Source organism: Rhodopirellula sp. UH5, from assembly GCF_056839225.1.
Genome location: NZ_CM166390.1, coordinates 2,362,907 through 2,478,249, shown reverse-complemented (window position 1 = coordinate 2,478,249; position 115,343 = coordinate 2,362,907). Strand labels below are relative to the sequence as shown.

The following is a 115,343-nucleotide window of genomic DNA, read 5'->3' as shown; positions in this document are numbered from 1 at the left end:
AGGATCGCCATCTCGTCTTGCTTGTTAGGGAACCCTACCTGCAGCGTTGGTTGCAGCCGACTGAGGATGTAGTCGGGAATCTCAAATGTCGACTCGTCCTGATTCATCGTCACGGCCGAACGGAATTCGTCGGAGGCGGGGATCGTGATTCCCGCAACGATTGATTCGACATAGCGGCGACTATCAAAAAGCGGTGCCAGCGAGGCCCATGACTTTTCGTTCATGCGGTTGCCTTCGTCCAGAATGCAAACGCCGCCCGTGATCATGGCGGTGACCAGTGGCGATGCGTGGTAGGCGATCTCGCCACCGCGACTGAGCACGGGGGTGATCAGCAAATCCTCGGGGCGTGTGTCAGCCGTGCACTGGTAGATGTACAGGGGCAGCCCCTGGCGTTTGGTGGCGGCAATCGCCAGCTGAGTCTTGCCGACCCCTGGGGAACCGATCAAGCGAGGGGTGAGCGGGAGATCCGATTCGTCCACCGTCAACCAGCACGCCAGCAACTGCATCAGCAGTTCGTGCTGGCCAATCCAGTCACTGGCCGCCTCATAGGGATGAGCCAGTTTGAGTTCGACGCCGCCAATTTGAACGACCTCCGGTTCGCGTGCGAAGCGATCGGAGGCGGATGGTTGCGAAGGGCGGTTTTCGGATGGATTCGGCGAAGGCGAATTCATGGGGTGTCCGTCAGGAGGCTTCGGTTTCAGATTTTTGTCCCGTCAAGTCTGAAGCATCGACGGGGCTTTCGCCACGCCCCATCGCATCCTGCTCGTCACGAACGGCTTCCAAGATGGGATCGATGTAGTTGTGCAGCGGATGGTCGCTGAAGTGATCGATTCGAAACCGCCTCAGACCACGCAAGAACCCGTGCCAGCGGTCCCGTCGTTTTCGGATCATCCCCAACTGACCGATCCGCCCGTTTCGATTGATATACACTTCCGTGCCGCAGTGCCGATAACCCATCCAAGCGGGTGGGACCCGGGTCACAACGTCGTTGTTATTGACGTAGCGATAGTGGGGCAACTGAACGAAATTGATATATCGTTTGTCACCGACACGGGGACTCCCGTAGGTGAACAACCCTCGCGGTACCGATTGGATGTGGGACAGATAACATCGCCCCGCACAGATGGTTGCCATGGCACCACCCAGCGAATGGCCGCAGAACCAAACCGGTTGCTCATTGCCGACCAACGCAGTCTCGAGCATCGGCCACAAATCATCGACCTCGGTTTTGAACCCGCGGTGAACTTTGCCAGCTGTTTCAGCCAAGACCGAGGCGGCGTTTGCGTCCGCTCGAATGTCGTTCCATTCGTTCGGTTCGGTGCCGCGACAGGCAATCACGCAATCTTGATCGTTGCGAAAGCGGTATGCCTGCGAACCGTCGTGATCAAAGAACGTGACATCGGGGAAGCCGATCATCGCCGCTGCGACAGTGGCTTCACGCCGATCGTTGTAAGCGACCATCGCAAGCTCAGCGAAGAGCAGTGACTTTTGGAGAAACGTCATGTCCTCGATTGCCCCTTTGACGTCGCTATGGACGACCACCGGGACTTCGTTGGGATCCTGGACAACGCCAGCGATAGGCTTCAGTTCCAGTGCATCAGATGGTTCGCTCATCTGAGAAACTCCATTTCGAATGAAAAGATCAGCGTCCTCATTGTGCCACACGGATTCGCCCAGCGGGATAGGCTTTCAAATGGCAACCAGCTCAGATCGGATGATTTCACATCGCGCTGACAATCGTGGGCCCGCCATCCGGCGCGAGAGCGAAATCGAATCGACGACGCTGTCGCGGACTTGATTCCACCGAGTGTCCCATTCGCTTCGTTTTCAGCACACGGGTTGAGAAAACCCTAAGCAGTTACGCAGGTGTCATCGGGCAAGTGAGCCGTTTGGCGTTCGCCACGGTTCCCACGCAAAACCGGGGCTGACGCTGGGCTACGAAATATTTGGTGTGACGGAACGCATTCGTTTACGCAAGTTTTCATCCCGGTAGGGATTTCAGATGGTAGCCGTCGGTAAGCGATCGCGCCACCGACGGACCTGTAGCCCACGCCGCCACTCTCCATCCCGCCGTGGCCGATGGCCACGGCGGGATGGAGAGTGTTTTTGGGGACGCACGGTTTCCGGGGGTACGCTGCTACGCAGCAACCCCCGGCTACCATCTGACATCCCTACCGGGATGAAGAAGGACAGCGAGCCGGAAGAAAAATTGCATTCGCTATCCGAACGCCAACATCAAACATTTCGCAGCCCAGCCCAACGCCCAAACGGCTTACATGATTATGCCCGATCATTCCTGCCAACCTGCTCAGCGGGTCAGGGGCGAGGACGCCCCTCGCAGGCTTCTTGCAGGCAGGTCTCGTAAGCGTCCACCATCGCCTTCCACCCAAAGCGGTCCACCACTTCCCCCGCATGCAGAGCCAGATGCGTTCGCAGTTCGGAAGAAGCCAAGCAGTGCTGGAGTCCGTCGCGTAAAGCGGTGTCATTGTTTTCGACCAGCCAACCGTTGCGGCCATGATCGATCACGTCTCGGACCGCTCCTGCAGCGTCGACTGCGAGCACAGCGGTGGAGCAAGCCATGGCTTCCAACAACGCAGACGGGAACCCTTCGTATCGGCTGGGCAAAACGAACCAGTCGGCGTTGGAATAAGCCGGCCAGATCGGCCGCGTCCAACCAGGGAACTCGACTTGCGAATCCACGTTGAGTTCCCGAGCGAGTGATTCAAGGGGACCACGCTGGCTGCCCTCGCCGTGAATCGTGAGTTGCCATTCCGGTGCATCGCCTGGCAATGCCGCGAGGCAGCGAATCAATCGGTCAAATCCTTTTTCGTGTTCCAGACGTCCGACCGCAACGATCTGTTGTGTCTTCCCGTCGGGATCACTTTCCTCGTTCGGGCTGGTTGGACACATGGTGGTGGGGTCATTGGTGGGAGCCTCCACGGCGGATGGGATCACAAGCGTGTGGCAACGTGTGCTCGACTGCAGCGTGGTTGCCACGTCTTCGCTCAAGCACACGACTTGGTAAGCCTTGGGGTACAACTGCCGCCGCAAGAACTCACGCGTTCGGCCGAGCGATTGATGCTTGGGGTCGCTGCGTTCGCTGACCACGACGGGGACGCCGAGCCCGCGGGTCGCCAGCAGCGTCAGCCAATTGGTGGCGTCGCAGAAGGAGAGCACCACGTCAAAGTTGCCAGCGGCGATCGTTGCTCGCAGACGGCGGGTCCGCGCCCAGAGAGAGACAGGGGATTCGGGCGTCGACAAGACGTGAATGGACTGACGCGAGACTCGTGAGTCGACTTTGTGTCGGTCGTGGCTTCCATCGTCCAGGGTGATCAGCGTGACAGAGTGCGAACGACCTGCCAGTCGCGATGCCAAGCCCGCCATCACTCGTTCGGCTCCGCCGCCGTCGAGCGAGTGGATGACGCAGGCAAGTTTCATTTTCATGGACCGGATGGGCGGAATGGGGAATCGTGAACAGCGAACTCAGGTGAACGTTTATCACGCAGTGGAACGGAATGGCAGCGTGCGGGGAAATTCTATGTTCGATTTGCGAAATTATTTGGCTTCGGGGTGGTTGTTTGGATTGCAACGATTGGACGGGTGACTACGGTGGAATGGGCACGGGGGTGTTCACGATCGAAGTTTGCCAAATGATCCAATCACACCTCATTCTATGAGAGAAAGCGGGCCAGCTATGTTGTCTCAGAAATCTGCCTTTTCGCGGGGTTCGAGTCGCTTGAAGCGATCGATCCAACGCCTTTTCTTGGGTTTGGCGGTTGTTGCAGGCTGCGTGGCCTGCTGCGAAGAAGCGTCCGCTCAGTCGCCCTATGCATTTGGGTTCCAGCCATACGGTTTTTATCAGCCCTACGGATCGACGTATCGATCCAGCATCCCAAACCCGCCGTATTTCGCGACCAACCCACCGGTTTACTACGGCACGCGTCACTACCGTCCCTACGGTGTCAGCCCCTTTGCGTCGCCACCCGTTGTGAGTCCCGGAGCGGACTATCGCAGCCAGGTGGCACCCATGAATCAACGCCGCGGTTACGTCGGACCGGTTTCGAATCCTTATGTCTGCAAGGCCGGTGAGTCGACCTCGCACTTGGTCACGAAGTCCAAAGTGAAAAGCAGCAAGTCGAGCGACGTGGAAACCGATTCCGAGTCCGCCACCACGTTGGTTTCGAATTCGGCCGACTTCACTCCCGGGAAGGTTCAAACCAACCCCTTCGTGTCGGCCGAATTGCAATTCGCTCAGCGCTGATTCGTTGACGTCGGATGGACCACGCTCGCTCGTGTTGAGCGAGTGGGTTCGGCATCAAACGCGAATGTTTTCTGCGATCCACTCGGGACGCAGAAGTTGAATCATCAACGCCTTTTGGGCGTGCATCCGATTGCCCGCCTGTTCGATCACGTCGCTCTGCGGACCATCCATCACCGCGTCGGTGATCTCCTCGCCTCGCACGGCGGGCAAGCAATGCAGCACGCGGGCGGTTTTCGGAGCCGCTTCGAGCAACGCCTCGTTGACTTGGAATTCTTTGAAGGCGGCACGTCGTTCAATCGACTCCGCCTCCTGTCCCATGCTGGTCCAAACGTCGGTGTAGATCGCGTCGGCGTTTTGGACCGCAGCGATTGGGTCCGTGATCTGGTTCAGTTTCGCGTGGGGGTATTTGGCCGTGATGCGATCGAGCCAAGGTTGGTCGAGTTCGTAGCCGTCTGGGCGGGCAAGCGTGAACTGAATGTCCAGCATCGCACAGGCGAGGGCCAATGAACGGGAGACGTTGTTGCCGTCACCGACAAACACCATGTGGCGATCTTTGACATCACCGAAGCTTTCCTGCAGCGTCAACACATCCGCAATCGCTTGGCAGGGATGGCAGAGATCAGTGAGGCTGTTGATGACCGGAACGGCGTTGTATTTCGCCAGTTGCTCGACACGTTCATGAGACTTCGCGCGACACGCGACTGCGTCAACGAATTGACCGAGCACTCGGGTGAAGTCGGATGGCGATTCGCGTTTGCCCCAGCCGACATCATCGCCTAGGAACAGACTGCTGCCCCCAAGGTGATTCATGCCCGTCTCAAAGCTGACGCGGGTCCGCAAACTTGGTTTTTCAAACAGCAACGCCAGTGTGTAGCGTTCCAAGATCGCGGGCCGTTCGCCCTGCTTCAATTTGGCTTTGAGGGTCTGAGCGGTTGCTAAAATCTGACGCAACTCTTGCGGGGTCAGATCAAAGAGGGTGAGCAAGTGTCGCATCAATGTTTCTCCGTTTCCTCGTTGGATTCGAACTCGTCCAGTTCGTTGCTTTCCAGTTCAGTTTCATCTTGTTCGGTTGGTTCGTCGTCTTCTTCTTGGTCGACTTCCTCTTCCTCTACCTGTTCTTCTTCGTCGTACTCCTCGTCGAATTCGTCCTCGTCTTCTTCGTCCTCCTCGACAGGATCTTCCTCGACCATTTCCTCGGATTCATCCTCTTCAAACGCCTCGTTCGCGTTGTCTGAATCCGCTTTTGTTTCGTTTGGGAGGGCTGCTTCCCGGGTTTCGTCGGTGATCACAGGATCTGTGAGTGCACTGTCTGCCAGTGCCCCCGTCGCGACTGCACCGGCAAGGGAGTCGCTTGGCATTGCCTCCGGGCCAGCGTCTTCCTCCGGAATCACTTGATCGGAGGAGGGGGGCGGTTGCTGATTTTGTTCCAACCCCGCCAGCACGGCATCGATTCGGTCGATCAGGTTGGTGTGTTCTTCGTTTGTCATCAACAAAGGAGGCTGGAACAGCACGGAGTGTTCGCTGCAGATCGATGCGTGCAGTTTCTTCGCGTTGGCTTTTTCGAGCCAAGCTTGCGTGTCAACGTCCAGTTCCAGGACCACGGTGTGACCACTGACGTGCAGATCGCGAACACAACCACGGGTCGCAATTCGTTCTGCCAATGCGATTGCGAAAGCGTCCGTGTCTGTCGTGAGTGCGTCGGTTTGAATGAGCGTCGCGAGGGTGGAGGAGATCAAATGTCCGACCAGATCATTGGAGGGAACCAAACCCTGTGCATGCGATGCGAGAGATTGGCCAAGCACCAGCAACCCACCGGGCAGATCAAATGTCAGTCCGGCTGAAAGGATCACAGCGTCAGCCGAGATTCCTGCGACCATCTCATGTGCGAAGAGATGTCCGTTTCCGACTGCGGGGAGGTTGCCATGGTCGATGATCAAGCAGGTGCCGGTCTCGTCGCATCGTCGTCGGCAATGCGCCCACCATTCCGCAGTCAAGGGTTGTCCGACACCGTTGAAATCCCACGGGGACACCAAGGCCACGGCTGTGGACGAATCGATGCGGTCAACGAAGCGATCGGTGGAAGCGTGAACGAATCCGGGCAACAAGGGCCACTCGCTACCTCGCAGGGATGATTTGCCACTTGCCATTCTGGCCACGATGCTGCGTCCATGATCGCTGCCGACCAAGCACAGGCACTTGGGTGGCAAGGCGACGTCACCAGAATTGGTGTCGGAGGCTTGCAGCGACTGATGGTGACGGCGCCCCGTTACGAGAGCATGCTCCAGGGCCTGGTCTTTCGTCGATGCGCTGATGCAGTCCGCGATCGTGGAGGCATCGTGTTGGGTCAGCGTTCGAAGTTGCTCTGCGATCTTGGTTCGCAACGCAACATCGCCGCGCCATTCCGGTTGGTCCGCGAATTGATGCAGCGCGTCACGACACGAGTTTCCACCGGTGGGTGAGAGGCGGCCCGCGATCGCATTGATCCAGCCTTCGCCAAGCGGGCAATCGTCGCTGCCAGTTGCCTTCACTGGTGAATCTCCGTGCCCACGCCGTCCGTGGTGAAGATTTCTAGCAACAAGGAATGGCGCAAGCGACCGTCAATGATGTGAACCTTTTGCACGCCGCGTCCCAAGGTTTCCAAGCAGGCCTCGACCTTTGGGATCATGCCGGATTTGATCACGCCATCGGTGATCAACTGGCGAGCCTCATCGGCGGACAACGCGGGGATGATGGTGGAGGGATCTTCGGGGTCGCGACGAACACCGTTGACGTCGGAAAGGAAAACCAGTTTGTCCGCACCGAGTGATTGAGCGACAGCCATCGCGGCGGTGTCAGCGTTGACGTTGTACATTTGGCCCTGCTCATCCTCGCACAACGAGGGGATCACGGCGACTTGATCGGTGTAAGCCAGGCTTTCGATCACGTCGCGGTCGACCTCAGTCACTTCCCCAACGTATCCCAGGTCATCACCCTCGGGATCGATCAGTTTTTTGCCTTTCAAAACGCACGTGGTGCGTGGCGACAAGTTGACTGCGCGGCCACCCAGATGTTCCATCATCTCGGTCAGTTCGACGTTCAATTCTCCCGCGAGAACTTGCTCGACAACCTTCAGCGATTCCTCGTCGGTGACGCGACGGCCGCGAATGAATTGGGCTTGGATGCCCGCTTTGGCCATTGCGGCTGTGATTGCCTTGCCACCACCATGCACCACCACCGGACGCAGTCCGACGGTTTCCATGAAGATCACATCCAGTAATAAATGATGGAGTGCTTCTTGGTCCTCTAGCAGACTGCCACCGAGTTTGATGACCATCGTTTTGCCACGAAAACGACGGATCCACCCCATGGCTTCGATGAGAGTGTCGGCTTTCGCAATCGCTTGGTCCATGAGCGGCGGGGGTCCCAGGTGGCCGTGAGAATCAGATGACATCAGAACTGAATGATGAGAAAGATCGACGAAAAAAAGATGCCGGCAAGCGAATGCTGGCCGGCGTGGGCGAATTTCGTCGAGAATTGCTGGGTGGAAACCGAACAAGTCTACGAATGGCCAACGAGCGGGTCAATCATGGCCGGCCGGTCGACCGCGCCGCTGCATTTCTGCCTGCTGGCGGCCGGTTCGCATCCCCAACCACCCGGTCAGGACCGCGAGAGGCAGGAATCCGGCGGCGATTGCCGTCAAACTCAGGCCACTGAAACGCAGGAGCCCGAACAATTGAGCCGACATGACGTCGCCTCCTCGGACCACGGCCGTGTCCAGAAAACCTTTGGCTTGATACAGCGTGCGGCGATCCACCACCGTGTACAGGACCTGGATTCCGGGTGCGAACACGGAGTAGCTGGCCGCTCGGTGGACGACGACCAACGCGACGATCCAGTGGAGACTGGGCCAAAACGCCAATCCGGCGAACCCGATCACGTAGATCATCGGGAACACGCCGAGGACGATTGCCATGCCGAGACGACGCAGCAAGGCAGCGGTGCCGAGCAATTGAATCGCGAGCGTGAGGCTGAGCACCCAGAGATTGATCTGGGACATCAGGGCGAATCGGTCAGCCTTGTTCAGCCCCGCTTCGCGAATGAAATCCGCTTGTTCGCAGTAGACGGTGGTCGCGCATGCTTGCAGCGTCAATAAAAACACGCACAGCCCCAACAGATACGGTGATTTGCCAACCGCTCGAACGCCGACCCACATCGAGGTCTTGGCTTGGGCTGGACCCGCGTTGGGCGAGTCAGCATTTTCCATCGAGGCCAGTCCTGGAGTTTCGGCGGCGGTTTCTTGGGGGATCCCGTTGTCCGTGTCCGCACTCACTCGGGCCTGCTTGGATTTCGTTTTCGCATAAAAGTGGCCGCATTGTTGGCACAGTTCCAAGGCGACGATGCCAGCGATCAAGACATAGGAAACGTCCACCTGCTGCGAGAGCCAGGATGCGAAGGCCGACCCCGCGATTCCGCCGATGGTTCCTCCCGCCGAGATGAAGCCGAACAAACGCTTGGCTTGATCGCTTTGATACGAGTCCGTGAAAACGCTCCACATCAGCGAAACCACAAACAGATTGAAGACGCTCAACCAGACGAAATAGAAACGCCCGACCCAGGCGGCCACGTGTGGGTCACTGGCTTGCATCGCGAAAAAAAAGACGAGCAAGTTCAGTTCAAAGAATCGATACACACGGCTGACCAACCGCATTCCGCGGCCGCGGTTGGCGACGGAGGCGTAGATGGGGGAGGCGACCAGCATTGCCAGGAAGCTCGCCAAGAACAGCCACGGAATCTCATCGCTGCCGCGAGCAAACGCTTCCGCTTCGCGAAGGGGACGCAGTTGGTAGTAGCCGCCCAGCAAACAGAAGAACCACGCCGTGGACCAAACCAAAAGCTGGATCTCTCCCGGGCGAAAGAATTGTTCCCTCCACGTTCGCAGACGATTCACTCAGCGGTCGCCGGTTGCGGTTCCGGGGTGTCGGCCGGATCAACTTGGACGGGGACAGAGGTGGCAACCTCATTCGAGGTTGCGGGGACCCCGCGAACTTTCACAAAACCGGAGATGCCCACGATGATGGCGGCGAACAGAACGATGACTTTCAACCACTTGGAGCGGTTTTCGCGAATGCCGGCGAAGGCGGCGCTGCGACCCACCAATGCCGAGGCGAGGAAGAAAATCGCGAACGCGAGCAGCATCTTCGCGCCCAGCAAACCGTGATACAGCCCGTCCCCTTTGTGATTCGGGATCGCTCGCATGTAGTTGTAAAAACCGCTGAGCAAAAACAGCAGGATGCCGCCATGAATGAACCGTTTCCATCGCCCCGTCACGGCTTGAGCCAACGTTTGATGGGCTTCCTCGGAGATCAGTTTGGCGGACGGGAGCAAAACCATCAGCATGAACGCAGAACCACCGACCAAGGTGATCGCGGTGCCAACGTGGATGATTCGTGATAGGACATCCAGAGCAAACATGTGCGGGCCGGTCGCGTGCGAAGGGAAGAATCCGAAACAGGATTCCAGGATGGAATGAGTGAGCGACCAATTTCATGGTCGGCCGGCAACTGGGCAACCCCACTGGCGCCCCCCCCCGGACGTCGAGATTCCCTCGGACTGAGATTCCCAGCCACTGACGAAACCAGAGGGATGTCACCGCCACCGTCCTCGATGCAGTCGCTATGCTATCGCACCGGCGTCGTTCGATTCGAGTTCCCGCCGTCCCGCCTGATGCTTCCCTGCCCTCCGTGTCTCTTTCACCGAGCACGAACGCTCGTTGTCGAGGCGATCCGTTTCGATTGGCTCCGTCGACACTCCGCGTTGCCAGATCCTGGACAAACGTTTTCGGCAACATTTGCATCGGAAATCATCCCCGCTCTTTCAAACCCACCACCACTTGAACCATGTTCAAAATCGCAAATCGAGTTGGCTGTCTTGCCGCACTTCTGGTCCTGTTTGTGTCGGGATGCAGTTCCTCCAGTTCCACTTCACAAAGCGAGGCGGATGGAGACGGCAAACCTCGCGTTGCCTTGATCATGAAGTCATTGGCAAATGAGTTTTTCTCGACGATGGCGAAGGGAGCCGAATCGCATCAGTCCGAAAACTCGGATCAATACGACTTGGTCGTCAACGGGATCAAAGATGAGCGAGATGTCAGTCGCCAAGTCGCTTTGGTCGAAGAGATGGTTGCCAGCGGCGTGGACGCGATTGTGATCGCCCCGGCGGATTCCAAGGTTTTGGTGCCGGCCCTCCGACGAGCCATTGAAGCGGGAGTCATCGTTGTCAACATCGACAACCGCTTGGACGTGGAAGTGCTGAAACAAGAAGGCGTCAGCATCCCATTTGTTGGTCCCGACAACATGGCCGGGGCGAAGAAAGTCGGTGATCACTTGGCCGCGAATCGCAAAGGTGACAAAGTTGCGATTCTGGAAGGGATCCGCACGTCCTACAACGCTCAACAGCGTTTGAAGGGATTTGAAGCCGCAATGCAGGAAGCGGGCATGGAGATTGTCAGCAGCCAATCCGCGGATTGGGAAATGTCTCGGGCGAACACTGTGGCCTCGTCCATGTTGAGTGAGCATCCCGAGATCAGCGGCATTTTGGCGGCGAATGACTCGATGGCGCTCGGAGCCATCGCAGCGGTCAAAGGTGCTGGCCGGGCCGGCGAAGTGCAGATTGTTGGCTTCGACAATATCTCGGCGATTCGGCAAGCCATTGAAGACGGCAAAGTGCTGGCGACGGCGGATCAACACGGTGATCAGTTGGCCGTTTTTGGGATCGAAGCCGCACTGGAACAAATCCAAAGTCAAACCTCCGGATCGGATGTGTCGATCGAAGATGTCGAAACGCCGGTGGATCTGATCACCGCCGAGATCCTGAGCCAACCATGACCGTTGCTCTCTCCGTTCGCGGACTGACCAAACGCTATGGCACGGTCACCGTGCTGGATGATGTCTCGATCGATTTTCAAGCTGGGCATCTGCACGCCTTGCTCGGTGCCAACGGTGCTGGAAAAAGCACCCTTTGCAAAATCATCAGTGGTTTGATTCCGGCGTCCGCTGGGCAAATGAGTCTTTTGGGCGACGACTATTGCCCCGGCACCAAGCAAGACGCCGAAGCTCGCGGGGTTCAGATCGTCCAGCAAGAACTGAATTTGATTGAAACGTTGTCGGTTGCTGAAAACCTCCGGTTGGCGTCGTTGCCGAATCGATGGGGCGTGTTGCGCATGAGCGAACTGCATCGATCGGCTCGCAAGATTCTGGATCAGTTTGGTCTGCCCGATGTCGACACGCACGCGATTGTCGGAAAGCTGGGGGTTGGGAAACAGCAGATGATTGAGATTGCGGCGGCACTGGCCCGCGATGCTCGCGTGTTGATTCTCGATGAGCCGACCGCTGCGCTCTCGGGCAGCGAATCCGAAGAGTTGTTCACGCACCTGAAACAGATGCGTGAACAAGGCGTTGCGATCATTTACATCTCCCACCGACTCGAAGAAGTCCAGCAGCTGTCAGATCAGGTGAGCGTGCTCCGCGACGGGCGTCTTGTCACCACGGAACCGATTTCGCGAATCAATCGTGAGAAGATGGTGGCATGGATGAGTGCGGAGGAAAATGAATCCAGGTCTTCCAGTCAATCGGGACCCGAGTTTGTGAGTCATCGGACCGACCAGATCGGATTGTCGGTGGAGCGAATGACGTGTGGAATGGTCGACGATGTTTCGTTCTCGGTCCGCCGCGGAGAACGGTTTGGGATCGCGGGTTTGGTGGGTTCCGGGCGAACCGAGTTGCTGCGAGCGATCTTCGGCGCGGATGTCGCAACGTCCGGCAACGTTTCGCTGGGCGAAGGAAAACGTGTGCGATTCACCCACCCCAGCCAAGCCGTCCAAGCCGGTTTCGCGATGGTCACCGAGGACCGCAAGCAAAACGGTTTGCTGTTGTCGCAGTCGATTCGAGCCAACACGTCCCTCGCGGCACTGGCCACCAAGTTTTCGGACAAGGGATGGATTCGCGAAAAGGCAGAGGTCGATGCGGCGACGTCGATTCACCGGTCTTTGGAAACGCGGCATCAATCGTTGGAACAGGCGGTTGGGACGCTCAGCGGCGGCAACCAGCAGAAGGTGGCTGTGGCCAAGTGGTTGACTCGGGGGGCCGAAGTGTACCTGTTCGATGAACCGTCACGCGGGATCGATGTGGCGGCGCGAGGCAAACTTTACGAGCTGTTTGAGGAATTGGCCAAGCAAGGCAAAACGATTGTGATTGTGAGCAGTGATTTGGAAGAGCTATTTGAGACTTGCGATGCGATCGCGGTCATGTCCGCAGGGAAGATCATGGCGACGTTTGAGCGAGACGACTTCAGCGAGGACGCGATTCTGGAGGCGTCGTTTGCTGGGCACGAATCCAGCCCCACGCCAAGTCGACTCGGCGCAGTGTCCACGCCCGTTGGCCCACAAAACAACGGGGCCACCTCATGAGTCGTTTGCAGGATTCTTTCCGGAAGATGGCACCGCACCTTGGTTTGGTCGCGGTTTTGCTGGTGCTGGTGGCGATCTTTTCGCTGCTCAGCAAGAATTTTTTCCAGTGGTCGACGTTGGTGTCGATTGCCAATCAAGTTCCCGACCTGACGTTTCTGGTCGTTGGGATGACGCTGGTGCTCATCATCGGCGGCATTGATTTGTCGGTCGGTTCTTTGCTGGCGGTTTCGTCCGCGGTGTTGGGCGTGTTGATGGCGAATCACGACTGGTCGATTTGGGCGGCTCTCCCGGTGGCTGTGTTGGTCGCATCCATTGGCGGCGGGGTGAACGGAGCAATCTCGATCGGCTTTGGGATTCCCTCCTTCATCGTCACGCTGGGGATGCTTGAGATTGCTCGAGGAGCAACCAAGGTGGTCACGGATTCCCAATCGATTTACATCGGCAGTCGAATTGAATGGTTCGGTCAGCCGTTGCCCGGCGCCTTCGTTTCGCCCGCTTTCATGGCAGCGATTGGAACCGTGATCCTGGGGCAACTGTTTTTGACGCGAACGGTGTGGGGCCGGTACTGCATCGCGATCGGTACCAACGCGGAAGCGGTCCGGATGTCGGGGATTCGGTCCGCTCCTCTGTGCATTGGGATTTTCGCGATCAGCGGCATGATGTGCGGCTTGGCCGGGTTGGCTCAGACGTCCCGTTTGTCGACTGCCGATCCGAATGCGGCGATCGGCATCGAGCTGGCTGCGATCGCGGCCTGTGTGATTGGTGGCACCAGTCTGATGGGCGGGCGTGGGAACGTGGTGCGATCGTTCATTGGTGTTTTGATCATCCAGGTCTTGCAGACCGGTCTGGCTCAGGTCGGTGTGTCCGATGCCAGCAAGCAAATCATCACCGGCGTGGTGATCGTGGTCGCGGTGTTGTTGGACGCACTGCGAACTCGCTGGGACAAAAGCTGATCGGTTGGCAGTTGATTGCTTGCCAGGCAGTTAGCTGAACGAGTTGATTGTCAATCGTCCGCATCGTCAGCCATTTCGTTCTTCATGCACGTGGCGACGATGCGGATCTTTTCGTAAGACATCTCTTCATTCAAGGCTTCGAACACCGGTCGAAGCCGTTCGTCCTCGGCTGCCAGAAGGGCCGCCCGGATTGCTTCGGCTTCTTCTTTGGGGACCCACTGCGTTGGATCGGTGATGTTTTCGGATTGAATGAAATCGCTGAGATACTTGTTCACGGTCGATTCGGCGCGACCCATCTTTTCTGCAACTTCGGAGGCGGATCGCCCGTCCCGAAAAAGTTGGAAGGCTTGGACCATCGCCGCGTTTGGGGCGGTGTTCGCTCGCGGTTTGTTGATCGGCGCTGGGGCCGTGTTGTCGGATTGGTCCCTGACGAGTGGGTTTTTCTCGCAGTATTGATCGATCGAGTCCAGGAACAGTTGGCCAAATTCTTCCCGTTTGCGATCGCCGATGCCTCGAATGTGGGTGAGTTTGTCGATCGACGTGGGACGCACGCGAGCCAATTCTCGCAGCACCGCGTCGCCGAAGATGACGTAAGCCGGGACACCTCGTTCGGACGCCATTTCGCTGCGGAGAGAACGCAAGTGATCGAACAATTGACGGTCGACGCCTTCCCAGGATGCATTGGCGGCTGGGCGGCGAGACGAGCTTTTTGCGCTCACCTTGGTGAGCGTCACGTCGCCTTCACGTTTGAGCAACGCACGACCAGATTCGGTCAATCGAAGGGATTGGTACTCGCCGGTTCGGATCAAATGGTTTTGCGAAATGAGTTGTTCGATCCAGGTGCGAACCGCGTTGGCACCTTCGTTGGAAAGCAGGTTGTAGGTGCTCAGCTGATCGTGCCCCGCTTGGATGACCTTTTGGTCTTTTGATCCGGTGAGGACCTTCACGGTGTGCGCGACGCCATAGCGTTCTTTCAAACGGACCACACACGACAGGATCTTTTGTGCCAGTGTGATTGGATCCTCCACGACGTCGAGTTCCCCGAGACAAACGTCGCAGGCATCGCAATTGTCGGCATCGTATTCTTGGCCAAAGTACTCCACCAGCGAGGCGTGCCTGCATTGCACTCCGTTGCACAGCGACGCCATCGCCTCGACCGAACCCATGGCGGATTGAAAGTTGTTGCGGTCGCCATTTTCGAGGATGCGTTTCCAGGACATCAAATCGCCACCACTGTGAATCAGAACACATTCAGCGGCGAGCCCATCGCGGCCGGCGCGACCGCTTTCTTGCTGGTAGTGTTCAATCGATTTGGGCATCCCGGCGTGGATGACAAACCGCACGTTGGATTTGTCAATTCCCATTCCAAAGGCCACGGTCGCGACGATCACATCGACCTTTTCTTGGATGAACGCTTCTTGGTTTGCCTGCCGGATTTCGGCTGCCAGCCCCGCATGGTACGGCAGTGTCCGGACGCCCATGGATTCCAATGCGGCGGCGGTTTGTTCGACTTCTTTGCGAGTGATGCAGTAGACGACGCCTGATTCACCGCGATGTTGCTGGATGCACTGTTGAATCTGGTTCAGTTTGCCGTCGCTGCGCAGCATCCGGTACGTCAGGTTGGGGCGGTCGAAGTTACCAACCAAGACCCGCGGTTCGTGGAGTTGCAATTGTTCGGTGATGTCATCACGAACTTGTTGGGAGGCGGTGGCGGTGAAGGCGTGCACCGATGCGGCAGGGAACTGTTCTTTGAGGATTCGCAACCCGCGATACTCGGGGCGAAAGTCATGCCCCCAGTTGCTGACGCAGTGAGCTTCATCGATGGCGAAAAAAGAGATCGGCAAGCTGCGAAGAAAGGCGAGCGTTTTGGGCGTGAGCAAACGCTCCGGGGCCAAGTACAGGATCTTGATTTCGCCGCGACGGATCCGGTCCGCCGTTTCGCGTTTTTGATCCATCGACTGCGTGCTGTTGACGAGGGCCGCTGCGACACCGTTGGCGGTCAACGCGTCGACCTGGTCCTTCATCAAAGAGATCAGCGGCGAGACCACCACGGACATGCCATCTCGCACGAGCGCGGGGACTTGATAGCACAGTGATTTCCCGCCGCCGGTCGGCAGGACGACCAGGCTGTCGCGTCCTCGGACGACATCCTGCACCGCATCGGCTTGCAGGGGCCGGAATGAATCGTACCCCCACACCGATCGAAGGACCGAATGGGCTTGGTCCATTTCGGTGTCGGGGGCGGTGGACTGGGAGAGGGTTGAGGTCGATTTAGAGGGCGACGACATCCGGGAGCTCACTGCGATCGTTTGAAGAAAACAATCGAACAGGTTAGCAGTTTCAACCGGGAGTGTCGTTCACTCGATCGAGGGTGCTCAGCCGCGACCCATTTTGGCGTGCGCCCGGTGCAACATGGGGCCGATCGTGTTTTCGCTCACGCCAACTGCCTGGCTGATCTCTTGGTACGACTTGCCTTCCAGGTGATACATCCGAACGACGCTGGCTTCTCGCGGGTCCAGACGGAGCAGCAGGTGCTCGACTTCTTCTGCATTTTCGATTCGCTGCAATTCGCCGTTGACCTGCGTTGGGGCGGCGTGACCGTTGGTGGATCCGTTGTTGGTGTGCCCGTTGGAAAGCGACGCAGGATCACGGTTGCCGGTGACCGCCGCTTTGGCAGTCAGGCGTCGAACGACAACGCGGCGGGCAACAATCGTCAGGTACGTCGCCAGCGAGCACTGCCGTCGAAAGCGGCGAAGCACGGCAAAATCGTGCCGAATGATGACCAGAAACACTTCCGCCACCATGTCATCGCGAGTCGATTCGTCCATCGACAACCCACGGCCCATCGCGGTCCGATTGACGACATGAACGACCAGGCCAACAAATCGATCGACGAAGTCCTGCCACGCCCGGGGTTCCCGGTCGAGACAACGTTGCAGAAGCTGACGATCGACGTCGGATAGGCTCACAGTGATGGTCCGGAAGATGAGATGAATGGAGCCGGTGGGCTCAGGACTGAAGGCTAAAGGTCCGTCACAAGCCGCGTAACCATGTTAGATGGACGGGGGTTCGGTGGCAAGTTTTTCGCGGAATATTGCGAATAGGAGGCGCACAACAGGCGCCGATTCGCTGTGATCCATTGGAGCCAAAAAGGGGGGCCAAGTTCCATGAACGGGGCGGATTGGAAGTCCCATTTCGGCTTTTTGATGGGGTTGTTCGGATTGCGCGGGGTTTGCGGCATCGTGGCGGTCGGAAACCCGCACGATTGCTCCAGCTCGGGAGGTGACTTTCAACCAAGCCCAAAATGGAACGTATGGTTTTGCGTCACGACACAGATGTCTCGCAGAATAGCCGGCTATGAACGACCAAATGGTGCCCAGCGATCTCGCCAACCACAGTATGCCACCGATGGTGCCCGTCCCCGCAGGACGGCCTGTCGCGGATGTGCCACATTCCGATGTTTCTCCCAACGATCCCGCTCAACCTGAAACAGCCCCACCCGACGCGGCCCATTCCGCTTCGCGTTTGAGCGAGCTGTTGATGGGATTGGGCGAGGCAGCGACCGGACAGCTTCCCGGTGTGGTGGCACCTGTTTCCGCGGCCGACGCGATCGCTCAAGGGGACGTTGGCGATTCGGTGGAGGACACACGGCCTTTTGAGAATCATTTGGCAATGGTTCGTTTGGGCATGGCGACATCGCTGTTTTATGCCTTGCGAACCAAGCATGCACCCACTGCAGCTCACAGCTTGCGTGTGGCCCTGGCGTGTTCGGCATGGTGCGAGCGTTTGGGGTTGGCGGATGAAGCTCGTGATCGCATCGAAGTGGCAGCTTTGCTGCACGACATCGGCAAGATCGGCATCCCCGATCGAATTTTGCGCAAGCCTGGCAAGCTCAGCATTGAAGAACAATTGACAATGGATTGTTGTGCCGAGCTGGGATGTGAAATCTTGCGTGGATGCACGACCGATCAGAGCCTGCTGAATATCGTGAAGTATTGCGGCGTCTGGTACGACTCACGTCGACAGGAAGACCATGTGCGCGGAGACGCGTTGCCGTTGGGAGCCCGGATGATGTCCATTGCGGGCGCCTTTGATGCGATGACAACGGACCAAGTCTACCGTTCCGCTCTCAGTCGCGAACGAGCTCTGCAAGAATTGTTTCGAGGCAGCGGCACGCAGTTCGATCCCGAGCTGACGCGTGATTTCGCAACGATGTTGGAGCGGCGTCCGGAACTGTTGCACAGCAGCGTCGTGGATCGATGGTTGCAGAAGCTCAATGCGAATTCACCTCATTTCCTTGGTCTGACGGCTGCGAGCGAACAGACGGTCGTTCAGGAAAAAACTTCTGTCCAAACGGAAGCGAAGTTGCAGGGTGAGACTTCCGGTGCAATGCCCTTCTACCAAGCCTTGGGCGACCAAGTTCGGGACGGGGTGGCCTTCACGGATTGCGAAGGACAAGTCACTTACTGGAACGAGACTTTGTCACGCCTGACCGGCGTTGCCAGTGAGGCGATGGTTGGTCGCCACTGGGATGTCGACACATTGGGAATCGTCGATGAATCGGGGGACGAAACGACCTCTTGCCCGGTCGCGGATAGTTTGCGATTGCAAACCACTGTCACGCGAACCATGAAATTGGTTCGTGGCGGTGTCTCGCAAGATGTGCTGTTGCAGGTCAGTCCTGTTCGCGATTCGTATGGTGGAGGAGCATTGGTCCTCGTCCGCGACATGTCGGACCAGAACAAGTTGCAAAGTCAGATTCAGTCGTTGCACAAAAAGGCAACCAGCGATCCTTTGACTGGCATTGCCAATCGAGCCGAATTCGACAGTCGTCTGCTGCGGGCCACTGCCGATGCCAAGAAGAACAACACCAAGTTTAGTCTGATCATCTGCGACATTGATCACTTCAAGCAAGTCAACGATGTGCATGGTCACCCGGCCGGCGATGAAGCATTGATGCAGTTTGCTCGCATCCTCGAAAGTCACGCTCGCAACGAAGACTTGGTGGCTCGTTATGGTGGCGAAGAATTCGTTTTCTTGGCCATCAACAGCGACAATGCCACCGCCGCCCGCCGAGCCGAACAGATTCGTCAAGCCATTGAGGTCACTCCGCTGGACGGACTCAACGGGGAATCGGTCACGGTCAGTTTTGGGGTCACTGAATATCAAACGGGCGACGCCGCGGAAACCATTTTGGCAAGGTCGGACCGGGCTCTGTTGAAAGCCAAGGAAAACGGTCGCAACCGGGTGGTTCAACTCGGAACCGGCATTCACCAAGACCAGGACGCCAGTTCCAGGGTGGGATGGTTCAGTTGGTTGACGTCCAGCAAGAAGGACGAGAACAACGATTACCACTTGGTCACACCGGTGCCAATCGATTTGGCGGTGGAGAAACTCCGCGGATTCATTTCGGATCACCGGGCGGAGATCATTCAGGTCACCGGCAGTGTGGTCTCACTTCGGATTGTTTCGCAAGGCGGCAAAGGCCGGCGAGCGGCCGATCACCAGATGACGCTTCATGTGTTGATTCAGTTGAGCGAAGGACGCGGCAGACGAAATCGCAACGACAACACGGTGACGCAAACATCGATGCGAGTCACCATTCAGCCGATCCGAAACCGGGATCGACGGAGTCGAGATCTGCAGCCATGTGTTCGGGAAGTGCTTGGCAGTCTGAAGAGTTATCTGATGGCCGAGATGGTTCAGAACAGCGACGACTGAATGTCGCCGCCTCCGCCGCGAAAAATATGAGTGAGCATCTGCCGGGTTTGTTCGCCAATTCCCGGGGAGTTGCTTTCGCGTGGACCAGCCACGTTGAGGTTGGTCGGACGCGTCTTGTCGAGCCAGGTTCGAATTCGCTGGGCGGCCGTTTTGGGCGACGCCAAATCAGCGGCCAAACAGGGACGCGATTCCCGTTTGCAAATTCGTTTCGTCAGCGCCGTCCCACCGGAGATTTTGTCGCGATATAAAATCAGGGTCGCGTCCGTGTCGATGACATTCTGTTCCGTCCGATCGGGGTAATGTCGCGAGGCGTGTTCCTGCAACAAATAACGATCCGGGATACGTCCGTCTTCCGCGATGCGACCTGCCGGGCACCATCCGCCGTGTGGCAAATCAAGTGCAATGGCCGCGTCCAAGGCACCACGGTCGACTCCGGTTTGTCCGCCGGAAATGATCCAGTGGGGCACAAAAGCGTCGGTCGTTTGCGAGGCGGAGTTCGGCATGTGGCGATGATAACACGCCCTTTCGTTCAGGGAATCGCGAAGCGTTCAGCGTTCAGCGTTCGAAGTTGCGGGAGGGCGGTTCACGGCGGGTCGTAGCCACCTGGGTTCCAAGGGTGGCAGCGGCCGATGCGCCGGATCGCTCGCCAGGTGCCACGAATCGGCCCGTGTTTTTGAATGGATTCGATGGCGTAGGCACTGCAGGTCGGAGTGAACCGGCAACTGGGGCCCATCATCGGACTGATCACGACTTGGTACCATCGGATGCTCAGCACGAATGTTGAGATCGCCAATCGTGACAACACGCCTCGCGGGATTGGCGGTGGTGACTCCGGCGCAGCCTCCGCCGGGTCAGGTTCTACTCGTTCGAGGTTTTCTTGCTCTTCCTGCAACCGATTTACCATGTCAACGAATGATTCGGATTCTCAATCCTCTCCCCAACAGTCCGCCGCGGGCCCAGCGGATCGAACGCGGCGACAAGCGATCGTCACCAGTGAAGCGGATCGGAGTTTGATCGATCCGTCGGCGTTCATCGCCCCCAACGCGACTGTTTTGGGGGAAGTGTACATCGCCGAGGACGTCAGCATTTGGTTTGGCGCTGTGATGCGTGGCGATACGGAAAAAATAGTGATTGGTCGACAGAGCAATGTCCAAGACCAATGCGTGCTGCATTGCGATCCTGGGATGCCGTGTGTGATTGGCGAACGCGTGACAGTGGGGCATTCGGCTGTCGTGCACGGTGCCACCGTCGAAGACGATGCCTTGATAGGGATCGGTGCGATTGTTCTCAATGGCGCCACGATTGGCAAAGGGGCCATTGTCGCCGCAGGCGCACTGGTGACCGAGGGCACGGTCATCCCGCCGGGGATGTTGGCCGTGGGCACCCCCGCGAAACCGATCAAAGAAGTGAGCGAATCGCTTCTGGAACGTTCCCGGGAAGGGGCTCAGCACTATGTCAGGTTGGGCCGGCTCTATCGGGAGGAGATGACCGGCACAAACGTCACCTCCCGCAAGGTCGATTGAGAACCGCCAGTTTGGTCGTTCGGTTTTTCGAACCCATGGAGTTTCTTGGGGCTGTGCGTTGGGGGCGTCCTAGTGTTGGGGGAATATTCTTTGAATCTCCTCTCGAGCCCGTGTTCCAACATGTCAGCTGCTCCTATTCCGTGGAAACACATTCGCAATATTTTGGTTTTGTTCGCACCGGTTTGGTGCGGAGCGGCCGTCTTGTTTGGCGTGCTAGGGCTGGGGACGGCGTTGTTTTCAAGCGACCGTTGGGCGGCTCGACAACCGCTCGTTCTTCGTGACGAAGCGACCGGTGCCGTCGATCGTTTGGGACGATTCTCGAGTCAAACGGATCTGAAGGCAGCCCAAGAAACATTGCTCGAAATGGCTCGCAACCCAGAAGTGGTTGCCGCGGCGCTGCGAGACGTTGGACCGGTGGGTGGCGAAGAAGACGAGACCTATCCATCGACGACCTTGGTCGACACGGTCGCCAACCGACGCGTCAACGTGGTCGCGCCTCAAGGAAGCGAGTTTGGCAACAGTGAACTGGTTTACCTGAAAGTCGAAGCGGAGACGCCCGAGCGTGCGACCGACTTCTGCCGGGCACTCCTGGATAACCTGAGCAGTCACCTGCGGACGGTCCGCCGAATTCGGGCGGATAGTGTCATCATCGAGTTGACCAATGCACGTGATTTGACGCGGCAGAAATTGGACACGGTCTTGAACAAGATGAACGAGGTCGAAGTTCGCTTTGGATCGGACCTCAGTGAGTTGCGAAATCTGAACGATGCGATCTCGGGTGATGGTGCCAACCGACGAACGATGGAAGAGAACGCGAAAGAGTTGCAGTTGGCAGAATTGGAACTCGAACGTTTGAACGCGTTGCAGCAACTGTTGATTGCGGGGTCGCAAGACCCACGTCAGTTGTTGGTCAGTGGCGATGAGTTGCTGTCCAGTCAGCCTTCCCTGCAACGATTGAAGGACGGATTGATCGACGCCCAAATCGAATCCAGTCGATTGGCGAGCGTTTACACCGAATTGCATCCACGTCGTCGCTCCGCGATCACGACTGAACGCGAAATCACTTCGCGGATGTTGGAAGAAGCACGAGCAGCGGTTCGAGCCATGAAGCCGACGTTGGCGTTGGCCAGCGACCGAGTTCAACGACTTCGTGATAAACAGGATCAACTGCACGACAAGCTGAGCCGATTGGCCGGTGTGCGGACCAGTTACTCCAAGCTGGATAGCGATGCGGAAGCGTTGACTCACCAGTTGGCGGAAGCGGAGGCCGCGTTAGGGGAAGCTCAGGCCAGCCGGTCCGCTGCTCTCTCGACCAATTTGTTGGCGGAACTCGGACCACCACAAGTCGGTGATTCACCCGAAGGTATGTCGGGAATCTCCGTCACCTTTGGATCGTTGTTTGCCGGATTGGTGTTTGGACTGGGAACCGTGTTCTTGATTGCACCTGGGCCGGAAGGTGCCAGTGCGGGACGTCGCTGGAGCGACCGACTGACGGGGCGTCGGGCGACGGATCACATGCCGCCGGAAGTGGCCGCGCAAGTCACTTCGGTTCCGCCGGACGGGCAGGATCGTCGGCGTGGTTCCGATCGGGGTTGAGCAACGAAATTCAACGAAAAACACCTCGCCGAGTCCGCTCGGCGAGGTGTTTCTTTTTTAGCCAAGGCGATGCCTACACGGTGAATCCCGTGCGGAGGTCATCGCAAATGCAGCGATCAGGCACCTGTTGCGGGTGCGTCCACGCAACCCTCGCATTGGCAGCTTTCGCAACTGCAGTTGTCGCAGTCGACTGATTCGTCCAAGCAGCAGTTGCAGTCAGCATCACACTGACCACAAATGCAAGCTTCCGCGATCGCTGAAGTCAGCGAGTCGTTTGACGCGACTCGGTCACTGGCAGCGTCTCCACAGGACGAACCTGCACAGCAGCTCATCTTCGGTGCTGCGGTTGCGTTGCCGGCGGTATCACAGGCGTCGCACTCGCAGGCCTCGCACGAGCAGTTGTCGCACGAGACATCGCCATCGAGGCAGCAATCGCAACCGGCTTCGCATTGACCGCACGGGCACGTCTCACCGAGAACGGCGGGTGCGTTGTCACTCGAAACGGCGCTTCGAGCGGCAAACAGAATCGCAACTCCCACCAACACGGTGGCAGCAAACATCATGGAAGTACGTAACATCTTAGGGCTCCTATCGAACCAAAACTCAATTGAAAATTCAAACAAAACTGTCAGTCAGATCAGTCTTGGATTTCAATTCAGCCAGCGGCACAGGAGCACGCAGCGGTCTCGCGACGTCACGGCCGATTGCCATGACGTCTCCGGTTGCCGATCCAGAGTGGGGGACGGCAGCGGAGCCAGGAAATCTTCCAGCAAACCGATTGGCATGCTGAAAGCGACGGGCTGGTCATCGACGGTGAGCACGCGTGAACTCACCCACGAGTCAGTCAGGGCCGACCGAACATCGCAGTCGCACTGGGAAGTCCATTGGCAAAGGCAGTCGGAACCTGATTCCGAAGGCTTGGCTTCTGCACAGCCCGATGCGGTCGATTGGCAGCACGAAGCGGTGGCAGTTTCGGCGGATGCACAGCATCCCGCTGCCACCGAGGCACCCTTTGAGACCGACGCGGCGCAGCAACACGGAGGTTGCAGCATTGGCCAAATGCACAACGCGAGCATTGCCAGCAATGCTGGTGCTCGAAGTGCTGTTTGGGTCCATGCAGTCGGTTTCATGAGTTCCTTTCTACGCAACCAAGCGGCGATGGGTCGAGGGTAATTCTCGAAAAACGCCGCAGTTGCGGTGCTGCCAGGCGTCAACGCTCGTTTTGGAAATGGCGAAAACGTAGCTGAATCCGCCATCTTTTAGGTCCGTGCAATCAGTTCGAAGGTTGGGGCAGCGAGACGTTTCGAGACGCTCCGTTGCTGTCCACGACCACGATTCGATGAATTGCCGTGTCCGGTTTCATCTTTTGGATTTCATCGAAGGTGAGTTCAATCGATTTGGGATGGTCGGCGGCTTCCGCGTCATGGGATCCGTATTCGCGAAAGGTTTCGATTCGATCTTTGGAATGGAATCCGATCCAAGGGATGCCGGAGTCGCTGTGGATGCGAACGAGTTTCGCCGCTTCATCGACTTCGACATCGGGGCGTGACGTTTCATGACTGGTCGCATCCAGTTGAAACCAAGGGCTCCAGCGAAGAAACGAAGCACTGACGGGTGAAAAGTAGGCTTCTTGCGGGGGAGAAAACTGGCGGGACTGTTGGTTGTGCTTGCTCGGCGGATCCGTGAAGGTGAACACGCGATGAAAGTGATCAAATCCTCGCGTCATGATCCCCATGTTGTCGGTGCAGTGAGGCAATCCCATGGCGTGGCCGGTTTCGTGCAAGGTGGCGCCGATGGTGGTGGACGCCAGGGCCCAGATCGTTCCACGAAAGGCACTGTCGTCGTGAACATGGGTGGCGTCCACCGCGGTGTCGTCTTGGAAAACATCCATCGCCGATTGAATGTCACGCGGCCAACAGAACACCGATGCACTGCCGAACAATCCCAGGTTGGCTCCGCCCAAAGCGGTGTGTCCCAGCATCTTTCCGGTTCGCGGATCTTTCCGAGTGTAGGCCGCCAAGACAACGTTCTTGGCCATCGGGTCAGGGTGTTCTTCGTTGATCCAACGGCGAACGCGTGGCCACCACCGGTTGTTGTCGGCTTGAGCGTAGTAGTCCTGTTTGTCTTCGTCGCCATTCCAGGTGTGCACGATCACTTGGCCGTTTTCGTCGTGTTCCAACGCAAAGGTTCGGGGGCCGTAGCCCAGGTCCTTCATCCGTTCAGCGGTGAACGTTTGCATCAGCAAAGCCGCGGTGCGAAGTCGATTCTCGTAGTCCTGGGTGACCGAATCATCCGGCGTCGCGAAATCTGTTTCCCCCGATTGATCCGTCATCCAGATCAACCGAACGTAGTGCGGGTTGGTGGAAGGCTTGTACGTGAGGATCAATTCCGTCGTGGGAGTGGAAGCGTGTTCCAAGTGGATGACGTTTTTTCCCTCTGAGAGTTCGACCAACGCTTTGAAGCGTTTTCCGTCGGTCAAGACTTTGACGGGGCTGGCCCCGGTTGGTGCTTGCTCATTGACGATCGTCAGGGGGATGTCGTGCTCAGCTGGCAACGTGCCTCGCAGCAGAACCACGCTGTAGCGGACTTCCGAATTGGATTCGTGGTTGTCGACCTGGATCGCCGAGTCGGAATTGCTGGCAAAGACAGAGTTGGGCTGGGGGTGGGTGGTGGCGACGGCCAAGGCGATGCAGATCGACATCAGTGGCGTGGCGGCGCGAGACAGGCGGATGCAGGAAGGTCTCATTGGGAACAAACCGTTCTGGATTGGGTTGGATGGACTCGGTCAAAGGGGATTCGCAAATCAATTGGGATCAGAATCGAAGTTCCGCCAAGGCTCCTGCATCCAATGCTCCATTGCGTCTCAACAGTCGCTTCGCAGGAAGCGGGAAAAAAGTGTCGGGGACCGTTTGTGCGCAGCGTTTGAGGGGCTGTCACGGCAAAAGGTGCCTGACACTTCTTTCCCGACTGTTCCGAAGATGTGCGAAACGAATGACGAGGCACGCAGTTTACTTCGTTGTGCCGATGAATTTGAATCGGGCTTGCCATCGGTCCGTTTCTTTCTCGCGGGCATCGTTTCATTGCCCACTGATTTGGCATAGAATTCCGAGCCGTCCCTTCCTCCTCTCCCCACCCACAGAAGCGTTGCACCATGAAGGCATTGTTGCTGACCGAGTACAAAAACATGCAAGTGACGGACGTGGACGAGCCCGAGGTGGGGCCGGACGATGTTTTGGTCCAGGTCGAAGCGTGTGGGATCTGCGGCAGTGACATTCATGGCTACGACGGCAGCACTGGGCGTCGCATCCCGCCCTTGGTGATGGGGCATGAGGCGGCTGGTGTGGTGGTTCAGGTCGGCGAGAACGTCACCGATTTGGAACTGGGGGCACGCGTCACGTTTGATTCGATGGTGTCGTGCGGAAATTGTGATTTCTGCCGAGAAGGGCACGGAAACCTGTGCGACAACCGGATGGTTCTCGGGGTCTCGTGTGGCGACTATCGACGTCACGGTGCGTTTGCCGAGCGGATTTCAGTGCCACGCCGGATTGTCTATCGATTGCCTGACACCCTGCCGTTTGAACACGCCGCCTTGGTCGAGGCGGTCAGCGTCGCGGTGCACGCGGCAGAACTCACCCCGATTCGGTTGGGGGACACCGCCGTGGTGGTCGGGGCCGGAATGATCGGTCTGTTGGCGGTTCAGGCTGTGCGAGCAGCCGGTGCGACACAAGTCATCGCCGTGGATTTGAATGACAAACGCTTGGAAACAGCCGGGGCGTTGGGCGCCGACGTGTTGCTACGAGCCGACCAAGTCGACGTGCCAGAAAAAGTTCGCGAATTGACGGGTGGACGGGGGGCGGATGTGGCATTGGAAGTCGTCGGAGCCACGCCCACGATCAAAACAGCCATCGAATCAGTCCGCAAAGGAGGCTCGGTGACCTTGGTGGGCAACGTGGCGCCGACAATCGAATTGCCTTTGCAGTCGGTGGTGACGCGAGAAATTCGTCTGCAGGGCACCTGTGGCTGCAACGGCGAGTACCCGCAGTGCATCGATTTGATGAATCGCGGCGTGATCAACGTCGAGCCACTGATCACCGCCAAAATTTCTTTGGCGGATGGTCCGAAGTGGTTTGACCGCTTGCACGCCGGTGACGCGGAGCAAATGAAGGTGTTGGTTTGTCCTCGTTCGGAGTGAGATCCGAAGCCAGATGACTTTTCGACGTTGACATTGAAGGCGGCGTGAAACTAGTTTCCCACCGTCGTCTTCCGCGGACTACCCACTGACCGATTCAGGACAAAAGATGAGCGACCCGTTTGCAAGCCGAATGCGCTCGTATCCCTCTCCCGAGCCTGCTGCGGCAAGGTCTGAACAGCGGCGTCGTCCCCTGTCGATCGTCTCGCCGCTGCACTACACGCCGTCCTACGAGTACCCGTTGGTGGTTTGGCTTCACCACAGCGGCCACAATGAATTGCAGGTCGAACAGGTTCTGCCGCACGTCAGCGTCCGGAACTATGTCGGTGTCGGAGTCCGGGGGAATCAGGCCACCGATGTCCGCGGTTGGGGGTTTGATTGGGCCGAAGGAAAGTCCTCCATCGCCTCCGCTCGCGAATCCGTGGTGGAGGCGATTGAGCACACCCAGGCGGAAATGTCGATTCATTCCAAGCGAGTTTTGATCGCGGGCTATGGCAGTGGCGCCACGATGGCCTGCCGAATCGCGTTGATGGAACCCGAGCGATTTGCCGGGGTGGCAATGATGGGAGGGCAATTTCCCACCAGTCAATCTGTGATGAGGGAGTACCATCGACTTCGGGAGCGACGTCTGCCGATTTTGTGGCAGCAAGCCATCAATGGCGTCGATGATTGCCCCGAACAATTGAAGCGTGGCATCCTGGCTGCGGAATCCATCCGAGCGCGTGTTGAAATTCGCCAGTACCGAGGCGATGATGTCATGAACGCGGTGGCGTTGCGTGACATGGATCAGTGGTGTTTTGATAACATCATCCAACCACGTTCCGAGTCCACCGCGGAAAATTCGACGGTTCGTCCCAGCGAGGGATTGTCACCGATCGATTTCTCCGCCAATTGATCGCCACTTGATGAACACCCCTGCCCAGTCAGTCAGTGCCACCTCCACCGCGAAAATCCTTGTTGTGGATGACGATGCGGAAATCATCGAGGCGGTTTCGTACGCTTTGGAATCCAATGGCTACCAAGTGGTGGTTGCCCGCGATGGCAACCAGGCCCTTGCGTTGGCGGAATGCGAAAATCCACAGCTGATGATCTTGGACATGATGATGCCCAAGCGAAGTGGATTCTTGGTTCTGGAGAAGATGCGGCGCGAAAACGAGTTGCCGGTTCCTGTGATCATGATCACGGGCAACGAAGGCAGTCGGCATCAAGCGTACGCGGAATTGCTGGGCGTCAGCGAGTACATTCGCAAACCATTCGCGATCGAAAAATTGCTGGAAGCGGTGGAACGATTGCTGAAATAGTTCGCGTGTTGGGTTGTGTCACCGAGTCCTTTGGGGCTCACTGAAGCATTTGGCGGTACATGTTGATCGCGGCGGGGCCAACCAGCACCACGAAGATGCCTGGGAAGATGAACAGCACCAATGGGAAGATCATCTTCACAGCTGTCTTGGCGGCTTTCTCTTCCGCGATTTGGCGTCGTTTGGTTCGCATGGAATCGCTTTGCACGCGAAGTGCTTGGGCGATGCTCGAACCGAATTTGTCCGCTTGGATCAGAATCGATGCCAATTGCTTCAAGTCGTCCACTCCGCTGCGATAGCCCAGTCCTGATAGCACTTCGCTACGTGGGCGACCGAGTTGCAATTGTTGGTTGGAGATCGAGAATTCTTCACCGATCGCTTTGTGGCTCTTTTGCATTTCCTCGGCCACTTTCCGAAGGGCTTGGTCAAGCCCCAGGCCGGCTTCCACGCAGACGACCATCAGGTCCAACGCATCGGGCAGTCCTAGGAAGATCTTTTCGCGGCGTTTGCCGGCGAGGTAACCCAAAACCAAGGTGGGAAGCATGAAGCCAAAGATCATCCCGAGCAGCAGCTTGATGATCATTCCCTGAGTCAGTCCATCGAGAACCGCTCCGGTGACACCACCCAGCATCAGTCCAATGCCGGTGCAGACCAGTTGAATCAGTTTGAAAATGACCGGCGCGCTTTCGCGACGGAAGCCAGCGTTGACCAGTTTCTCACGCAGTTTTCCCATCTCGGCTTCGTTACCCGACACGGAACTGGCGATGGGCGTCGCTGCTTTTTCCAACGCTTCGGTCAGGGCTTCGTTCTTGGTCCGTTGTTTGTCATCGGCGGCGATGTCGCGGATCCCGCGTTTGGCATCCTTCATCCGCTCGAGGCGTGATTCGGCAGGTGCTTGGTCGTCCCCGCCCACTTTGCTGAGAACGAACCAAGCGAACGATGTCACCGAAGCAAAAATCGCGATGGTGGTCAGAGTCAACGGGCTGACGAAGCCGATGAGTTCGGAAGCGATTGAGTGTGTGAACATGGGACTGAGTTGTGCGAAGTGCAATGAGCGAAAGAATGGGGAATGCGAAGCGAGCGGCGGTGGGATCTAGACTTTGATCGTGATGATCTTCTTGATCGCCAAGGCTCCTAGCACCTGAGTGACCAAGGCCATTCCCAGGGCGTATCGTCCGAGTTCGTCCGAAAAGAGCATCAACACGTATTCGGCGTTGATTTTCAGCATGACCAGGAACAAAACCGGTGGTAGAGCGAGCAGCACAGCACCGCTCATCCGACCTTCCCCTGTGAGGGCCTGGATTGTTCCCAGGATTTGCAGGCGTTCGCGGACCAAGTGTCCGATCTTGTGGAGGATTTCGCTCAAGTCACCCCCGGTTTGTCGCTGCAGAATCACAGCGGTCGCGAAGAATCGAAGGTCCATGTTGGGGACTCGCTCCGCCATGTCTTCGATCGATTCATCCAGTGGGATGCCAAACTTTTGTTCTTCGAAGCAGCGGCGGAATTCGGTCGCCAAAGGAGCTTCCATTTCTTCACCCACCAGACCAAATCCCGCGTTGAGCGAGTGGCCGGCACGAAGGGAACGGCCGAGCAGTTCCAGCGCTTCAGGAATTTGTTCCCCGAATCGCTTCAAGCGTCGTTTGCGTTTGAACATCACGTAGAACACTGGTCCGCCAACGAACATGGCACCGACAATGGGACCAAGCAGGATCGGGATGGGAGTGACGATGCACAGCACGAGCCCAAAGGCAAAGCAAGCCCCACAAATCATGGTGAACTTGGTGACGGTCAGGTCAATGTCCGCTTGTTCAAGGATCTTATGGACCGCGGGAATGCGGTCCATGATGATCTTCAAGATGCCGGTGGTGTCGTCCAGGTCGTTCAGCAAGAACGACTGTGAGTTGCTCTCAGATTCTGCTCCACGTTTCCCGTGGGCCAATTGAGTCAAGCGATCTTCCGTCGCGGTCGTTTCTTCCGAAGGCATCAAGACAGATGCACCGAACGCGATGATCGAGGCAACAAAGACCCCGGCGGCGACGATGATGATGATGGATGACATGGGAGTGTTGATAGAAGAGGAGAGTCGAGCGTAAGTTTGCGAAGAGAACTACAAGGTCGCTTCAGCAGTCGTGACGCGATCAAATTGGCGTCACGACTGGCTGTTCGCCTGGGATCAGGCGTCCATCATGACTCGTTCACGGAAGGCACTGGCGGGCAGTCGCACGCCGGCGGATTCGAGTTTGTCCATGAAACTTGGGCGAACACCGCTGCAGACAAATTGCCCGTGGGCTTTGCCTTCGGCGTTGATGCCTGTTTGATTGAATCGGTAGATGTCTTGCAGGATGATCGTGTCTTGTTCCATTCCGACCACTTCGGTGATCGCGGTGACTCGACGAGGTCCACCTTGCAAACGGTTCGCTTGGATCAAAACGTCGACTGCTCCGCTGACCTGTTGGCGAATGGCTTTGACCGGCAAATCAAAGCCGGACATCATGACCAGCGTCTCCAGACGAGCGATTGCGTCACGGGGGGTGTTGGCGTGAATCGTGGTGAGCGATCCATCGTGACCCGTGTTCATGGCTTGCAGCATGTCCAACGTTTCACCACCCCGGCATTCGCCGATGATGATTCGTTCGGGACGCATCCGCAAAGCATTCTTGACCAAGTCCGTTGCGGTGACCGCTCCACTGCCTTCAATGTTAGGCGGTCGAGTTTCCAGTCGCACAACATGGTCTTGTTGCAATTGAAGCTCCGCTGCATCTTCGATCGTCACGATTCGGTCTTCATGACCGATGAACGATGAAAGTGTGTTCAGGAGCGTCGTTTTACCAGAACCCGTACCACCGGCGATGATCATGTTCAGGCGTGCTTTGATGCAGCCTTCGAGCAACATCACCATCTCAGGTGTGAAGGCCCGGTAGTTGAGCAGGTCTTCCAGACGCAGAGGGTTGCTACCGAAACGACGAATCGAAACGGCGGCACCGTCGAGTGCCAATGGAGGAATGATGGCGTTGACCCGCGAGCCGTCGTCCAGTCGAGCGTCGACCATCGGGCAGGTTTCGTCGACGCGGCGGCCAACTTTACTGACGATTCGGTCGATGATTTGCAGAAGGTGTTTGCCGTCGCGGAATTCCACGTCGGTCTTCTGCATTTGGCCGTTCTTTTCGACATAAATGTTCTTGGGACCGTTGATCAGAATGTCGCTGACCTTGGGGTCCTTCAGGATCAATTCCAAGGGACCCAGTCCAAAGGTTTCGTCCAGCACTTCGTCGACAATTCGCTCACGCTCTTGTCGATTCAGCAGCGTGTCTTCGGCATCGCAAAGGTGTTCCACCACCATGCGGATTTCACGTTTGAGCGTGTCGCCTTGGAGGTCACCAACACGCGAAAGATCCAATTTGTCGACGAGCTTGCCGTGGATCCGGCGTTTGATTTGCTCGAATTGTTCCTGGCGATTCGCTTCGGGACGTTGGGGAGGCGCTGCTTGTCGCATGATTCTGGTTTCCTTGACGGTGTGTCGGGCACCCGTACAGAGTGCCTGAAATGACTCACCCAACCCTACGACCTAAACGGTGCGCATGCTGCGAAAACGCAACGTGATCCTGTAAAAAAGAACGCTCTGCAAAGGCTTTGCGGGTTATGACGAGGCTACGCGTTGGAAAAGATGAACCGTTGCTGTTGGCCGGCCGCCGGTTGGCTCCAATCACACTCCGGATCGCTCTTTCGAATCATTCCACCCTGACACAGAAACAGGGCGAGCACGCACCAGGGGGAATGCCGCTCCTTCGTCGGCCAAGCGTTGCAATCCCGGGCAGGCATCTGACCCACTGGTCGGTTGGTTGCGCATCCGTCCGTTGCAGGGCACCTTCAGCAGGGGTGGTTTCGGCGACTGCTCGAGGTGTGTTCGAATAGAGGTTGGTTTGGATTGAACGCTTCCTGTTTGGACGAAGATGTCTGTCGCTGAAAATACTGTTGATGAGTTGGTGTGCCGACGCGAATTACGCTCGACGTTGGATCGATTGCGTGGCGAGTTGCTGGCGCAGCGAACGGAGGAGGGGCATTGGTTGGGCGAGTTGTCGGCTTCGGCATTGTCGACCGCGACGGCGGTCAGCGCGATGAGTGCGGCGGTTCGCTCGGGCGAGTTGCCGGATGCGGAACAGGCGGCCCTGCTGAAGCAGATTCAATGCGGACGAAGTTGGCTGGCAGCGCAGCAGAACGACGATGGTGGCTTTGGCGACACCGATCGCAGTCACAGCAACATTGCGACCAGTTACTTGGTGTTGGCGGCCTGGGCGTTGTCGGACCAAGTCATTGGTGAAGCGACGGACGCCGGTGCGGTGGCGCGATTGAAGGGTTGGATTGAGGCGGCCGGCGAACTCGACGGGCTGCGCGAACGCTATGGCAAAGACAAGACGTTTGTCGTGCCGATTCTGACCAACATGGCCATTGCGGGGTTGGTGCCTTGGAAACGGGTTTCCGCGTTGCCATTTGAGGCGGCGGTTGTCCCTCAATCGTTGTATCGATTCGTGGGGATGCCCGTGGTCAGCTACGCCATCCCGGCGCTGGTTGCGATTGGGCAGGTCAAGTTCCTCGAAGGCGGCGGTTGTCTGCCGCCTTGGTCGCTGGTTCGGCGAGCCGCGATCGAGCCATCGATGAAGGTGCTGCAATCGATGCAGCCCTCCAGCGGCGGTTACCTCGAAGCCACGCCGCTGACTGCGTTTGTGGTGATGTCGCTTTCGGCGAGTGGACGTGCGTCGCATGAAGTGACTCAAAATGGGCTGCGTTTTTTGCGAGAGTCGATGTTGCCCGATGGGAGTTGGCCGATCGACACGAACCTCGCGAACTGGGTGACGTCACTGGCAACGACGGCGCTGGCGATGGATCCGGAGGACGATCGGTCTTGGTCGACGGAGGCATTGGTTCAGTGGCAGCGAGGTTGTCAGTATCAGGAGCGGCATCCGTTCACGGGAGCTGCCCCGGGTGGCTGGGGGTGGACCGATCTGACAGGTTCGGTGCCGGACGCCGACGACACTCCCGGTGCAATCATCTCGTTGCGAATGCAGGCGACTACCAAACCGAGCTTGCTGGGGGGCGATGATTCACAACCGTGGCCGGCGTCGCAGGCATGTGATCGCGGAGTCGATTGGTTGTTGGGATTGCAGAACCGCGATGGGGGCTGGCCGACGTTTTGCCGCGGTTGGGGCAAGTTGCCGTTCGACCGGAGCAGCAATGATTTGACGGCCCATGCGTTGCGAGCGATCGCTTGTTTGCCCCAACGCGATTCGGCGAAACGGGAGCCGGCGATTCGGCGTGGGCTCAAATTCTTACGGAAAAACCAGCAGTCCGATGGATCGTGGTTGCCGCTGTGGTTTGGGAATCAGGACCGGGCGGAGGAGGACAATCCGGTTTACGGGACGTCGCGAGTGTTGGTGGACGCCAGTCCAGAGTTGGGGCACGACGCGATACTTCGCGGGCTGGGGTATTTGATCGAGAATCAGAATGGAGATGGGGGGTGGGGAGGCGGCCCTTCGGTTCGCGAAACTTTTGCTTTGCCCGAGGGTTCCATCAGCACGGTGGAAGAAACGGCGCTGGCGGTGGAGGCTCTGGTGAGTTGGTGGGCCCGGATTCCGGGCGACGAGGGCGGGCAGGCAGGGCCAAACGACATTCTCAGTGGAAGCCTTTGGGATCCGTCGATGCGTTCCTCGCTGAGAGCGGCTATACTTTCGGGCACCCGCTGGCTGATCGACGCCGTGCAGCACGAGCGTCACCAGGTGGCTTGGCCGATCGGGTTTTATTTTGCCAAACTTTGGTACTACGAGCGGCTTTATCCGCTGGTCTTCACGACTGCGGCACTGGGCCGGGTTATGCAACGCGACGAACTACTTAGGTGATTGGCTTGTCGACCGGATCCCCCTCCCTTCCTGCATCTGTCCCGCCAAGTGAAAACGCATCGAGTGATGTGTCTGTCCCGGGAGCCTCCTCAGGGCGACGTCGCAAGACGAGCCATTTGAAGGAGGTGCCTGAAACCTTGGCCATGCGGGAGAGCCTGCGAGATCGCTGCGCGCAAGTCGCGGCCAAGCTGGATCGTTCTCATCCGATGACCAAGGATGAGATGGAACAGATCTCCCGCCGAATGCTCGAAGAGGCTGATTTGCCTGAGAGCTATCTGGGTTGGGTGATGGTGATGATCAGCAGCGAGTTTTGGGCGGATGCCTTGGCATCGGTTCCTCCCGAACGTCGGTTGTTTTTGCTCCCTCACTGTTTGAAGCACGCCGAGGGTTGTCCCGCCGAATACGACCAATTCGGCATGAATTGCAAAGAATGTGGTGCCTGCAGCATCGCCGATTTCCGCTCGGTCGCCGAAGACATGGGCTACCGAGTGTTGGTGGCCGAAGGTTCACCGGTCGTGATGAAGATCATCGTCGGTGGATACGTCGACGCGGTGGTTGGCGTGGCTTGTTTGAATGTGCTGGAAAAAGCCATCGACAAGGTTTTGCTGGCGGGAATTCCCTGCATGGCGGTGCCCCTGCTGTCCAGCGATTGCCGAAACACCAAGGTCGATGAGCCTTGGGTGGAACAGATGATTCGCACGCCTTACAAACCGGCAGCCGCGAAAACAAAGAGCTACGTTCACCTGATGCGAGCGGCAGGATTGCTGTTCGAAGACACTTTGTTTGAACGACTGGCACCGCGGCAACGCGAAAGCCGTTTGGGTGGCGAGGGAGCCAACGCTTATTCGCCCGGCACTCGCATGTTGGAAACGACCCCGTCCGAGACCGGATCGCGACCCGCAGTGACGGCGGAGCAACTGGAGGGTGTCGACCCGATTGCCGCCACGGAATCCATTGCCCTGGATTTCTTGGTCCGCGGTGGAAAACATTCGCGTCCGTTCATCACCTTGGCCGCGTACGATGCGATGAAGGGTGGGGATGGCACGGGAGCGGACGGCGAAGACGTGCTCAACCGCGTGCCGGATGCGGTGCGGCGGGCGGCTTTGAGCATCGAGACGTTTCACAAAGCCAGTTTGGTTCACGACGACATTGAAGACGGGGACGCATTTCGGTACGGTCAGCCCGCGGTGCACCAGCGATTTGGAACCGCCACCGCGATCAATGTGGGCGATTACTTGATCGGACTGGGGTATCGTTTGCTCAGCCGCAACGTGATGGGCGACGAAGTGGACGCGGAAACACGCGTTGACTTACTGGATTCATTGGCGGCGGCCCACGTGAGATTGTCCGAGGGACAAGGAGCGGAATTGCTTTGGCGTGATGCCAAGGATCGCCGACTGACGCCCTTGGACGCGCTCAAAATTTATGCACTCAAGACTTCGCCTGCGTTTGAAGCGGCGCTTTACAGCGGCGTGCGGATGGCGGGGGATGCGTCGGCGCTGGTCGATCCGATTCGCAAGTTCAGCCGCAATCTTGGTGTGGCATTTCAGATCATCAACGACCTGAATGATTGGGCGGGGGACGATTCGAACAAGTTGACGGCTGGGGCGGATGTGATCGGTGGACGCCCGACATTGTTGTGGGCGTTGGCGCTCCAGCACCTTGATGCTGACGACAAAGAACGCTTGCTCGGGCTGGCGGAACCTGGTTGCGATTTGTCCGATCGTGAACGATTGAGCACGGCACGTGAGCTGTACGAGAAGGCCAACGTGTTTGAGATGAGCTTGCAGCTGATCGACAAGCATCAGGCCCGCGCGGAGCAGGTTGCCGACGAGATCGAAAACGAAAATCTACGACGACTGCTGTATTTTTTGGTCGACACCGTCTTGGAACGTCCTGAGGCATCGGGCTCTGGTGAGGAATCTCAGCCGTCGAGTTCGCCCGCGGTCGTGAAGATTGGTGTTGTCGCTCGATAGTTTGTTCCGTGATTGAACCTCGCTCCCGTGTGTTCTTGGTCGAACGAACTGAAGATCACCTCACGTGGACTCCGTTTGAAAGTTGCTCATGCCTCCTGGTTCACCGTCCTCGGATATCGAAACGTTGAGTGAGTCCGCCGAACAAGTTGATTTGAAGTCGTTGGTGAAAGAGTTCTACAGCGAATTTGGTGAGCTTGCGGAGTTTGAACTAGCGACCGACATTCCCGAGCCATTCGACACGTTGTTGAATCACCAGTCCCACATGACGGTGACCGTCGAGCACTATCACGGAGAGCCGGTCGAGGTGGTGGTGCATCGCCGTCGCAATCGTTTTCGCGACGGTCACGTGGCTCAGGCGGTCGACCCAGCCAATCCGGACGAGTTGGACGCGACGGAGGCCTACACGCGCGAGATCACCTTGGTCACGCGAGACACTCAACGGGTGGTTCAGCATGGAATCGTTCGTCTGGACCCCTCTGCACTGTCACGTTCGGTGTGGCATCAGATTGCCAGCGGGGAGATTCCACTTGGCAGGGTGTTGATCGAGAACAACGTGCTTCGCCAAGTCCAGTTGTGTCGTCTTTGGAAGGTCACCGCGGGCGAACGCTTGGCTGGATACCTGGATCTCGAGGTTGGTGACGTGGTTTATGGGCGAACCGCTTTGATTCGCTGTGATCACCGACCAGCCATCGAGTTGCTGGAAATTGTGCGTGGAAACGGCCCTGTTGGGTGATCCTGTTTGCTTGTTCAGGGGGTGGGTGCGGTCGTCCCCGTCCCCCCTGGAGGCTGTGTATTAATTGACACAAGGAGTGTTTTTGTTACGATGCGAATGTTTTGAGGGTACGAATCGAGCTCGCCAACGTTCGAGTTGCGAGGAGTTTCGAACTCAAAGCAAGAAGAGTCGACAGAAACCTCCACAAACGTTGGATCCCACCTTTCACCGAACTTGGTCGCCCTGATCAAGGTTGGTCCCGCCCTTTTGGGTTTTATCCGTGGCACGCCGTGCAGGCGATTGTTGCGGTGGCCCCACTTCCCGCTTCAATTGAGGAGCATCAGAGACATGCGTTGTCACGGAAACCCACTGACGCAGCCCGGCATGTTTGATCGCCGAGGATTTTTGGTTGCGGGAGCAGCCAGCGGTCTTGGACTGAGCTTGCCTCAATTGTTGATGCGAGAAGCATCAGCAGAGATCAAACAGTACGACTTCGTGAAGCCGAAAGCGAAGAGCGTCATTCACATTTTTCTGCCGGGCGGGTTGGCTCAGCAGGAATCCTTTGATCCCAAGCCCTACAGCCCGATGGAATATCGTGGTGACTTGGGCACGATCAAAACCAACACGGGCGAAGTCATTGGCAGCGCGATGCCGCAGTTGGCCAAGCGAGCCGACAAGTACTGTGTCATTCGGTCGATGTCGCACGGCGAAGCGGCTCACGAGCGTGGCACGCACAACATGTTCACGGGTTACAAACCCAGCCCTGCCCTGAGTTACCCCAGTTTTGGTGCGGTGGTCAGTCACGAGTACGGGCCTCGCAACAATTTGCCAGCCTACATCTGCGTGCCCAACGTCCCCAACGAGTACGCGGGAACCGGCTACCTGCCCAGTTCCTATGGCGGGTTTGCTCTGGGAGCAGATCCTGCTCGGAGTGATTTCCAAGTTCGTGATTTGAACTTGGCGGGTGGCGTGGATGAAGCTCGTTTCATGCGTCGCAAACGCGCTCTCGAAATGGTCAACCAGCGTTTTGCAACGGGGACGTCGGCTGACAATGTGGGGGCGATGAACACGTTCTACGAGCGTGCCTACGATTTGCTCGACACGCCGGAAGCGAAGGCGGCATTTGATCTGTCGAAAGAAGACGACAAGACTCGTGATCGCTACGGTCGCAATCAAGCCGGTTCGCGAATGTTGATGTGCCGTCGCTTGATCGAAGCGGGATCGCGTTTGGTCACCATGACATACGGTTCGTGGGATCAGCACGCATCGATCACCGCTGGTATCCGCAGCCAAATGCCTTCGTTTGATCAAGGCTTGGCGGTTCTGTTGGACGATCTCAGCGAACGTGGTTTGCTGGACGAAACCTTGGTCATGGTGACCACTGAATTTGGCCGCACACCAAAGATCAATGCGGACGCCGGGCGAGATCACTGGCCCAAGGTCTTCAGCGTGATGCTGGCTGGTGGTGGCGTTCAGGGCGGAATGATTCACGGTGCATCGGATTCGACCTCCTCAGAACCTGAGTTGGATCCCGTCTCTCCCGCTGACTTGGCAACGACCATGTATCGTTTGCTTGGCATTGTGGCTGACAAAGAGCTGATGGCACCTGGCGATCGGCCCATTGAAATTGTTGATGGCGGAAACGTCGTCGAGAAGATTTTGACCTAAGCCTGGCTTTCCGCCACGGCCGGTCCAATCCCACCTATCCCGCCCCGCCTCTTTCCCACCGAAGGTTTGTTGTGATGTCACACGACAATCTCCCTGCTTGCGCAGACCGACCGCATCTCCGGTTGACTTGCCAAGCCAAAAGGTCTCTGGCTTCTCTGGTTTCAAACTCTGCTTTTCCAACGGCCAACAGGCTGTTGCTGGGCATGGTTGCGGTCATCAGTGCATCGCTCGCGGCCAGTTCCGTTTCGGCGGCCTTTCCCAAGATTTCTTATATCCGACCGCTTGGCGTCGTTCGTGGCGAAGAGTCAACGATCACGCTTCACGGCAGTGCTCTTGGTGATGCGACGGAGGTCCTGACGGATTTGCCGGGGTTGGAAATTTTGGAAGTCAAACCGGTCGATGAAAAGTCGGTGACGGTGAAGTTGAAGGCGGATGAAAAGCTTGCTCCGGGACTTTATCCAGTCCGCTTGGTCACCAAGTCAGGAATCACTGACTTGCGTTTGATCGGCGTCGGAACGATGCCCATCGTCAACGAAGTCGAGCCCAACAATTCGTTTGAGGAAACTCAGGCGATTGAGATGGATCGCACGATCGAAGGCAACATCGACCGTGAGGATGTGGATTGTTTCAAAGTTCACTTGGAGGCGGGACAAAAGCTGACCGTTGAAATCGAGGGCATTCGATTGGTCCAACAGCTCAACAACCGCAACATCTTCGATCCCGCGATCGCGATTTTGAATTCGGATCGTTTTGAAGTTGCCGTCAGCGATGATTCCTCGCTGCTTCAGCAAGACAGTCTGTGCTCGTTCACGCCCGAAGAAGCGGGCGACTACACGATCGTGGTGCGTGAAAGTTCGTTCTTAGGAGCTGCCAACGTTTGTGGGTATCGATTGCACGTGGGGTCGTTTCCACGACCTGTGACGGTGATCCCGTCGGGCGGAGTCAAAGGAGAAGTTCTGCAGGCGAAGTTGATTGATGTCGATGGCACCGTGACAGAATCCAGTGTGCAGCTTCCCAGCGAGCCTGTTGAGAAATGGCCCGTGACTCACCAGGACGATCGTGGAATCTCCCCGTCACCCAACTGGATCCGAGTCAGTGATGCTCCAATCGTGACCGAGACGGAACCCAATGAAGGTCAATCGCAAGCCACGCCGGGACAGTTTCCCGCCTTGCTTTGCGGCGTGATCGAAGAGGGCGATGGTTACGATTGGTTCTCGTTTGAGTGCAAGAAGGGCGATCGCGTGCAAGTTCAACTGCACGCTCGCAAGACGCTTCGCTCACCGCTTGATGGTGTCATTCACGTCTTTGGTCCCGACGGAAAAACGCTCAAAGGCAGCGATGACATTGGTCCCAACCCGGATGGCTCGGTCGACTTCGATGCGGCGGTTGATGGGAATCACTTTGTACGGGTCTACGACCACTTGCGCAGTGGCAGCCCGAATCACAATTACGTCATTGAGCTCAGTCGTCGCGAGCCCTCGCTGGGGCTGACGCTGAAGGAGCTGCGGCGTGATGAAGCGATGGTAGTGCCGGTGCCGGTCGGCGGTCACAGTGCGATGGTGTTGACCGCACAGCGAAATCAATTCAATGAACAGTTTGACGCGATCGTCGAAGGATTGCCTGAAGGCGTGACCGCTCAAACCTTCCCTATGCCAGCCGGTCGTGTTGAGATCCCCGTGGTGTTTCACGCTTCGAAAGAGGCTGCACTCGGTGGAGCGTTCTTTGAAGTCGGAGGAGTCGGCAAACTGGGCGATCGCGAGATTCGGGGCGATTTCCAACAACACCACAAGGTTGTGTTGGGCCAAAACCGTCGTGAGATGCTCGGCTACGAAACCGAAAAGGCTGCTTTGGCGGTTTGCGAAGCGATGCCATTCAGTGTGGAAGTGGTGCAACCGAAGACTCCCATTCTTCGCCGTGGCAGCAAAGATTTGTTGGTTCGAATCAAACGTGATGAAGGCTTTGAAGGAACGGTTTCGTTCCGAACGCTTTACAACCCGCCTGGGATTGGTGTGAACAACAGCAAGCGAATTGAAAAGGGCCAGAGTGAAGTGATCATTCCAATCACGGCCAACGGGAGTGCGGCCATCGGATCTTGGCCGATGGTGATGCAGGTCAGCTACGGAACCAATCGCGGAACGGCAACGATGTCGACCGCGCCGATTATGCTGGACGTCGAAGAGCCCGTGTTCGACTTTGCGTTTCCCAAGTCTGCGGCTGAGCAAGGAGCGGAAGCGATTCTTGCGATTGGAATGACCAAGCGCCGGGACATTGAGGGCGACATCGAAGTTCGCTTGGTCGGGATCCCGAACGGGGTCACTTGCGACGAACCACAGAAGAAGGTGGAGCTTGGATCGGAGTCGGTTCAGTTTCTGCTGAAAGTTGCACCGGATGCAAAGCCGGGCACCCACAAGACAATGGTCGTTCAGACACTGATCACTCGCGAAGGCGAAACGATGATGCAAACGGACGGCACGGGCGAAATTCGGATCGACAAACCTTTGCCGGTCAAACAGGATCCGCCCGCTGAAAAGAAGCCCGAAGCGAAACCCAAACCGAAGCCCGCCGCCAAGCCACTCAGTCGCTTGGAGCAACTACGCCAGCAAAAGGAGTCGAAATGAACCGGTCCTTCCATCGATTGACTGTTCACTCATTGGGGCTGGCTGCGATTGCGATCGCGGTGGTCTCGGTCAGTTCGGTCTCTGCCGCTTCCCCCGAAGCGATCAAGACAAAGCCGGGTGAGTTGCCCAAGGTGGATCTGGCGGTCTATCCGCCTGAGATCTCGTTGACCACGGCTGGTGATTTTCAGTCCTTCGTCGCGGTCATGCGTCGCGAAGATGGAGTGACGGAAGACATCACCGACAAAGTCCGTTGGACGTTGGGGGATGACAAACTCGCGAAGATCGACGGGCATCTGCTGCGTCCGCTCGCCGATGGCGAAACCACCTTGAGTGGACGGTTCAGCGGCACCAGCGTTGACATCAAGGTCAAGGTTGCTCAGGCGGCCACCCGGTCACCTGTGAGTTTCATCAAGGACGTGATGCCGACATTGACACGTTCAGGTTGCAACACCGGTTCGTGCCACGGAGCTGCCCGTGGGAAAGACGGTTTCAATCTCAGTCTGTTTGGGTTTGATCCCAACGGTGACTACCAACGAATCACCCGTGAAATTGGCGTCCGCCGAATCAACTTGGCAGTGCCGTCGGAAAGTCTTCTGTTGAAGAAGTCCGTCGGCTCAGTCCCGCACACCGGCGGGAAGTTGTTCGACGTTGACTCGGACTATTACGAGACCCTTCACCGTTGGTTGGAAGCTGGCGCACCCAGTGATCCCGCCGATGCGTTGCCACCCGCGGTCACCTCCGTTTCGATTTATCCTCCGCAAGCGGTTTTGGAAGGAACGGGGGCGACTCAGCGTTTCGTCGCGGTTGCCACTTACGCCGATGGAAACACTCGTGATTTGAGTCGTTTGGCAACTTTTTCAACCAACGACGCCTCGGTTGCTGCGATGGACCAGAATGGTTTGGCGACCGCAGGTGCCAGGGGCGAAGCCTTTGTGATGGCTCGTTTCGACACGCACACCGTTGGGTCGCAGATCCTGACTCTGCCAACGGATTTGCAATACACCGTGCCGGAACCTCAGCCAAGCAGCTACGTGGATGAGTTGGTCGACAAAAAGTTGCAGCAATTGCGTTTGGTGCCGAGTGGTCAATGCACGGACGCGGAATTCATTCGACGTGCAACGATCGATATCACCGGATTGTTGCCCACGGAAGAAGAGTTGAACTTGTTTGTCAACGATGTGGCTCCGGACAAACGGGAGGCGTTGATTGATCGCTTGTTGGAGCGAAAAGAGTTCAGCGAAATTTGGGCGATGAAATTTGCTCAGTTGCTGATGATCAAGAGCACCAACCAAGTCAGCAAGAAATCAGCCATGCTGTATGCCAGCTGGTTGACGGATCAATTTGCTCGCAATGTGCCAGTCAACGAGATGGTTCATGATCTGCTCACCAGCACCGGTGGGACGTTTGGGGAACCTGCGACGAACTTTTACGAGATCGAACGCGACACACTGAAGACAGCCGAAAACGTGGCTCAGGTCTTCATGGGGATTCGCACTCAGTGTGCCCAGTGTCACAACCATCCATTCGACCGTTGGACGATGGACGACTACTACGGGTTCACCGCTTTCTTCAGTCAAGTCGGACGCAAGCAAGCCGAGGATTACCGTGAACGGATCGTTTACAACCGGTTCAGCGGCGAAACCAAGCATCCGGTGACGAATCAAAACGTCGCTCCCAAGTTCCTGGGCGGTGACGCACCGGACACGAAGGGAAAAGACCGCCGTGAAGTCTTGGCGGATTGGTTGGTCGCTGGCGACAACCCGTTTTTCTCGACCAGCATCGCCAACCGAGTGTGGGCCCACTTCATGGGGTCAGGCTTGGTCGATCCGGTCGATGACATTCGGGTCAGCAACCCGCCGAGCAACCCGGAGTTGTTCGACGAGATGGGCGAGAAATTGGTCGAGTACAACTACGACTTTCGCAAACTTGTGCGGGACATTTGCACCAGCCGTGCTTATGGACGCAGTGCGAAAACGAACGAGTCCAATGGTCACGATTCGCGAAATTACGCCCACGCAACGATTCGCCGTGTGCCTGCGGAGAGCCTGTTGGATTGCATCTGTCAGGTGACCGAAAGCCCTGAGAAGTTCAGCGGTTTGCCGCTCGGAAGTCGTGCGGTGCAAATCTCGGATGGTGCCACCTCGAACTACTTCTTGACGACCTTTGGCCGTTCGGCTCGAGCAACCGTGTGTGATTGCGAAGCCACGACCGATCCATCGTTGTCGCAGGCATTGCACCTGCTCAACGGCAGTTCCGTGCACAACAAAATTGTGGGTGGTGGACTGATCAAACGTTGGATGAACGATGAGAAGCTGGAACCGATTGCGGTCCTTGCTCGCATCTATCGCCGAGCTCTCAGTCGCGATCCATCGCCAGAGGAACGCGAATCGGTCAAGACGTTGCTCGCCGAAGAAGGGGCGAAGCCTCAGGCGGTCATGGAAGACGTTTTTTGGGCGGTCTTGAACGGCCGCGAATTCGTCTTCAACCACTGATCCCGCTTTCATTCCCAATCAGTCAATCTCATGATGTTGCATCTTCCAATGAAGCGAACGCGTTCAACACGGTTCGGAAACGTGGCCTTGTCGCTGGCAAGTGTTCTGTGGGTTGGTTCGTCTGCTGGCGTGTTCGCGGCAGATGCCAAGTCAACCGACGAACCAGCAAAGGTGACCTTCGAAGACCATGTCAAACCGATCCTTCGTCAGCACTGTTTGAACTGTCACAGCCAAAGCGATAAACGCGGTGGTTTGGCGATGGATTCTTATGGTGCGATGATGGAAGGCGGCGGCAGCGGCGAGATTGTCTATGACGATGGCGATGCCGAAACCAGCCGGCTTTGGCAATTGGTCAATCACGATGACACCCCGGTGATGCCTCCCAGCCAACCGAAACTTCCTGCTGAGCAGTTGCAGGTGATCCGGTCATGGATCGAAGGCGGCATTCTGGAAAATTCTGGGTCCAAGGCGAAAGCAAAGAAGAAAAACGCGTTGGCATTTGTGGCCTCCACGAGCGGACGTCCGGAAGGTCCTCCGCCCATGCCGGAGGCTTTGCCGCAACGCGTTCCCGTGGTGACGCAGCGGGCCGCAGCGACCACTGCGATTGGCGCCAGTCCTTGGGCACCCTTGGTGGCTCTCGCCGGTCAAAAGCAAATTTCGCTGTATCACACGGAGACGGCTGAATTGTTGGGTGTGCTGCCTTTTGAGGAAGGCATTCCACAATCGATTCGGTTCAGTCGCGATGGTCAATATTTGATCGCTGGCGGTGGAGAGCACAGCGTCCAAGGAATCGCTGCCGTCTACAGCATCAAAACGGGCGAACGTGTCGCTCAAGTGGGCGATGAATTGGACACCGTGTTTGATGCCGACGTGAACGACACCATGACGCGAATCGCGCTGGGGGGGCCACAGCGAATGCTGCGGATCTACGACGCGACCGATGGCACCCAGTTGTTTGACATCAAGAAACACACCGATTGGATCTATTCGGTAGCCTACAGTCCGGACGGCGTCCTGATCGCGTCGGGGGACCGAAGCGGTGGGCTGATTGTCTGGGAAGCCGACACGGGCCGGCAGTATCTCGATTTGGCAGGGCACAAAGGTGCCATTCGCGCGATCGCGTGGCGGGATGATTCCAATGTCTTGGCCAGTGCGAGTGAAGACGGCACGGTCAAGTTGTGGGATATGAACTCAGGAAAAGCCATTCGCTCCATCAATGCGGGAAGCGGCGGCGTGACGGCAGTTCAGTTTGACCACAAGGGGCAACTCGTCACTGCCAGCAAGGATCGCAAAGTGCGTCTGTGGGATGCCAGTGGCAAACAGATCGCGGAAACCCCCGCCACCTCGGAAGCGGTTTTGGAGGTTGCGATCACGCATGACAGCTCCAAGATGATTTACGGTGATTGGACTGGAATGGTCCGGATGTCGGCCGTCGCGGACCCGAAGCAGATCGAAGAGTTGGCGGCCAATCCACCCCCGGCGAAAGATCGCATCGGTGCCGTCGAGCAGACTCTGGCGTCGATTCAAGTCAAGTTGACACCATTGCAAGCGAAACGGGATGCGATGGCGGCCAGCTTGCAAGCCGCTCAAAAGTCCTTGGTGGAGATGGATGCCAAGATCAAGCAGCAGAATGAAGCGATCGCCAAGAGCCAAACGGCCATCGCCCAGAAGAAGACGCAGCGAGAGCAGGCGATCACGGGGTTGCCCGCGTTGGTTTCCAAGTCGCGGGATGCACACGATTCGGTCATTGCATCACGGGTCGGTTTAGGCGACGCACCCGACGACGCCGCATTGGTTCAAGCGGCTGATTTGGAAGCGTCGCTGGCCGCACAGCTCACTGCGATTGCCCAGCAGCGTCGATTGGTCGTGCAAACCAAGCAGGACGAAGCGGCGCTGGTCGAAACTCTGAAAGCTCAGCAAGGCGAACTGGCTGGGATGCAGGCGAAGCGAGCGGAGACGGAAAAGATGGTCCAGGCCGCCCGAGTTTCTGCTGAGCAGGCAGAGCAGTCCTACGCGGCTGTGGCCGGCGAACTCAGCGAAGTTGAAAAGAAGAGGCAGTTGTTGGCCGAAGCGATTCAGTGATTTCGTCGATTGTTCGTTTGCCAACCGTTGATTCGACGAACTCGTGGGCATTGAATTGGCTGCGTCAGGCGAACGCGTTGCAACTTCAGCAAGAGCTGCCCAAGTTGGTGGTTGCGGAGCAGCAGACGGCCGGACGTGGTCGCCATGGGAAGTCCTGGTTCGCTGCGGAGGATGGGCTGGCATGCACGTTGATTGCAAAAGCCTCACCGGAGTTGTTGTCTCTCGCGGTCGGCGTCGCTTTGGCCGAGGCGATCGAGATGGTGGCTGGCCCGACATCGGTTCAGTTGAAGTGGCCCAACGACGCTTGGATGAATGAACGCAAGGTCGCCGGGATTCTGATTGAACGGCATGGCGATCCGGCGGGTGATGAAGAGTCTTGGTTTGCGATCGGGATCGGGTGCAATCTGCGGCAGCACCCCACGTTGGAGCAAGTCGAAGAAGGTGCGGTTTTGCCGACTTCGATTGCGGAGGCGACCGGCCGATTGATCTCCAAGGATCAATTCTTGGATACCCTCGCTCCTCATCTGGTGGAAGTGATCGAGGAGGCGAAGCGTCAGCCGCAGGATCTGTTGCAGCGTTTCGAAGACCGCAATGTATTGCGCGGCACAACCGTTGCATGCCGCATTGCCGGGAAATTCGTCCAGGGTGTTTGCGAAGGCCTGCAGGCGGATGGCAGCCTTTTGCTTCGCACTGACGACGGGTTGCTGGCTTGCAACAGCGGCGACGTCCAACGTGTGCGACGTCACGGCTCGATTTCGAGCCGCAAATCAGGGCAGTAGAAAGAATCGGGGCATCTTTTCGGTCGATTTCCGTCCACTACCTGATTTCTGACCTAGGTTTGAGTGGAGGTGATCACGACTCTCGGATCATTTCTCGGGTTCTGTCCGTGAGGACATCCGTTTTCCAATTCTCCTCATTCAGACCAAGTCTCTCGAAATGAAACATACTAAAAAATCTGGCTTCTCGTTGTTGGAAGTGATCGCTGCTGTTGTGATTCTCGCCGTCGTTGCTGCAGCCACGGTTGCCACCGTTGCTCCGATGCGTGCGAAGAGTGAAGACAAGTTGGCTGAACAAGACATCGCATCGCTCAACGCGATGGCCCAAACTTATTACCTCGAAATTGGTTCGTACCCACGTAGCATCGACTACTTGGTTCGCGAAAACTATATCAAATCCGACGACACTGCCTCGAAGGCTCGTTACAACAAGTTGCGTCAGTATCCTTATGACGCCGCAACTGGAACGTTCAGCAAGACTGTGACGAACTAGTTCCATCATGATTCATTCTCCACCTCGCTTCTGTCCATCGTGCACCAGGCGGGACGCTCGACGTCGTGCTGCCGTGACTTTGGTCGAAGCGTTGTTGGTGCTGATGGTTTTGAGTGCTTCGATGCTGGCGGCACCGCGTGTTGGCCAGTTGTTTTCGCAGCGTACGACGGTGCGTCAGGACTCCGATGTCGTGTTGCGTTCCTTGCGACTCGCTCGGGAGACCGCTTTGGCTCGTCGATGTTCCGTGACGGTTCGATGGAAATCCGTGCGAAACGAAGATGGTGAGACGCGAACCGTGGTCGACATGGTGGCCACACCAGGAATTTACAGCGACGGGGCGGACGCTTTCGGGCCCGCGGCTTTGCCGGGCGCATCCACTTGGATGACGGACCCCATCGAATTGCATCCGGATGTCAGTGTTCGGGCGAATGCATCCAGCATCGTCTTTGATCCCACTGGAATTGCAAATCGTGATTTGGAACTGAAGGTTTATCGGGACTCCGAATCCATCGACGTCTATGTCCAGGCGGCGTCCGGAAACATCTATCAAAATGCATCACCATGAGCGGCTTGACTACTTCGCTGACGACATCGCCTCGAAGCCGTTGTAAAACGCTTCGACGTGGAGCGACGTTGATCGATGTTGCCGTGGGAGCCGCTTTGCTCTCGTTGGTTTTGATCCCGGCGTTGAGTTTGATGGGGCAGTCCAGTCAATTGCTCCAGCGTATGGATCGGCAGGACCAATTGTTGTTCGAGGCCGAGCGTTTGATGGAACAAACCAAGGTTGATCTTTGTGACCCCACTCAATTTGCCAGCACACGAGGCACCTTGGAGGCAATCGTGACGGGCAATGAAACCAGATCGATGCGATCGCAGGTTTCGATCCAAGATTCCTTGGTGCTGAATTTGGTCACGCTCAATGTGGTGGTCTGGGAAGATGGGAACAACAACAGTTCCCTCGACGCGGGCGAACTGAGCCAGTCATTGCGGACACAGTGGAGTCAACCATGAACAGGCACCGCCGTTTTTCTTCATCCAAAACGCGTTCGAGTCGAAAGGGCGTGAGCCTGATCGAAACGATCGCCTGTGTCGTGATCGTTGGTACCCTGGCGACCAGTATGGTTGGCATGATGCGTGGTTCGGCGCGTGTCACCGCCATTTCACTCGGCCATGAGGGCGTCTCAGCTCAGGGGCGCAAAGCGTTGCGTTTTGTGTCGGGACGGTTGAGAGACATGTCCAATTCGGGCCAGACCATCACGTCGGTTCGCTCAAGTGATGTCGTCGTCAGCGACGGACTGAACACACGACGGATTCGTTTTGAAGTTCGGCGGGCGCCGGATGGCGAGAACCGTTCCTTGGTGATGGTCGACCCTTTGCTAGGCGAGACTGTTTGCTTGGAAAGTTCGGTTGGTTCCTTTGCCATGAACGAAATCCTTGTGGATGGTCGACTGGCTGGGATTCAGTTGTCGATGCAATTGCAAGCCTCTGCCGACCGTGCTGCGGAACTGCGTCCTGATCACCGCACTGCCGAGATGACCACTGTCCTTTGTTTGTCGCCGCAACTATGAACACAGCATTGCATTCCAACCAACCGCGGAAGCGGGGAGCGATTCGAAAGTCTTGCGTCGCTCATGAGTCTCGTCCTGGCCTGCCTCGCAGTGGATCGGCGGTGGTTTTGAGCTTTCTCGCGATGGCGGTTCTGTCGCTCGCCGCAATCAGCATTGTCCGATCGCATCGCCGATCCAACGTGCGTTCTGCCAATGTTCGTCAGCAAGTGGAAGGTCGCTTGGTGGCGGAAGGGTTGATCCATCGCAATGTCGCCTTGGCGCGCGCCAACGGAGCTTTGCCGGTCGCGAGTTTGGACACTGAGCTCGGAACCACGTCGTTTCCTGACGCATGGATGGCACCACCGGTGATGGACGTCGCCAACCAAACGGTGTCGCTGCAGGTGTACATGTACCCAGGGGCGACCGTGCCAGCGGCCAGTCTGACGACTTCGGTCCCTAGCGTCGCGCCAGCTCCGCAGCCATCGACTCCCGCACCAGCGGTCGTGGCGCCTTCTGCGTTTTAGGCTCGACGAGAAATTTCCAAGCAGACCGTCAGGACAGGAGGACGCCGTCCTGATTGGCTTGCCAGGTTTGTCGCGTTCGGACATCCATCGCGGTCAAGCAACCACCGCCGTAGCAGTGAGTGTCGAGGCACACCAAGTGGCCGACATCGAGGATTTGACCTTCGTGGTTGGCTGTGTGACCCACAAAGGCTGTTTTGCCGCTGTGGTGTGGTTCCGGAACACCTTGTCGTAACGAGTGCCAGCGAAGCATTTCGACGGTCTGCTCTTCGAGCGGCAGTGCGGGATCGTAGGCCGCATGCGTGAAGAAATAATCTTCGTAGACGAAGTAATCGCCCAACGACTCAAAGAAGGCTCGGTGAGCTTCGGGAAGGAAGTCCAACCCCCCGTCGAATCCGTAGCTGTCCAGCGTCTCGACCCCACCGTACCGCAACCAACTGTGGTGCGATTCGCTGCCGCGAAGCACATTCAGCATCATTTCCTCGTGATTGCCTTGCAGAGCAACCAGCTGGGTTTGTTGGCCGCACTGCAGGAGGGTGTCGACCGCCCCTTTGGAGTCGGGGCCGCGGTCAACGACGTCACCAAGGGTGACTAAAATGTCATTGGGTTGAGGATTGATCGCGGCCAGGACCGCTTGCAAAGCGGCGTTGCAGCCGTGGATGTCTCCGATGGCGATCAGGCGTCCTGATGATTCGTTTGTTTGTTCCATTCAATCGGCCTGATCCTCAAGTCAACGACGTTTCGAATTGCACAGGGAAGAATGTGAATCGGACTTTCGATTACAATCAAAGGGTTCAAATCGTCGCAAAAAACGTTTGAAAGAGTATCCGGAGCAATCTGGAATCGCAAATCTTCGCCCATGATCGCTGGTTTGCAATCCCCATCGCCCGGCTTTGTGAACGCAAACCTCTGAAAATCGGATTTCATGAGCGACTCATCGTTTCTTCAATCGATCAAGAAAGCATTGCCCACGAGCTCGCGGTCTCACGCCGCGACGGAGGAGGCCAGTGCGGTTCACCCCTACGAGCCGGGGGATTCGCTTGACCAATGGGAAGAGGAATCGTTCTGGGATGCAGACGAGACGGTTGCGATGGTCGGCACCATGCTGGTGCACCTGATCGTGATTTTGTCGTTGGCGTTGGTCCAGTTGCAAAATCCAGTCGACGACGAGGCCGTGGTGATGATCGCACCGCCGCCTGAATACGAAGAGACGGTGGACTTGATCGAGGAAATCGTGGTCAGCGATCAACCTCAGGTCGAGATCGGTTCAGACGCTCTGGCTGAGTTTGACATGGCAGAGGCGTCGGCAGCGACGTTCGCCGAAATCGCCAACATGGTCAGCCCAGTCGACTTGGAGCCCACCGATTTGGGCGAAATCATGGTCAACAAAATGTTCAGCCAACCGGTGGCGCCCCAAGATCGGTTGGTCGACCAGAAAGGTCGTGTCGGACAAGGGACCGCGGGGGCCTCCGGAGCCGTGGACCAAATCACGTTCGAGGTCATGCAGGCCGCGGAGGAACGCCCGACGCTGATCGTTTGGTTGTTCGACCAAAGTGGGTCGCTGACTCGACAACGCCAAGACATTCGCGACCGGTTCGATCGGATTTATGAAGAGCTCGGCATGCTTCGCGAGCAATTGGATTCCAAGACTGCTGGCGAAGACCCCAATGATTCATCCGGATCCCGTGTGCTCACGTCCATCATAGGGTTTGGTGAAAAGGTGCAACTGTTCACCGAGGAACCCACTGCCGACTTGGAGTTGATCAAGCAGACCGTTGCTGACATTCCGGTTGATAACTCGGGAACGGAACGGGTCTTCACGGCCATCGAATCTGCCGCCAAGCAATACAGTTCGCTGCGCCGCAACGCGGGGACTCGTGGTCCACAACGCAATGTGATGTTTGTGGTGGTCACGGACGAGCGTGGAGATGACGCCCACTTGCTGGAATCTTCCATCACGTCGTGTCGAAAGTGGGGCATCCCCGTCTACGTGGTCGGTGTGCCCGCTCCATTTGGTCGCGAACACACCTTGGTCAAGTACGTTGACCCGGATCCTGAGTACGACCAAACACCTCAGTGGGCGCAAGTCGATCAAGGGCCAGAAACCTTTCTGCCGGAACGAGTTCAGTTGAGCTTCACGGGGGACTTCGAGCAGGAACCGGTGATTGACAGTGGTTTTGGACCCTATGGTTTGACGCGTCTGTGTTACGAGACGGGTGGGATTTACTTCACCGTTCACCCCAATCGCAATGTTTCACGAGAGGTTCGACGGGGCGAGATCGACGCGTTCACCGCGGATCTGCGTGCGTTCTTTGATCCGACCGCGATGGCTCGTTATCGCCCCGATTACTTGTCGCCGCAGGACTATGTCAAAGCGGTCAAGCGAAGCCCGCTCCGTCAGGCATTGATCGCGGCCGCACAAATTAAAAACGTCAGTGGGATCCAACGCCCACAAACCCGGTTCGTGAAACGCGACGAAGCGGGACTGGCCCAAGCGTTGACGACTGCGCAGCAAGACGCTGCGAAGTTGGAACCGGTGTTGATCCAGTTGGCCGCCACTTTGGAACAAGGCGTCAAGGATCGGGACAAAGAAGAAAGTCTTCGTTGGAGGGCTGGTTTTGACTTGGCTTATGGCCGAGTGTTGGCTCAAAAGGTCCGCACCGAAACTTACAACGCGATTCTCGCCAAGGCGAAACGCGGGATGCCTTTCGATGATCCCAAGAACAACACCTGGGTGTTGAAGCCTGCCGATGAGATCTCGGTGGGGAGCAAGTGGCAACGCGAGGCGGAAACCGCGCGGGAGTTCTTGGAACGTGTGGCTGCGGAGCACGAAGGCACGCCCTGGGCCATGCTGGCTGAAAAAGAACTGGAGGTTCCAATTGGCTGGATGTGGACCGAAACGTTCACTGATTTGGCCCCGCCGCGTCGCAATGGTGGCAACAATGGGAACAACAATCCACCGCCACGCGACGATCAAAAGCGGATGATCAAAAGAGCGCCCAAGCGGCCCGTGCCAAAACTCTAAGGAACGATCGGGAATGGCCATGTGAGCCGTTTGGGCATTCGCCCCGGTCGCACGTGGGAACAGTGGCGTTCGCCATCGTATTTCAAATGGCAAAATGACTCCTGCCTACCGGATCAGGACCTGGGCAGGGTGAAGCCTTTGCTGACGGGGATGGCGGATCGATTGTCGACATCGTCATCCTGTTCTCTCCCGGGAATGCAAGGCGTTCCGTGGGAACCCTGTTTCCCTGTTCATTGCCGGGACTCGATCAGGCAGGGCTTCCTTCGCAGCGTGAAACTGCTCGCTGGAAGAGCAACTGGCTGATTGCGAAACACCCTCCATTGGTGTGGCGGCGACCGCGGAAAACTTCGTAGGTTCCGCTCAAGCGTCAAGGTTGGCGCGACCGATACCACCGATACCGGCACACCTGAGCTGATTCTGGCTCTCTTTGAGAAAGACAAAAAGGATTTTGTCCGATGCGTTTGTCCTCCAAACCACCGCGAATTTGTTCTTCGACTGCGACCTCGCGATGGACGCGGGTTTTGCCAGCGATGGGCTTGCTCGGGTTGACCACGATCTTCTCCGGGATGGCTCAGGCAGAGATCGCTTGGCGAAAAGATCTGACCACGGCTCAAGCGGAAGCTCAGCAGTCCGGCAAAGCTTTGCTGCTGCACTTCACCAGCGACAATTGTGTCTGGTGCGATCGCTTGGAAGCGGGGGCATTTCAGAGCCCTCAGGTCGGTTCCGCGGTCGAGCAACAGTTTGTGCCCGTCAAAATTCATGCTGGCAAATCACCGGAACTGGCCAAGATGTTTGGTGTCACCAAGTTCCCGACGGACGTGATGATCACGCCAACTGGCAAGCACTTGGGCAGTTCGGTCAGCCCGCAAGATCCAACGCGTTACGTTGCAATGCTGGGTCAAGCGTCCAGCAAAATGCCTGCCGCGCCCGTCTCGCCAGCGGCCAACGCACCGCAAACGATGTTGGCATCCAATGCTCAGCCATCGGCAACCGCGCCGGCTCAAGCAAAAACTGCGGTCGCGAGCATACCCCCTCGCACTCAGCAGAATCCGCATGTGGCATCCGGCAGCGAATTGCCATCACCGAATAGCCAATTTGCCAGCGGCGCGACCGCTCAATTGGCTGGCGCTCGCACCGATGGCATGTCGCTCGGAATGCCGGCTCAGGCGATGACCAAAACCGAGACAAAGACGCCTGCGTTTGGAACCGAACAACCCAAACTGGCCATGGAAGGTTTCTGCTCCGTGACGGTCATCAATGAAGATGAATGGATTGAAGGCAATCCAAAGTTTGGTGTCGTTCACCTGGGCAAGCTGTACTTGTTTGCAAGCGAAGCCAAGATGAAGACCTTTTTGGCGGACCCGGTTCCCTACACACCGGTTCTGAACGAAATCGATGTGGTTCGTTTCTTTGAAGAACGCGTGATTGTTCCTGGCAAGCGTCAGTTCGGAATGAAAGACCCTGTGCACCAACGGATGTTCTTCTTCGCTGATGAAGCCGCGATGGATCATTTCTGGAACGAGTACGAACGCTACACCGACGCAGCGATCGAAGTCATGGATCACGCCGTCCGGGATGCCAATCCAGGCTTGAACTGATCACTGGCAAGACGGAAACGCTCACAATGGAATTCGCTGACGCCTCCTGGGTTTTGACCTGGGAGGCGTTTTGCGTGTCTGAGAGGGGACCCGAGTGCCGGCTGTTTCGTTTGTAGCGGATTTCCTTGGTGGACCGCTCACGGAAACTCGGAAGGGGGCACCGATTGCGTTCTCTCTGACGCCTGGTCACGCAACATGGGGTAACCTTTTGGGCGGAACCACGTCGCGGGGGCGAGGCCGCATTGCGAGTACTTTGATGAGATGAACGCATGCCGTCGTGCACCTCGGATGTTTCGGGTTCCACCTCTTCTTCAGCCACCGTTTCCAAGCAAACCACGTCGTGGTTCATCTTTGCGGGAGCGACGTTGTTGGGGGCTTTCTTGGTCTTCCAGGTTCAGCCTGTGATCAGCAAATGTGTGTTGCCATGGTTCGGTGGCACACCCGCGGTTTGGACAACGTGTTTGTTGTTCTTCCAAGTCTTGTTGTTCGCCGGATATTTATACGCTCACTGTTTGAGACGATTTCTTCCTCCGGCGATGCAAGGTGTCGTGCACCTGGTGCTGTTGTGTGCAGCGGCATGGTCGTTGCCGATTGCACCTTCGGACGCTTGGAAACCCGTCGGAACGGAAGACCCCACGTGGGCCTTGCTGTGGCTGCTGACCGCACACGTTGCGTTGCCGTACTTCGTCCTTTCCAGTACCGGGCCGTTGGTTCAAGCGTGGTTGAGCTACGAGAATCAATCCAATTCCGTCTATCGGCTTTACGCCCTGTCCAACGCTGGGTCGTTGGTGGCGTTGCTGAGCTATCCCTTTGTCGTTGAGCCGCTGTTGTCGATCGAACAGCAATCCGTTTTTTGGTCGCTGGCGTTCTACGCGTTTGTCATCGTGGACGGCTGGTTGGCGATCAGTCTGCTTCGCCGACGGAAAAGTCACTCGGAAGCGTCCAACGAAACCGTGGTCGCGACTGAATCGGTCTCTGCCAAACTGCGTTTGGCGGATTGGAGTGTCTGGGTCGGGTTGCCTGCTCTTGCTTCCGTGATGTTGTTGGTGGTGACGAGTCACGTTTGCCAAGACATCGCGGTGATGCCATTTTTGTGGGTGTTGCCACTGAGCTTGTATTTGCTGAGTTTCATCATCAGCTTTGATTCTCCGACCTGGTACCGACCCAAGCTCATTTCAGCGTTCACCGGTCTGGCGTTTGTCGCGATCCAACTGAAAGGTTGGTTCCCCGGCGGATGGCAAATGCCCGTGGAAGCACTTTCTTACTTGGTGGTTTTGTTCGGCGTTTGCCTGCTGTGCCACGGTGAGACCGCTGCTCGGAAACCTGCCACCCAGCGATTGACGCAGTATTACGCTTTGATCTCGCTTGGCGGTGCCATGGGCGGGATCTTGGTGGCTCTGATTTGTCCGCTGGTCTTTCAAGACTACCGCGAACTTCCGATCGCCATGTCGTTGTCGATTGGTGTGGTTGCGATCACGTTCTTGGCCTCTCGCTCTTGGTTGACCATGACCTGCGACTGGAAGATGTCCAAGGGAATCACCGGGTTGATCGTGGCGATCATTGGTTTCACCGCAGTGGTCACGACCATGACCAACCGCACGGATACGATCGACCAGCGTCGCAACTTCTTTGGCGTGCTCCGGGTTGAAAATGATGCCGAACGCATTCAGTTGGTCCATGGCAACACGGTTCACGGCATTCAGTTGCACGGTCCCGAGCGGATGACACCGACATCCTACTTTGGTCACAGTAGCGGTGTGGGGCGACTGATCCACGCGATGCAGGCCGAGTCGCCCGAGATGCGAATTGGGGTGATTGGTTTGGGATGCGGCGTGCTGGCGGCCTACGGGCGAGAAGGCGACTCGATGGACATGTACGAAATCAATCCCGATGTCTTGGCGATCGCCGAAGAACACTTCACATTCCTCAGCGATTGCCCTGCCACGATTGAGCATCACTTGGGCGACGGGCGATTGTTGTTGGAAAGGCACACTGACAAGCAGTTCGATTTGCTGATCCTGGATGCATTCAGCAGCGACGCGATCCCGGCTCACCTGTTGACGCTGGAAGCGATGCAGCTCTACCGCGAACGCTTGGCGGAGAACGGCGTGTTGGCCGTCCACGTGTCGAACAATCACTTGGACTTGGTGCCGTTGACGCATCGATTGACCCAAGCGATTGGGTTGCCAAGCCGGTTGATTCAAAACAATCATCGAGACCAGGTTTACACGCGGCCATCGCGTTGGGTCATCGCCGCGGACCGCGGCGAATCATTCTGGGAATCCGATTTTCTGTCGGTGGCTCAGAAGCCCGATTCATCGGTGGTGGAGTCCGCTCCCTTGTGGACGGACCAGCATCACAATTTGGCGAGCGTGTTGATTTGGCCGTCGCTGTGAGGCGAGCAGGCGGAGGGATCGCTTCTCAGCGAGATCCCCGTGCCTGGCAGCAGTGGGGGGCGTCGGCCTCCCAAAGAACTGCAAAGAATCGTCGAAACCAGGTTCTGACGGGCTTGACGCAACGCGAATCAAGTCGATAATCTGCGTCTTCACCCGGGGGATTAGCTCAGTTGGGAGAGCGACGCGCTGGCAGCGCGTAGGTCATCGGTTCAAGTCCGTTATCCTCCACTCAAAAGCCGCTTGTGATTTCACAAGCGGCTTTTTTCGTGCGCCGATCTTCGTTCACACCAACGATTCACGGCGTTTTACGCTTTCGGCCCAAATGTGGTGATGGAGTGGAGTGTCGGATTTCGCTCCATCGAACGGACACCCACTACGCAGGCCAATAACCAACTCTCAAAACTCTCTGAGGAGCCTGCACAGACGACCAAGCGAACCAACCGAGGACGTCTTTCCAATCCAGACCGCCGAGGCAACTTGCGACCGGAAGTCGGCGACAAACGATTCAGCGTCGGCAACATCAGGGATGTGGGCACGTCCGAGATGGAACGGCGACTGGCCGAACTTCGCAACCTGTTTGAACGTCAGTGCCAGTCTCACGAGATTGACCACTGGGCCGGATCTGTTTTGTCTCATGCCAAGAAGCTGGCAGCAAGTGAACGCTGGTGCTGCGCATGCGCTCAACCTGATTGGTTAGCTGTATGGTCTTGAGCGCCAGGCATCCAAGCTGGATGCCTGGACAAATTCCTGCCCGACCGCTGGCTGCCTGTATCCCACGAGCGAAGCTCGGGACAGAGTAGAACAGTTGTCCTCAACTGTTTGCGTGCCAGGGTGGATTCGTCGAGCAGCGTGACGCGAACGCCTGGCAGTGGACTTGATGAGGCAACGGGGCTTGGCGGCTGAGAATTGCCCGACGGAACAGTTGGGGACAACTGTTCTACTCTGATGTCATGGAATGCCGGACCGGCAACGCGCGAGCGATGCGGCGAGAAACAACTTTGGATTGCCGGAACGGCTCTTCGCTGGGTCCGGCCTACACCGCGACGGCAACACCCGTTCGTGCTCTTCGCGTCCTGCGTGGTTCCCAGAAATCGAGGTTGCTCGCTGGCGGCCTGTATCCCACGAGCGAAGCTCGGGCAGAGTAGAACAGTTGTCCTCAACTGTTTGCGTGCCAGGGTGGATTCGTCGAGCAGCGTGACGCGAACGCCTGGCAGTGAACTTGATGAGGCGACGGGGCTTGGCGGCTGAGGATTGCCCGACGGAACAGTTGGGGACAACTGTTCTACTCTGATGCCATGGAATGCCGGACCGGCAACGCACCAGCGATGCAGCGAGAAACAACTTTGAATTGCCGGAACGGCGCTTCGCTGGGTCCGGCCTACACCGCGACGGCAACACCCGATCGTGCTCTTCGTGTCCTGCATGGTTCCCAAAAAATCGAGGTTGATCGCTGGCTGCCTGTATCCCACGAGCGAAGCTCGGGACAGAGTAGAACAGTTGTCCTCAACTGTTTGCGTGCCAGGGTGGATTCGTCGAGCAGCGTGACGCGAACGCCTGGCAGTGGACTTGATGAGGCAACGGGGCTCGGCGGCTGAGAATTGCCCGACGGAACAGTTGGGGACAACTGTTCTACTCTGATGCCATGGAATGCCGGACCGGCAACGCGCGAGCGATGCCGCGAGAAACAACTTTGGATTGCCGGAACGGCTCTTCGCTGGGTCCGGCCTACACCGCGACGGCGACACCCGTTCGTGCTCTTCGTGTCCTGCGTGGTTCACAACAATCGAGGTTGATCGCTGGCGGCCTGTATCCCACGAGCGAAGCTCGGGCGGAGTAGAACAGTTGTCCTCAACTGTTTGCGTGCCAGGGTGGATTCGTCGAGCAGCGTGACGCGAACGCCTGGCAGTGAACTTGATGAGGCGACGGGGCTCGGCGGCTGAGAATTGCCCGACGGAACAGTTGGGGACAACTGTTCTACTCTGATGCCATGGAATGCCGGACCGGCAACGCGCGAGCGATGCCGCGAGAAACAACTTTGGATTGCCGGAACGGCTCTTCGCTGGGTCCGGCCTTCACCGCGACGGCAACACCCGTTCGTGCTCTTCGTGTCCTGCGTGGTTCACAAAAATCGAGGTTGATCGCTAGCTGCCTGTATCCCACGAACGATCTTCGGGCAGACTAGAACAGTTTTCCTCAAATGTTCCGTCGCCCCATGCACCACCGCAAAGGTCGGCGATTGCTTCGGTCTTGCTGCTCGGCCAAAGCAGCCTGCTGCTTGGACTTGGCCGCGGTGGTGGTGACGGCCGGTGCGTTCTGCCGCCCGTGCCAGCAGTCAAATTTTGGCAGGTGGCACCATCCGGCACTGGCGTGCATTCCTCCTAAATTGAATGAGCTTCAAACTCTTGGCGGACCATGAACTTGTTGCTCTATTCTTTGTGGAGGTGAACGCGGCCTAGGCTGCGTCCTTGGCGTTTTGGTCTGTCTCTCTCGTCACCTCGCACTGGGCAGGCGTCTGTTTGAAATCTCACAAGGCTGGTTTTTTTTTGCTGATGGATGATCCGATTGCTTCCGTGGCTGAAACGGTGGGTGCACAAAATGCGTGATTGGTTGCGACTGGCATTTGCCCGGTCCATTGTTTGTCGTGGGCTTGTCTACAGCGTCGTGGTTGGAACCGTGCTGACAGCCATCAATCACGGGGACAGCCTTCTCAACGGCCAAGTCGGATCACGTCATCTGTTCAAAATTGGCCTGACCTACGTCGTTCCCTACGTGGTCTCGACGCTTTCCAGCGTGGCAGCACTGAATAGTCGTGCTGAATAGTTCTGTAAGGAAAGCCTGAAGAACGCGTCGACCTGATGTCATTGAAATGCCTTGAGGCGACTTCGCTGCGAAACCATGGCCCAGGCGTTCCGGCCTGGGAGCACGGCAATCCCAGGCGAGACGCTTTGGCCTCGGTCAATTCATCGCGTGAAGACAACCACCGCGGCGATCGCGGAGGTCGATCTCGGGCAACAATCCCCGCCATCCACAGGCACCCAAAATGGACCCAACGAAGACCGATCTGGCATCGTCGAACGTGCAGTCAGCCCCCAAAACACGCCGCACGGTGATCATCGCGATCGCCGCCGTGCTGCTGGTTGGGACAGCAACCTTCGCATGTCTCAACGCCGGGGCAATCGAACAAAAATTGGTGAGGCTGTTTGGGCCTCCGCAAGTCGAATTGCAAGAGGCGTATTCCGCCAGTGTTTCTGGACCGACGATGGATCATTCGACGTTTGATTCCTTGCTGAAGAAACATGTCGACGACGATGGATGGGTCGACTACGCCGCCCTGAAAGAAGACGAGGCAAACCTGGACAGCTACCTCCGTGCGGTCGCTGCCGCACCGTTTGACGCGATGGGACGCGACGAGAAATTGGCACTGCTGATCAACGGTTACAACGCCTGCACCTTGAAACTGATCCTCGATCACATGCCAATCGAGTCGATCCAAGACATCCCTGAAGCGGATCGCTGGGACGCAGTGCGTTGCAACCTTGGCGGACGCAAGTTGAGTCTGAACCAGATGGAGCACGAGCAGATTCGACCCAAGTTTGCCGAGCCACGCGTGCATTTCGCCTTGGTTTGTGCCGCCGTGGGGTGTCCGCCACTGCGCAAGGAGGCGTACACGGCCAATCGAATGGAAGAACAGTTGCAATCGCAGACCGAGTACGTGCATCAACACAAAACCTGGTTCACCTTCGATCCCTCGTCCAACCAATTGCAGCTGACGAAGCTTTACAGCTGGTACGGCGGCGATTTTGAACAGGTCGCTGGCAGTGTTTCAAAGTTCGCAGCCAGCTACTCCGCGGAGCTGAAGGAGGCACTGGAAAACGGCACCACGCCGCAGCCGATTTGGCTGCCTTACGATTGGAAGCTCAACAGTGTCGAAAACAAACAACCACGCTAGACAAGCAGGTCGGCAGGAATGATCGGGCACATCCATGTGAGCCGTTTGGGCGTTCGCCCCGGTTGCGCGTGAAAACCGTGGCTAACGCCAACGGCTCACATACCCGATGACACCTGCGTACCTGCTTAGGCAGCTGATGAAAACAATGAATCTTGAGCTTTCGTGTGGTTTGTGTTTTTCGTGGTGTCCGTTTTCCAGGGGTTGCCGTTCGTTTTCGAACCACGAAAGGAACGAAGGACACGAAAAGGGATCGACGTTCAATCGCGTTTGCCCACGGATTCAGAAACGAGGGTGAAGCAGTGGTGGATTGCTTTCTCGAGATGAAACGACGGGGGCATGGTTGTTATCATCCGTTTTGGTCGTCCGCCGTCTGTAATTTGACGTCGGCGACTATGGCCGCTGGTGATGCTCAGTTTGAGTGGTTTGCAATCCCGCTCGCTTCACTGGGGCTGTCAATGTGCGAAGCGGTGCAGCGGTGAGTGGGGTTGGCGTGCGAAATCTTAGGCGGTGCAACTCGTCCCCCGGGCATTCTGAGGGAGGAACACTCCAGTGAATGGCTCAATCGGAAACCACGATGAACGACCAAGACAAGCTGCCCGGACGGATTTCATTCTCCTTGCTGACACTTCGCATCGGAGTTGGGATCGTGTTCCTGATGTGGACCTTGGACAAGCTTCTCAATCCGGAACACGCTGCAGGCATTTTCGAGCGGTACTATCTGACGCCTGGTCTTGGAGCGTCGTTGATGGTTGGCGTGGGCATCGTGCAGATGGTTTTGGTCGTGTCGTTTCTCAGTGGATTTCTTCGCACGTGGACCTACGGGTTGATCACGATACTGCACACCGTTTCAACCGTCAGTTGCTACAAGCAGTACATGAATCCCTGGGAAAAGCCGAACCTGTTGTTCTTTGCGGCGTTTCCGATGTTGGCGGCATGCCTCTCGCTCTGGTTGCTCCGTGAGCTTGATACCTGGACGGTCGACAGCTGGTGGAAAAGTAAAAAGGGAACGGTGGCCACGGAGGACGAGCCCCAACCAATCAGCTGAAAAACCGATTCAACCATGGTCGAGAACGTTCACGCGATTCATTCTCCTCCGATCCTTCGGGCAAGCTGACTTGCGTCGCCTATGCAGATCGGCAGGAGTCTTTCGGCAATTGAACTGTTTTGGGTCGCTTTGTTACTCCCTCCTACAACCGGGGCGAACGCCCAAACAGCTCACATGGTTCTACCCGATCCTTGCTGCCTACCTGCTTAGGATACGTTCTTGTAAGGATTGTCACGCTCGGACGTCATCTCTCTATCAATGCGTTCGTACAGCAAGCGGCCTGCCTGCTGCGTTCACGTTTGAATCGGCAAATGCCACACTCGCTGATACATCTTCAAGGAAAACGGCCATGGCGAAGGAAATCGAACCACAAACCGACGACAAGAATATCGGGACGATGAAGAAGCTGGGCGTCTTCCTATTCGTTGCCGCAGTCGTGGTGGTTGCTTACACACAGTACGGCGATCTGCTGAGTCTCGAGAGTCTGGCCAAACAGGAGGCCCAGTTGCGGGCGTTCCAAGCTGAGAATCCGGTGCTCGTTTACGGAGTTGCGTTCTTGGTCTATGTCGTCGTGACCGGGCTTTCGTTGCCGGGCGCCGCCGTTTTGACATTGGTGTACGGTTGGTACTTCGGACTGGCTCCCGGTTTGTTGCTGGTCAGTTTCGCATCGACCGCAGGAGCGACCATGGCCTTTTTGCTCAGTCGATTCTTGTTTCGTGAGGCGATTCAAAAGCGATTTGGCGATCGTCTGCAAAGCTTCAATCAATCATTGGAGAAAGAAGGGCCGTTTTTCTTGTTCACGCTGCGTCTGATTCCGGCAGTGCCGTTCTTCATTATCAACGCTGTCATGGGGCTGACACCGATCCGTACCCGAACGTTCTGGTGGGTCAGCCAACTGGGGATGCTGGCTGGTACCGCCGTTTTCGTTTACGCCGGATCCAGCGTCCCTGACTTGCAAACGCTGGCAGACAAAGGAATCGGTGCCGTGTTCACGCCAAGTCAATTGACTCAGATCGTGATCGCCTTTGTCTTGCTCGGCGCGTTTCCTCTGGTCGTGCGATTCAGCATGAAGTTTTTCGGCCGCGCGGGGGCTGAACCTGTGGTTTGAACGCACCTCATCCGAACACAACACACCCCGCTCTCCACCACCTACGAAAATTGAGTTTCCATGACATCCGACCTTGTCCAGCTACAACCCAACGACGAACACAACCAAGCCCTCGAGGCGAACGTGCATCCACCCGAGTGGACCAACCCAACGCCCACGCAGCCCTATCACTTGGTCGTGATCGGAGCCGGCACGGCGGGCTTGGTCACCGCCGCCGGTGCAGCCGGATTGGGAGCACGCGTTGCCCTGATCGAACGAGATTTGATGGGCGGTGATTGCTTGAACGTCGGTTGCGTTCCTTCCAAAGGCATCATCAGCGCGGCTCGCGTGGCCGCGAGTGCGAAAACGGCAAGCAAGTTTGGAGTCAATGTGCCGGACGTCGATGTTGACTTTGCGGCGGTGATGCAACGGATGAGGAAGCTTCGTGCAGGCATCAGCCACAACGATTCGGCCACGCGATTCAAGGACCTAGGCGTCGACGTTTACTTTGGACAGGCAAGCTTTGTTGATTCCAACACCGTCGATGTTGGTGGAGCGAAGCTCACGTTCAAACGAGCCGTGATCGCCTCGGGTGCACGCGCGGCCGCGCCGCCCATCAACGGTTTGAGTGAGGTCAACTACCTGACCAACGAGTCCGTCTTTTCGCTCACCGAATTGCCTCGGCGAATGGGGGTGATTGGCGCTGGGCCGATCGGTTGCGAAATGGCGCAGTCGTTTGCCCAGCTCGGCAGCGAAGTCTTGCTGGTCGAATCGGAGCACGGCATCATGCCTCGCGAAGATCGTGACGCCGCCAAAATTGTTCGGCAGGCGATGATCGAGGATGGGGTCAAATTCCTCGGCGGTGGTCACGACTTGAAGATTCGCAACGAGGGTGGGATTCGGCTGACCGTTGATGCCCACGGTTTAAGCTACGACGAACCGGTCGATCAGTTGTTGGTCGCCGTTGGCAGAGCTCCCAACGTCGAAAACCTCAACTTGGAAGCCGTAGGTGTTCAATACGATCAGAAGGGCGTGAAGGTCAACGATCATTTGCTGACGACCAACGCGAACATCTACGCTGCGGGCGACGTTTGCTCGAAGTACCAATTCACTCACACGGCCGATTTTCAAGCCCGCATTGTGATCCAGAATGCTCTGTTTGCTGTTGGTCCGTTTGGCAAGAAAAAGGCCAGTGACCTTGTGATTCCTTGGGCAACGTACACCTCCCCGGAAGTCGCGCATGTGGGCATGTACGAGAGTGACGCGAAAAACGCAGGCATCGAAATTGACACCTACGTTCAACATTTCAACGAAGTCGATCGCGCGATCTTGGAAGGCAAAGACGAAGGCTTCGTCAAGGTTCATACCAAGAAGGGGACTGACACGATCGTGGGCGCGACGATCGTGGCTGAGAACGCGGGCGATATGATTTCCGAAATCACAGTGGCCATGACGGGTGGGCTGGGACTGGGCAAGATTGGAAGTGCGATTCACCCCTATCCAACGCAAGCCGAAGCGATCCGCAAGCTGGGCGACCAGTTCAGCCGCACAAAGCTGACACCGCTGAGCAAGAAAATTCTCGGCCTGTTGCAGCGACTCAATGTCGGAAGTTGAGAGACAGTCCGCGGGACCAACGCCCAAACGGCGGATAGGAAAGATCGAAATCCGCCTGAATCAACAGTGGGGGTGCCTGCAGCTTATCTTCGTAACCAAGTGCCAGCCTAGCGAGGAAATCTGATCGCCGGCTCACGCGTTCACTTCTTTTGCTTGTTCATCCCGACCTTCTCCTCAATCGCGGTCTGATTTTGCTGGAAGCCTGCGGCATCCCGTTTTGCGATCAGTTGCGCCCGCAACCTCTTCACCATCGAGGCGTATTCCGGATTGGCTGCTTGGTTTGTGAATTCATGCGGGTCATTTTTCAGGTCGTACAGTTCCAGACCTCGTTCGCCAAAGCCCCACTGAGTGAAACGCCAGTTCGCTGTGCGAATCGATTCCCCGCCGCTGCGGCTGATGGTGAATGCCTGCTTCTTCTTCCATGCAGGCGATTCGGTATCGACCAGCAGAGGTGTCAGGCTTTTTCCCTGAAGAGCGTCCGGAGCAGCAAGGCCGGCCAAGTCCGCCAGAGTCGGGTAGAGGTCGACCAGTTCCGTGATTTTTGTGGTCCCACGACCATGCTGGTCTTTGAGCCATGGCACGCTGATGATCAACGGCACTCGCGTGGCCTCTTCGAACAGGTGTTGCTTTTGGAACTTGTGGTGATGTCCCAGAAGGTAGCCATGATCGCTGGTGAACACGACGATCGTATTCTCTGCCAAGCCCTTTTCTTCCAGTGCATCCAGGACGCGTCCGACCTGGGCGTCCATGTAAGAAACGCTGGCGTAGTAGGCTTGCAATAGCCCTTGGTGCAGTTCCGGCGTCACCCCGTACGTGGTGCTGTTGCGTTTGTAGCCGCGGATGATCCCCGGCACGTCGTCCAGGTCATTTTCCGGCACGACAGGTGCTTCCATTTCATCGCGATTGTATGGGTCGAAATACTTTTTCGGTGCGACAAGAGGCACGTGCGGTCGGACGAATCCCACCGCCAGGAAGAACGGTTTGTCCTTGACCTGTTCCAGCATCTCGATGGCCCGATCGGCTGCCATCCCATCGGCGTGATCGCTGTCGTCGCCGGATGCGATCACTCCGGTGAACGTCTGCGACCCGTTGTTCTTGGGGGACCAGTTCGTCCGTTCCCCGGGAGCGTTTTGTTCCGGAGCTTGGATGTTGATCGCTTCGTCCCATGAGAAGGGATCATCGCTTTCCGCGGTTCCGTCAATGATCTCAAACGGGATCCGCATGTGGTAGATCTTGCTGACTCGTCCCGCGTAGTAGCCGTTGTTGCGAAAGGTCTGCGACAGCGTCACCACGTCGGGCATGCTGCCTCGCAAGGTGCCGTCGTTGGCCAGCGTCAGATTCGAATACGGATACAGGCCGGACATGATCGACGCACGCGAGGCACCGCAAACCGGGTACTGACAGTGCATGTTCTCGAACTTCACACCTCGCTGAGCGAGCCGATCAAGGTTCGGCGTCTTGCACTGCTTGTGCCCAAAACCACTCAGGGCGGTATTCAGGTCATCGGCGATCAGGAACAGCACGTTCGGCTTTTCTGCATGTGCCGGTGACTGCGGGATCCACGTCGCTGTGATGAGTGCAAAAACTATCAGGCAAGTCGTTTTCATCGTTCGTTTCTTCTTTCATCATTTTGAACGGTTAGGAGCAGCACCCAATCCTGATTGGGGGCTGATGGTGCAGTGGGGAGCGGGATCCAATTCCCCGCGTGCAGGCTCGCAGTGGTTCCTTCAAACTGACCGGTTCTGGGGTTGTACCACCTTGCTTGAAACTTCCCGTCATCGCTGCTCAGATCGAGTTGCCCCGTCTTCGATGCGGTTGGATAGTAGATCGCGTAGACGTGACCTGGTTTGCAGAAAACCTGAGCGTCCAGTGGAAACGATTTTCCCGCACCCAGCCCGACCTTCAGAGTCGATTCGCCTTCGACCAATTCATCGGCCGGTGACATCTCCCAGAATGGCAGGTGTTCTTCCATGAAGGTTCGTGCGATCGCCACACTGTTCCACAGTGCTTGACGATTGGCTGTCTTGAACGACTCGGTCTTCAGCAGGTCTTCCAGGATGAATTCGATCTGTCCTCCCGATAACAAGGTTGGCCAAAGCTTCTGTCGGCGATGCAACTCGGGACGATCGAACGGTCTCCATGAGGCATCCTGTCCAACGTCTAGCGTGAACTCATCCATGGATATCGGCAATGGACGACCAGCGGCGGCGGTTGCCGTTCGGAAATCTTCGACCAGCGTATCGATCCGGCGTTGATTCAGTTGAATCGATGTCATTGAAAAGCGTGGGTCACCGAAGGTGAACTCGAGCTCCTTCAGCGGATCGTGCGCGGAGTGGACGGTGATGGGATGATCGTAGGCATCAACCGCGCCGACATAGTCGGCAAACGAACGAACTCGTTCGGGGCCGAGGTCGAAACCAAGATTGTATTCCTCACACAGATTCCAGCTCAACGCATTGTGGTGACCGAATCGAGCGACCATTTCGCGATAGTAGAGCTTTCGTTCGATACCAAGTTCACCGTCATCGAGCTCTTTCTTGTTGGCCTCCTCCGCTTCATTGAATACAAAGTGCAAATGGATCCCTTTTCGCTGTGCGTGCGCAAAGACGGTTTCCCATTGCCGTAGCTTGCTGAGATCGAAGTGGCGGTTGTCGTCCGTTGGGCTGCCCTTGCGTGCTGGCTTTCCCGACCAGGGCCACACGTCGTCGCCATCGCCACCGATGTTCATCGTCAGAAAGTACAGGCTGTTGACCTGCTGGTCGGCAAGGCTGTTGATCGCACCGATGATGGGCTTCCCGCTGCCGCCATTCCAGTCTGGATCGCCGTCTTGCCAATCCGAAGCATGATCGGCGTAACGGTGGCTTGCGGGCGTGTTGTCAAACCCTGCATAGGCAAGGAAGTTCTCTGGACTGTCGACGCCGCCGCGAATCCAATACGGACCGTCCCGGAACTTTAGGTAGTGACCACCTACGTATTCCAATCGGCCCCACTTTGAAAATCCGGATGCCGAATCATCGCGCGGCTGCACGGTCAACGTTCCGCTAGCATGCTTTAGGTTCGCGGCCTGACCCGGGGCGTCCATCAACGAGACGGCGACATCGGGTCCGCTTCTTAGCGAGGCTTGGTAGTTCCATGCGCCTTGTTCATCCGGAGTGAATTTGACGGTCCACTGGTTCCCCGATTTGCCTCCGTTTCCATCGCCGTCGAAGTAGCCGGGCACCTCATAGGTTTGTCCCGAGGGCCCAACGAACTGAACCTGCAGTCGATAGTCGAGAAACGGGTTGGGGGAATCGTCGGTTTCCGATGCCCTGGGACCATCGAAAGAGATGGACAACGGTTGCCACACGGCAAATTTGTCTTGCCCCACTTCCTGAACTTCCGCCTGCTGCCAGGTCGTCACCAGTCGAGATTCGTTGCCCGTCTCGTTGAATCGCTGGTCTCCTACGCGAGTGATGATAATCCGATCCAGACTGAAACGCTGTGCCCGTCCGGATACAACCAGTCGGTATTGCTTGCCCGCCTGAAACCTGTATCGCACTGTTTTGATCATGTCGTGGTCACCGACAACCTTGCTGGACCAGTTTTTCCAGTTCAAGTCGGCCGCATTCCCCCAGAACTTCGTGTCCTTTTGCAGCCATTCCAACGGCAGTGTCGGGTCCGCGGATACATAATCTCCCTCGACACGAACGTAACAGTCATTGCACATGTCACTACGTGCGGTGACTCCATCGTCGGCCGTCAATCGTTTGTGGGACCGGATCGAGATCCAATAGTCACCCGGCGTGTTGATTTGAAAGTCGTAGTTCAGCGGTGAATCGGGAGCACCCACGCCGGGGTTGTTGCCCATGAATTCCAGGTAGCTGCTGCCGGTGAATGGATCCAGCGTCGTACGCTTTTTCCAATTGCCCAGCGGCGACTGCGTACTTTCCATTTCGATGATGACTGTTCCGTCAACCTCGTCAAATATCTTGTCACCTGCCGTGGGTGGCAGTGCGAAGTCTTTCAGTAACTGTGGCGGTCCGCTGAGCGATCCGTCATCGCCGACTTCTTCCATTCGCTTGGAAACCATCGCTCGCAGTTCCACTAGCTTCGCAGCGTGGTCAGGCGATCCCGCAAGGTTGTTCTGTTCGTACGGGTCCTGCTCAATTTGATAAAGCTCTTCGGCAGGACTGCTGTGATAGTCATGCAGGAACGCGGCCGCCTTGGGGTCCGTTTTGGCTGCTTCGATGTACGATTGCCAGTGGTGGCCGGCATGCGCCCAGTGCTTGGGGTCACGCGGGGATTCCTTGGCCCACACGTCGGTGTGGGTGGTGTAGGCGAATTCCGGGTGCAGGTTGCGGATGTATTTCCATTTGCCCACGCGGACGCTGCGAATCGGGTAGACATTTTTTTCTTTGTCCCCTTTGTGCGTTGCGAAGATCACATCGCGATGTTGGTCGGTTTCGCCAAACAACACCTTGGCGAACGACCGTCCGTCGATGCCAGAGGGCGATGTTCCACCAGCCAAGTCGATCAGGGTCGGCATCAGATCGATCCAACTGACCATTGCATCGGTCGACGAACTGGGCTGGATCTTGCCGGGCCAAACCGCAATCAAAGGGGTGCGGATCCCCGATTCGTAGAGAGACCATTTCGCGAACGGCCACGGCATCCCATGGTCCGAGGTGTAAACGACCAGGGTGTTGTTCACGTCCAGGTGTTTGGCGATCAGTTGTCGAGTTTGGCCGACGCGGCGGTCGATGTCTTCGGCTCCTTCGACGTATCGCGTCATTTCCACTCGGGCTTCGGGCGTGTCGAAGATCTTGGGCGGAATGACGACGTCTTCGGGAGCGATTCTGGCCTCCTCTTTGGGCGGCCACGCGGTGTGCGTGTCTGTCCAGCCAAGGAACAGGGCCAGTGGTGCAGCGTCTTCAGGGCGTTGCTGCAGAAACGTTTCCACCTGATCCAGCGTCATCGTTTGTTGCAAACCGCCGCCGCCGAGAATCTTGACACCGTCGGGCACGTATTGGCCAAAGTGCTTCCTGCCGGCGTGCCCAACCTTGCCATGAAAAACGACCTCGTAGCCTTGTTCCAACAGTGCCGGCAACAGCGAAACGACACCGGGTTTGAGATCGATTTCGTGGTTGCCAACGACGCCGTTGCTGTAGGGCATTCGACCCGTGAAAAGTGCCGCGCGACTGGGGGCACAGGCGGGGGATGCGACATAGGCGTTGTCGAATCGAATCCCCTCTTCCGCCATTCGTTGAAGGTTGGGCGTTTGGAACTCGCTGGATCCATACACCGACGAATGATGCACGCCGTGATCATCGGCGATGGTGATCACAAAGTTCGGTTTCGCGGCCATGGCTGTCGACCCGCACAGCAGCACGATGGCGAGGGCGATGGATGGCACAGGACATTGTGCAGCAAGCTTCCACGGAAACCAGTTGCGAGAGCGGGTATTCATAAAGAGATCCAACCTGTTAGCGAGGCGTGGGTTCGAGGGTGCGGTTTTCAGGGGTAATCAGGCGAAGAGCCGCTTCCAAGGCAGCAGCCCCAGCTAAGCAGGTCGGCAGGAATGATCGGGTGCAACGAAGTGAGCCGTTTGGGCGTTAGCCCCGGTTGTACGTGGGAGCAACGACGCGACCCCCAAAAAACAAAAGCTGAAAGACTCCTGCCGAACTGCTTATTGAGATAGAGTCACGGTTTTCCCGTGAGCGGGTTTCAGTTCGATGGACTTGATCGACGTGGTGCCGGCGGGAAGGTGGACGCGGACGTGAATGATTGGCGAATCACCGGGCAGACTGGTTTGGATCGTTTGCCACTGGCCCGATTTCTCGACGCCAACATTGATTCGCTTGGCCGCGACGAAACCCTTGTCGGCTAAGTTTCGCCAACAGAGGCCAATCGCACCGGACGTTGCCGTTTTGACAACCATGTTGACGGAAACCGGGCCGGCCAAACGCAAACCATTTCGAGTGATGAACGGTGTTTGCTTCGTGCTTGGTTTTTGCGGGGCGATCTGCAAACCCTCGCTAGTGACATCCATTTTGCCGTTGCGGACGATCCATGCAGACGCTGACTTCTTGGATCCGGATTGGGAACCTGCCGAATCGGATTTCGGGATGGGGTTTGTAGGCCGTGGTGTCGCCGGTTTACCGTCGAGATAGAAATCGAAATAGTCGGTGGCCGCTTTGGACATCTCGCCGTTGGCCAAGCCGGGCGGATCGAGCTGGCTGGCCCAGCCCGATAGCTTTTCGCGTAAACGATCGGCAATCTCTGGGTGATCACCCGCGAGATCGTGTTGCTCTTCGAGATCATTTTTTAGGTTGTACAAATACTCGCGGTCACCGCCGCGAAGCAGCTTCCAATCACCTTCGCGAATGGCCGATTGGGCAACCCAACGCCAGGCGAGGAATTCATGCGGTGGTTCGTTCGTTTTCCCGGTGAGATACGGAATCAAGTTGACGCCGTCGAAGTCCCCGGGTTTCGATTCGATGTTCGCCAAATCCGCAGCCGTTGCCGCCACGTCCAGAGCGCTGACCGGGTGCTCGAACACTTGCCCGGCGGGAATCGTTCCGGGCCAAGCGATCACAAACGGGACGTGCATGCCGCCTTCGGAGAGCATCCCTTTTTCACCGTTCAGCGGGTCGTTCAAAGAACCGTCCCAGCCTGGACCTCCACCGGGAGCATCACGCTTGTGAATCTTCAGTGGTGCGCCGTTGTCGCCGATGTAGAAGATCAGTGTCTTTTCGGTCAGATTGTTCTCGGCCAGCGTCTCGGTGATCCGTCCGACACCATCGTCCACTGCGGACAGCATTGCCAATGCTTGCCGACGTCGCTCGGGCATCTTGCCCGGGAATCGATTCAGGTACTTTGGCGGCGCGTCCAGCGGGACGTGGGGGGCACGGTACGCGACATACAGAAAGAAGGGATCGTCTTTGTATCGTTCGATCAGCGAGGCCGCAGCTCGGCTGCATCCATCGACGTGATACATCTGGGGATGCAAGCTCGACATCTCGCGATCGCTGCCATCCAGATTGATGTTGGCGGCAAAGGGGGCGGCGGAGTTTTGGTTGAACACGTGCTTGAATCCGTGCTCGGTGATTTTGGGCCCCGGTCCGAGGTGCCATTTTCCGAATTGCGCGGTCATGTACCCCGCATCCTGCAGGCGTTCGGCAATCGTCAGCTCGCGATCGAATCCCTGCAACGTTTTTCCGTTGGCTTCGACGCCGAACTTCGATTGGAACTTTCCGATCAGCAATCCGGCTCGCGACGGCACGCACTGCGGCGCCGTGCTGTAGCCATGCCGGGCCAACACGCCAATCCTTGCCAATGCATCCACATTGGGCGTCTTGATGTCGTCAAGAACTCCTTGGCAGGACAGATCCGCGTGGCCGTGATCATCCGTGTAGAACACGATGATGTTGGGTCGAGAATCTGCCGCGTTGGCAAGCGTTGCTGAAAGCCAAACCAGAGGGATGCAGAAGATGATGAACTTGTTCACTTGGCTGCCTGTTGAATGTTCGATGGGGGCGGCTTCCAGCCTGTCGGTGTGGGTGCTTTGACATCGCTGGAAGCCTATCCCACTTTGGAGTGCGCTCTGGAAAGATCCTGCGGATCAATCGTTCGGGATTCCGTGGATGGTCCAGTAGACGTCTTCGTTGAAGGGATTGCCGTTGGAGTCCTGCACTTCCATATGCAAGTGCAATTGATCGACGGGACGCAAGTTGGGTGTCCAGAGTGACAGCGTTTTGCCATCCTCGCTGAGGGAAACCGATTCGATCGGCAGGTCTTGTTTTCCAATTTCACCCGTTTCAGGATGATAGAAGTCGGAACCGTAATTCTCGGTCCACTTGTAGTTCCATTGCTCGGCCACGTACGCAGATCCGCCAGTCGATGCAGCGTGATCCAGTGGGAAGTTGAATTGGAGTCGAAGTTCGCCGGGATGCACTTCGCAGTGCGTGATCATGCGAATGGGCTGGCCGGTGTGGCGAACGCGATCGATGCCGCCATCGGCAAGGTCGCCACGTCTGTTGTCGTTCCATCCATTCAGACCCGTCACATACAGTTGTCCATCGACGGGGTTGACGCGTCCTCGCATGATGCCGGTACCAAAGTCGTGCGGGAACCGAACCAGGGCGGCTTGCGCCAAACCGTCCACTTCCTGCGTCATCAGATAGAACAAATGCCCCTGGCCAAAACTGGTGTGCAGCAATCGACCCGCCAAGGGACCAAACCGCTCGTCTTCCACGAAGACTTGGCCGCCCGATGAATTGTCGACCTCCTGCGGCATCCAAATCAGGGGCGGGTCGAAGGTCTTCGGCGGGACCACTTTTCGGTGATCGATCTTTCCACCATCCGGCGCCCATGCACCGCCACCTTTGTTCTGCACGTAACCATAAAAGCCACCCCGTTTGACGAGATTGATCTTCGATGCTGGCATCCAGGTGCCTTGGTTGTCGCTCACCGTCAGCCGACCATCGGGCAGAATTCCCATTCCATTGGGCGTTCGCAGTCCGGTGCAGATGACCTCGCGGCTTTTTCCATCGGCTGAAACTTTGACGATCGCGCCCGGAAGTTTGTAGTCCGTGTACTGACCGCTTTTGGCGTAGTAGAAATTGCCTTCCGCGTCCGTCTGCAGATCGAAGTTGAACGAATGGAAGAACGTGGAAACGTCCGTGTCGGCGCTAAAGCTTTCATAGAAGTCCGCTTCACCGTCCTGGTTGAGGTCGTGCAGACGCGTCAGTCGGTCTCGGCAATTCACATAAATCAGCCCGTCGACCACTTTGATACCAAAGGGTTCGAACATGCCGCCCGCGAACCGTTTCCATCGAACATTCAGCAAGTCGTCGTCGATGCCGGACACGATCCACACGTCACCCCCAACGGTTGCCACCGCCATTCGGCCATCGGGAAAGAAATCGATCGCTGAAGTACGGAACCAGGTGTTCCAAGGTGTCGATTCCGGGATGGCAATGGTGTCCACCGCGTAAGCACCCGATTGAAAACCACGGTAGCCGATCGTTTCAAAGACTTCTGGCCAGCGCAGGTCGCCACCTGCCGTCATCGCGGCGGGATCAATCGCCGAGAGTGCTAGATCCTTTGCGTCGGCAGCAGCATCCCCGAATCGAACGATGTCGATCACGCGTGTCGTTTCACCGGCGGGAATCTTCACGACCCATCGTTGCTGGTCATCCAACGAAAGCGTCACGTCATCGATGTCGCCCTTGAGCATGGGGCGGACACGCCCAGTCCCCGACTTTCCGACTGCCAGCACCAACGGCTTCCCGCCATGGATTGTCAGCGTGTGTCGGATCGCTGTTTGATTTGGTATCGCGGATGGCACTTCGAGAATTTCGCGACCATCGACGGAATAGTTCAATACGATTTGGTCGCCACAGAGAAAGTGACCGTGATAGTTCAGCCAAGGCTGTGGCAACGGACCACGCGGCAGCAGATCCGTTTTGGGATAGTCGAGCGAGCCATCATGGCCCCATTGCCAAAGGTCCAACGCCGCAACCATTTGGCCTCGCGGTTTGGGATACCCTTCACCTCGGCCGCGTTTGTGTTGAGTTTGATCCACATCCAGAAAACCGCCGGACCAAATCGCGGCTTGATCCATCGTGTGTAAGTCGTAGGCGATCGAGAGGTTGCCCAGTTTGACCGTCAACGCGCTGTTGACGTCGCGGCCCAGTTGCGATGCCAGCGCCGGACCGTAGTCGCGATCGGGATCGAGCTTGAAGTCTCCCATGTCCGTGCCCTTGGGCAGCGAACTCAAGTATTTCGGTGTGACCGGAAAGTAGTCCGGGTTGGAGTCCTTCATGAACTGCTGACGAATGTAGGCCACGACTTCGTAACGTTCCCGTGGGGACAGAGCCGAAGCAGCCGCCATCAAGCCGTTTCCATGCGAGAGCGTTTTGAACATGCTGTGCGGGTCGGCACCGAACTTCAGCTTCTGTGTGCCGAACGCTCGGGCGGTTGCCAGCGAGGGCGTGTTTCCATCTTTGCCATGGCACTGATAGCACGTGGACTCGTAAATCTGTTTGCCGCGTTTCAGCTTTCCGTTTTCAGCCCGCCGGATGATCTGGGCGTGATTCAGGTTGATGGTGTCGTCTTTGGGAATCAATTGCTCCGCGGTTGGCTTCAGGGCATCAGCTCGCTCGCGGCCATCTTCATGAATCGCAAGCAGGTAGCTGATCAAGTCGAGGAACTCCCGCGGGGAGTTCAGTGTTGCGACCAAGCCCTCGGGCATCATCGAAACGTGGGAGGTATTGCGAGCTTCGATGTCGTCTTTCGCGATCGAGAGACTGGCTTCTAAATTGGTGGCGTCGCGGAGTACCAGTTTGTCGTCGTCTTCAGACACCAGCATTCCCGCTCGAACTTCACCATCGGCTGTGAGCAGTTGGACTGTTTCGTAGCCCTTGCGAATGGATTTGGAGGGATGCAGAAGTGATTCAACCAAGTGAACGTCAGTGATGCTTTCTCCCAATCGCGTCAGGTCGGGTCCAAGCGGTGACTGTCCATCGCCAGTCACATGACAGTTCGCGCATGCCGCTGCAGAGGCGTAGAACACGATCGCCCCGCGTTCCGGATCGCCACGCAGCCGAGATTCTTTGGCAATTTGATTGGCGTCGACCGTCTCAAACATCTCTTGCAACGTGGCTGGCTGAGCCAACACGGGGGAAGCAGCCAACACAACTGGCAGCGTGATCAAGGAGACAAACAGGCGGAACATTCGCGATCCAGTTGAAAGAATGAAGTGGCAGGTCATGCGACATTCATGTGGGGGGAATTGGGTGGTCATCAATGATTACAGTCCGGGGATGCCTTTGACGGCGATGCCGTACATCGCCTTGTTTCCTCGATCGCCATCGGTCTGGGGTGGACCGAGTTCAACGTTGCTCGCTGCATCGACACGCTTCTTCCAGACCGAGTACTGAACGTAGAGGTCACCAGCTTGATCCGGTTCGATTCCCTGAGCCAAAGGGCTCACCGGACGCCATGGTCCGCTGCGAAGCGTCCACTCGGTTTTTTGAAATCCGTTCTGTAGCCAGGCAGCGGGCTGCCTGCGTCGGTCATGCATGACGTAAACGTCTGCCGATCCTGCAAGTTGCAATGAAATGGTCAGCGACTGTTCTTGCCGATCGACGTGGAACGGGCAAACGACGTCGGCGCCGAGCAATTCGGCAGGGAACTCTTCGCCTTCCGCGGCTCGCCAAACAACGTCCGGTCGCGGAGTGGAAGCATGCGTCGTGTAGGCAATGGTTCCTTCACGCATTCCACCGGAAAGGATTCCGTAGAAGCGGTGAAAGCCATCGGTCGCCGCATTGTCCGTGACATTGAGCACGATCGAAGAGGCGTTGCTCGCGGAAAGACCGAATGGTCCCTGCGACAACCAGACAGCGGACAGTCGACGCGGCTTGCGACCTTTGCGAAGACGGACCCCTTCGCCTTCGAAGACGTTCAGCGGGCGTCCAATTTTGGAATTGCCCTGAGAGTCGACTTTGACTTCACCGTCAAAGACAGCCACGCTCGCTTCGTCGTCAGACACATCGACGCCGAAACGAGTGCCAAGATCGATGATTTCTCCATGATCGGTCACGACCGTGAAGCCTTGGCCTGACTCCCCAACATCCGCATTCAGACGCCCGTGCGCGAGTCGCAAACGCATCGAGGATTCCAGGGTGCCGTCCAGTGGACCAGACAAGTCGAGGACAACACCATTGTCCAATCGAACCTGGATTGCTCCTGATTCCAGGCGGATGCGATTCCATTCGATCCAGTCGCCAACCCGAACTGTCTGATCGACACCAGCCAGTTGGGCCGCATCGAGAGAAATGACCTCCACCGTAACTGCTGCCGCTGTCGATTGTGGTTCGGCCGTTGGTTTGAACCATACGATTCCCACGACCAGGAGCACGGCAGCAGCGAGGCCAGCCAGAATGCCAAAAGGTTGCCAAGCTGACCACGGAAGGACGACGGGGGTTTCCGGAGTCGGCGCGTGCTCCGAATTGATCGCATCGAATTCGGCATCCGAGAGAGCGGCCAGATCTGATAGGGCTGAGTCCAGATTCAGGTATTCAATGAAAGCACGTCGGAACTCTGCATCCACACGCAGCGATCGTTCAAGCTCGCCGAGGGCATCGGCGTCAATGATTCCGGCTGCATAGTCTGCAATCAGAGTTTGCTTGTCGGAAGGGCGACTCATGACAGTCCCTCCGTCCCGAGGGTCCGTCGGGTGCACTCAACCAGTTGCAAGCGAATCCGGTGCAACCATTGATAAAACGCGCCCACCGTCCGACCGCTCCGCTGAGCAACCTGTTGAATCTCGGCTTCCGGCGCATAGGCCGCTAGTACAAGTTGTCTGTTCGGTTGAGGTAGTTTTTCAAGGCATTGATCCAACGCATCACGCTGGGCAGCCAGCCAGGATTCATCCCGAGTTGCCTCTTCAGCGACCAAGTGAAGCAGGTCCTCGGACAGCACATGACGGTCACGACCCTTGTCGCGAAGCCATCCGAGCGATTCATATCGAGCCACGCGAAACGCCCACTTGCGAAACCCATCGCGATCGTCGAGTTGGTCAAACTTCCGCCAAAGAACGAGCGTGATCCCCTGCATCACGTCGGCTGTGTCCTGCCGAGTGGGCACCAAGCGGCGCACAAACGCACGAATCGCCGCCTCATTCGCGGTGAATAGCGTCAGGAATAGCTCATGTTTGTCCGCCGATTCTTCGTCCATGCCAAATACACTCCACAAATCCAATTGGTTTTACGGAGAAAACCTAGGGGATTTTCGGCCCCACACAATTGAGCTGACGATGATTCCTCGCGTTCATGACCCTCGACAGCCGATCGAGGGGGCGGATTTCCAAGGGGACGACGTGCCTCCGCGTCGTTTGCCGAGTGCCAGCGTTGAGAAGTTCCGCTGGTGTCATCGATCCTCCCCCCAAAGCACCGGCTGTGATTTCAGAGACGGCCCTTTGGCGTCGATCAGGGAATCTGCCAAGTGTGTCGTTCGTTGCCGCGGCGTCGTTCGGTGCTTGAACGACGAGATTGTCGTCCCACCGTCCATGGAACTTTCGCCTCTGCCATTTTCGGAGGAGGTTCGTCTATTGCGATTCAAAGACTGCCAATTGTGGAAGATGATCACTCAAGGCAAACGAGGTCTCGTCATTGATGTTGAGCCGGAAGGCCCCTTCAAACAAGGGCCTGGATTCAACGATTCGATCGGCAATCGGTCCAGCGGCCAGGACGTAGTCGATCCGCCACTTGGGAATGTCCGACTTGATGGTTGGGCCTTCGCCTTGGCCGACTTGGGTGAACGTGTCGACCCAACCAGCGTCCATCCAAAGTTTGTATTCATCTGTGTCGGGACTGTGATTCAGGTCGCCGATCAAAAGCATCGACCGACCGGCATCCAGATCTGGTTTCATCGATTCGATCATCGCTCGAATTTCTCTCAGCCGAACGGTGGGATCGGCGGTTGGGAAGAGATGGGCCGAATGCACGATCAATGGTTCGTCGTCCGACACGTTCACCGTGGCTTGTCCCCAATGTCGGGTGAACAACTCTTTCGGCCTGCCGCCTTGCATGGGGGCGTTCTTTGACTCCGTGATCTCGAACTTACTCAGCAGCGTTCCTGGCCAATTGCCACCGCTTGGAAATCGAACATGATTCATTCCGAGAAGTTCGGCCACTTCTTCGGTCAATTCCACCGCGGGTGATTCGGAGAAGTTGATGATGTCGGGATCGTGCAGGGCCAGTTCCATCGCCAATCGCTTTGCCATCTGCCCTTTGGCAACCGCTTCCTTCGCCGAGCTACGTTGATTCGGCCATCCCGCGAGTCGGTAAATGTTGTAGGCGATCACTCGGAGTGGCTTGGGAGGCGTCGGATCCGCGAACAGGTCCGCGTTGGACATGGCGAGGCCGGCTCCGAGAGCTCCGCAGAATTGTCGGCGTGAAATCGTCATTGGTATCTCCAAAGGGGGGACGCCAATTCTATCCTGCTCGTGGTCGCTCCGGTTAGAATCGTGGCAATGAAGAATCCCTTGGAACCGAAACGATTGGAAGTGTTCACCATTTCAAACCTTCTGGCAGTCTCCGTCCTTTGTTTGCCGGTCGTGCTGGGGATGACGAACTGCGTCACCGCGTGCGGCGATGACCCAGCATTCCGAATCACGACCAAGCACGATCGCGACAAGGTGAAGATCGCGGCTGAAGAGGACCGCGTCGTCATCGAAGTTCAAAGCCCGAAGGGAATCAGTCAGGCGGTTGTCGAACGCAGTGATGACCAATGGCCGGCCAGCGTGATGTTGCGGTTGCACCTGAAAGGGCTGGAGAGACTTCAAGTCATTAACGGCAAAAGGATGCTTGAAGCGAGCGTTTCGAGTCAGGATGGCAAGCGGCGAATCAGCAAAGATGATTCGCCGCTGGATGCGAAGCATCCGTCCTGGATGGACATTCGTATGTTGGACAAGGATGGGGAACCCGTCAGAAGGATTCCGTTGAACGAAGGGTACTTCGAGATGCAACTTCCCAAGGCCTTGTTGGACGACAATCCAAAGTCGATCACGTTCAAGTGGATCGACTTCTATCGTTGAATCAGGAGCCACAATGAATGTTACCGTCGATGTGATTTCGGATGTCATCTGCCCCTGGTGCTACATCGGCAAGCGGCGGCTTGAAAAGGCGATTGCCGCGCTGGACGGCCAGCGTGAGGTGCTGGTTCGCTGGCATCCATTCCAGCTGAACCCGACGATGCCCCAAGAAGGCATTCCCCGCAAAGAATATCGCTCTCGGAAATTTGGCAGTTGGGAACGCTCCATGGAACTGGATGCGGAACTCAAGGCCGTTGGCGAGTCCGAAGGGATTCATTTTGATTTCGAAAAAGCAGAGCGGACGCCCAACACGGTGGATGCTCACCGACTGATTTGGTTTGCCGGTCAGCATGGCTGTCAGGACGCGGTCGTGGAGGGGCTGTTCCGGGCTTACTTCAGCGAAGGCAGGGACATTGGTGGTCAGCAAACGCTGAGGGAGGTGGCTGCGGAAGCCGGGCTGGATCGACAGCTCGTGGACGACATGCTCCACAGCGACGCGGGGCTGGACGTCATCGCTCAAGCTGGCGAAAGAGCTCAGCAGCATCAGGTCACTGGCGTTCCTTTCTTCATCGTCCAAAACAAAATCGCTTTGTCGGGTGCTCAGGCCCCGGAGACTTTTCTCGATGCGTTCCGGCAGGTGGGGGCATGAAACGCAGCCGATCGAAAACACTTCGAACCATTCACCTCGCCGATGGAGGTGTTCTGCACTACGACGAGTTCTTTTTGCCTCCCGCGTTGGCCGATCGTTGCTTTGTCGCGATCAGGGATGAGTGTCATTGGGAACAAAAGCCGGGGATCTTTGGACACATGCAGCCTCGGTTGACGGCTTCCTACGGGGATGCTGGTGCGACCTATCGATACTCCGGAACCGTCAATGTGGCTCTTCCCTGGACGCCGACGCTGCGGGAGATCAAAGAGAAGATCGAAGCGGTTCAGGGCGAGTACAATTTCTGCCTGCTCAATCGCTATCGATCCGGTCAGGACAGCATGGGGATGCATGCCGATGACGAACCCGAAATGGGAAGTGTGATTGGATCTTTGTCGCTAGGAGCGACGCGGAACTTTCGGATCAAGCACAACCAGACAAAGGAAACGATGAGCTTTCCGGTGGGTCATGGGACGCTCATCATCATGTCGGGAACGATGCAGCAATTTTGGAAGCATGAGATCCCCAAGACAAAGAAACCGGTTGATGAGCGGATCAACCTGACCTACCGGCAGATTGAGGGGACGGCTCCTCAAGCAAAGGATCCGGTGGGAAACGGGTAGTGGCCTGTCACAGCCAAAAGCTAAGGTTGATCGTAGTGGACGAGGCGACGAGTCCTTGGATTTGACGCCAGTTCAGGACTCGTCGCCTCGCCCACTACCCTCAGAATAAGTCGTGACAGACCAGCAGGCTCCCAGCGGTGTTTGCTGCGGCAGTGATCTTGCGCTGAAAATGGATCCCCTCTTCAACGCTTCTGAGGGCTGGGGTTCCAACCATCTGTCGCGAGCACAGTGGCTCAGTTCACAGGATGAACCGCAGGCTTGGTGGAGGTCTCCACTTTTAAAACACCGGAAATGGCGAGATGATCGGATTGATCGTAGCCTCGCGACCCGAAGACGCCTTCTTGGACCACTTGGCTGCTGACGGCGGAACAGTGTTGGTTGTGAAAGATGTAGTCAATTCGGGTGTCGCGGAAGGTCTGGCCAGGATGGCTCAGGGGATCCGGATGAGTCGTTCGGTACAGATCTTCATAGCCCTGACTTTCAAGGAAACGGGTGACTTTCCAGCCACCGTCGACATCGACATGGGACTGTGTGTTGAAGTCACCAAGGATGACCACCGGGAGGTCTTGGTAGGGTTGGAGTTTCTTTGCAATCCCTTCGATCTCTTGCAGCCGCATGGAGGTCATTTTTTCGTCGCTCCCTTCGCCCCACGGGTGCAGATGCAGGACGAAAACGACGATGCGGTTCCCCTTGGCGGTTTCGAGCACGGCCAAGGTTCCACCACGATGAATCGGGACGTCGGAGTCGAAGCGTTCGTGGTCCTTGGCCGCCAGCGCATTGAAGACTTCGGAATGGATGACCTTGTGCTTCGTCAACAGGACCTGTGGCATGTAGAACCCATTGATCGTGTGAGTTTTCGCGGGGTGGGGTTCGGTTGGCGAACGCCCGCCGTAGACAGCGTTGAATCCCAGTTCTTGAGCGATCGCTTCGTTTTTTTTCTCGTTCCAGGCTTCGTTCAAACCGACAATGTCCGCTCCCGATTGGCGGATGATGGTTGCCAAGTCATCCACGCCGATCTGCCACATGTGAATGTTGTAGCTGAGCACATTCACATTCTCGGTCGTTTCTCCGGACGTCTTGGTCTGGTCCTCGCCAACGGCAGTCGAAAGCGAGCTTCCATCGCAAACCAAGAACAGAAGCACTGGAAACAGACGCCATGCGGTTGGCAACGTATCGAGAGGTGGCATTTTAGGTTCGTCAGTGGTTGGGCAAGTGATGGTTGAGATCACTCGTTGTGATTGATTCAACCCAATCTACTTCCTGACCGAAATCTTGGTGCGCCGAAAGCGGTCGTCCAGTGGAATTGCGATAAGATTGGGTGATGCATTCCACTCTCATGAAAGGGCAATCGCCGATGCGTCTTCCTGGTTCTTCTTGGTGTTCATTTGTCGCTCCTCTGTGGGTGGGAGTGTTCTTGGTTGCGATCGCTGGCTCGCCGCAGAATGCTCATGCCGTGCACGATGGGATGCATCAGGTTCTGTTGCTCGGCGATAGCACCACCGAGGGCAGTGTGCCGAGACGATTGAAACCAGAGGGGCCACATCTGGAGCGGGTCTTGGAGCAGTTGTTGGCTGCGGAAGAGGGGCTTCCGCCGTTTCAAGTGACCAATTCGAGTCAGGGCGGAGAAACGATTCGTCGGTTGTTGGATTCCGGGCGTTACGAACGCAATGGTGCTGATCTACCGGGCCTGGATTACATCTTCATTCGATATGGGATCAACGACCGAGCGAAGATTGAAAACTTTGTCGAGAACTTCCCGAAACACTTTGCTGAGTTGTGCGAGCGATTGCGAAGCGACCATCCCAACGCCGAACTGATCGCGATGACCGTGATCCCGTTTTCCAGCGAAGAGGCGAGCGAAGAAATCAACGGGCTCATTCGAAACGCGGCGGCCAAGGCAGGCATCGATGTTTTCGATATCTACCCGCGATACAAAGAAGAACTGAGCAAGGGCCCCAATGCGCTCAACTATCGCCGTTACGATCTGGGAAAAGTGCCGACAAAGTACCTTGAACTGGTCGAGCCTTTTGTGCATGGGGATCGTGTCGAGGTGATGGGGAATGAGCTCGATGCAATTTTAGGTGGGCTTCCAGGGTGGTATTCGGATCGACATCCGAACCTCGCGGGATACAACGTGATCGCCGACGAGACGGCGAAGTACCTTGCCCGGCGTTTGCGAGAAAAAGCAAACTGAGTGGCCAGGCGAATTCAGCTGTGTTGGTGTTTGGCGGCAGACCTGAACGCCTCACATGCTTGATCGCAATCCCCTCGCCGCTCGACCTCTTCGGAGGCAAGAGATGGAAACGCCGGGCATCGAGCTCCTCAGCAGGCGCGCAGAAGTCATCGGGGATGTGAGCCGCTCGGCGTTCGCCACGGTTTCCTCGCACAACCGGGCTCACGCCCAATCGGCTCACGTGGTTGGACCCAATCATTCCTGCCAACCTGCTTCTTCGAGAAGGATGAGCGTCCGTTTTACCTGGAGAGTTGACTGGTTTGGTCGACCAACTGGAGCAGGTCACGGAGTTGATGGATCACCGCGGTCGGATTGGATTGCAGCAATTCGTTTTCGGGTTGGGCACCGGTCGTGATGCCCAGAGCCATTCCACAGTTTGCGTTCTGCCCTTCTTCGATGTCGATGCGCGAGTCACCGATTTTGACGACGGCGGATGCATCGGTGACTTGCGTCAGTGCCATGGCGAGGTAGATCATGTCCGGCCCCGGACGCCCGGTTTCAACATCGCTGGCGGTGACCAGCGCGTCGAAGTCCTGCCCGACGACCCAGCCAATTTTGTGAACCAGCTTTTCGGCAGTTGGGCGATCGTAGCCGGTGTTGAGGACGACTTTGATTCCGCGTGAATGAAGCTCGCGAAAGGTCTCGGATGCGCCCGGTTGTTCCGTGACATCGAGGGTGTCGTAGGCTTCGGCGAGTCGCCTTCGGAAGTCAGCAAAAATCGACTGGACTTCGGTGTCGGGATGGTCGTTGCCATCCAACGCCAGCACGTCCCGAATGGCTTGGGATTTTTCCTTCCCTGCGCCCGCCGATTGGACTTGTTCTTGCGTGAAGTTGTATCCGGCGGCGTTGATGGCCTGACGCACCGTTTTGTAGACGACATTGTTTTCGTCCACGGTGGTTCCAGCCATGTCAAAGACGACAAGTTCAATCATTGTAAAGCTCGGTGAGATGGTGTCGTGTGAATCCGGCGCTGCTGGTCATTCCCTTGCCGCCAATCCCCGTGGTGACATGCACGTTCGGGGAAATCGTGTCCTGGTGAATGCCAGACGGGTGTGAGGTTTGGCTGTAGATTCCGTACCAAGACGTTTCGATGTCCCAGGATGGAAGGTCCATGATACGCTTCGCCTCCTCCAAGATGGCGTCGTTGACGTCTGATCGGAGATCAAAATCAAGTCGGTCGGGTTGGTCAGCGGAAGTGTACTCATGGGAGTCGCCCAAGATGATGCTGCCATCGGGTTCTTGTTTGAACAGGATATGCAGTCCCCACTGTTGAGCGAACGTGTCTTTGGCTTCGCTGGCTTTGATCGCGTTCCACGAGGGGCACTCGGAGAAGCTCTCGTAGCGGCGGATCGACAGCCCGGTGAGGATGTTGCCCGGCAGAACCGATGTTGGTTGAGCGGCGAGTCTCAGCATTTGCAGTTTGCAAAGCTTCATCTCGCTTTGCCGGAAATGATCCGGGAACAGGGTTTGGAATTCACTTCCACAGCAGACGATGACTTTGTTGGCGGTCAATGCTTCGCCGGTGGAGGTCTCGACTTGAATCAAGTCGGCACTCACTGGAGTCACCTGCTGAATCAGCGTCGCGAACCGCAACTCGAAATTCGGTTGCGTTCGCAGGTGGTCATGCAAATGATGGATCATCTGCCGCGGGTTGACGGAAACTTCATCTGGGAAGAACAGTCCGCCGCGACAGTAGTCGGATCGGAGGTTGGGGTATTTGCTTCGGCATTGCTCAGCGGTGAGCAATTCCGAGCGGTAGTCAGTCTGTTGGTTGATCTGGTGCAATTCTTCGATCAGCGTGCATTCTTCCTCGTCCGAGGCGATGTAGATGCTTCCGTTTTGGCGGACGGACAGTTCGATTTGTGATTGAAGCTCTCGATAGATCCGCAGGCTTTCGCGTCCATGGCTCTGCCAAGACTGATCAAGCCCGGAGGGAACGACTTGGCCAAAGTTGCGAGTGGTCGCGCCGTTGGGTTGCGAACTTCGTTCCACCAGGGTGACACGCAGTCCTCGCTGCAACGCGTGGTAGGCGTAAAAGCTGCCGAGGGCACCCGCGCCGATGATCAGCAAGTCGGAATGTCGGGGGCCGGTGCTGTCAGCGTTCATTGGGAAGCATGGAATGAGTTGGGATGGTCATGTTTCAATCCGCGACGGCGGCGTCACGAGACTGGCGTGGGATTTTGGTCGTGTAGTGGACGCAGAGGAAGAGGGTGATGACGCTGGCCAACCCAGCAACGATCACGGATGTGTAGTTCATCAACGAGAGAAAGTTCTGGTCGGAGGTGACTGAATTGCGATACAGCATCACGCCGATGTACCCGAGGTAGCCGAGGGCATCGGCCAAATACATGAGATAGCCAATATTGCCGGATTCTTTGAGGGCCGCGATCATGCGTTCAAACACGGTGGTGTGAAAGGCCACGTAGGGGACGTACATGCCAAACCCCAGCGTCACCATGAATGCCATGGGCGACAGCTTCCCGAGGGCTTGCCCGGCCACCGCGGCCACCACGATCACGAATCCGGTCGCCAAGAGTCCGATCGAAGAAAGAAAGGCGGTGCGATTGTCTCGGATCAGACTGGTCAGTCCGGAGATGGCAACCACTCCGATCATCACCCAGAATTCGGAGCGTGCGAAAACGGTGGGTTCGTTCTGGACACCCAGTTCCGTCCAGATTTCGATTGCGAAGTCGTCTCGCAAACTACGAATGACTGTTAGCAGCACGTAGATCGTCAGCAGGCCGGTCAACCCCAAGGCATGCCGTCGCCAGAAGGCACGTCGTTGTTGACCGTTCATCGGCGAGCGTTTGGAACGCAATTGTTCATCCGCGAATGAGGGGGCTGGGATCTGCGACAGCATCCAAACAAACAGAAACAGCGGCAGTAGAAAGATCAGACCGGTGATGGCGGGCATCCAAAACGTCTCGACTTGATAGCTTTCGATCAAAGTGCGGCCGACGGATTTCACAAAGCCGGATGAGAGAATGAAACTGGCACACAATCCGGCGGAGAGTGCTTCGGTGACGGCGCGTCCTTCCAAGAATCCAAGCACCATTCCAAAGACCATTCCCAGTGGCAGACCGTTGACAAACAGCCAGACGAAATTCCATGGGACCGGTGTGATGGCAAACAGGAACAACGCGAGTTCTGCGATTGCGATCAAGGCCACGATTGAGATCGCCCGATAGCGTGGTGGCATTTCAGAGACCACCTTGATGCCAATGAACTTTGACAGGGTGTACCCGGCGACTTGCGCAGTGATCAGGATTGTTTTGTAGCCCACACCGAACGCAAGCATGCCGTCATAGGTGGCCGCAGTGAAGGGCTTGCGAAAGGCATACATGCAGAAGTAGGTGCCAAACGCCGCAATGATGCAGTAGATCGAAAAGGTGGTCGGGTTGGCGTTCGACAACCAACGCGTGAGCGGGCCTCCTTTGAGCACGTCTGCCTGTGTCGCCAAGTCATCTTGTGTGATCGTTGCCTGCCCATTCAGGGAAGCATCCGTGGTCATGGCCATGAAGTCACACACGGGATTGTGAAGATTGAAAGAAGCCAATGTTGGGCGACGCTCCAAAGCTGGACGCGACTTCGCGATGGTGCAACAATGTTGCTTGACAGTCAACACGCAACGAGAATTCTTCACCTGATTCTCACATTGACGCGATCAGGGGGGCAGGGATGAATTTGGTGGAGTTAGCACAGCGTCTCCGGCAACTCCGTCTGGACAGTGGGATGACCTTGGACGAGGTGGCGCAGCAAAGTGGTCAAACGAAAAGCTGGCTGTCGCGAGTCGAGAATTTTCGGATCACGCCCTCGCTTCCAGCGCTCGCTGAGCTGGCGTCCGCCCTGGGTGTCTCGACCGCGAGTTTGTTGGAAGGTTTGGATGACCGTCCTCAAATCGTTTGTGTTCGGCGCAGCGAGCGGAAACTCATTCAGCGAGATCCGGATTCGACGACGCAGTATTTTTCACTTGCCAGTGAACGGGCTCATCGGACGATGGACCCGTTCTTGTTGAAGGTCCCCAGTGGGGAAGAACGTGAACCGCGAACGCATGAAGGCGAAGAATTTCTGATGGTGTTGAAAGGACGGGTGCGGTTTCTCTACGGCGAGCAGGAGTTCAATCTCTTGAAAGGCGACAGCTTGTATTTCGATAGTGAAGTGGAGCACTGTTTGTCGAATCCGTATGCCAATGAAGCCGAAGTGTTATGCCTTTTTCGGCTGGGACGACCATGAGTGAAATGAAATCAGAAACCGATCTGCGCAACGATCTGCAAAACATCGCGATGGAGTTTGACACCACGCAACGTCGGTTCGTGCAGGCCAAGAAGTTGCTCGAACCACTGTGTGAAGGACAGGTGCTTGTGCGCGTCCTTTGCTGCACGCTGTGTGGCAGCGACTTGCACACGGTTTCAGGGCGACGCTGCGGACATGACGGGGGAGTGCTCGGTCATGAAATCGTGGGCGAAGTCGTGGGGTGGTGCGGTGAACTCACGCCGGTGGATTACCACGGGGGCCCATTGCAGATTGGCCAACGCATCACCTGGGCGATGTCAGTGGGCTGTGAAGCTTGTTTTTACTGCGACAACGAACTGAATCAGAAGTGCGATTCGCTTTTCAAGTACGGCCATGAAGCGAATGGTGGGCATCCAACCGGCGGGCTGAGTGAACACTGCGTGCTGGTCGCGGGAACCCCGATCTTTTCGGTCCCTGCGGTTTTGAGCAACGAGGTGGTCGCACCGGTGAACTGTGCCACGGCCACGGTTTCGGCGGCGCTTCGGTTGGTGAGTCAGACCCATGCGGTCAACGGTGCAACCGTGTTGATTGTTGGCGCGGGCATGCTTGGGTTGACCGCGGCGGCCCAATGCAGAGAAGCGGGAGCGGCGCGAATTGTGGTGGCGGATCCCAACGAAGAAAGAGCGAAGTTGGCTCTGGCGTTTGGGGCCACCGATGTGCTTGCCAGCGATTCCGCAGAGCAGCGTCAGGCAAGGTTGCTGGAATTGACCGCTGGTCGTGGAGTGGACCTGGCAATCGACTTTGCCGGGGTCACCACCGCTGTGGAAGCTTGTTTGGAATCCGTGCGACTCGGTGGATGCGTGATGTTGGTGGGATCTGTGTTCCCGTCAGATCCGGTGGCTCTGTATCCGGAGCAGGTGGTTCGCCGAATGCTGACCCTTCGCGGTTTGCACAACTATCTGCCGCGAGATCTCGACAGTGGTTTGCAGTTTTTGGAACGCAACCACCAACGCTTTCCCTTTGAGTCCTTGGTGGGGAAGCGTTTTTCACTCGCCGATGTGGATCAAGCGTTCGAATTCGCCATGCAGCAGCGACCTGTTCGAGTCGCCGTGTATCCTTCGACGAGCGATTGAGTTTCGGAGGCAGTCGGCGTTCGTTTGCCAAGCAAACTCCTGCCCGTCAGACGAGCTCATTCAACGATTTCAGCGTCGACGGTTTCCGGTTGCGTTTTCTTGCTCGGCTTGGTCGAGCGGTTGCGTGCGACGGACAACAGCGTCATGCCTTCTTTCACGCAGATGACTGCGATCAAGAGAGCTGCCACAGCGGCGACGATCTTCAGCATGCCTTGCGCGACGAAGGCCACCGCGGCGATGCCGCAGATGATGGCCACAGCCGCTTGCATGAACTTGACCATCGCTTGCACACGAGAACTGTGTGTTTGTGACTTGGCACTTCGTTCGACAGCACTGCGGGCACTTTCGTTTGCCAGTTCTCTCATCGCGGAGAGATTGCTGTTTCGTTCGGGGGCCTGTGACCGAGGGATCAATGGAGCATCCGGGTCGACCGGGGTGATGGTCTCTAGTTCCGATTCGATGGTTTCTGCGACGGGAAGCTGCGACACAACTGGCTTCGCGACAGTCTTCGGTGATTTGGGCGTCTCCGGTTCGGAGTCGGTGCCGGACTGCTTCTGAACGCGTTGCAGGAGACGGTTCATGTAGGCTTCGATGGAGTCGTCATCTGGTTCATCGGAGCCCGATGCGACGACCGTTTCCGTCGTGGTCTCTTCGGTGCTTGGCAGTTCGATGCCGACGGGTTCGACTTCAACGTCCGCGAGCGTCGACTCATATTCTTCGGCGACGTCAAAGGACTCATCCGACTCTGGCTGATCCCAGGAATAGGATTGTGTGCCGGAGGCTTCGAGTGCCTCTTGGTTCGGTTCTGCTACTTCGTCCGTTTCATCGAGGTTCGCAGGTTCGAATTGGGCAACGTCCGAATCCAGATTCGCTGCATAATCGGTTTGGCCGTCCCACATTTGGGTGCCGGTGTCCGCCATGTCGTCTTCGTGGCGAGGCTGCTCTTCACTCTCAGTGCCACTTTTTTCCGCGTTGAGATCACGAATCAGTTGGTCAGCCAAACTGAGTGGTGATGGGGTCTCAACGTCATCGACGTCATCAACCTCTTCGGCCGAATTGATCGAGGTGAATCCGCTGGTTGATGATTCCTGGTCGTCGAAAGAACGGTCCAGATCAACGGTTGCCCAGGGGTTCTCGGTTTGCGATTCCGCATCGAGATCGAAGCCCATGGTGGCCGCATTCAGTTCTGCTTCCACTTCTTGAACCATCGAGTTTGGTTCGTCGTCGGTCTCAAATGCGTTCTCAGAGGCGGGGCTTTCGGAAGTCCATTCCTGAGACAGTCGAGCTTCGCGAATTTGGTCGGCTTCTTCTTGGGCGGCGGCCGTGAATTCAGCAGCGAACTGTTGAACGCCGGCATCCTCGTTGGATTCTTCAGCGTCGGTCCAGGGATTGGCGGAAGCGTCGGTGTCCAATTCCGGATCAGCGGCAACGGTTGCGTTTTCGTTGCGGATCTCATTGTCGTGATTCGCTTCAGGCAAGTCGTTGATTTCGTTGGTCGAACGAAACGCTTCTTGAGTCGGTTGGTCGGCGAGCCTGTCTTCTGGCAGCAACAGCGATTCAGATTCTTCGGGCCACCCAGGTGACGAGGGATCGTCCGCCAGCGGTTCTGGTGTGGCAAGTCCGACAGGATCCGCGATCGAAACGTTTGACTCGGCGTCGTCGAATCCCTTCGCTTGAGCACTGTCATAGGTTGGCCAAGCATCCTCGTCGGATTCTTGTTCGACGGTTTCTTCGGCGATCGGGGTGCTCCAGCTGGCAGCCTTTTCTTCGGCCTCTTGCAGCAGTCGATCCGTTTCGGAGTCGTGGACCATGCTCAGGGCTTCGTCGATCAGTTCGTCGGCCCCATGGGCGTCGGACGTGGACGGTGATCCCACGGATTCTGGGTCTGTTTCACTGGCAATGTGCAGTCCCACTGCGTCCGCGGTTGGCGAGGACACGTCTGGTTCCTCAGCGATGTCGCTGGCTTCGAGCGGTGTCGCTTCGTCGTCGCGAGCGATGGAGGACTCGGGGGCCTCTTCCAACGAGTCGTCATCTTCGGTCGAAGTTGCTGCGGCTGAAAGCAGACCCAGTCGGAAGTTGGAGGGGGCGTCTTTGGGTTCGTCGACGGATTTCCCGCTGATCAGTTGGCGGGTTTCCTCTTCGAGTCGTTCGATTTGATCGAGCGTGTCGTCATGGTCCCGATTGGAGCGGTCGAACAACTGACGAGTTTCTGAAACTTCTCGCTCGGCGCGGAGACGCTGTTTTTCAGACGAATTGTACTTGGCTTTGAACTCGTCGCGTTGCTCTTCCGTGACCAACAAAGTTTCGCGAAGTTTGTCGTTGTCTTCGCGGAGTTGAGCGAGTTGTTGTTCGGCTTGTGCAAGGCTGATCGTCAGCTCATCCACGCCGGTTCGCAGCGCGTCCATCTCATCGCTCCACGACGTCCGGTCGGTGTCGTGACGATCCTCTGATTCGCGGACCCGTGCCTCGAGTTCACCGATGGTGGTGCGAGCGTGCTGGCAATCACGACGCAGTGCCTCGGCTTCTTTGCGAGCGTCGGAGATCTCGATCTGGAGACTTTCGATCTCTTGTCGGAGAGATTCCTCGGTCTTGAGCAGGTCATCGCAACGTTTCTGACTCTCACTGGCCTTGGCATCGCTGCTGGCCTTTTGGTCGAGTGCCTCGTCGCGTTCTTGGTTGGCTCGTTCTCGTTGGGCAATGGCTTCGTCGCGTGCCGTTGACAGCTCGTTGCATTGGCGAGCGTGTTCTTCGACGCGTTCCATTCCCATCGACTGCAGTGATTCTTGTTGTTCACCAAGGGCGAGCAACTGTTCATTGAGCGAGGCAAACTTCGTGCGCATTTGGGTCACCGCTTCCGCGGCAGCATCGGCTTGGCTTTGCGATGCTTTCAATTGCTGGCGAGTTTCAGTGAGTCGACGTTCGCTGTCGCGTTCACGTTCGAAGAGGGATTCTTTTTCCTGCAGCAGTTCTTCGATTTGGGTTCGGTATTGCTCGTCGCGACCCTGTAAACGCTGCTGTTGCGTGTGCCATTCTTCGCGTTGCGTTTCCAACTGTTGTTGTTGAGTGGCAAGCTGGTTTTGACGATCGGTCAGCTCGCGATGACGAACTTGGAATTCGGCGTGCAGTTCGACCGCGGCGGTTTCTTGAGAACGAATTTCGTCCTCGCGTTCCCGCAACGCTTTGAATTGGGATTCGAGCTGTTCGGATTGCCGTTGCAATTCGTCTTGTCGTTCACGCACCCATTGGTCGTGTTGTTCCGCTTCTTCTTTGAGCTTGTGCCAACGCGCCGCTTCCTTTTGGAATTCAACGTTGGAATCAAACATCGAGGCTGGTGTGCCGGATGCCAGGCGAGGCACCGATTCAGCGAAGCGGTGCGCCGTGGGTTTGCTGGCCTCAGCCAACTTGGCTTGAACCAGTTCGAATTCATAGTTGCCAAGGCCGAGCACGTCGCCTTGTTGCAGAATCCCTTCGGTGACACGAACGTTGTTGATCAGCAACGGGATCGAGTAGGCCCGAATGAGGATGCGGTGCGCATCTCGAATCAGGACCGCATGAAGCGGACGGAGGGTTGGATCGTCGAGGCGGATCGAGCATCCCACTCCATTGCCAAGCGTGTAGCGAGCGCCAGCGAGTCGCAAGCGTCGCGTGGGATGATCTTTGCATCGCACTCGAAACTCAATCGCGCCGTCTTGATTCCACATGGTGCCATGATCGCCCAGCGGTTTGCTGTGCGATGGGCCGGATGAGGGTCTGCCAGTGGAATCCACTTCGGAAGACGCCGCGTAACGCGGCTGGTTCAACCAACTCGTCGCGGTTCCTTCGCCTGTGGAGCGATTCGACACCTCCGACCGAGCGGGAGCCGCAAAGGCAGTGACGGAGTCGGATTCGGTGTGTGTTGGTGTATTCGAGGAGTCAGTTGCCACCACGGAGTTCCTTCTCACGGGAATGCTTTCTTGAGAACGGCAAAGTGTCCCGAAAGCGATTGCGTCGGACCTGTATGGGGAGGGTCCGGTCGAGTTTCGGTTCACTTCGTTTCCGTTCAAGCGGTTCGGAGTAACCACTTGTTCCTGTTAGTTCGGTTGAACCGACCAGGGGCATGAAGGCATTTGGTCCGTTTTGGCAAACTTTGCGGCTTCCGGGTGACTTTGCAGGGGGGGAAGTGTCTGGTTGAATGCTTGCGGCCTGGAAGAGGGGGTGCTCCTCGGCCGGGGGGATCGTCAGCCAGGGTTCCCGTGCAATCGGAAATTCTTCCCCGTTGGCGCCCTGAAAACGTAGAAAAGGTCCCTTTAGTGGAAGGGAAGGCTTTTCCTCGATCTACCCTAATGAAACCGGGGTTTGACTCGGTGTGCAGCTAGGAACGCTCCATTTGAGTGAACTTGAATGGCTCGGCGTGCGTCACAGTCAGTGCCGTAGTTGGGTCGGTTCCGGTCACTTTGCCAGCCAAAGAGGTGAATAATGTCTCGCGATGAAACACTGAAAAAGCTTCGGGTCACGTTGCTCCGGCGTCGGGATGCGCTTCGAAGGGCTTTGGAGGGCGATCTCAGCCTGTTGCAGGAACTTCACAATCAGAAAACCGGCGACGCTCTGGATGCCGCCGCGGATACGGTCCAGGACGAACTGAACAGTCAGTTGGTTGAGGTCGAAAGCCGCGAATTGCTAGCAATCGAAGAAGCGATCGCGAGGTTCGAGGAAGGCCGATTTGGTGAGTGTGAAGATTGCGGGAAGCCCATTCCGTTGAACCGTCTCCGAGCCATTCCGTACGCGATGGATTGCATCACTTGCCGTCGCGCGGCGGAGCGAGAGGGGGCTTCTGGGGTGGTTGCGCCGACTGAATGGAATCGCATTTTCGATACACCGGAAGTGGATCCAGCGGTTTGATTCGAAGGAGTCTCGCTTTGGCACGCTCGTCGGACGCCGATTTAGCGAAAGTTGCTGTTTGACCGGGCGGCGATTGGGTTGCCCGGTGTGAGACGTGCGTGTTGATTCGTTAGGATGCGGCAAACAGGTTGATCAATATTGTGTGATCAGCTGGACTTTGTTTCTCAACGAAAATCGTATCAGCACATGGATCTGCGTCATCACGTTCGTGACATCCCGGATTATCCCAAGCCCGGCATTCTTTTTCGGGACATCACTCCCCTGCTCGCTCATCCGGATGCGCTCAATGCGGCGGTCGATGAGATGGCGAAGCCTTTTCTCGACCAAAAGATCGACGTGGTCGCGGCCGCCGAAGCTCGAGGATTCATTTTCGGAACGCCCTTGGCGATGCGGCTCAACGCGGGGTTCGTGCCGATCCGAAAACCGGGCAAGCTGCCCTTCGATTTGCACTCCTTTGCGTACGAACTGGAGTACGGCACCGACGAGTTGCAAATTCACGTGGATGGAATCAAACCCGGCCAACGGGTGTTGATTGTGGATGACCTGTTGGCCACCGGGGGAACGGTGGAAGCCTGTTTGCGTCTGCTGGAAAAATGCGACGCTGAAATTGTCGGCTGCTCGTTCTTGATCCATCTGGTCGCCTTGGGAGGCGAAGCACGTTTGTCGCCGTACCACATTCACAGTGTGTTGGAATACGGTGGCGATGATGCGGAGGATGAACTCAGCATCCAAAACCGGCCGCCCGGACCGAGTGTTTGATTCAAGTGGCTCAGGGTCACAGGACTCAGGACTCAGGACTGGCGGGGTGATTGTTCGCCCCGCAGTGGTTCATCTGCCGTTGCGGTGAGCGATCAAGCTGCGCAGAGTTGTCATCGCGGTTCGAGCGTTGCGGGAGTATTCAGGGGCTCGCAGGTCAGCGTTGTAGTGCGTGGGCACTTCCATGATCGTCAGCGCTGACTTCGCAACTTTGGCGGTGATCTCGGCGTCGATTCCAGGTCCGGTTTCAGTCAACGGCAAGGAGCGGATCAAATCGCCCAAGAAGACTTTGTGGCCGGTTTCGAGATCCGAAAGGTGCAGTCCGGTGGTCATGTTGCTGCAGGAGGTCAGGCAGCGGTTGACGATGCGGCACATTCGGTTGCCCAGTCCACCACGCAAGTTGTTTTGGTGTGATCCGCCGCGACGCATGGAGCGTGAACCATAAACGACATCGGCTTGTTCTTCGAGAATGGGCCAGATCGCGCCGAGTAGATCGGCTGGGTCGTAGGCCATGTCTGCGTCTTGAATCGCAACGACGTGGCCACGGGTGTGACGCAAAGCCATGCGGATGGTGGAACCGCGGCCATGATGACGCAGTCGTCGCAGGATGGTGCGGTTGGGCCGCAAAGGCAACCCTCGCAAGTAATGCCAACTTCCATCCACGCTGCCGTCATCGACCAGGATGGTTTCCGTTGCCGGAGGCATGACTTCTTCGATGCGATCAATCACTTCGGGAATGAATTCCCGGCAATTGTGAATGGGAACGATGACCGAGACATCGATTTGTTTGACCGGCGAAGCACCGCTGGCAATTTGGTTTGCTTCGGCAATCAGTCCGAGTGTGTCGTCGATCCGCCGAAGGATCTCATCCGGGTTGAGCGTCTCTTCCCGAGTGGTCAGCGCTTGGTCCAGATCTTCAGGTGCCGCCAGGTACTTCTCGACACTTGGTTGGAAAGTCGTCGTCATAGGTTGTCGCTTTGAAGTTGCCGTGTGAATCGCTGTGGAATAGCGATCGGGGCACATCGCCACGGAAACTATGGGCAACGAATCTCAGCCAAGCATGCTCGACCGAGATTTTCGATTGAGAGGACCTTCCCTTTGGCACCTCTTGTTTCGGATTGCAACGGTTGCAGCAATCGAGGACAGCAGGCCACATCGAAGACGTGGCCTGCGTCACGACCGTTCAGCGAATCAGGGAGCGGTGAACTTCGAATTGGGACCCAAAGTTCCCATTCCCGCGGCGGGACTGTGGTCGAGCACATAGGGTCCCAGGGTTCGGTCCAGGTGCAGCAGCAATCGAGTTTCGGCGGTCGGTTTCAGACGGCGAGCCGGTTCGAAGTCTTCCGTGTAAACAGCACCGGTCGTGATCCGAACCTCGTCGATCTTGCCCAGGAACGGTCGTGTCGGTTGTCCGGCATTGTCCGTGTCGGCTCCCACGTACAACGGGTAAGTGTTGGTCTTGCGAGTGCCCTTGGCGGCGACGGACGCGAGCTGCTTGCCTCCCACATAGATCCGTACATTTTCACCATCGAAGATACCGGCCACGTGAGTCCACTTGTTCACGGCAAGTTTGTCCTTGGCTCCGGCGGAGTAGTACTTGCCGTCCAGGTTGACGTCAAATTGAGGCACTCCCTCATCGGAGAAGATCGCGAATTCGCTTCTTTCCGTTTTGGCGATCACGCCACGCATGCCTTCTGTCTGGCTGGGGTTCAGCCAAGCTTCCAGCGTGAACGGGCCGTCGGGCAACGCCAGTGATTCCGAATCGACGCGAATCGCGGAACGCTCGCCGGTCACTTCCAGGCACTGGTTGTTCTGACCGCTGAAGTAGTCCGCTGGCACGGCGGCCAATTGCAGTTGGACAGGCGTCGAGACGCTGGGCAGCTCAATGCGAGTGGAGTCGCCGATGATGACACGATCCAGTTCGATCCGAGGGATCGTCCAGGTCGCAGTGTCGTCGGCGAGACGTCGGAGTTTCACCGTGAATGTTTCGCTGGTTCCAGCCGCCAAGGTGAAGTGATCGTGATCCAGTGAGCTGAGCCAATCTCGCGACGCGATTCCGACCGACGCGGTCACATCCATGTCACGTGGCGAAGGGTTCTTGATCGTCACCGTGACTTGTCCAGCGGCAGATCCATCGGTGTTCAATAGAAGTTCGCTGTCGGTGATCATCGGACGTACTTTGCGAGCTTGATTGATCTCGTCTACAAACTCGGGTGTGAATTGGGTTGGGTCCATGACCGCGCCAACTGGCAACGATGCGACCGAGATGTCATCGGGACGAACGGTGACCACGTTCAAGTGATGCAGGTAACCCGCACCGGGGATGTCCGCCGATAGGTTTCCACCGGTCGTCGCCAGTGTGTAGTACTCGATGCCATCTTTGGGGCCATCGTAGCGCATGTGGTGAATGTGGCCGGCGAACACGGCGGAAACATTGCCCGCGTCCTTCATCAGGCCATGGACGGTGTCCCAGTTCGATCCGGTGTAGCCGCCACCGATCCAGCGAGGGTGGTGCAGGAAGACGAACACGTGATCCAAGTCTTTGTGTTGCTTCAGGGCTTCGGTGAGAAACTCGAGCTGCTTGTCGCTCATCCGTTGAAGCTTGCCGACATTGAATGCCTTTTGGTTGGTGACAGGGTCCCCCTCGTCGCTGTAGAGAACGACAAAGCCAGCGTTCTTGTGGCGGAACGTGTACCAAAGTGGGCCGAAGTGTTCTTCGTAGTTTGAGTCGTGTTGGCCCTGGGGTGCGGGACCTTTGCCACGCCAGTACACGTCGTGGTTGCCAGCCACGGGGAACCAACGCACATCCAGTTCGTTCATGATCTCTTTGTACTCGGCCATCTGCCGCATCCACTCGGGTTTCTCGTTGTACCCTTGGATCAAATCACCCACCGTCATCACCAAGTCGGGCGACAACAAGTTGGTGTCCTGGACGGCTTGTTCCAACACCTTCAGTCCAGCGGGAACGCCACCGGTACGGTCACCGTAGACGACGAATTGAAACGCGTCTTCTTCCACGGCCAGCGGCAGAACCTGCGAACTCTCTCGAGTCGTGTAGAAGCTTTCGTTGGGCGGGTGCTCATGCGAGTGGCTTTCGTCACCATCATGGGCGGACGATGTGGCTGTCAGGCCAGCGGCGGAAACGAGGCACAAAAGCCCCGCCGCGAACGATTTGTTCAGGAGGGGGGAAAAACAGGTGGGCATGTTGCAATTTCGAGCAAGGAGGGGGCGTGGAAAAACAAGGCATCAACCTACGCAATCCAGAGTTTAGCCCAAGTGGACCAGCTGTGAATTTTGAGCGAAGAACTGGAGGGTGAGACTACTTGAGTTCCCCACCCTGGGGAGGGCGAGTTGCTTCGTGCTTTAGACTCCCCTCGGAGATCAAAAACAGAGCCCAGGGTGCCAGCCTGGATTCGAAACGGCGGGAATAGTGAGGGGGCATGCTGGATCACGAGGTGCAACAACTGCCGTCGCTCCGCCACTGGTTGTGTGGGGCCGGGGGATCGAACAACCGCGGAGCGGTGACATCGGTCAGTCTCGGGGCTTTGATCCGAGGTTTGGGTTGCAAACCCATGCCGGGAAAGCCGCGGAGCGGCGACAGATGGCGAGCGATGAGTGGTGGATTGCAAATTGCAAAATGCAAATCTCAAAATCGGGGCTGGCGTGGGGATGTGGTGCGGTGCCTCGCTCACGCGTCGGGCTTTCCATTCGACGGGCTTGGAAGCCTTTTTATACCCCACAACTCGAAACACCAAAGATTAGTGTCCGATCAGAGTGGATTAGTGTTCCGCCAGAGCGGCCAAGGGAACACTAATCTCCGCTGATCGAACACGAAGCAGGTCGGCAGGAATGATCAAGCACAATCATGTGAGCCGTTTGGGCGTTAGCCCCGGTTGTGCGTGAAAACCGTGGCTAACGCCAACGGCTCACATACCCGATGACACCTGCGTACCTGCTTAATGGTTCTTGGGCAAGGGATGTTTGGCTTCAAAACGCCTGTATTTACAACGCAAACGGCTCTCAGAAGATGTGGGGTACAAAAAGGCTTGGAAGCCCATCGTACGGCGAGCACGAGCACGAGCACGAGCACGAGCACGAGCACGAGCACGAGCACGAGCACGAGCACGAGCACGAGAAGCTAGAAGCCGCAGGCCACGTCACGCTTCGGGATAGGAAGCGCGCGAAACGAGGGTCAGCCGTTGGCGAGATGTTCATCCGATTGGATGGGTGGGGTGAAACGCTCGACAGTCAGGTGGGACACCCGCAGGTTGCCGCTTTCCAGGTTGAATCCGACGGCACCCTGGTGGAACGTTTGGTCTGCCAATGAGAGCAACACATGGCCGCCGACGGACACCTCGATGTAGCTGCCGTAAGCAATCAATTGCAGTTCGACTTCGCCTCGGATTTCTCGTTCCCAGTATCCAGCTTGCAGGCTTTGGAACTGCATCGTTTCTTCGCCCGAGCCGTCGGGCCCGCTGCCCCAGGCACGCAATTGAGCGACACCTTTGAACAGATCCAGCGACAGGTAGTATCCGTCATGCGTTTCGCGATCGAGTCGAAACCCAACACCGCATTTGCCCTCGTCCATCATCTTCAGATGACATTTCAATCGAAAGCAGCTGAGGTTTTCGTCCAAAACAAAGCACTGGAAACCAGACTCGCAATCCAAGTCAAATGAGTTGTCTTTGGAAGTCCGAGCGGACTGGCATGCGACGGGTTTGATGGGGGAGAGTTGCTCGACCTGGATCGAACGATCGACCAAGGAGTCGAAGCCTTCAAACGTGTGGACTTCCAGTTGGCCGTTTGGCAATCTTGAGATGCGTTTCGGAGGTGGCATCAAATTTCCGGTTTGCCGATCATCGCCGCCGGGCGTGAAGAAACTCCAAAGCAAAACGCCATGGTCATCAATCGTGATTCGGCCGGCGTAGTTGCCGGTGGCCAGCAGCACGTTGTCGGAGTAGGTCCGCCATGGTTTGCCGATTTTCTCGGTGTGCCAATACCGGATCTTGGCATCTTCCCGCATGCTGCCGACGAGATAGTAGTCGCCGTTGATCTTGAACAGGTTGGGCACTTCGATGTCGTCGTACAGGCCGGGATGATGAAGTGGAGGTCGTTGTTGGAACTGGTTGGGTTCCACCTCTTCCATCACCGCCACACAGCCGCGGCGAACAATCGGGCCGTGATTGACTCGGCCTGCCGCCAGCAACCAGCCGCGTCCGTTTTCGTGGTAATAGAACGGGTCTCGCCAGGAAACCCAGTTGCGAGCTTCATCAATCTCTGACTCGTAGTGCTCGCGATCGGGACTGAGTGGGAAGCAGCTTTTCATGTCTTGTTTGAACGGAGGCTGGGGCGGCCGTCCGGGCAGATCGTACGGCAAAGCGGATCGCCGATCTTTCCACGCAACGGGGGCCTTCGTCCAGCAATACAGGTCATCGCTTTCTGCCATCCCGAGTCGTTGTTTCGCGCCATGGTCTCGCCGTGACAGCCCGGTGTAAAACATCCGCCACGATCCGGGCCGGTGCGGGTTGGGGCTGACATGCATTGTCCACAGCATGGAATCATCCCATCCGCCGGGGTTGCCAATGAACAAGGCGTTCTCGACACGTCGCCACGAGAAGCAGTTGTCACTGACGGCGTGTGCGATGAAGTCGTGGTTGGGGAGGACGAGATGAAAAAGATGGTAGATGCCGTCGTGATAGAGGACATCGACGTCACCGAGAGTCTTGCGGGTGCCGGCTGTTTCTGAATACATGCAGATGGAAGGTGAAAAGGACGTGGCGGCCAGGTGGAGCGGTGAAACTTGCGAGCCAGCTTGTGGTGGATCGCAGAATTGAGATCGACCTGGATCTGACAACAGATTCTGCTTGGAAGAAGGGAAAGGTTGAAGCCCACCGCACACGGCTATTCGGCTCTCGCGATGGATTTGTCAGAAACGAGGGAGAGCGGCGGAGAGAAATTGCGTGAAACGAGCGGGGTGGATGGCGTTTCACGCACAGCAGGGGCGATTTGCCCGCAATTCCGCCAGGGAGGAAGCTGAGCGAGCGCCGACGAGAGGCTGGTGGGAGGGGATGAAGGGTGTACAGAGCTGATCTGTCAGCGGCGCCGTCGTTTTGCTACTTCTGAAGTTTGAAAGAGTACGCTTCCGCCGACTTGATTCAGAACCAGTGATTCCAACCCGTCTGACTCGCACGATTCTCTTCGAGATCCTCCGGATCTTTATCGTTGCGCTGTTCGTGTTGACGACCCTGATTCTGCTGATTGCGGTCGGACGCGAATTGATTCGCAAGGGTTTGGGGCCGATGGCGGTCCTGCAACTGTTGCCCTTCGCGATTCCGATTTCACTGCAGCACGCGGTTCCGGCGACGGCGTTGTTTTCGGTTTGCTGCGTCTATGGACGGATGGCCGCTGATGGAGAGATTTCCACGGTCAAAGCATCGGGGATCTCACCACTGAGATTGCTGCAGCCTGCGATCGTGTTCGCTGCTTTGCTCAGCCCGGTCGCGGTGTACTGCAGCGACATGGCGGTTTCGTGGGGAAAGCCTGGCGTCAAACGAGTCGTGTTGCTCTCGATCGAAGACATCGCCTATCGGTTGTTGGAATCCGATCACTCGTACACTTCGGATCATGGTTTCTCGATTCATGTCCGCGAGATTGTGGACCGCCGCATGATTTCGCCGCGTGTGACCGTGCGTGGCAAAGGCGACGATGCGTTCACCGTGACCGCCAGTGAAGGTCAGTTGATGATGGACGAAGAGACGCAGTCTCTCGTTCTAAAACTGGTCGACAGCGAAATGATTCGTGGCAAAGCTCTGCAGGGATTCATTCCTGGGGAGCATCGTTTCGAAATTCCGTTGGGCAACGCGTTGGAAGAAGATGACATCTCAACGCGGAGTCCCAGTGAGTTGCCGTTGCGATTGATTCGGAATGAACGCCTTCGGCAACGGGAACGCACGCACGCGAAAATTGGGGAGTTGGCCGCGTTCACCGGGTTTTCATTGTTGACCTCACGGCCCTCTGAAATTGGGGGTGAAAAATCGGCGTCGATTCAGTCGAATCTGCAGGCCAGTCGCCATCGTCTGACGCGTTTGCAGACGGAGCCATGGCGTCGGTGGGCGGAAGGGTTCACCTGTTTCTTCTTTGTGCTGGTGGGAGCTCCGCTTGCCATCCTTGCCAAGACCAGTGATTACTGGACGACGTTTGGGATGTGTTTTCTGCCGACCATTCTGGTTTATTACCCGCTCTATTTGTTGGGGCTGGACCAGGCCAAGGCGGGTGACATGCCGCCGTATGGGGTTTGGATCGGCAACGTGGTGTTGTCCGGTGTCGGCATGGTCTTGGTCGCTCGCGTGCGGCGGTATTGAAGGTGAACGCGACCAGGAACGGTTCGCCACACGTTCTGTTCGACGGGGTAGGTTTGGTTTTACAATCACAGGTGTCGTTTGATTTTCAAACCCACTGCACCTGTTGAGGAATTTCCATGCTGTTCCGACGTTGTGAAGCCAGTCCCCTTCGAGTCTCGTATTTGGCGTTGTTGTTCGCTGGAGTTCTGTTTGCCGGTTCGGTTGGGTCGGCTTCGGTCGTCAACGCAGAAGTGCAGACACAAACGATTGTTTACAACGACGGCGACGTGGTGCTGGAAGGGTTCCTGGCATTTGACACCAAGGTTCGTCCTGCGGGAACACAGCCTGACGCGGGGAAACCGGGCGTGTTGGTGGTCCATCAGTGGATGGGGCTGACGGATTATGAACGTCGGCGTTGCCGTCAGTTGGCTGAACTGGGCTACATCGCCTTTGCACTGGATATCTATGGCCGTGGCGATCGGCCGAAGGACACGACCGAGGCGGCTGAGTTTGCGGGCAAGTACAAAAGTGATCGAGAGCTTTACCGACGTCGCCTGAATTTGGGGTTGGACCAACTTCGCAAAGCGGACAACGTTGCCACAGATCAGTTGGCTGCGATTGGGTATTGCTTCGGCGGAACAGGAGCGATCGAACTGGCTCGCAGTGGCGCGGACGTCCAGGGCATCGTCAGTTTCCATGGAGGGTTGGATTCACCGACCCCAGAAGACGGCGGCAACATCCAAGCGAAAATTTTGGTCTGCCATGGCGCCGACGACCCCTTTGTTCCTGAGGCCGAAATCGAAGCCATGATCGCGGAGTTCAACGAACATGACGTCGATTGGCAGATGAACGTTTATGCCCACGCGGTCCACTCGTTCACGCAGCCAATGGCTGGCAACGACAACAGCAAAGGCGCGGCCTACAACGAAAAGGCTGACCTGCGTTCGTGGGACGCCATGCGGGTGTTCTTCCACGAACTGTTCGCGAAAAACTAGTGGTCTGTCAAAGTTAAAAGTTAGGGGTGTTCGTATTGGACGAGGCGACGAGTCCTTGGTTTTGACGCCAGTTCAGGACTCGTCGCCTCGTCCACTACCCTAAAAACAAGTCCTCACAGACCACTAGCGAGTCGTCGCCAAACCATTTCGCTGGTTCTTGGTCGTGACACCAATCGGCGGAATGCTGGTCGAGCAATGATGTTTCGGCAGTGGTTACTGCCGGCGCTCTCGTCGTGAGGCATCCATTTCTCGCGACTTGCGTTGAGCTTTTTGCTTGGCTTTGAATCGTTTTTTGCGTTTCTCGTCTTTCAGTCGGGCGGCTTCTTCCGCTTCGGCCACCACTTTCTCTGTGAGGATTCGTTCTCGCTGCATTGTCGCAGGAGTTTCCAGCGTGAGTTGGCCCAGGCCTCCGGTTCGATACTCTTGGATCAAGATCCGCGACGCTCGTTCCAGGTCGACTCGGTTGTTCCGGCCCAGGCAGCCTCGCCGACGACCGATGTCTTCGATCACGGCCATCTCGGTTTCGGCAATGGATTCCAGGCCAAAACGTTGGGCCAGGCGATCAGGGTATTGATCCATCAAGTATCGGGCGGCGAAGAATCCCACATCGGTGTAGTCCATTGCGGTGTCTTTGATCGAACCGATCAGTGCCAACCGGTACCCACTGCTGACGTTGTGCACTTTGGGCCAGAGCATTCCGGGGGTGTCCCAGAGGATCACACCGTCGCCGATGTCGACTTTTTGTTGGTGCTGCGTGACGGCAGGTGTGTTGCCCGTTTTGGCGACTTTTCGACCCGCCAGAAAGTTGATGATCGTTGATTTGCCAACGTTTGGAATGCCCATCACCATCGCGTTGATCAGGCGTCCTTTGCGGTGGGGGCACATCCCGATCAAGGCGGATTTCAATCGCCGAATGGTGGGCACGTCATCGGTGGTGACCGCGCGAGCGCGGGTGGAGCTGGAGCTGTTCAGAGCGTCCAGCCACTCCTCGGTGAGACGCGGATCGGCCAAGTCCGATTTGGTCAGCACCTTCAAGCTGGCTTTGTCGCCGCGAAATTCGGCCAGCATTGGGTTTTCGCTCGAATAGGGAATCCGAGCGTCGATGATCTCCATCACCACGTCGACCTTGGGCAAAGCGGCCTGGATTTCCAGGCGAGCCTTGTGCATGTGGCCGGGGAACCATTGGATCGACATGATCAGCGTGTTTGGTGAGCGGGTTGGAGGAACGGCTGGCCAAGGGTGTCGAACGAGTCGATCTGCCCTGCCAGCTCATTTCCGAAAAGGTTGCCCCTCCAGTGTCACACACTGAGATGAAATTTTCTAACCCTGTTTGGCTGGTTCAAGCGGCCGAAATCTCGAGCGGGGCCTTGGCTTTGGCCGTGAACAAGCCGTAAATCGCTATCACGCCGAAGCAGACGAGCGGCAGAACAAACGACAAATTGAGTGACCATGTGTCGATCAAGTAGCCTTGCAGCGGCGGCATGATGGATCCGCCGGCGATCGCCATCACCAACCCGGCGGCACCCAATTTGGCATCATCGCCGACGCGGTCCAGGGCGATGCCGTAAATCGTTGGGAACATCAAGGACATGCAGCCCGAAACGCCGACCAAGGCCCAAAGTCCGGTTTGCCCACCGACAAGCATCACGGGAACCAGCAGCCCCATCGCACCGGTGGCCAACACCAACAGCAAGGCCCCGGGTTGGACATACTTCAGCAAGAACGTGCAGACAAATCGGGCCACAGCAAACAGCACCATGGAGTAGAGCGTGAACGACGAAGCGGACGCGGCTGCCTCTCCGGCGGACAACCCTTCAGCCATGTAAACCGCTTTGCCGTACTGTGCCGTGAAGGTCCAGCACATGATTTGGGCGCCAACATAAAAGGCTTGGGCAATGACTCCGCCAACATAGCGTGAGTTCGCGAACAGCCGGCGGAGCGTTCCGACGATGTCCAGCGACGTGTCGGAATCTTGGTTGTGCGGCATCTTTTTGACCAGGATCAACACGAACATGGTCACGATGACCAAGCCAATCGCCACGTAGGGACCACGGACGATCGCCAGATCCGAGAACTTCATCGCATCAAACTGCTCGACGGGTAGCTTCGCTCGTTCGGGACCATCCAATGCATTGATATTGGAAAGGATGGCGTACTTGGCAGTCAGGATGCCAACGATGGATCCGAGTGGGTTGAAAGATTGAGCCAGATTCAAACGTTGGGTCGCCGTTGAGGCAGGGCCCATCGAAAGGATGTAGGGGTTCGCGCTGGTTTCAAGGAAACTCAAGCCGCATGTCATCACGAAGAACGCGATCAAAAATGGCATGAATTCACCCACGCTGGCCGCAGGAATGAACGCCAATCCGCCCAGGGCATACAATGCCAGGCCAACCAACAGGCCGGTTTTGTAGGAGAACTTTTTGATGAACAAAGCGGCGGGCAACGCCATGAAGCAGTAGCCGCCGTAAAACGCGAACTGCACAAAGGAGCTGGCAAAGTTACTCTGATTGAAAATGCGGCCGAACGCCTCCACCAGCGGGTTGGTAATGTCGTTTGCGAATCCCCACAGGGCGAAGCAAAACGTCGTCAGCACAAACGCGACCAGATAACTCTTGGGAACCACTTCAACTGAATTTTGCGATTCGGCGACGGTTGGTTCGGGCATGAGTTTTTTGAGCAGAAGTTGGAGGGACGATGAAAGCAACCGCCACGCCTCATTCAGAGGCGTGGGGTGAGTATCCGTTCGGCAATGAGTTCGTTTTGGCGGAGTGGCACCCGTTGCCTGGTGTTCCACAAAGGGTTCGCCGAAGGGAGCACGCCCATCCGCTAACCTTCCACAAGACAGAAAACGTTTCCCAAAAGGCGAGTGTCCAGCAAATGATAGCGGCTTGATTCACACAAAGGGGTACGAGACGTTGATCAATCCGTCGTGTTTCATCGATGCCCAGAATTCGGCAGGCGGTTGTGCCGATACGAGCCGAACATTCTGAGCGATCCGGTTGGGCTGGCTGCTGTTCAACGCGGTCGCAACCACACCCGGAGGTGACATGCCAAAGGCCACGCAGGCTTCGGCCGGGCGAACATTGAATTGTTCGCAGTGCATTTGGAATTGCCGCCGCCATTCGAGTAACTCTTGGTCTTCGGCGGTTTCTCCCGTGACCTTTCGGTAGTCGTAGTGGTCGCCACCGGTTAGGAATCCAGCATGGAAAACGGCTGAGTTGATCACGCTGATGCTCTGTCGCCGCAGCGTTTCAACGAAGTCCAGCAAGGGTTGCGGATGATTCCGAACGGTGAGGCTGGTCGCGAGCATGACCCAGTCCAAAGGGAAGTCACGGGTCAAGGCTTCGGAGACCTGCCAATCTTTCGAGCCCACCCCGATCGCCAGAACCTCACCGCGGTCACGCAATTCGCTGAGGGCTTGGTAGGCACCCAGAATGTCGTCCCAACGTCGTTTTCGATCGTCCTTGCTGGACGCCGCCGCCAAGTATTCATCCGGATCATGGACCGAGACCAACTGCGGGCGGTAGGGGGCCATCAGCTCGCAGCCTTGTTCCCAGCATCGCAGGATTCCGTCGTAGCTGATGTCTTGGACCGCATCGTGTTCCAGCCCGACCCATGCCCCCGGTTCAAAGGTTGGCTCCGGAGTTTTCAGGGGCACCCGGCGCCAGCCCAGTTTATTGCTGATCAGGATTTGTGCGGGTTTGACCTGCAGTGACCGCAAAGCATCGGCCATGCATTCCAATGCCAGTCCAGCACCGTATTTGCCGGCAGAGTCTGCCGCGACGATGCCCTCACAATGTTCAAACCATTCTGAAACGATCGACCGCTTGGTGTCGCGGTCGATTGCTTGGTAGAGGTTGCCCAACGCACTGGTGCCAAACACGATTGGCGGAAGCAGGTTGCCAATCGAGGCAGCATTCGCCTCTTCAGTTGGTTGAGACGCGGTCGACTCGGGCATCAGTGGGTGACCTTCAGGACGTAAGCAAATTTCGACGCTTTTTCCTGGGGAAGTGAAACGGTGACGCCCGATGCGTTGCGTTCCCATTCCAGTGGTTCTTCGGCCCCAAGCAAGACGATTGACGCAATCTCCTCTGGATAAAGTTCGCTGCCTGCGGCCAGTGTCTTGATTGTGACCTGGTCGCTGTCAGGCCACTTCAGGCCATGCACGTACAATGCGTTGTTGTTGGTGGTGAATCGCAAGTCTTCCGAGGTGAACGGTTTGTCTTTGGATTCCGACACGTGGCCTTCGGAGACCGAAGTTGGCCCTTCGCCAAACGTTTTCCAGTAGGTCGTTTCGTAGATGGCTTCGCCGTTGACCTTCAACCAATCGCCGATCGCTTTCAGGATGGCTTGATCCTCTTCTGGGATCGTGCCGTCGGCGCGGGGGCCAACATTCAACAACAAGCAACCATTCTTGCTGACGATGTCGACGAGGTCGTTCACCAATCGCTCAGGAGTCTTGTAGCGTTGGTTTTGAGTGTAACCCCAGGAACTGGAACTGACGGCGGTGTCGGTTTGCCAAAACGGTTTGCGGATCTCGGCCATTTTCGAACGTTCTTTGTCCAGCACCGCAGCGGATTCGGGGAACGCATTGAATTTGTAGTTGATGATTCCAAGATCGGAGTCATCGCCGGAGGTTTTGTTGTAGTAGTAAGCCGCGAATTTCTGCAGGTGCTCGGCGTACGAATTGTTCTCGTGGGTTGAATCGCCGTGCTTGGGTGTGATGCCAAAGTCGAACCAGAAGACATCGGGTTGATACTTGTCCACCAATTCGCAAGATCGAGCGAGCCAGTCGTCTTTGAATTGCTTGTCCTGGGGTGTGAAGTTGTGCTGGTAGTCCCAGGCGTTGTCTTCGAACAAGAACGGCATCGGGCGACCGTAGAGGTCCGCGAACTGTGGATCAGCGTTGTCGAAGGATTCGTCACGGACGTAGAACATCCAGTTGAAGGCACGGTGGCTGCTGACGCCAAACTTCATGCCCTCCGCACGAACGGCTTCGGAGAGTTCTTGAATCACGTCGCGTTTGGGGCCCATTTCGGAGGCGTCCCAGCGAGTGAACGCACAGTCGTACATCGGGAACCCATCGTGATGTTCGGCAACCGGAATGACGTAGCGGGCTCCCGTGTCTTTGAAGAGTTGCGCCCATTCTTGCGCGTCAAACTTTTCCGCTTTGAATTGCGGGATGAAGTCCTTGTATCCAAACGTCTTTTGAGGACCGTAAGTGTCAACGTGATGCTGGAAGAAGTTGTCGCCACGGCGGTCGCGATTGATGTACATCTGGCGTGGGTACCATTCGCTGCCGTATGCAGGAACGCTGTAGGCACCCCAGTGGATGAAGATGCCGAATTTTGCATCCTTGTACCACTGTGGGATTTGGTACTTCTCCAGTGAATCCCAGTTCGCTTGGTAGGGGCCATCCGAGATGGTGGCGTGGATGGTTTCGAGCGATGGCTCAACCTGGGGGTGAGGCAAGGTCGCTGGGTGAGGCTTGGTTGGGGCTTGTGCCAAGGCGGGTTGGAGCGTGGTCCACGCCAACATCGCCATCAAAACAATCCGGGATTTCATGCTGCTGCTCATCGCTTAGTGGGGTCGAAAGCGTCTTCAGGAGGCGTTTCTGTTCAGCTAGTTTCCACTGAGCCGGCCGGAATCCCATAGCCGAGTTTGTTTTTTAGATAGCTATTTTTAAACGGGTGCGATTGCACTGGGCCGCAGCAACTCGGGACTCGTTTGGGACGCTCATTGGTCGTGCTCAGGGGCGAGCTTCGTAGAGTCGCTGGCCTTCGTCGTTGTAGAATTCGATCAACAGGTTCTCGCCCGCGGTGACCGAAAGGAAGCCGCCGCTGGGTTCCGGGGAGAGGAATGGCTGCTCGATCAACGCTTCTGGATCGGTGCCTTTGGGCGATCCCGGTGGGACTCCCATTCGCGAGTTTTCGTCATTCAAGGCGCCGCAAGCAAATTCTTGGACACCCGAGGGATGGATGCTGTGGTACTGCCAATGACGATCGCCGCAGATCGTCATGAAGCGTTCGATTTTGTTGGTTTCCAACCACTCAAAGAACTCATTTGCTTCGTGCCGGAAGCCTTTCAGATTCGCGTGGTTGTCTTTTTTATAGGCGTCGTCCGGGCCGACCAATGGAGTCGGCGAAATCAACAGTTTCCATTTCGCATCGCTGGCCTTCAGTGTGTCCTGAAGCCATTGCTTTTGTTCTTCACCCCACAGTGTTTTCTTGGGACCGTCTTTCATGCGATTGAGCGATCGGTAGTCACGGCCTTCTGTCAGCCAAATTTGAAGGTGCTGATTGACACGAAACGTTCGATAGGTCGGCGATTCTTGATCGCCGGCGGGGACAATTGGCAACTGCTCTCGAAAAACGTCGATGCCGGTTTGAGGAAGTGGCAGCCGATCTTTGCCATGGTCGGAATCGTTGAAGCGGAAGTCGTGATCGTCTTTGGACCAGTAGCCTGGGACCTCTTTTAAAAAGTCAATCAACCGCGGGAAGCGAAATTGCTCGTGCCAGCATTGCCGCAGTTCGGGCAACGTCTCGGCATTGCGATACGGGTTGTCGTAATAAACGATGTCGCCGGTGGCAACGAAGAAAGCGGGGGTCTGTTCTCGCATTTGAACGAGCGCAGGGTAGCCCAATCGTTTGTCTTCGTCGGTGGCGGTCAGCGGACCTGAGGCTCGGGCTTGGTTTCCATGCAGGAACTTGTTGTAGTTCATGCAGCTGAAGACCAGGAACTGAATGGGGGCTTCGGAAACCTCGGAAGGAAGCGTTTGAAACTGACCGATCGGTTCCAGTGGCTGTTCGCCCTCCGGCGAGGAAGCGAGCACTCGGTAGTGGTAACGCGTTCCCGGCTTGAGCGAGGACACCTTGTGGCGAGCGATGAAGTCGTTGTCGCGATTGGCTGACAGAGGTTCGCTTGATTGCGACGATTCAAAGTTGGGGGAGGTGGACCATTCGAAACGAACCGTTCCCGTTTGACCGGGAAGGTCGCCGGTTTCGTCCAGTCCTTCCTGAGTTGTCAGGCGTGTTTGCAGCAACACGCTGGTCGACGTGACCTCCCCGGACATCACGCCTTGGCCTAAGAAGCGTTGCTGGGCTTGCACCGACAAGGAGCCGATGCCAAACGCGAGAAAGGTTAGAGCGAGACGTCGCAGCATCGTGTTGGCTCATCCAAGGAACGTCGAATTTTCAAACTCAACCATCGAGAAAGTCACTTCCCTGAGGCGGTGGCATCTTCCTCGAGTTGGCCAGCAGCCCAGAGGACGCCTTGTGAGACGAGGTCCATGTAGCGGGCATCGGCGACGGTTTCGTTTTGGTGACCGAGCGATGTGCTGAAGATCCGGGTTTTGTTGGGACCGTATTCGTTGGTCCAAGCAACCACGGCGGTGGCTTCCTGCGGTTTCGCGTTGGGGTTCTTCTTCAATTGTTTCTTGTTGGGCTGCGTTTCTTGCACGCCTTGGATCAGTGCCGAGGCGCCGTCAAAGACGCGGATGTTGTTGTAGAGTTCTTCGTCGATCGTGGTCCAGTCTTCCATGCCGGCGGTGATGGGGTGTTGCTCGAGGTGTTTGATATCGATCGGGAATCGAGGGCCGTGGCCGGTCGATTGAAGTCCGAGCATTTCGTACCAGCCAGCGTTGTCGGCGCCGTCCTGAACGGGTTTGCGGAAGTCGTCCCAACGATAGCTGTGCATTGCGCAGTGAAGGTTCACTGCTGGAACGCCGTCGAGGTGTTGTTTCAGGATGCGACCGACGTAGGGTTTTTCAGTGACATCGGCGGAGCACTCGTCGTGAATCACCACGTCGTACCCATCGGCCCAGTCATCTGATTCGTAGATGTCGAACCGCGCGCGGGTGGTCGTGTTGTCACTGAGGACCACCGTCACCTTGGCATTGATTCGCTCTTCAATGCCTTCTTGGAGGATCTTGGTTTGGGTGGTGTAGTCGTGACAGCAACCGCCCGCGACGAGCAGCACCTGAAGCGGTTTCTTCTCGGACGGTTGAGTGGCTTCGTCTCCTTGAGAAACGCCCGCTGCGAACAGAGGCGACAAAAGGGCGGTCAAGGCGACAAGGATGAACTTTGGCATCGTGATCTGAGCTTGCGGTAGGGCGAGAGGTTGGAAGGTTTCTCATTGTAAACGACCATCCGATGATTTGGTTGGGGTATGGTGTTTTCTGCTGGAATCCGCCCCCTTGACTGTTCAATGCCATGAGCCCTTGTCGTCGCCGAAGAATCGAGCGTTCCACCCCAGTTCGAGAGTGGAGGAAGTTCCGAGCGGCCGTGTGGGGCATGATCGTTTGGGGCGTGTTGCTGAGTGGTTTTTTGACGGGGATGCACCCTGCCATCGGAGATGAGTTGGATCCGGTCTCGACTCCCCTGCAGGCTGTCCCGGTGGGCGCCATTGAGCCAGCGACTCGGGCGGAGGTGTACGGCGAAGGGGTGAGGTCGACGGAGCATCGCACACCACAAGAGGAGTTGGCGGGGTTTCATTTGCCGCCTGGTTTTGAGATTCGGCTGTTTGCGTCGGAGCCCCAGATCGCCAAACCACTGAACATGGCGTTTGGCTCCGACGGACGTCTGTGGGTGACAGACAGCGTCGCGTATCCCTACCCAGTCGCAACGAACGAGAAAGGTCCTGACTCAGTCAAAATCCTGGCAGACACCGACGCCGATGGAACCGCCGATTCGATCACGACCTTTGCCGATGGGTTGAATATTCCGATGGGGATCTTGCCGTACGGGGAGGGGTGTTTGTGCTTTAGCATTCCGAACCTCTGGTACCTCCGTGACACCGATGGTGACGGGAAGTGCGATGAACGAGAAGTCATTCTGGGGCCGTTTGATACATCACGCGACACGCACGGAATGATCAATTCTTTGCGGGATGGTGGTGATGGATGGATTTATGCCTGCCATGGTTTCAACAATCAAAGCCGTGTCGCGGGTGCAGACGGGCACGTTGTCACGATGCACTCGGGGAACACCTTTCGATTTCGCCCCGATGGAAGTCGGGTGGAATTGCACACGCGGGGTCAGGTCAATCCGTTTGGGATGACTCGCGATGAATGGGGCAATTGGTATTCGGCAGATTGTCATAGCAAACCCATCAGTCAATTGGTCGCTGGCGCTTGCTACCCGAGCTTTGGGAGGCCGGACGATGGGCTTGGGTTCTTGCCGCCAATGATGGATCACTTGCATGGCAGCACCGCGATTTCAGGTCTTCAGTACTTTCCGCCGGATTCGCCGATCGTACCTCTTCGAGGTCGCTTCCTGAGCGGCAACGTGATGACCTCACGACTGAATTGGAACGAACGCGAGTTCGTGGGTGCGACCGCGAAAGGCCGGGCTCTGCCCGATTTTTTAACCAGCGATGATCCTTGGTTTCGACCGGTGGACATTCAAGTCGACGAGGAAAACAACATTCACGTGGCTGATTTTTACAACAAGATCATCGGGCACTACGAGGTGCCGCTGGAGCATCCAGGACGTGATCGAACCAGCGGGCGGATCTGGCAAATTCGCTACACGGGCCAACGAACCAAGGGGCATGACTTGTTCAGTGATGAGCAGCAGCTGGTCTCGCAAATCCGGATGAGTTTGGAGCCCAATCGCAAGCGTCTATCGTTGGAAGAAGTCCGTGGGTACCTGACCCACAGCAATGCACACGTCGTGCGGATGGCAGCGGAGTGCATCGGCCGACGGGGGGACGCTTCGGACGTGGTGCGTTTGATCGAAGCCTTGGCGGGAGTCCATCAAGCGGATTCTGTTGGACGGCAAACGATTCGCATTGCCGTTCGAGATTTGTTGCAGCGAACGCCCGAGGACGATTCGTTTTGGAAAGCAGTGCCCGATGCCGAAACCGCTTCGGTCATGCTGGGGATCAAGCGAAGCCAAGTGGTGGAGCCGATTTTGGCCTATCTGCAGGTGGCATCGCAGGAGGCTGACAAGCAGGCAGCCAAGGAAGCCCTGTTGAGTCATGCTGTGTCGTTGGCCGAGCCAACCCAGATGGAAGCATGTGTGGAATTGGCGAGGCACGTCGCCGGTGACAACACGGACCGGGCGTTTGAGTGGTTGCGGCTGATTCATGACGCAGGAGGATTTCAATCGGAGAACGTCCCGCCTTCCATTCGAACCTGGGCGTTGGGGTTGGTCGAGTCCGAGTGGAATGATTTGACGGCAACCGGCGAGGTTTCTGTGGCTTGGTTTGGGACTGACGAACAGAGCTGGTCTCCTGAGTCGCGTTTGATTTCCGTGGCAAGTTCGAACGCGGAGCGTGATGAGTTTGCGGAGTTGATGAGCAGCTTTCCGCTTGGGGAGTCCTACACCGGAACTTTCGCAAGCGATTGGTTTGCAGCGCCGGAGCAGATTGAATTCTGGTTGGCGGGCCACAACGCTCCTCCAGGCCAGCCCAACCCTGGGCAGAACTTGGTTCGGCTTCGTTCCGCCAAGACCGGTGAAGTGTTGAAGCAGGTTTTACCACCTCGGTCGGACGTTGCTCGGCGAGTCGTTTGGGACACCCGCGAGTTGGCAGAACGAACGATTCGCATCGAGGTGGTCGACGGTGACTCGGGGACCGCTTATGCCTGGTTGGCGACTGGAGGATTCAGTCCCGAGCGGATTGGTCCTTCGGAGTCAGCCACCAAGTGGATGCGAATTCTCGGGTGGGTGGAGCGTCTGAAACTGAGCGAACTCAAGGGGGACCTGAAGCAAGTCTTGTTGGACAGACGCCACGGTGTGCTGACGAGATTGCGAGTCGCCAACACGCTCGCGAAATTGAACGGGGAGGCTGGTGTTGGAACACTGGCTGAATTTGTGGCGACTGAATTGGTGCAGGTGGAGTTGGCCGAGTCGCTGGTGGAGACCGTTCTGAGCGAGCAATGGGATGCGACGGAATCGCTGGGAAAGTTAGGGCCGCATCTGAACGCATCGCAGCAACGCCAGTTGGTTCTGGATTGGATTGGAAACGGTGGCGAGATGGATCCACTGTTTTCCGCCATGGAATCGGGGGCCTTCGCCGCAGTCGTCTTGGTCGATCCGGATGTTCAGCAAGCGATTGGGCCGCGGTTGAATGAAAGCTTGCAAGGCAAGCTGGAAGAGCTGACGGAAGGGATCGTGTTTGATGCAGGGAGAACGGAGAAGCTGAACGTGTTGCTGGCGTCCGTGCGCGAACTGGAAGGCGATGTGGCGAGAGGGAAAGCTGTGTTCACGAAGCAGTGCCAGACGTGTCATCAACTGCACGGCGAAGGGATGTTGGTCGGGCCTCAGTTGGACGGAGCGATCACGCGAAGTGTGGAGCGTTTGATGGAAGACGTGGTGCTTCCGGATCGGAACATTGATCAAGCGTTCCGAACGCAGAGTTTGTTGCTGGATGACGGCCGTGTGTTGGTCGGATTGGTGGCCAGTGAAGATGACGAGGTCATCCGGCTGACCACGTCGGATGGAAAGACTCAGGAGGTGCCGGTCGACCGTGTGGAGATCCAGCAGGTGTCGCAGCGATCGTTGATGCCGAACAACTTTTTAGAGTTGATGACTGAGCGTGAGTTGGTGGATTTGATGGCGTACTTGAAGTCATCGCCCGGGCATTGAGAGAACCCTTTCGCATCGGTCTAGGCATCGCGGAGCGCGTGCTCGGTCCTCTCTGAAGGAGAGGGCGAAACGATTTTTGACTCCGCTTTTCGGCGGATTTCCACAGGTCGCACCTCTCCCGAAACGAAGTTTGGGGAGAGCGATATACTAGGTCGAGCGACGCCGTTCAGGCGTACACGCGGGTGAAGGACGGGCATGGGACGCGGCGTGAATTGCCCTCCCCCGGAAAGCTCGCTGAACGCTCGCTTTCCGACCCCTCCCGTTTTCAACGGGCGTGCAGTTTTCTGGTGCTGGGTTTTGGCGGGTTTCTGCAGCAACCACCCATCACAACCCGACGCGTGAGCGAGGGACGCCCCCAACTCCCACGACGGCCCCATCCGGGGCGATACCCAGACGCCCGCCACCATTTATTTTTCGAACGTCCCAAGGGAGGGTGATAATAAACGCTTGGCGACACGGTACTTCAAAACTGCACGACCTCTGCGTGTGGGTAGGCGTGGTTTGGGGTGGCGGCGACTCGCTGGGGCGCGGGCGATGTGGTGGAGTACGAGTTCAGGCCTGCGCATGAAAAACCCCGGCATCGAATTCGATGCCGGGGTTTGAGATTCATTGAGTGAGACTTCGCGAGCGAAGTGATCAGTCGCGTCCGCCGCCGCTTCGACGTGGGCCGCGTCCGCGACCTCCGCCTCCACCGCTTCCGCCACTTCCACTGCTGCTGCCGCGTCGACGACGTGGGCGATCTTCTCCGTCGCCGCCACCTTCTCCGTCGCCGCCGCCTTCACCTTCCGTGGCCAAGGGATCTTCTTCGCCCAGCTCTTCGAGAGCTTTGCGACGGCTGAGCTTCACGCGATCGTGCTCGTCGACATCGATGACCAGGACCTTCATGGCATCGCCGACGGCGATCACTTGATCCAGGCTGCTGATGTATCCGCCACTCATTTCGCTGATGTGAACAAGTCCATCGCGACCGGGAAGGATTTCAACGAACGCACCGAACTCTTTGATGCTGCTGACGGTTCCGTCGTAGATCTTGCCGATCTGAACGGTGGCCGTGCAGGCTTCGACTTGACGCATGGCTTCTTGCGCCGATTCTTTGTTGCTGCTGGCGACCAAGACGGTGCCTTCATCATCGACTTCGATGACCGCACCGGTGGACTCTTGGATTCCACGGATGTTTTTGCCGCCAGGGCCGATCAAAGCACCGATCTTGTCGGGCGAGATCTTGGTGCGAAGCAAGCGTGGTGCGGTTGGCGAGATTTCGCGACGAGGACGCGGAATGGTCGTCAACATTTTCTTCAGGATTTCGATCCGAGCTTCACGCGATTGTTTCAGCGTGGCGCGGATGATGTCGTTGGTGACTCCTGTGACTTTCAGGTCCAACTGAATGCCGGTGATCCCGTTTTGGGTACCAGCGATCTTGAAGTCCATGTCGCCGAAGTGATCTTCGGTTCCGAGGATGTCGGTGATCAAGCACCAGTTGTCAGGGCCGTCTTGGACCAAGCCGACTGAGATCCCAGCGACGGGGTTGCTGATTGGCACACCGGAAGCCATCAGGCCGAGGGTCGCACCGCAAACGGAAGCCATCGAGGAGCTGCCGTTGGATTCAGTGATGTCACTGATCACGCGAATCGTGTAGGGGAAGTCATCGGCGGAAGGAAGCACTGGAGACACGCTTCGTTCAGCCAAGCAACCGTGTCCGATTTCGCGACGTCCAGGACCACGGATTGGGCGGCATTCGCCAACCGAGTACGAAGGGAAGTTGTAGTCCAGCATGAACTTCTTGCTGAACTCATCTTGCAGACCATCGACGCGTTGTTCGTCGCGGCTGGTTCCCAAAGCGATCGTGATCAGGGCTTGGGTTTCGCCGCGTTGGAACAGAGCCGAACCGTGAACGCGTGGCAACAAGTCCGTTTCGCAGTGGATTGCGCGAAGCGAGTTGTGGTCGCGACCATCGGGTCGGGTGCCAGCGAGGATCAGGTCACGAACGACCTTTTCTTCGAGGTCGTGCCAGACCGATTTGAAGCGGTTGCTGCAAACGGCGTCCGAAGCGTTGGGATCAGGAATGACGTCTGCCATGGCCCGATCACGAACGGCACGAACGGCTTCGGCGCGAGCCTGCTTGCCCGATGTTTGCTGGGCAGCTTTGAAGTCGTTGTAGTAGGTGTCGGTCAGACGTTGGAGCAACCCATCGTCTTCGGGAGCTTGGTAAGGAGTCTTTTCTGGGTTGACCTTTTGGTACAGCTCTTCCTGCAGGTCGATGACTTCGCGGATGACATCGTGAGCGAATCCAATCGCTTCCATCATCTCGTCTTCAGGCATTTCGTTGGCGAAGCCTTCGATCATGGCAACCATGTCACGGCTGCCGCTGACGATCATGTCCAACTCGCTTTGTTCGAGTTGATCAGCGGTTGGGAAGGCGACCAATTTGCCGTCGACCTTGCCAACACGAACGCTGCCCAGAGGGCCTTTGAATGGCAGGGGGCTGATGTGCAGAGCGGTGGCTCCACCGATCATGGCCAACACGTCGCCATCGTTTTGCAAGTCGCTGGCGATCACGCAAGCTTGGACTTGAACTTCATCTTTGTAGCCTTCGGGCCACAGAGGGCGGATCGGGCGATCCATCAAACGCGAGCTGAGGATCTCTTTGGTGCTTGGACGGCCTTCGCGTTTCAGGAAGCCACCCGGGAATTTACCAGCCGCAGCCAAACGCTCGCGGTAGTCACACATCAAAGGGAAGAAATCGATTCCCGGACGCGGCGTGCCCGATGCGGCTGCAACCAGCACAACGGTTTCGCCATATTGAACCAGCACACTGCCGGCGGCTTGTTTGGCGATGTGCCCTGTCTCGAACGACAGCACCGAATCA

The 115,343-nt window shown here is 57.0% G+C and carries 83 protein-coding genes and 1 tRNA gene (2 of these 84 running past the window's edge); 43 read left to right on the top strand and 41 right to left on the bottom strand.

Annotated elements, in window-relative coordinates:
* The 3 genes from UH5x_RS08980 to UH5x_RS08970 all read right to left on the bottom strand — a co-directional run.
* Positions 1 to 671, bottom strand: the 5' portion of a protein-coding gene (locus UH5x_RS08980) for an AAA family ATPase (RefSeq protein WP_047815566.1). Its footprint begins 358 nt before the window's first position; 671 of the gene's 1,029 nt are visible here — the first part of the coding sequence; the start codon lies at positions 669 to 671; its stop codon lies off the left edge, out of view.
* A gap of 10 nt (positions 672 to 681) precedes the next feature.
* Entirely contained in the window at positions 682 to 1,665 is a 984-nt protein-coding gene (locus UH5x_RS08975) for a lipase family protein (protein ID WP_482635458.1), read from the bottom strand.
* 651 nt (positions 1,666 to 2,316) lie between these two features.
* Positions 2,317 to 3,444 carry a glycosyltransferase gene (locus tag UH5x_RS08970; protein ID WP_482635457.1) on the bottom strand — a complete coding sequence of 376 codons (1,128 nt, stop codon included), beginning with the start codon at positions 3,442 to 3,444 and terminating at the stop codon, positions 2,317 to 2,319.
* Between the two features lie 292 nt (positions 3,445 to 3,736).
* Here UH5x_RS08970 and UH5x_RS08965 point away from each other — a divergent pair, with 292 nt between their 5' ends.
* On the top strand, positions 3,737 to 4,261 hold the full coding sequence (locus UH5x_RS08965; RefSeq protein WP_482635456.1) for a hypothetical protein: 525 nt from the start codon (positions 3,737 to 3,739) through the stop codon (positions 4,259 to 4,261).
* Positions 4,262 to 4,315: 54 nt separating this feature from the next.
* Here UH5x_RS08965 and argF read toward each other — a convergent pair whose 3' ends face one another.
* The 5 genes from argF to UH5x_RS08940 form a co-directional block, all read right to left on the bottom strand.
* Positions 4,316 to 5,254 (bottom strand): ornithine carbamoyltransferase, encoded by a 939-nt coding sequence (argF, locus tag UH5x_RS08960; RefSeq protein ID WP_047815321.1) that lies wholly within the window; start codon positions 5,252 to 5,254, stop codon positions 4,316 to 4,318.
* Positions 5,254 to 6,789 (bottom strand): aminotransferase class III-fold pyridoxal phosphate-dependent enzyme, encoded by a 1,536-nt coding sequence (locus tag UH5x_RS08955; RefSeq protein ID WP_482635455.1) that lies wholly within the window; start codon positions 6,787 to 6,789, stop codon positions 5,254 to 5,256. Before UH5x_RS08955 ends, argF begins: the two co-directional genes overlap by 1 nt.
* Entirely contained in the window at positions 6,786 to 7,649 is an 864-nt protein-coding gene (gene argB / locus UH5x_RS08950) for an acetylglutamate kinase (protein WP_047815319.1), read from the bottom strand. Before argB ends, UH5x_RS08955 begins: the two co-directional genes overlap by 4 nt.
* Before the next feature lie 171 nt (positions 7,650 to 7,820).
* Positions 7,821 to 9,188: an NTP/NDP exchange transporter gene (locus UH5x_RS08945; RefSeq protein ID WP_047815318.1), complete on the bottom strand. Its 1,368-nt coding sequence runs from the start codon at positions 9,186 to 9,188 to the stop codon at positions 7,821 to 7,823.
* Entirely contained in the window at positions 9,185 to 9,712 is a 528-nt protein-coding gene (locus UH5x_RS08940; protein WP_236696362.1) for a hypothetical protein, read from the bottom strand. Before UH5x_RS08940 ends, UH5x_RS08945 begins: the two co-directional genes overlap by 4 nt.
* A 425-nt stretch (positions 9,713 to 10,137) precedes the next feature.
* Here UH5x_RS08940 and UH5x_RS08935 point away from each other — a divergent pair, with 425 nt between their 5' ends.
* Genes UH5x_RS08935 through UH5x_RS08925 form a run of 3 tightly spaced genes read left to right on the top strand, consistent with a single transcriptional unit; the run spans position 10,138 to position 13,657 of the window.
* Positions 10,138 to 11,124 (top strand): substrate-binding domain-containing protein, encoded by a 987-nt coding sequence (locus UH5x_RS08935; protein ID WP_482635454.1) that lies wholly within the window; start codon positions 10,138 to 10,140, stop codon positions 11,122 to 11,124.
* Entirely contained in the window at positions 11,121 to 12,704 is a 1,584-nt protein-coding gene (locus UH5x_RS08930; RefSeq protein ID WP_482635453.1) for a sugar ABC transporter ATP-binding protein, read from the top strand. The genes UH5x_RS08935 and UH5x_RS08930 overlap by 4 nt, the downstream gene beginning before the upstream one ends.
* Positions 12,701 to 13,657 carry an ABC transporter permease gene (locus UH5x_RS08925; protein WP_482635452.1) on the top strand — a complete coding sequence of 319 codons (957 nt, stop codon included), beginning with the start codon at positions 12,701 to 12,703 and terminating at the stop codon, positions 13,655 to 13,657. The genes UH5x_RS08930 and UH5x_RS08925 overlap by 4 nt, the downstream gene beginning before the upstream one ends.
* 50 nt (positions 13,658 to 13,707) lie before the next feature.
* Here the strand turns inward: UH5x_RS08925 and recQ are convergent, their stop codons facing one another.
* The gene (gene recQ / locus UH5x_RS08920; RefSeq protein ID WP_482635451.1) at positions 13,708 to 15,945 is read right to left on the bottom strand and encodes a DNA helicase RecQ; all 2,238 of its coding nucleotides are present in this window, start codon (positions 15,943 to 15,945) and stop codon (positions 13,708 to 13,710) included.
* An 87-nt stretch (positions 15,946 to 16,032) separates the two neighbouring features.
* Entirely contained in the window at positions 16,033 to 16,626 is a 594-nt protein-coding gene (locus tag UH5x_RS08915) for an RNA polymerase sigma factor (RefSeq protein WP_482635450.1), read from the bottom strand.
* Between the two features lie 388 nt (positions 16,627 to 17,014).
* On the opposite strand from UH5x_RS08915, the gene UH5x_RS08910 reads away from it, so the two are divergent.
* Positions 17,015 to 19,378 carry a sensor domain-containing diguanylate cyclase/phosphohydrolase gene (locus UH5x_RS08910; protein ID WP_482635449.1) on the top strand — a complete coding sequence of 788 codons (2,364 nt, stop codon included), beginning with the start codon at positions 17,015 to 17,017 and terminating at the stop codon, positions 19,376 to 19,378.
* On the opposite strand, the gene UH5x_RS08905 is transcribed toward UH5x_RS08910, so the two are convergent.
* Positions 19,360 to 19,881 carry a putative molybdenum carrier protein gene (locus tag UH5x_RS08905; RefSeq protein WP_047815310.1) on the bottom strand — a complete coding sequence of 174 codons (522 nt, stop codon included), beginning with the start codon at positions 19,879 to 19,881 and terminating at the stop codon, positions 19,360 to 19,362. The two genes, UH5x_RS08910 and UH5x_RS08905, sit on opposite strands and share 19 nt — an antisense overlap.
* A gap of 80 nt (positions 19,882 to 19,961) precedes the next feature.
* Positions 19,962 to 20,282 (bottom strand): membrane protein insertion efficiency factor YidD, encoded by a 321-nt coding sequence (yidD, locus tag UH5x_RS08900; RefSeq protein WP_047815309.1) that lies wholly within the window; start codon positions 20,280 to 20,282, stop codon positions 19,962 to 19,964.
* On the opposite strand from yidD, the gene UH5x_RS08895 reads away from it, so the two are divergent.
* Together UH5x_RS08895 and UH5x_RS08890 are read left to right on the top strand one after the other, a co-directional pair.
* Entirely contained in the window at positions 20,281 to 20,901 is a 621-nt protein-coding gene (locus UH5x_RS08895; protein WP_047815308.1) for a gamma carbonic anhydrase family protein, read from the top strand. The two genes, yidD and UH5x_RS08895, sit on opposite strands and share 2 nt — an antisense overlap.
* 120 nt (positions 20,902 to 21,021) lie before the next feature.
* Entirely contained in the window at positions 21,022 to 22,497 is a 1,476-nt protein-coding gene (locus tag UH5x_RS08890; protein ID WP_047815307.1) for a GumC domain-containing protein, read from the top strand.
* 116 nt (positions 22,498 to 22,613) lie between these two features.
* Here UH5x_RS08890 and UH5x_RS08885 read toward each other — a convergent pair whose 3' ends face one another.
* The 3 genes from UH5x_RS08885 to UH5x_RS08875 form a co-directional block, all read right to left on the bottom strand.
* Positions 22,614 to 23,075 carry a hypothetical protein gene (locus tag UH5x_RS08885; protein ID WP_160311453.1) on the bottom strand — a complete coding sequence of 154 codons (462 nt, stop codon included), beginning with the start codon at positions 23,073 to 23,075 and terminating at the stop codon, positions 22,614 to 22,616.
* Between the two features lie 72 nt (positions 23,076 to 23,147).
* Complete coding sequence (locus UH5x_RS08880) at positions 23,148 to 23,627, bottom strand: hypothetical protein (RefSeq protein WP_482635448.1); 480 nt, start codon at positions 23,625 to 23,627, stop codon at positions 23,148 to 23,150.
* 143 nt (positions 23,628 to 23,770) lie between these two features.
* Positions 23,771 to 25,243, bottom strand: a complete 1,473-nt coding sequence (locus UH5x_RS08875) for a metallopeptidase (protein WP_482635447.1) — start codon at positions 25,241 to 25,243, stop codon at positions 23,771 to 23,773.
* Positions 25,244 to 25,648: 405 nt separating this feature from the next.
* On the opposite strand from UH5x_RS08875, the gene UH5x_RS08870 reads away from it, so the two are divergent.
* The 3 genes from UH5x_RS08870 (at position 25,649) to UH5x_RS08860 (ending at position 27,987) form a co-directional block, all read left to right on the top strand.
* Positions 25,649 to 26,689, top strand: coding sequence for a galactitol-1-phosphate 5-dehydrogenase (locus UH5x_RS08870; RefSeq protein ID WP_047815302.1), 1,041 nt, complete (start codon positions 25,649 to 25,651; stop codon positions 26,687 to 26,689).
* Positions 26,690 to 26,795: 106 nt separating this feature from the next.
* The gene (locus tag UH5x_RS08865) at positions 26,796 to 27,581 is read left to right on the top strand and encodes an alpha/beta hydrolase (protein WP_482635446.1); all 786 of its coding nucleotides are present in this window, start codon (positions 26,796 to 26,798) and stop codon (positions 27,579 to 27,581) included.
* 10 nt (positions 27,582 to 27,591) lie between these two features.
* On the top strand, positions 27,592 to 27,987 hold the full coding sequence (locus UH5x_RS08860) for a response regulator transcription factor (RefSeq protein ID WP_047815300.1): 396 nt from the start codon (positions 27,592 to 27,594) through the stop codon (positions 27,985 to 27,987).
* 37 nt (positions 27,988 to 28,024) lie between these two features.
* Here UH5x_RS08860 and UH5x_RS08855 read toward each other — a convergent pair whose 3' ends face one another.
* The 3 genes from UH5x_RS08855 to UH5x_RS08845 all read right to left on the bottom strand — a co-directional run bounded on the left by UH5x_RS08855 (position 28,025) and on the right by UH5x_RS08845 (position 31,477).
* Complete coding sequence (locus tag UH5x_RS08855) at positions 28,025 to 29,011, bottom strand: type II secretion system F family protein (protein ID WP_047815299.1); 987 nt, start codon at positions 29,009 to 29,011, stop codon at positions 28,025 to 28,027.
* Between the two features lie 66 nt (positions 29,012 to 29,077).
* Complete coding sequence (locus UH5x_RS08850; RefSeq protein ID WP_047815298.1) at positions 29,078 to 30,043, bottom strand: type II secretion system F family protein; 966 nt, start codon at positions 30,041 to 30,043, stop codon at positions 29,078 to 29,080.
* A gap of 114 nt (positions 30,044 to 30,157) precedes the next feature.
* Positions 30,158 to 31,477, bottom strand: coding sequence for a TadA family conjugal transfer-associated ATPase (locus UH5x_RS08845; protein WP_047815369.1), 1,320 nt, complete (start codon positions 31,475 to 31,477; stop codon positions 30,158 to 30,160).
* A gap of 457 nt (positions 31,478 to 31,934) precedes the next feature.
* Here UH5x_RS08845 and UH5x_RS08840 point away from each other — a divergent pair, with 457 nt between their 5' ends.
* The 13 genes from UH5x_RS08840 to UH5x_RS08780 all read left to right on the top strand — a co-directional run bounded on the left by UH5x_RS08840 (position 31,935) and on the right by UH5x_RS08780 (position 48,763).
* Positions 31,935 to 33,875: a prenyltransferase/squalene oxidase repeat-containing protein gene (locus UH5x_RS08840; protein ID WP_047815297.1), complete on the top strand. Its 1,941-nt coding sequence runs from the start codon at positions 31,935 to 31,937 to the stop codon at positions 33,873 to 33,875.
* Positions 33,872 to 35,851, top strand: coding sequence for a polyprenyl synthetase family protein (locus UH5x_RS08835; RefSeq protein WP_482635445.1), 1,980 nt, complete (start codon positions 33,872 to 33,874; stop codon positions 35,849 to 35,851). Before UH5x_RS08840 ends, UH5x_RS08835 begins: the two co-directional genes overlap by 4 nt.
* A gap of 88 nt (positions 35,852 to 35,939) precedes the next feature.
* Positions 35,940 to 36,584 (top strand): hypothetical protein, encoded by a 645-nt coding sequence (locus UH5x_RS08830; RefSeq protein WP_482635444.1) that lies wholly within the window; start codon positions 35,940 to 35,942, stop codon positions 36,582 to 36,584.
* A gap of 327 nt (positions 36,585 to 36,911) precedes the next feature.
* Positions 36,912 to 38,231: a DUF1501 domain-containing protein gene (locus tag UH5x_RS08825; RefSeq protein ID WP_047815294.1), complete on the top strand. Its 1,320-nt coding sequence runs from the start codon at positions 36,912 to 36,914 to the stop codon at positions 38,229 to 38,231.
* Between the two features lie 194 nt (positions 38,232 to 38,425).
* Positions 38,426 to 40,849 (top strand): pre-peptidase C-terminal domain-containing protein, encoded by a 2,424-nt coding sequence (locus UH5x_RS08820; RefSeq protein WP_047815368.1) that lies wholly within the window; start codon positions 38,426 to 38,428, stop codon positions 40,847 to 40,849.
* On the top strand, positions 40,846 to 43,341 hold the full coding sequence (locus UH5x_RS08815; protein ID WP_482635443.1) for a DUF1549 domain-containing protein: 2,496 nt from the start codon (positions 40,846 to 40,848) through the stop codon (positions 43,339 to 43,341). Before UH5x_RS08820 ends, UH5x_RS08815 begins: the two co-directional genes overlap by 4 nt.
* Before the next feature lie 48 nt (positions 43,342 to 43,389).
* Complete coding sequence (locus tag UH5x_RS08810; protein WP_482635442.1) at positions 43,390 to 45,423, top strand: c-type cytochrome domain-containing protein; 2,034 nt, start codon at positions 43,390 to 43,392, stop codon at positions 45,421 to 45,423.
* The gene (locus tag UH5x_RS08805; protein ID WP_482635441.1) at positions 45,420 to 46,202 is read left to right on the top strand and encodes a biotin--[acetyl-CoA-carboxylase] ligase; all 783 of its coding nucleotides are present in this window, start codon (positions 45,420 to 45,422) and stop codon (positions 46,200 to 46,202) included. Before UH5x_RS08810 ends, UH5x_RS08805 begins: the two co-directional genes overlap by 4 nt.
* A gap of 157 nt (positions 46,203 to 46,359) precedes the next feature.
* Positions 46,360 to 46,692: a prepilin-type N-terminal cleavage/methylation domain-containing protein gene (locus tag UH5x_RS08800; protein ID WP_047815290.1), complete on the top strand. Its 333-nt coding sequence runs from the start codon at positions 46,360 to 46,362 to the stop codon at positions 46,690 to 46,692.
* A 7-nt stretch (positions 46,693 to 46,699) separates the two neighbouring features.
* Complete coding sequence (locus UH5x_RS08795) at positions 46,700 to 47,257, top strand: GspH/FimT family pseudopilin (protein WP_236696358.1); 558 nt, start codon at positions 46,700 to 46,702, stop codon at positions 47,255 to 47,257.
* Complete coding sequence (locus UH5x_RS08790; RefSeq protein ID WP_482635440.1) at positions 47,254 to 47,703, top strand: type IV pilus modification PilV family protein; 450 nt, start codon at positions 47,254 to 47,256, stop codon at positions 47,701 to 47,703. Before UH5x_RS08795 ends, UH5x_RS08790 begins: the two co-directional genes overlap by 4 nt.
* Before the next feature lie 50 nt (positions 47,704 to 47,753).
* On the top strand, positions 47,754 to 48,260 hold the full coding sequence (locus UH5x_RS08785; protein ID WP_482635439.1) for a hypothetical protein: 507 nt from the start codon (positions 47,754 to 47,756) through the stop codon (positions 48,258 to 48,260).
* 8 nt (positions 48,261 to 48,268) lie between these two features.
* Positions 48,269 to 48,763 (top strand): hypothetical protein, encoded by a 495-nt coding sequence (locus UH5x_RS08780; RefSeq protein ID WP_047815367.1) that lies wholly within the window; start codon positions 48,269 to 48,271, stop codon positions 48,761 to 48,763.
* Positions 48,764 to 48,791: 28 nt separating this feature from the next.
* Here UH5x_RS08780 and UH5x_RS08775 read toward each other — a convergent pair whose 3' ends face one another.
* Positions 48,792 to 49,469 (bottom strand): metallophosphoesterase family protein, encoded by a 678-nt coding sequence (locus UH5x_RS08775; protein ID WP_047815286.1) that lies wholly within the window; start codon positions 49,467 to 49,469, stop codon positions 48,792 to 48,794.
* A 216-nt stretch (positions 49,470 to 49,685) separates the two neighbouring features.
* Here UH5x_RS08775 and UH5x_RS08770 point away from each other — a divergent pair, with 216 nt between their 5' ends.
* From UH5x_RS08770 to UH5x_RS08730, 9 genes are all read left to right on the top strand, one after another.
* Positions 49,686 to 51,785, top strand: a complete 2,100-nt coding sequence (locus UH5x_RS08770) for a vWA domain-containing protein (protein WP_482635438.1) — start codon at positions 49,686 to 49,688, stop codon at positions 51,783 to 51,785.
* Between the two features lie 455 nt (positions 51,786 to 52,240).
* Positions 52,241 to 53,383 (top strand): DUF255 domain-containing protein, encoded by a 1,143-nt coding sequence (locus tag UH5x_RS08765; RefSeq protein ID WP_482635437.1) that lies wholly within the window; start codon positions 52,241 to 52,243, stop codon positions 53,381 to 53,383.
* A 269-nt stretch (positions 53,384 to 53,652) separates the two neighbouring features.
* Positions 53,653 to 55,779 carry a fused MFS/spermidine synthase gene (locus UH5x_RS08760; protein WP_482635436.1) on the top strand — a complete coding sequence of 709 codons (2,127 nt, stop codon included), beginning with the start codon at positions 53,653 to 53,655 and terminating at the stop codon, positions 55,777 to 55,779.
* A gap of 155 nt (positions 55,780 to 55,934) precedes the next feature.
* Positions 55,935 to 56,007 (top strand) — tRNA-Ala (locus tag UH5x_RS08755).
* Positions 56,008 to 58,374: 2,367 nt separating this feature from the next.
* Positions 58,375 to 58,599, top strand: coding sequence for a nitrate/nitrite transporter NrtS (gene nrtS / locus UH5x_RS08750; RefSeq protein WP_482635435.1), 225 nt, complete (start codon positions 58,375 to 58,377; stop codon positions 58,597 to 58,599).
* A 220-nt stretch (positions 58,600 to 58,819) separates the two neighbouring features.
* Positions 58,820 to 59,728 (top strand): DUF547 domain-containing protein, encoded by a 909-nt coding sequence (locus UH5x_RS08745; protein ID WP_482635434.1) that lies wholly within the window; start codon positions 58,820 to 58,822, stop codon positions 59,726 to 59,728.
* 553 nt (positions 59,729 to 60,281) lie between these two features.
* Positions 60,282 to 60,773, top strand: coding sequence for a DoxX family protein (locus UH5x_RS08740; RefSeq protein WP_482635433.1), 492 nt, complete (start codon positions 60,282 to 60,284; stop codon positions 60,771 to 60,773).
* A 349-nt stretch (positions 60,774 to 61,122) separates the two neighbouring features.
* Positions 61,123 to 61,881 (top strand): TVP38/TMEM64 family protein, encoded by a 759-nt coding sequence (locus UH5x_RS08735; RefSeq protein ID WP_482635432.1) that lies wholly within the window; start codon positions 61,123 to 61,125, stop codon positions 61,879 to 61,881.
* A gap of 60 nt (positions 61,882 to 61,941) precedes the next feature.
* Positions 61,942 to 63,474: a mercuric reductase gene (locus UH5x_RS08730; RefSeq protein ID WP_047812768.1), complete on the top strand. Its 1,533-nt coding sequence runs from the start codon at positions 61,942 to 61,944 to the stop codon at positions 63,472 to 63,474.
* Between the two features lie 140 nt (positions 63,475 to 63,614).
* Here the strand turns inward: UH5x_RS08730 and UH5x_RS08725 are convergent, their stop codons facing one another.
* The 7 genes from UH5x_RS08725 to UH5x_RS08695 form a co-directional block, all read right to left on the bottom strand.
* A complete protein-coding gene (locus UH5x_RS08725; protein WP_047812769.1) occupies positions 63,615 to 65,081 on the bottom strand; it encodes a sulfatase in 1,467 nt (488 codons plus the stop codon).
* A complete protein-coding gene (locus UH5x_RS08720; protein WP_482635431.1) occupies positions 65,078 to 68,920 on the bottom strand; it encodes a sulfatase-like hydrolase/transferase in 3,843 nt (1,280 codons plus the stop codon). The genes UH5x_RS08725 and UH5x_RS08720 overlap by 4 nt, the downstream gene beginning before the upstream one ends.
* Before the next feature lie 219 nt (positions 68,921 to 69,139).
* Positions 69,140 to 70,960: a sulfatase family protein gene (locus tag UH5x_RS08715; RefSeq protein ID WP_047812770.1), complete on the bottom strand. Its 1,821-nt coding sequence runs from the start codon at positions 70,958 to 70,960 to the stop codon at positions 69,140 to 69,142.
* A 114-nt stretch (positions 70,961 to 71,074) separates the two neighbouring features.
* Positions 71,075 to 74,191, bottom strand: a complete 3,117-nt coding sequence (locus UH5x_RS08710) for a DUF6797 domain-containing protein (RefSeq protein ID WP_482635430.1) — start codon at positions 74,189 to 74,191, stop codon at positions 71,075 to 71,077.
* Between the two features lie 75 nt (positions 74,192 to 74,266).
* A complete protein-coding gene (locus UH5x_RS08705) occupies positions 74,267 to 75,664 on the bottom strand; it encodes a FecR domain-containing protein (protein WP_047812772.1) in 1,398 nt (465 codons plus the stop codon).
* Positions 75,661 to 76,194 carry a sigma-70 family RNA polymerase sigma factor gene (locus tag UH5x_RS08700; RefSeq protein ID WP_047812773.1) on the bottom strand — a complete coding sequence of 178 codons (534 nt, stop codon included), beginning with the start codon at positions 76,192 to 76,194 and terminating at the stop codon, positions 75,661 to 75,663. The genes UH5x_RS08705 and UH5x_RS08700 overlap by 4 nt, the downstream gene beginning before the upstream one ends.
* A 370-nt stretch (positions 76,195 to 76,564) precedes the next feature.
* A complete protein-coding gene (locus UH5x_RS08695; RefSeq protein WP_047812774.1) occupies positions 76,565 to 77,425 on the bottom strand; it encodes an endonuclease/exonuclease/phosphatase family protein in 861 nt (286 codons plus the stop codon).
* A gap of 66 nt (positions 77,426 to 77,491) precedes the next feature.
* Between UH5x_RS08695 and UH5x_RS08690 the strand changes: the two genes are divergently transcribed.
* Genes UH5x_RS08690 through UH5x_RS08680 form a run of 3 tightly spaced genes read left to right on the top strand, consistent with a single transcriptional unit; the run spans position 77,492 to position 79,321 of the window.
* On the top strand, positions 77,492 to 78,055 hold the full coding sequence (locus UH5x_RS08690) for a hypothetical protein (protein ID WP_047812775.1): 564 nt from the start codon (positions 77,492 to 77,494) through the stop codon (positions 78,053 to 78,055).
* A 13-nt stretch (positions 78,056 to 78,068) separates the two neighbouring features.
* Positions 78,069 to 78,701, top strand: coding sequence for a DsbA family oxidoreductase (locus UH5x_RS08685; protein ID WP_482635429.1), 633 nt, complete (start codon positions 78,069 to 78,071; stop codon positions 78,699 to 78,701).
* A complete protein-coding gene (locus tag UH5x_RS08680) occupies positions 78,698 to 79,321 on the top strand; it encodes an alpha-ketoglutarate-dependent dioxygenase AlkB family protein (protein WP_482635428.1) in 624 nt (207 codons plus the stop codon). Before UH5x_RS08685 ends, UH5x_RS08680 begins: the two co-directional genes overlap by 4 nt.
* A 233-nt stretch (positions 79,322 to 79,554) precedes the next feature.
* Here UH5x_RS08680 and UH5x_RS08675 read toward each other — a convergent pair whose 3' ends face one another.
* Positions 79,555 to 80,508: an endonuclease/exonuclease/phosphatase family protein gene (locus UH5x_RS08675; protein WP_482635427.1), complete on the bottom strand. Its 954-nt coding sequence runs from the start codon at positions 80,506 to 80,508 to the stop codon at positions 79,555 to 79,557.
* Positions 80,509 to 80,642: 134 nt separating this feature from the next.
* On the opposite strand from UH5x_RS08675, the gene UH5x_RS08670 reads away from it, so the two are divergent.
* Positions 80,643 to 81,515 carry an SGNH/GDSL hydrolase family protein gene (locus tag UH5x_RS08670; RefSeq protein ID WP_482635426.1) on the top strand — a complete coding sequence of 291 codons (873 nt, stop codon included), beginning with the start codon at positions 80,643 to 80,645 and terminating at the stop codon, positions 81,513 to 81,515.
* A gap of 278 nt (positions 81,516 to 81,793) precedes the next feature.
* Here the strand turns inward: UH5x_RS08670 and UH5x_RS08665 are convergent, their stop codons facing one another.
* Genes UH5x_RS08665 through UH5x_RS08655 form a run of 3 tightly spaced genes read right to left on the bottom strand, consistent with a single transcriptional unit; the run spans position 81,794 to position 85,065 of the window.
* On the bottom strand, positions 81,794 to 82,486 hold the full coding sequence (locus tag UH5x_RS08665) for a phosphonatase-like hydrolase (RefSeq protein ID WP_482635425.1): 693 nt from the start codon (positions 82,484 to 82,486) through the stop codon (positions 81,794 to 81,796).
* Positions 82,479 to 83,660: a TIGR03364 family FAD-dependent oxidoreductase gene (locus tag UH5x_RS08660; RefSeq protein ID WP_482635424.1), complete on the bottom strand. Its 1,182-nt coding sequence runs from the start codon at positions 83,658 to 83,660 to the stop codon at positions 82,479 to 82,481. Before UH5x_RS08660 ends, UH5x_RS08665 begins: the two co-directional genes overlap by 8 nt.
* Before the next feature lie 34 nt (positions 83,661 to 83,694).
* On the bottom strand, positions 83,695 to 85,065 hold the full coding sequence (locus tag UH5x_RS08655; protein WP_482635423.1) for a DUF5690 family protein: 1,371 nt from the start codon (positions 85,063 to 85,065) through the stop codon (positions 83,695 to 83,697).
* A gap of 221 nt (positions 85,066 to 85,286) precedes the next feature.
* On the opposite strand from UH5x_RS08655, the gene UH5x_RS08650 reads away from it, so the two are divergent.
* Both UH5x_RS08650 and UH5x_RS08645 read left to right on the top strand, forming a co-directional pair.
* Entirely contained in the window at positions 85,287 to 85,787 is a 501-nt protein-coding gene (locus UH5x_RS08650; RefSeq protein WP_236695979.1) for an XRE family transcriptional regulator, read from the top strand.
* Between the two features lie 5 nt (positions 85,788 to 85,792).
* A complete protein-coding gene (locus tag UH5x_RS08645) occupies positions 85,793 to 86,920 on the top strand; it encodes a zinc-binding dehydrogenase (RefSeq protein WP_482635422.1) in 1,128 nt (375 codons plus the stop codon).
* A gap of 56 nt (positions 86,921 to 86,976) precedes the next feature.
* On the opposite strand, the gene UH5x_RS08640 is transcribed toward UH5x_RS08645, so the two are convergent.
* Entirely contained in the window at positions 86,977 to 90,843 is a 3,867-nt protein-coding gene (locus UH5x_RS08640; RefSeq protein ID WP_482635421.1) for an FHA domain-containing protein, read from the bottom strand.
* A gap of 532 nt (positions 90,844 to 91,375) precedes the next feature.
* Here UH5x_RS08640 and UH5x_RS08635 point away from each other — a divergent pair.
* Together UH5x_RS08635 and UH5x_RS08630 are read left to right on the top strand one after the other, a co-directional pair.
* Entirely contained in the window at positions 91,376 to 91,798 is a 423-nt protein-coding gene (locus tag UH5x_RS08635) for a TraR/DksA family transcriptional regulator (RefSeq protein WP_047812785.1), read from the top strand.
* A gap of 186 nt (positions 91,799 to 91,984) precedes the next feature.
* A complete protein-coding gene (locus tag UH5x_RS08630) occupies positions 91,985 to 92,557 on the top strand; it encodes an adenine phosphoribosyltransferase (RefSeq protein ID WP_173442605.1) in 573 nt (190 codons plus the stop codon).
* Between the two features lie 69 nt (positions 92,558 to 92,626).
* On the opposite strand, the gene UH5x_RS08625 is transcribed toward UH5x_RS08630, so the two are convergent.
* From UH5x_RS08625 to UH5x_RS08615, 3 genes are all read right to left on the bottom strand, one after another.
* A complete protein-coding gene (locus UH5x_RS08625) occupies positions 92,627 to 93,520 on the bottom strand; it encodes a glycosyltransferase family 2 protein (RefSeq protein ID WP_047812787.1) in 894 nt (297 codons plus the stop codon).
* Positions 93,521 to 93,745: 225 nt separating this feature from the next.
* Positions 93,746 to 95,758, bottom strand: a complete 2,013-nt coding sequence (locus UH5x_RS08620) for a LamG-like jellyroll fold domain-containing protein (RefSeq protein WP_482635420.1) — start codon at positions 95,756 to 95,758, stop codon at positions 93,746 to 93,748.
* 988 nt (positions 95,759 to 96,746) lie between these two features.
* Entirely contained in the window at positions 96,747 to 98,306 is a 1,560-nt protein-coding gene (locus tag UH5x_RS08615; RefSeq protein ID WP_047813004.1) for a glycoside hydrolase family protein, read from the bottom strand.
* 412 nt (positions 98,307 to 98,718) lie between these two features.
* Between UH5x_RS08615 and UH5x_RS08610 the strand changes: the two genes are divergently transcribed.
* Positions 98,719 to 99,915 carry an LptF/LptG family permease gene (locus tag UH5x_RS08610; protein ID WP_482635419.1) on the top strand — a complete coding sequence of 399 codons (1,197 nt, stop codon included), beginning with the start codon at positions 98,719 to 98,721 and terminating at the stop codon, positions 99,913 to 99,915.
* 116 nt (positions 99,916 to 100,031) lie between these two features.
* On the top strand, positions 100,032 to 100,889 hold the full coding sequence (locus UH5x_RS08605; RefSeq protein WP_482635418.1) for a dienelactone hydrolase family protein: 858 nt from the start codon (positions 100,032 to 100,034) through the stop codon (positions 100,887 to 100,889).
* Positions 100,890 to 101,102: 213 nt separating this feature from the next.
* Here UH5x_RS08605 and ylqF read toward each other — a convergent pair whose 3' ends face one another.
* The 6 genes from ylqF to UH5x_RS08575 form a co-directional block, all read right to left on the bottom strand.
* Positions 101,103 to 102,083, bottom strand: a complete 981-nt coding sequence (ylqF, locus tag UH5x_RS08600) for a ribosome biogenesis GTPase YlqF (protein WP_047812792.1) — start codon at positions 102,081 to 102,083, stop codon at positions 101,103 to 101,105.
* 145 nt (positions 102,084 to 102,228) lie between these two features.
* Complete coding sequence (fucP, locus tag UH5x_RS08595) at positions 102,229 to 103,554, bottom strand: L-fucose:H+ symporter permease (RefSeq protein ID WP_047812793.1); 1,326 nt, start codon at positions 103,552 to 103,554, stop codon at positions 102,229 to 102,231.
* 228 nt (positions 103,555 to 103,782) lie between these two features.
* On the bottom strand, positions 103,783 to 104,847 hold the full coding sequence (locus UH5x_RS08590) for an aldo/keto reductase (protein WP_482635417.1): 1,065 nt from the start codon (positions 104,845 to 104,847) through the stop codon (positions 103,783 to 103,785).
* The gene (locus UH5x_RS08585; protein ID WP_482635416.1) at positions 104,847 to 106,466 is read right to left on the bottom strand and encodes an alpha-L-fucosidase; all 1,620 of its coding nucleotides are present in this window, start codon (positions 106,464 to 106,466) and stop codon (positions 104,847 to 104,849) included. Before UH5x_RS08585 ends, UH5x_RS08590 begins: the two co-directional genes overlap by 1 nt.
* A gap of 172 nt (positions 106,467 to 106,638) precedes the next feature.
* A complete protein-coding gene (locus tag UH5x_RS08580; protein ID WP_482635415.1) occupies positions 106,639 to 108,051 on the bottom strand; it encodes an alkaline phosphatase D family protein in 1,413 nt (470 codons plus the stop codon).
* 53 nt (positions 108,052 to 108,104) lie between these two features.
* Positions 108,105 to 108,977 carry a ThuA domain-containing protein gene (locus tag UH5x_RS08575; protein ID WP_482635414.1) on the bottom strand — a complete coding sequence of 291 codons (873 nt, stop codon included), beginning with the start codon at positions 108,975 to 108,977 and terminating at the stop codon, positions 108,105 to 108,107.
* Positions 108,978 to 109,099: 122 nt separating this feature from the next.
* On the opposite strand from UH5x_RS08575, the gene UH5x_RS08570 reads away from it, so the two are divergent.
* Positions 109,100 to 112,477 (top strand): PVC-type heme-binding CxxCH protein, encoded by a 3,378-nt coding sequence (locus UH5x_RS08570; RefSeq protein WP_482635413.1) that lies wholly within the window; start codon positions 109,100 to 109,102, stop codon positions 112,475 to 112,477.
* 636 nt (positions 112,478 to 113,113) lie between these two features.
* Here UH5x_RS08570 and pnp read toward each other — a convergent pair.
* Positions 113,114 to 115,343: the 3' portion of a polyribonucleotide nucleotidyltransferase gene (gene pnp / locus UH5x_RS08565; protein WP_482635412.1), read on the bottom strand. It continues 38 nt past the right edge of the window; the window shows 2,230 of its 2,268 coding nt (coding positions 39-2,268); the start codon falls outside the window, past its right edge; it ends in the stop codon at positions 113,114 to 113,116.

What these genes read in the sequence shown, in the direction of transcription:
- UH5x_RS08970 (WP_482635457.1), bottom strand. Translation starts at nt 3,444, where the DNA reads ATGAAAATGAAACTTGCCTGCGTCATCCACTCGCTCGACGGCGGCGGA.
- argF (WP_047815321.1), bottom strand. Translation starts at nt 5,254, where the DNA reads ATGCGACACTTGCTCACCCTCTTTGATCTGACCCCGCAAGAGTTGCGT.
- argB (WP_047815319.1), bottom strand. Translation starts at nt 7,649, where the DNA reads ATGGACCAAGCGATTGCGAAAGCCGACACTCTCATCGAAGCCATGGGG.
- UH5x_RS08940 (WP_236696362.1), bottom strand. Translation starts at nt 9,712, where the DNA reads ATGTTTGCTCTGGATGTCCTATCACGAATCATCCACGTTGGCACCGCG.
- UH5x_RS08935 (WP_482635454.1), top strand. Translation starts at nt 10,138, where the DNA reads ATGTTCAAAATCGCAAATCGAGTTGGCTGTCTTGCCGCACTTCTGGTC.
- UH5x_RS08930 (WP_482635453.1), top strand. Translation starts at nt 11,121, where the DNA reads ATGACCGTTGCTCTCTCCGTTCGCGGACTGACCAAACGCTATGGCACG.
- UH5x_RS08925 (WP_482635452.1), top strand. Translation starts at nt 12,701, where the DNA reads ATGAGTCGTTTGCAGGATTCTTTCCGGAAGATGGCACCGCACCTTGGT.
- recQ (WP_482635451.1), bottom strand. Translation starts at nt 15,945, where the DNA reads ATGTCGTCGCCCTCTAAATCGACCTCAACCCTCTCCCAGTCCACCGCC.
- UH5x_RS08910 (WP_482635449.1), top strand. Translation starts at nt 17,015, where the DNA reads ATGAACGACCAAATGGTGCCCAGCGATCTCGCCAACCACAGTATGCCA.
- UH5x_RS08905 (WP_047815310.1), bottom strand. Translation starts at nt 19,881, where the DNA reads ATGCCGAACTCCGCCTCGCAAACGACCGACGCTTTTGTGCCCCACTGG.
- UH5x_RS08895 (WP_047815308.1), top strand. Translation starts at nt 20,281, where the DNA reads ATGTCAACGAATGATTCGGATTCTCAATCCTCTCCCCAACAGTCCGCC.
- yidD (WP_047815309.1), bottom strand. Translation starts at nt 20,282, where the DNA reads ATGGTAAATCGGTTGCAGGAAGAGCAAGAAAACCTCGAACGAGTAGAA.
- UH5x_RS08890 (WP_047815307.1), top strand. Translation starts at nt 21,022, where the DNA reads ATGTCAGCTGCTCCTATTCCGTGGAAACACATTCGCAATATTTTGGTT.
- UH5x_RS08885 (WP_160311453.1), bottom strand. Translation starts at nt 23,075, where the DNA reads ATGTTACGTACTTCCATGATGTTTGCTGCCACCGTGTTGGTGGGAGTT.
- UH5x_RS08880 (WP_482635448.1), bottom strand. Translation starts at nt 23,627, where the DNA reads ATGAAACCGACTGCATGGACCCAAACAGCACTTCGAGCACCAGCATTG.
- UH5x_RS08875 (WP_482635447.1), bottom strand. Translation starts at nt 25,243, where the DNA reads ATGAGACCTTCCTGCATCCGCCTGTCTCGCGCCGCCACGCCACTGATG.
- UH5x_RS08870 (WP_047815302.1), top strand. Translation starts at nt 25,649, where the DNA reads ATGAAGGCATTGTTGCTGACCGAGTACAAAAACATGCAAGTGACGGAC.
- UH5x_RS08865 (WP_482635446.1), top strand. Translation starts at nt 26,796, where the DNA reads ATGAGCGACCCGTTTGCAAGCCGAATGCGCTCGTATCCCTCTCCCGAG.
- UH5x_RS08860 (WP_047815300.1), top strand. Translation starts at nt 27,592, where the DNA reads ATGAACACCCCTGCCCAGTCAGTCAGTGCCACCTCCACCGCGAAAATC.
- UH5x_RS08855 (WP_047815299.1), bottom strand. Translation starts at nt 29,011, where the DNA reads ATGTTCACACACTCAATCGCTTCCGAACTCATCGGCTTCGTCAGCCCG.
- UH5x_RS08850 (WP_047815298.1), bottom strand. Translation starts at nt 30,043, where the DNA reads ATGTCATCCATCATCATCATCGTCGCCGCCGGGGTCTTTGTTGCCTCG.
- UH5x_RS08845 (WP_047815369.1), bottom strand. Translation starts at nt 31,477, where the DNA reads ATGCGACAAGCAGCGCCTCCCCAACGTCCCGAAGCGAATCGCCAGGAA.
- UH5x_RS08840 (WP_047815297.1), top strand. Translation starts at nt 31,935, where the DNA reads ATGTCTGTCGCTGAAAATACTGTTGATGAGTTGGTGTGCCGACGCGAA.
- UH5x_RS08830 (WP_482635444.1), top strand. Translation starts at nt 35,940, where the DNA reads ATGCCTCCTGGTTCACCGTCCTCGGATATCGAAACGTTGAGTGAGTCC.
- UH5x_RS08825 (WP_047815294.1), top strand. Translation starts at nt 36,912, where the DNA reads ATGCGTTGTCACGGAAACCCACTGACGCAGCCCGGCATGTTTGATCGC.
- UH5x_RS08815 (WP_482635443.1), top strand. Translation starts at nt 40,846, where the DNA reads ATGAACCGGTCCTTCCATCGATTGACTGTTCACTCATTGGGGCTGGCT.
- UH5x_RS08810 (WP_482635442.1), top strand. Translation starts at nt 43,390, where the DNA reads ATGAAGCGAACGCGTTCAACACGGTTCGGAAACGTGGCCTTGTCGCTG.
- UH5x_RS08800 (WP_047815290.1), top strand. Translation starts at nt 46,360, where the DNA reads ATGAAACATACTAAAAAATCTGGCTTCTCGTTGTTGGAAGTGATCGCT.
- UH5x_RS08795 (WP_236696358.1), top strand. Translation starts at nt 46,700, where the DNA reads ATGATTCATTCTCCACCTCGCTTCTGTCCATCGTGCACCAGGCGGGAC.
- UH5x_RS08790 (WP_482635440.1), top strand. Translation starts at nt 47,254, where the DNA reads ATGAGCGGCTTGACTACTTCGCTGACGACATCGCCTCGAAGCCGTTGT.
- UH5x_RS08775 (WP_047815286.1), bottom strand. Translation starts at nt 49,469, where the DNA reads ATGGAACAAACAAACGAATCATCAGGACGCCTGATCGCCATCGGAGAC.
- UH5x_RS08770 (WP_482635438.1), top strand. Translation starts at nt 49,686, where the DNA reads ATGAGCGACTCATCGTTTCTTCAATCGATCAAGAAAGCATTGCCCACG.
- UH5x_RS08765 (WP_482635437.1), top strand. Translation starts at nt 52,241, where the DNA reads ATGCGTTTGTCCTCCAAACCACCGCGAATTTGTTCTTCGACTGCGACC.
- UH5x_RS08760 (WP_482635436.1), top strand. Translation starts at nt 53,653, where the DNA reads ATGCCGTCGTGCACCTCGGATGTTTCGGGTTCCACCTCTTCTTCAGCC.
- nrtS (WP_482635435.1), top strand. Translation starts at nt 58,375, where the DNA reads ATGCGTGATTGGTTGCGACTGGCATTTGCCCGGTCCATTGTTTGTCGT.
- UH5x_RS08745 (WP_482635434.1), top strand. Translation starts at nt 58,820, where the DNA reads ATGGACCCAACGAAGACCGATCTGGCATCGTCGAACGTGCAGTCAGCC.
- UH5x_RS08740 (WP_482635433.1), top strand. Translation starts at nt 60,282, where the DNA reads ATGGCTCAATCGGAAACCACGATGAACGACCAAGACAAGCTGCCCGGA.
- UH5x_RS08735 (WP_482635432.1), top strand. Translation starts at nt 61,123, where the DNA reads ATGGCGAAGGAAATCGAACCACAAACCGACGACAAGAATATCGGGACG.
- UH5x_RS08730 (WP_047812768.1), top strand. Translation starts at nt 61,942, where the DNA reads ATGACATCCGACCTTGTCCAGCTACAACCCAACGACGAACACAACCAA.
- UH5x_RS08725 (WP_047812769.1), bottom strand. Translation starts at nt 65,081, where the DNA reads ATGAAAACGACTTGCCTGATAGTTTTTGCACTCATCACAGCGACGTGG.
- UH5x_RS08720 (WP_482635431.1), bottom strand. Translation starts at nt 68,920, where the DNA reads ATGAATACCCGCTCTCGCAACTGGTTTCCGTGGAAGCTTGCTGCACAA.
- UH5x_RS08710 (WP_482635430.1), bottom strand. Translation starts at nt 74,191, where the DNA reads ATGTTCCGCCTGTTTGTCTCCTTGATCACGCTGCCAGTTGTGTTGGCT.
- UH5x_RS08705 (WP_047812772.1), bottom strand. Translation starts at nt 75,664, where the DNA reads ATGAGTCGCCCTTCCGACAAGCAAACTCTGATTGCAGACTATGCAGCC.
- UH5x_RS08700 (WP_047812773.1), bottom strand. Translation starts at nt 76,194, where the DNA reads ATGGACGAAGAATCGGCGGACAAACATGAGCTATTCCTGACGCTATTC.
- UH5x_RS08695 (WP_047812774.1), bottom strand. Translation starts at nt 77,425, where the DNA reads ATGACGATTTCACGCCGACAATTCTGCGGAGCTCTCGGAGCCGGCCTC.
- UH5x_RS08690 (WP_047812775.1), top strand. Translation starts at nt 77,492, where the DNA reads ATGAAGAATCCCTTGGAACCGAAACGATTGGAAGTGTTCACCATTTCA.
- UH5x_RS08685 (WP_482635429.1), top strand. Translation starts at nt 78,069, where the DNA reads ATGAATGTTACCGTCGATGTGATTTCGGATGTCATCTGCCCCTGGTGC.
- UH5x_RS08680 (WP_482635428.1), top strand. Translation starts at nt 78,698, where the DNA reads ATGAAACGCAGCCGATCGAAAACACTTCGAACCATTCACCTCGCCGAT.
- UH5x_RS08675 (WP_482635427.1), bottom strand. Translation starts at nt 80,508, where the DNA reads ATGCCACCTCTCGATACGTTGCCAACCGCATGGCGTCTGTTTCCAGTG.
- UH5x_RS08670 (WP_482635426.1), top strand. Translation starts at nt 80,643, where the DNA reads ATGCATTCCACTCTCATGAAAGGGCAATCGCCGATGCGTCTTCCTGGT.
- UH5x_RS08665 (WP_482635425.1), bottom strand. Translation starts at nt 82,486, where the DNA reads ATGATTGAACTTGTCGTCTTTGACATGGCTGGAACCACCGTGGACGAA.
- UH5x_RS08660 (WP_482635424.1), bottom strand. Translation starts at nt 83,660, where the DNA reads ATGAACGCTGACAGCACCGGCCCCCGACATTCCGACTTGCTGATCATC.
- UH5x_RS08655 (WP_482635423.1), bottom strand. Translation starts at nt 85,065, where the DNA reads ATGACCACGGATGCTTCCCTGAATGGGCAGGCAACGATCACACAAGAT.
- UH5x_RS08650 (WP_236695979.1), top strand. Translation starts at nt 85,287, where the DNA reads ATGACCTTGGACGAGGTGGCGCAGCAAAGTGGTCAAACGAAAAGCTGG.
- UH5x_RS08645 (WP_482635422.1), top strand. Translation starts at nt 85,793, where the DNA reads ATGAAATCAGAAACCGATCTGCGCAACGATCTGCAAAACATCGCGATG.
- UH5x_RS08635 (WP_047812785.1), top strand. Translation starts at nt 91,376, where the DNA reads ATGTCTCGCGATGAAACACTGAAAAAGCTTCGGGTCACGTTGCTCCGG.
- UH5x_RS08630 (WP_173442605.1), top strand. Translation starts at nt 91,985, where the DNA reads ATGGATCTGCGTCATCACGTTCGTGACATCCCGGATTATCCCAAGCCC.
- UH5x_RS08625 (WP_047812787.1), bottom strand. Translation starts at nt 93,520, where the DNA reads ATGACGACGACTTTCCAACCAAGTGTCGAGAAGTACCTGGCGGCACCT.
- UH5x_RS08620 (WP_482635420.1), bottom strand. Translation starts at nt 95,758, where the DNA reads ATGCCCACCTGTTTTTCCCCCCTCCTGAACAAATCGTTCGCGGCGGGG.
- UH5x_RS08615 (WP_047813004.1), bottom strand. Translation starts at nt 98,306, where the DNA reads ATGTATTCAGAAACAGCCGGCACCCGCAAGACTCTCGGTGACGTCGAT.
- UH5x_RS08605 (WP_482635418.1), top strand. Translation starts at nt 100,032, where the DNA reads ATGCTGTTCCGACGTTGTGAAGCCAGTCCCCTTCGAGTCTCGTATTTG.
- ylqF (WP_047812792.1), bottom strand. Translation starts at nt 102,083, where the DNA reads ATGTCGATCCAATGGTTCCCCGGCCACATGCACAAGGCTCGCCTGGAA.
- fucP (WP_047812793.1), bottom strand. Translation starts at nt 103,554, where the DNA reads ATGCCCGAACCAACCGTCGCCGAATCGCAAAATTCAGTTGAAGTGGTT.
- UH5x_RS08590 (WP_482635417.1), bottom strand. Translation starts at nt 104,847, where the DNA reads ATGCCCGAGTCGACCGCGTCTCAACCAACTGAAGAGGCGAATGCTGCC.
- UH5x_RS08585 (WP_482635416.1), bottom strand. Translation starts at nt 106,466, where the DNA reads ATGAGCAGCAGCATGAAATCCCGGATTGTTTTGATGGCGATGTTGGCG.
- UH5x_RS08580 (WP_482635415.1), bottom strand. Translation starts at nt 108,051, where the DNA reads ATGCTGCGACGTCTCGCTCTAACCTTTCTCGCGTTTGGCATCGGCTCC.
- UH5x_RS08575 (WP_482635414.1), bottom strand. Translation starts at nt 108,977, where the DNA reads ATGCCAAAGTTCATCCTTGTCGCCTTGACCGCCCTTTTGTCGCCTCTG.
- UH5x_RS08570 (WP_482635413.1), top strand. Translation starts at nt 109,100, where the DNA reads ATGAGCCCTTGTCGTCGCCGAAGAATCGAGCGTTCCACCCCAGTTCGA.